This is a genomic window from Nocardioides daeguensis, from assembly GCF_019192965.1.
Lineage (GTDB): Bacteria > Actinomycetota > Actinomycetes > Propionibacteriales > Nocardioidaceae > Nocardioides > Nocardioides daeguensis.
The window spans coordinates 57,323-169,694 of sequence record NZ_JAHTKU010000019.1; the positions used below are offsets into that span (position 1 = coordinate 57,323).

Genomic DNA, 112,372 nt, shown 5'->3' on the forward strand with positions numbered 1-112,372 from the left:
CGTACGACGACTCGGCGCGGATGTTCATCGGGTGCCGCATGTGGATCCGGGCCAGCGACACGATGGCGCTCGGCATGGTGGCCGAGAAGAGCATGGTCTGCCGGGTCTCCGGGGTCATCCGCAGCAGCTTCTCCACGTCGGGCAGGAAGCCGAGGTCCAGCATCTCGTCGGCCTCGTCGAGGACCAGCGCGTGCACGTGGGAGAGGTCGAGGACCCGGCGGTTGGCGAGGTCGATCAGTCGTCCCGGCGTACCGATGACGATGTCGACGCCGCGCTCGAGCGCCTCGATCTGCGGCTCGTAGCCGACGCCGCCGTAGATGGTGAGGACGCGCAGGCCGCGGTCGCGGCTGGCGATCTCGAGGTCGCTGGAGACCTGGATCGCGAGCTCACGGGTGGGGGCGACGATGAGCGCCTGCGGCTTGCCCTGCGGGATCTCGGCGTAGTCGGGGTCGCTCGGCGCGACGCTGCGCTGGATGACCGGGATGCCGAAGGCCAGCGTCTTGCCGGTGCCGGTGCGCGCCTGGCCGATCAGGTCGGTGCCCATCAGCGCGACGGAGAGGGTCATCTCCTGGATGGCGAACGGGTGGGTGATCCCGGCCCGGTCGAGCGCGTCGCAGATCAGCGGCATCACGCCGAGGTCGCGGAAGGTCGGTGCGGGCGCCGCGTCGGTCTCGGGGGTGGACGCAGCGGTGGTGTCGTTGGAAGTCAGTGTTCTGTTCGCTTTCGTGAGTGTCGTCAGCCGGTCGGCATGGCGCCAGATCAATGCGGCTGTTCACACTCAGCCGCGCACATACGTGGGCGGGTGCCCGGGCGGGCCATCGCGCTCCCGGGTGGGTGCGGGCAGGCTCTCGCTGCGGTCCAGCCTACTTGTACGCTCAGCGCATGGCTGAATCCGCCGACGCGACCGCTCCCACCGCCGACGGCGATCCGGCCTACCGCGAGGCCGTGGTCGACCTGCTGGCGGCGATCTCCTACGGCGAGATCTCTGCGTTCGAGCGCCTCGCCGAGGACGCCAAGCTGGCGCCCAGCCTGGCCGACAAGGTCGACCTGGCGACGATGGCGAGCGGTGAGCTGACCAAGGTGCACGCGCTCCACGACCGGATCCGCGACTTCGGCGCCGACCCGTTCGAGGCGATGGTCCCGTTCCGGGAGCCCCTCGACGCCTTCCACCGGCACACCGCCCCGGCCGACTGGTACGAGGGCCTGGTGAAGGCGTACGTCGGCGACGGGCTCGCCAACGACTTCTACCGTGAGATCGCGGCCTACCTCGACCCCGAGACCCGCGACCTCGTCGTGTCCTCGATGGAGGAGGGCACCCACGCGACGTTCGTGGTCGACCGGGTCCGTGCCGCCATCGCCCAGGACGCCCGCCTCGGCGGCCGGCTCGCCCTGTGGGGCCGCCGGCTGATGGGGGAGGCGCTCACCCAGGCCCAGCGGGTCGCCGCCGACCGCGACGCGCTCACCGCCCTGCTGGCCGGCGGCGTCGACCGGCCCGGCCTCGACCTCGCGGCCATGGGCCGGATGTTCACCCGGCTCACCGAGCGTCACATGGCCCGGATGGCCGAGCTCGGCCTCGAGGCGTGAGCGGCGAGCTCAGTCGGCGCCCGCGCCGCTGAGCTCCTTGGCGGTGGCGGACGCGGGCGTCCAGCCGGGCGGGCCGAACAGGTAGCCCAGCCGCTCCCGCCAGCTCCGCGCGTGGCGGACGTCGCGCGCGATGGCGGCGAACTCGCCGTACTCGAGCGTGACCAGGTGGTAGGTGTCGACCGGCTTGGTCAGGCCGTAGGTCGGCCGCTGGCGCTCGGGCTGGAAGGTGCCCAGGAGCCGGTCCCAGACGATGAGGATGCCGCCGTAGTTCTTGTCGAGGTACTCCGGGTCCGAGCCGTGGTGCACGCGGTGGTGCGACGGGGTGTTGAAGACCAGCTCGAGGGGGCGGGGGAGCCGGTCGATCGTCTCGGTGTGCACGAAGAACTGGTAGACGAGGTTGATCGAGAACGCGACGTAGAGGGTCCAGGGTGCGAAGCCGAGCAGCGGCAGCGGCAGCCAGAAGAAGAACTCGAACCACGGGTTCCACTTCTGGCGCAGCGCGGTCGCGAAGTTCATGTACTCGCTCGAGTGGTGCGCCTGGTGGGCGGCCCAGCCGATGTTGACCCGGTGCACGAACCGGTGGTTGCCGTAGTAGGCGAGGTCCAGGCCGACGATCAGCAGCACCCAGTACCACCAGGTGTCGGTGGGCAGGTGGTACGGCGCCAGGTGGGTGGAGAGCGCCGAGTAGACGACGAAGGTGCCGACCTTGAAGACGGTCAGGAAGAAGATCGAGCCGATCCCCATCGAGATCGAGGTCCGGGCGTCCTTGAGGGAGTAGCCGGTGCGCCCCAGGGCGCCCACGGCGTTGTCGTCGTGGTCGAGCCACCTCAGCGCCGCGAGCTCGACGAGGATGCTGAGCACGAAGAACGGGACGGCGTAGGTCACCGGGTTCTTCATCGGGTCGAGCAGGTCGTGCATGGCGACTCCTTCGATATGACTCTCGGGTAAGTTACTACGAGGTCAATTCGATCGCTAGGGTGAACCGCATGACCTCGACGGCCGCCTCCGGAGCCCGCAGCGGCACCAAGGGCGTGGCCCGCGCCGAGCGCGAGCAGCAGATCCTCGAGGTCGCCGGCCGGGTGTTCGGCGACCGGGGCTTCGCCGCCACCTCGGTCGCCGACGTCGCCCGCGAGGCGGGGATCTCCAAGCCGCTGATCTACAACTACTTCGGCTCCAAGGAGGGCCTCTACGCGCACTGCCTGCGCGAGGCGTCGGGGCTGCTGATCGCCGAGATCGAGCGGACCGCCGCCCTCGGCGCCGTCGGCGTGGCCCGCGCCGTCGCCACCCTCGACGGTGTGTTCCGGGTGCTCGCCGGCCGGACCTGGCTGTGGCGGGTCGCGAACGACCCGACCGCGCCGGTGGCCGACGCCCCCGGCGAGCTGATGGGCGCCTACCGCCGGCGGCTGGAGGAGCTGGCGCGCGAGGGCGTCGGTGAGCTGCTCGCCCTCTCCGGTGACGACGACGCGCTCGACCTCGACGCGATGACGGCCGTATGCGGCACCATCTTCGGCTCGCTCGTGACCTGGTGGTGCGACCACCCGGGGATCGCGCCGGAGGAGATGGGCGCGCGCTGCGAGAGGTTGTTCGGGGCGGTGTTCGGGCCCGCGCTGGGGAGGTGACTCAGTGGCTGATGACCGCGCTCGCCAGGGCGCCGGCCATCAGCAGGCCCACCGCGCCGAGCACGACCATGCCCCCGGTGAAGCCCGGGGGGACGCCGCCGGTGCGCAACGCGACCTCGGTGCGGGACCAGCGGTTCCAGCCCACGCCGAGGGCCACGCCGGCGACGAGCACCAGGCCCAGGGAGAGCACGAGCCGGGCGGTCAGGGAGAACCCCAGCGCCGGCGAGCTGACCGCCACCGCGCCCGCGACGAGGGCCAACGAGGTCCGCACCCAGGCCAGGAAGGTGCGCTCGTTGGCGAGCGAGTCGCGCGGCTCGGGGTCCTGGCCGACGTCGTACACGCGGTGCGGACGGCGGCGCGTGGGTGGTGTCGCCTCCGCGCGTTCGGGTGCGGTCACGGTCCCAGCATGCCGCAACGCCGATCCCACGCCCGGTGGGTGCTGCCCGGTCCGGGGCGCTCGGCGGTCTAGGCTGACCTGGGCTGACCGAGACGACAGCCCGTCCCCGACTCCAGGAGCAGTACACGTGGCAGCGATCGAAGCCGTCGGAGCCCGCGAGATCCTCGATTCCCGCGGCAACCCCACCGTCGAGGTCGAGGTCCTCCTCGACGACGGTTCCTTCGCCCGGGCAGCAGTGCCCAGCGGCGCCTCCACCGGTGCCTTCGAGGCGGTCGAGCTGCGCGACGGCGGCGACCGCTACGCCGGCAAGGGCGTGCAGAAGGCCGTCGACGCCGTGATCCAGGCGCTCGGCCCGGCCATCGAGGGCCTCGACGCCGCCGACCAGCGGCTGGTCGACCAGACCCTGCTCGAGGCCGACGGCACGCCCAACAAGGCCCAGGTCGGCGCCAACGCGATCCTCGGCGTCTCGCTCGCCGTCGCCCGCGCCGCGGCCGACTCGGCGGACCTGCCGCTGTACCGCTACGTCGGTGGCCCCAACGCCCACCTGCTGCCGGTCCCGATGATGAACATCCTCAACGGCGGTGCCCACGCGGACACCAACGTCGACATCCAGGAGTTCATGATCGCCCCGATCGGTGCCCCGACCTTCCGCGAGGCGCTGCGCGTGGGCGCCGAGGTCTACCACGCACTCAAGGCGGTGCTGAAGGACAAGGGCCTCGCCACCGGCGTCGGCGACGAGGGCGGCTTCGCTCCCGACCTCGAGTCCAACCGCGCCGCGCTCGACCTGATCGCCGAGGCCGTCGCCAAGGCCGGCTACGAGCTCGGCAAGGACGTCGTCCTCGCGCTCGACGTCGCCGCCTCGGAGTTCTTCGAGGACGGTGCCTACCTGTTCGAGGGTGCGAAGAAGTCCGCGGCCGAGATGATCGCCTACTACGCCGACCTGGTCGCGAACTACCCGATCGTCAGCATCGAGGACCCGCTCAACGAGGACGACTGGGACGGCTGGAAGGCCATCACCGACGAGCTCGGCGACAAGACCCAGCTGGTCGGCGACGACCTGTTCGTGACCAACGTCGAGCGGCTCCAGCGCGGCATCGCCGGCGGCCAGGCCAACGCGATGCTGGTCAAGGTCAACCAGATCGGCTCGCTCACCGAGACCCTCGACGCCGTCGAGCTGGCCCACCGCAGCGGCTACCGCAACATGATGAGCCACCGCTCGGGCGAGACCGAGGACACCACGATCGCCGACCTCGCGGTCGCGACCAACTGCGGCCAGATCAAGACCGGTGCCCCGGCCCGGTCCGAGCGGGTCGCGAAGTACAACCAGCTGCTGCGCATCGAGGACGAGCTGGGCGATGCTGCCCGCTACGCCGGCGCCGCCGCCTTCCCGCGCTACCAGGGCTGAGCCGACCGGTTCCCGCCATGGCCGACGACCGCCGTACGTCCCGCAAGCCCGGCCGCCCCGCCTCGGGGCGGTCCGGGCCGCGGTACGCCGAGCGGCTCAAGGCCGAGCGCAAGAAGGCCGCCCGGGAGCGCGAGGCCGCCCTGGTCCGCGCGCGCAACGAGCACCAGCACAAGGCCCGGCTGACCAGCCGCGCTGCGATCCTGGTCCTCGTGCTCGCCGTGCTCGCGGTCTCCTACGCCTCCTCGTTGCGGGCCTACCTCCAGCAGCGCAGCAGCATCGCCGCCCTCGAGGCGCAGATCTCCGAGCGCGAGGCCACGATCGACGACCTGCGCGACGAGAAGAAGCGGTGGGGCGACCCGGCGTACGTCGCCCAGCAGGCCCGTGCCCGGCTCGGGTACGTCGTCCCCGGGGACACCCCGTTCGTGGTGGTCGACGCCGACGGCAACCCGCTCGACGCGGGCGCGGAGCTCGGGGACCCCTCGAAGGTCGCCGACCCGGACAAGCAGACCTGGTACGAGGACGCGTGGGACTCGATGAAGATCGCCGGCAACCCGCCGACGCGGGTGCGCGACCCCAAGGACGAGATCAAGGCTCCCAAGGAGGACCTCGAGCAGTGAGCGACGCCATGACCAGCAGCGACGAGGCGGTCATCGCGGCCCAGCTCGGCAGGGCTCCGCGCGGCGTCCACGCGATCGGGCACCGCTGCCCGTGCGGCAACCCCGACGTGGTGGCCACCGAGCCGCGGCTGCCCAACGGAACGCCGTTCCCGACGACCTACTACCTCACCTGCCCGCGGGTGAACTCCAAGATCGGCACCCTCGAGGCGTCCGGCCTGATGAAGCAGATGCAGGACCGGCTCGGCACCGACCCGGAGCTGGCCGCGGCCTACCGCGCCGCCCACGAGGCCTATCTCGCCGACCGTGCCGCGATCGGTGCGGCGGGCGGCTTCGACGTCCCCGAGATCGAGGGCATCTCCGCCGGTGGCATGCCCGACCGGGTGAAGTGCCTGCACGTGCTCGCCGGCCACGCGCTGGCCGCCGGACCGGGCGTGAACCCGCTCGGCGACGAGGTCCTGGAGATCCTCGGCGACTGGTGGGCCAAGGGGCCGTGCGTGGCTCCCGCCGGCGATGAGTGACCCGGTCGCCGCGATCGACTGCGGCACCAACACCATCAAGCTGCTCGTCGGGGACCCGGCGAACGAGCCGGACAGGGTCCGCCGCGAGAGCCGGATGATCCGCCTCGGCCAGGGCGTCGACGCCACCGGTCGGCTGGCGCCGGAGGCGCTGGAGCGGGCCTGGGCCGCGATCGACGAGTACGCCGCGATCATCGGCTCGGCCGGCATCGGAGCCGACCGGATCCGGTTCTGCGCCACCTCCGCGACCCGCGACGCCGCCAATGCGGCGCAGTTCACCGCCGGTGTGCACGCCCGGCTGGGGATCGACCCCGAGGTGCTCTCCGGCGAGGAGGAGGCCCGGCTCGCCTTCGACGGCGCGGTCCGCGGGCTCACGGCTGCCTCGGTCGAGTTGATCGGCCCGGCGCTGGTCGTCGACATCGGCGGCGGCTCGACCGAGCTGATCCTCGGCGACCCGGCGACCGGTCCGAACGCCGCGCACTCCATGGACATCGGGTCGGTGCGCCTGCACGAGCGGCACGTGCGCCACGACCCGATCACGCCCGACGAGGTCGCCGCGGTCGTCGCCGACGTCGACGCCGCGCTCGACGCCTGCCCGGTCGACCCCGCCCTCGCCCGCTCGGTGCTCGCCGTCGCCGGCACCAACACCACGATCGCCGCCGGCACCCTCGGCCTCGCCGCCTACGACCGCGACCTGATCCACGCCCGCGTGCTCGCCGTGCCCGACGTCCTCGCACAGGTCGACCGGCTGCTCGCGATGAGCGTCGCCGAGCGCCGCGCCCTCGGCTGGATGCACCCGGGGCGCGCGGACGTGATCGACGCCGGCGCGCTGATCCTCGCGCGGGTGCTGGCCCGCCTCTCGGTCGCTCAGGTGGTCGTCGCCGAGACCGACATCCTCGACGGGATCGCCTGGTCGCTGGTGTCGTGAACGAGGACCCGGCGGAGGCGATGGCGCGGCTGGACGCGCGGATCGTCCGCTGCCGCACGTGCCCGCGGCTGGTCGCGTGGCGCGAGCAGGTCGCCCGCGAGAAGCGGGCGTCGTACGCCGACGAGGACTACTGGGCCCGCCCCGTGCCGGGCTTCGGGCCGGCCGCCGCGCGGATCCTGGTCGTCGGGCTGGCGCCGGCCGCCCACGGTGCCAACCGGACGGGCCGGATGTTCACCGGCGACCGGTCGGGGGACTGGCTGTTCGCGTCGCTGCACCGGGTCGGGCTGGCCAACCAGGCGCGGAGCGTCGCCCGCGACGACGGCCTCGAGCTCACCGACGTGCGGCTGGCGGCACCGGTCCGGTGCGCGCCGCCCGCCAACAAGCCCACGCCCGAGGAGCGGGCCGCCTGTGCACCCTGGCTGGACCGCGAGCTCGCGATCCTCGCCCCGAGCCTGCGGGTCGTGGTCGCGCTCGGCGCGATCGGGTGGCAGTCGTCGCTCGACGCGTTGGGCCGCGCCGGCTGGGAGGTGCCGCGCCCGCGGCCACGGTTCGCGCACGGCGCCGAGATCGGGCTGCCCCGACCCGCGCGTCGTCGTACGGGAAGCGACCTGGCGCTCCTCGGCTGCTTCCACCCCAGCCCGCACAACACGTTCACCGGACGCCTCACCGAGCCGATGACGGACGCGGTGCTGCGCCGGGCCCGCGAGCTTGCTGAGACACTAGGGGCGTGAGCACCGACCTGTACGCCGTCACCGTCCTCGGCCACGACCGCCCCGGCATCATCGCCGCCACCACGGCCGGCCTCGCGCAGCTCGGGCTCAACATCGAGGACTCCACGATGACCCTGCTGCGGGGGCACTTCGCGATGATGCTGCTGTGCCGCGGCGGGGCCGATGCCGCCGCGATCGAGCAGGCCCTGGCGCCGCTCGCCGCCAACGGCGACCTCGACGTCGCGGTCCGCCCGGTCACCGACGAGCCCACGCCCGCCGCCGGGGGCAGCGCGTGGGTGCTGACCGTCCACGGCGGCGACCGCTCCGGCATCGTCTCGGCCGTGGTCGCCGAGGTCGCCGCCGCCGGGGGCAACATCACCGACCTCACCACCCGCCTGGCCGGTGAGCTCTACCTGCTCGTGGCCGAGCTCGACCTGCCCGCCGACGCCGACTCCGCCGCGCTCGAGGGCGCCATCCGGTCCGCGGCCGAGCGCGTCGGCGTCACGGCCACCCTGCGCCCGGCCGAGGCCGACGAGCTGTGAGCAGCGAGCGGGTCGCCGGCTGGTCCGAGACCGAGCTCGGCGTCGAGGGCCGGGTGCTGCCCGTCGTCTGTGCCCCGCAGGGAGTGCTCTCCGCCCGCGGCGCCGACGTCGACCCCACCTCCGCGGAGTCCGTCCAGCTCGCGGCCGACCTGGTCGCGACCATGCGGGTCAGCCCCGGGTGCGTCGGCCTCGCCGCCAACCAGGTCGGTGTGGGCGTGCGGATGTTCTGCGTCGACGTCACCGAGCACCCCAAGACCCGCACCCAGCACGGCACCTTCGTCCTGTGCAACGCCGAGGTCGTCGAGTCCAGCCGCAACGAGAAGGCCCGCGAGGGCTGCATGAGCGTCCCTGACTTCACCGGCGACGTGAAGCGCGCCTCGCGCCTGACCGTCCGCGGCCAGCTGCCCGGCACCGGCGAGACCGTGGAGTTCAGCACCGACGCCTTCGAGGCCCGGGCGCTGCAGCACGAGATCGACCACACCGACGGCTTCTTGTTCCTCGACCGGGTCGCCGGCGCGCACGCGATCTATCCTCGCCAGACCTACCTGTAGGTCCGGCCGCCAGAAGCCGCCCCCGTATCCCAACCGGCAGAGGAAGCCGCCTTAAAAGCGGCGCAGTCTGGGTTCGAGCCCCAGCGGGGGCACCGACGCGCGTCAGTGGGCGCGGCGTACGGCCAGCGCGTCGATCTCCAACCGCGCGCCGGGCAGCACGAGTCCTGCGACCTGGACCAGCGAGCTCGCGGGTTCGGGAGCATCGCCGAGGAACTCGGTCCGCGCCGTCCGTACGGCGCCCAGGTCGGCCAGGTCGGTGAGGAAGAAGCCGAGCCGCACGAGGTGGGACACGTCGCTTCCGGCGGCGGTCAAGGCGCGGGCGAGGTTCGCGAACACCTGCCGGGCCTGGGCGAGCGGGTCACCGTCACCGACGAGGCGGCCCTCGGTGTCCGCGGGCAGCTGTCCGGAGACCACGACGACCTCGCCGGAGGCGACGACCGCATGGCTGTAGCCGTTGGTGGGCGGCATGCCCTCGGGCCGGGGGAGGTGGATCATGCACCGAGCCTAGGAGGCTGCCGCTTCTGCTCAGGGCAGAACTCTCCGCGGACACCTCGGGCGGGCCGACCCGCCGACCTACGATGAGGCATGGCCGAGGATCGGAACGCGGCGGAGCCGCTGTGGCGGGACCTGGTGGGACGACGGCTGCGCGACCTGCGCCGCGAGCGCGGCGAGACGCTGAGCGAGACTGCGGGCCGGGCCGGCATCTCGCCGCAGTACCTCTCCGAGATCGAGCGGGGCATCAAGGAGCCGAGCAGCGAGATGATCGCCGCGGTCCTCGGGGCGCTGGGGACGACGCTGCTCGACCTCACCACCTCCGTCGCCGGCGACCTCCAGCCGCTCGCCGCTCCCGCCGCGGTCGGCGGCGCCTACGCCCTGGCGCTCGTCGCCTGAGTCACCCCGCGGGACCGCGCTCCTCGATCACGTGGTCGATCAGCCCGTACTCCCGCGCGCCCGCCGCCGTGAACACCCGGTCGTGGTCGGTGTCGGCGCGCAGCGTGGCCGTGTCCTGGCCGGTGTGGCGCGACAGGATCTGCTCGATGTCGGCGCGCACCCGCACCACCTCGTCGGCCTGCAGGATCAGGTCGGGGATGGCGCCGCGGCCCTGGGCGGCGGGCTGGTGCAGGACGACCCGGGCATGGGGGAGCGCCGAGCGCTTGCCGGCCGCGCCGGAGGCGAGCAGCACCGCGCCGACGGCGATCGCCTGACCGATGCAGGTCGTCGCGACCTGCGGGCGGATGAACTGCATGGTGTCGTGCACCGCCAGCATCGCGCTCGGGTCGCCGCCCTCGCAGTTGATGTAGAGCTGGATGTCGCGGTCGGGGTTGTCGGCCTCGAGGTGCAGCAGCTGGGCGACCAGCGAGTTGGCGACGCCCGCGTCGATCGCGGTGCCGAGGTAGACGACCCGCTCGGTGAGCAGGTGCGAGTAGACGTCCATGATCCGCTCGCCGCGCGGGTGCTGGGCGATCACGTTGGGGACCAGGTAGCTGCTCACCGGGTTGCTCCCGCCGGGGCGAAGGTGCCGAGGCCGACGACGGCGCGGCGTGGCGGCGCCAGCACGTCGTACGACTCCACGATCTCGTCGACGAAGCCGTACTCCAGCGCCTGCGCGGCGGAGTACCACCGGTCGTGCAGCGAGTCCTCGAAGACCCGCTCCAGCGGCTGTCCGGTGTCCTCGGCGATCAGGCCGAGCACCGTGTCCCGCGTCTGGCGCAGGTCCTGCGCCTGCAGCTCGATGTCGACGGCGGTGCCGCCGATGCCGGCCGAGCCCTGGTGCATGAGGATCCGGGCATGGGGGAGTGCACGCCGCTTGCCGCGGGTGCCGGAGGAGAGCAGGAACTGACCGGCGCTGCAGGCGATGCCCAGCGCCAGCGTCGCCACGTCGCACGGCACCAGCCGCATCACGTCGCGGATCGCGAGCATCGCCGGCACCGAGCCGCCGGGGGAGTGGATCCACAGCGCGATGTCGGCGCCGGGGTCGTCAGCGGCGAGGCCCACCAGCTGGCTGGTCAGCAGCACGCCGTTGTCGTCGTCGAGGGGGCCGTCGAGGACCAGCACGCGCTGCTGGAGCAGCTCGCGTCGTACGCGGTCGTCGAAGGCGCGGGGTCGGTTGTCGTCGCTCATGAGCCCACTGTCAGCGACGGGCCGGCCGCGGAGAAGGCGGATCCGCCCACGGCGGAGGGACGCTGCTGACGGCAGCGCTTGACTTCATGTCCGCCTGAAGCGGGACAGTGGTCCCATGCACCGTCACGAGCACTCCCACCACGAGCACGACAAGACCCTCGGCGAGCTGCGCGACGCCCTGACCGCCGGCTTCTGGGACGAGCGGTACGGCGGCACCGACCGCGTCTGGAGCGGTCGGCCCAACCAGCGCCTGGTCGAGCAGCTCGACGCCATCCCCGACCTCGCCCCGGGGCGCGCCCTCGACGTCGCCTGCGGCGAGGGTGCCGACGCCGTGTGGCTCGCGAAGCAGGGCTGGCAGGTCACGGCGGTCGACGTGTCGCAGGTGGCGCTGGCCAAGGTCGCCGCGCACGCCGAGGAGGAGGGTGTCGGCGACCGGATCCGGATCGGGTTCTACGACGCCCTCGCCGACCCGCGTCCGGTCGGCCACCACACCTTCGACCTGGTGACGGTCAGCTTCCTGCACGTCCCGCTCCCGGACTTCCCCGCGGTCTACCGCGGGATCGCCGACGCCGTCGCGCCGGGCGGCCGGCTGCTCGTCGTGGCCCACCACCCCGACGACGTCACCACCGGCGCGCGCCACGACCACGGCCCCGGCCTGATGTTCGAGCCGGAGCGGGTCATCGAGACGCTCGGCGCCGACCGGCCCGACAGCCCGTGGGAGGTCGAGGTCGCCGACACGCCCGTCCGGGAGCAGGCCACGCCCGAGGGGCCACTGCGGGTGCGCGACACCGTGGTCCGGCTCCGCAGGCGCTGAGCCGGGCACTGCCGGACGGGTGACGCGGGTCACATGCCTCGGGTATCTTCCGGGCGTGCTCCCTGGAACAGGTTCTACCCGGTCACGGCGGTGGCCCCTGACGCTCGTCGCGGCGCTGCTGGCCCTCGGCGGTCTCGTCGGGCTCGTCGCGGCGGCGCCCGGCGCCGCGGCGGACGACGACGGACCGCCCCAGCTGCGACGCGAGGGCCGCTGGCTGGTCGACGAGCAGGGCCGGGTCGTGATCGTGCACGGGTTCAACCTGGTCTGGAAGCTCGACCCCTACGTCCCGCCGGACTCCGTCGAGGGTTTCCGTGCGGCCGACGCCCGGTGGCTCGCCGAGCACGGGTTCAACGGCGTCCGCCTCGGCACGATGTGGGCGGGCATCACGCCGGACGCGGCGGGCGTGGGCGACCCGTCGTACCGCGCGCGCTGGCAGCGGGTGATGGACCTGCTCGCCGAACGTGGCATCTGGATGCAGCTGGACATGCACCAGGACCAGTGGCACGAGACCTACGGCGGCGAGGGCGTCCCCGACTGGGCCCTGCACCGTCCCGCCGTGCTGGGCCTGCTCCCGGCCGTCAACCTGCCCTTCCCCCTCGGGTACTGGACGCCCGAGAACTCGCTGGTCTTCGACCAGTTCTGGGCCAACCGGTGGGGCGGCATCGACGACTGGGCGGCCGCGTGGCAGGTCGCCGCAGGGTGGTGGAAGGACCAGCCCCGACTGATGGGCTACGACCTGATCAACGAGCCCTGGATGGGGTTGGAGTGGCTGTCCTGCTTCACCGGCGGCTGCGCCGGCGCCTACCAGCGTGAGCTCCAGCCGGCCTACGAGAAGGTCACCCGCGCCATCCGTCAGGTCGACCCCGACAACGTCGTGTGGTGGGAGCCGCAGCAGCTCGCCGCGGGGCGCCCGGTGCCGACGTACCTGCGCCCGATGGCCGGGGAGACCCAGCTCGGCTACTCGTGGCACAACTACTGCCAAGACGTGTTCCTCGAGTCCCAGGGACTGCCCGTCGGCGACGTCGAGAACTGCTGGAAGTTCAGCCGGGAGCGGACCACGACCGCGCTCGCCCAGGCCGCGACGATGCAGGCGGCGCCCCTGATGAGCGAGTGGGGTGCGACCGACAACCCGCGCGCCGTCGAGATCGACGCCGCGGTCGCCGACGAGCACCTCATGGGCTGGACGCACTGGGCCTACAAGCAGTGGCGGGACCCGACCACCGCCGACGACGCGCAGGGCTTGTTCCGCGACGACGCCGACTTCGGCTCGGTCAAGCAGGACAAGCTCCGGCTCCTCGTGCGCACCTATGCCCAGGCCACCGCCGGCACGCCCCTGCAGATGCGCTTCGATCCGGACTCCGGAGCCTTCGCCTACCGCTACCGCTCCAACGGGCTGTCCGCGCCGACGGAGATCTTCGTGAGCCCGCTGCACTACCCGCACGGGTACGACGTGGCGGTCGACGGCGGCCGGTGGGCGCCGGGGACCGCGGGCCGGATCGAGGTCCGGCCCGACGTGCCCGGGCAGGAGGTCACGGTCACGATCACCGCTCGGTGAAGCCTGTCCGGGCTGTCCGGGAACCTTCGGCAACGTCGGGACGTTGCACCAGCATCGAGCCACCTAGACTGTAGGTGGAGGGCAGTCACCCCGGCCGCCCGACAGACTCGCAAGCCTGCGGAGGAGACCATGCAGAGCAACAACCCGGTGTTCCGGCGCTCGGAGGAGTTCAACCGCTCCGGAGCCGCTGCCTACCAGGGCTTCGGCGAGCCGCAGTACGGCGGCGGCTACGCGCAGCCCGGCTACCCGGCGCCCGAGGCCCCCGTCCGCCAGGGTCGGATGACCATCGACTCGGTCGTGCAGACCACCACCATCACGCTCGGCATCACGATCATCGCCGCGGCCGTGACCTGGTTCGCCACCCCGGCGATCGAGTCCACCGAGGCCGTCGGCGTGCTGAGCGCCGCGATGATCGTCGGCTCGGGCGCGGCGTTCATCCTGTCGCTGGTCAACTCCTTCAAGCGGGTCGTCAGCCCCGCGCTGGTGATGGCCTTCGCCGTCGCCGAGGGCGTCGCCCTGGGCGCCCTGAGCAAGTTCTACGACGCGATGTTCCCCAGCGACCAGTACGGCGGCATCGTCGTGCAGGCGGTCGTCGGCACCTTCGCGGCCTTCGCGGGCACGCTGGCGGCGTACAAGTTCTTCGACATCCAGGTCGGCCAGAAGTTCCGCACCTTCGTGATCGCGGCGATGTTCGGCATGGTCGCCCTGAGCCTGATGGAGCTCGTGCTCGGCCTCTTCGGCAGCCAGATGGGCCTGTTCGGCTTCGGCCCGCTCGGCCTGATCTTCGCGGTCGGCGGCCTCGTCCTCGGCGTGTTCATGCTGATCCTCGACTTCGACTTCGTCGAGCAGGGCATCCGCAACGGCATTCCGGAGCGCGAGTCGTGGCGCGCGTCCTTCGCGCTGCTGGTCAGCCTGGTCTGGATCTACACCAACCTGCTGCGGATCCTCGCGATCCTCCAGCAGGACTGATCCTCTTCGCGCACGCCTCGTCGCTGCGCGCCCACGGCCCCGGCTCCACCTCGGTGGGGTCCGGGGCCGGGGGGTTTTCGGCAGGTCAGGCGGGGTCGGGTGCGCTCTCGTGCAGCTCGGGCGCCTCGCCGGGAACGTGCTTGCGCGAGCGGCGGTGCCGCAGCTCGACCCACAGGCCGCGGACGCCGGCCCGGCGGCCGCCGACCTCGGTGCCGCCCAGCTCGGTGCCGGGCTCGTTGACGGCCTGGACCGCCGCGCGGGTCACCGGCAGCACGCCCTCACCGCGGAACGCCTCGAGACCGGCCTCCTCCGGCGCCTGCTCCAGGGAGGCCAGGACCGACGGGACCAGCACGCCGGCGAGCGCCCGGTAGCCCTCGGCCGAGGGGTGGAACTGGTCGGGACCGAACAGAAGCGCCGGAGCGGCGGCGAACTCGGGTCCCAGGATGTCGCCGAGCGAGACGGTCCGCCCACCTTCCTCGACCACGGCGATGGTCTGCGCGGCGGCGAGCCGGCGGGACCAGGCGCGGGCGACCTGGCGCAACGGGGGAGCGATCGGCTGGATCGTGCCGAGGTCGGGGCAGGTGCCGACGACCACGGTGGCGCCGGCGGCGGTGAGCCGGCGTACCCCCTCGGCGAGCGCGCGCACCGAGTGGGAGGGGCGCACGGTGTGGGTGACGTCGTTGCCGCCGATCAGGATGACCGCGACCTCGGGCTCGATGGGCAGGGCCCGGTCGACCTGGGCGGCGAGGTCGGAGGACTTGGCGCCGACGACGCAGAACTCACGCAGGTAGACACGCCGGTCGGCGTGCTCGGCGACGGCAGTTCCGATCAGGGCGCCCGGCGTTTCCTCCACCCGCTCGACGCCGTAGCCGGCGGCGCTGGAGTCGCCCAGGACCGCGATCCGGACGGCCGGGCCGGGGCGGCCGCGGCCGTACCAACCGGTCGCGTCAGGCGGCGGCTCGTCCCGTGCGGGGCCGATCGTCTTGCGGGCGAGCCGCGCCTCGGCGGACAGCACCCCGTAGAGACCGGCGCCGAGAGCGGAGAGCCCGCCCCCGCCGTACAGCGCGGCGGCGGCGAGCTTGCGGGCTGCGGACGCCTTGCTCACGGCGGCAACTCTACGGATCCACCGATACGGTGGGGGCATGGAGTACGTCGAGTCCCTGCTGGAGCTGATCGGCAACACCCCGCTGGTCCGGCTCAACCGTTCCCTCGACCTGCCCGCCGACGGACCGTTGGTGCTGGCCAAGGTGGAGTACCTCAACCCCGGCGGTTCGGTGAAGGACCGGATCGCCACCCGGATGATCGAGGCCGCCGAGGCATCCGGCGCCCTGCGGCCCGGCGGCACGATCGTCGAGCCGACGTCCGGCAACACCGGGGTCGGGCTGGCGATGCTGGCCCAGCAGAAGGGCTATCAGTGCATCTTCGTGTGCCCAGACAAGGTGAGCGAGGACAAGCGCAACGTCCTCAAGGCGTACGGCGCCGAGGTGGTCGTCTGCCCGACGGCCGTCGCGCCCGAGCACCCCGACTCCTACTACAACGTGTCGGACCGGCTCGCCAGCCAGCCCGGCGCGTGGAAGCCCGACCAGTACTCCAACCCCCACAACCCGCGCTCCCACTACGAGGAGACCGGCCCGGAGCTGTGGCGCCAGACCGAGGGCCGGATCACCCACTTCGTCGCCGGCGTCGGCACCGGCGGCACCATCTCCGGCATCGGCCGCTACCTCAAGGAGCAGAACCCCTCGGTCCAGGTGATCGGCGCCGACCCGGCCGGCTCTGTCTACTCGGGCGGCACCGGCCGTCCCTACCTCGTCGAGGGCGTCGGGGAGGACTTCTGGCCCGAGACCTACGACCGCGGCGTGGCCGACCGGATCATCGAGGTCTCCGACGCCGACTCGTTCGCGTTCACCCGCCGCCTCGCCCGCGAGGAGGCCCTGCTGGTGGGCGGCTCCTCCGGCATGGCGGCGTACGCCGCGCGCCAGCTCGCCCACGAGCTCGCCGCGGAGGGGAAGAACGACGCCGTCGTCGTCGTGCTGCTGCCCGACTCCGGGCGCGGCTACCTCAGCAAGGTCTTCAACGACGACTGGCTGGCCCAGTACGGCTTCAGCACCGGCCAGCCGAGCCCGGCCCAGACCGTCGGCGAGGTGCTGAGCAGCAAGTCCCAGGGCATGCCCGCGCTCGTGCACACGCACCCCAACGAGACCATCGCCGAGGCGGTGCAGATCCTGCAGGAGTACGGCGTCTCGCAGATGCCCGTCGTGCGCGCCGAGCCGCCGATCGTGGCGGCCGAGGTCGCCGGCTCGGTCTCCGAGCGCGCGCTGCTCGACGCGCTGTTCACCGGCAAGGCGAAGCTGACCGACTCCGTCGAGCAGCACATGTCGGCGGCGCTGCCGACGATCGGCTCGACCGAGGACGCGACGGCCGCCGTACCGCTGCTGGAGTCCGCGGACGCCGTGCTGGTCCACGAGGACGGCAAGCCGGTCGGGGTGCTCACCCGGCACGACCTGCTCAACTTCCTCGCGCGTGGCTGACGCGGCCGAGCTGACCGGGCTGGTCCGGGCGGCGACGCCGCAGGACGTTCCCGACGTCCTCCGGCTGATCCGTGCGCTCGCGGAGTACGAGCGCGAGCCGGACGCGGTCGAGACCACCGAGGACGATCTGCAGCGTTGGCTGTTCGGGCCGGACCCGGTGGCCAACGTCCTCGTCGCCGAGTCCGGCGGCCCGGGGAGCACGGTCGTCGGCATGGCGCTGTGGTTCCGCACCTTCTCGACCTGGACCGGCACCCCGGGGATCTACCTCGAGGACCTCTTCGTGCAGCCCGACCAGCGGGGGAGCGGGCTGGGCAAGGCGCTGCTCACGGCGCTCGCCCGGGTCGCGGTCGAGCGCGGCTACCGCCGCGTCGAGTGGGCGGTGCTGGACTGGAACACCCCGTCCATCGAGTTCTACGAGTCCCTCGGCGCCCGGCCGATGCAGGAGTGGACGACCTACCGGCTGACCGGCCAGGCGCTCGCCGACCTCGGGGCGTAGTAGCGGCAGGTGTGGTGGGCCGCGAAGCCCAGCGCCTCCCAGAACGCCCGCCCGCCGGGGTTGTCGGTCTCGACGTGCAGCCACGCGGTCAGCGCGCCCTGCTCGGCCGCCCATCCGAGGAGCTCGCCCACGACCGCCGTCGCCAGGCCCCGGCGACGGTGCGCCAGGTCGACGGTGACGCCGTGCAGGCCGACCCAGTCGCCGTCGACGCCGGCCTGCGCCTCGGCCACCGGGTCGCACCCGGCGTCCACCGAGGCGACCGCGCGCGAGCCGTCGACGCCGATCTCGACCTCGTGCCTCGCCGCGGGCAGGGAACGCCGCAGCCGGGCCACCGAGGCGAGCAGGAAGTCGGACTCGCCGTACTCCAGGCGCTGCCAGCCCGCGCCCACGAACGCCTCCTCGAGCGCCGAGCCCGCCTCGACCTGCACCAGCGGGTCGCGGCCGCGAGCGGCGTAGAACGCCTCGACGGCGGCCAGCGCCTCGGGGAACGGTCGGTCGGGGTCACCCATCGCCAGACACGAGTTGGCGCGCTTGAGCAGCCGTCCGGCCGGCGCGCGCTCCGAGCGCAGCTCCCACTCCCCGAGCGGCTCCCGGTCGACGGTGGGCCACAGCCCGCCGGTCCGCGCCTCCGCGTCGCGCACGCTCACCCGCAGCCGGGCCGCCGGGCGGGGCGGGACCGGCTTGCCGGACACGATGTCGGCGATCGCGATCCTCGCCGCGGCCCCCGTCTCGGGCTGGACCACGCAGACGCCGTCGCCCCACGCCAGACAGGTGCCGAGCAGATCGGTGAACGCCGGCCCGCCGCTCGGCCCGGTCTCGCCGCGCACCAGGCGCCGGACGACGACGCGCTGGCCCACCACGTGGGGACCGAGCAGATGCTGGCCCGGCTCGTGTCCATTTTCCTGGGGTCCTGGCGCGTCCGGCACGACCGGGATACTAGGCTGAGCCTCGACACGAAACACTTTCGTGTCGAGCATCCGCGCTCGTTGGTCTCAGGAGGAATCGATGACCTACGTCATCTCGCAGCCGTGCGTCGACGTCAAGGACCGTGCGTGCGTCGACGAGTGTCCCGTCGACTGCATCTACGAGGGCAAGCGGATGCTCTACATCCACCCCGACGAGTGCGTCGACTGTGGTGCCTGTGAGCCGGTCTGCCCGGTGGAGGCGATCTTCTACGAGGACGACGTCCCGGAGGAGTGGAAGGACTACTACGACGCCAACGTGAAGTTCTTCGACGACCTCGGCTCGCCCGGCGGTGCCGCCAAGATGGGTGAGATCGACAAGGACGCCGAGTTCATCGCTGCGCTCGAGCCGCAGAACCAGGACCACTGAACACCGCGGTCTCGGGCCGGCTGCCCGACTTCCCCTGGGACAAGCTGACCCAGTACGCCGCGCAGGCGCGTGAGCATGCCGACGGGATCGTCGACCTGTCGATCGGTACGCCGGTCGACCCGACGCCCGAGGTGGCCCGCGCCGCGCTGGCGGCGGCGGTCGACGCCCCGGGGTACCCGCTGACCGTCGGCACCCCCGAGGTCCGCCAGGCCGTCGTCGACTGGCTGGCCGGCACCCACGGGGTGACCGGGCTGGGCCTGGACCAGGTCCTGCCGCTGATCGGCTCCAAGGAGTTCATCGCCTCGGTGCCGACGTACCTCGGCCTCGGGCCGGGCGACCTGATCGGCTACCCGGCGCTGGCCTACCCGACCTACGAGGTCGGCGCCGCGCTGGTCGGTGCGAGGGCCGTCGCCACCGACGCGCTCACCAGCTTCGGTCCTGAGACCCCGAAGCTGCTGTGGGTCAACTCGCCCTCGAACCCCTCCGGCCGGGTGCTCCCGAAGGAGCACCTCAAGAAGGTCGTCGACTGGTGCCGTGAGCGCGGGGTGCTGCTCGTCTCCGACGAGTGCTACCTCGACTGCGTCTGGGAGGGCGAGGCCCTCTCGGTGCTGCACCCCGAGATCTGCGGCGGGTCGAGCGAGGGCATCCTGGTCGTCCACTCGCTGTCCAAGCGCTCCAACCTCGCCGGCTACCGCTGCGCGTTCGTCGCGGGTGACCGCGACGTGATCGCCGAGCTGCTCGCGGTCCGCAAGAACATGGGCCTGATGATGCCCGCGCCCCAGCAGCACGCCATGGCTGCCGTGCTCGGCGACGAGGCGCACGTCGAGGAGCAGCACGAGCGCTACCGCGCGCGTCGTACGACGCTGCGGGCGGCGCTCGAGGCCGCGGGCTACACGATCGAGCACTCCGAGGCGTCGCTGTACCTGTGGACCACGAAGGGCCCCGACGGCCCAGACTGCTGGCAGCTGGTCGCCGACCTCGCAGCCCAGGGCATCCTGGTCGCGCCCGGGGCGTTCTACGGCGCGGCCGGCTCCCACCATGTCCGGATCGCGTTGACCGCGACCGACGAGCGGATCGCCGCCGCGGCCGAGCGCCTCACGCGGGCCTGAGCTACCCCACGGGCTGCGCGGGGATCGTCGCCAGCACCTCGAGCATGTGGTTCATGACCGCGAGGTGCTCGGCGGCTGGGCTGAACATGATCAGCTCGGTGTCCTCCTCGACCCGGACCGTGTGCCCGGCCGGCCAGTGCACGACCTCGCCGGCCGCGCAGGTCTCCGTCGAGCCGTCGCCGTAGGTCACCACGACGCGGCCGCTGACCAGGTAGCCCCAGTGGGCGGCGAAGCACAGCCCGTCGTCGAGTCCGGCGAGCAGCGGTGCGATGTCGACCCCGGCGGCGAGCCGCAGGTGCTCGGCGGCCAGCGGCCCGTGTGCGGCGCCGAAGTCGCCCAGGTGCCGGGCGGTGGCACCCAGGGCGTTCATCTTGATCGGGAGGTCGCGGGTCTTCACGTGCATGACGGTTCCTTCCTCGGGAGACGACTCACCCCGGAGGCGTGACAACCGGTGTCACAATGCGACATGGCCCCGGACGAGCTCGAGCGGCAGGCGTTCGAGCGCTACGCCGCGGGCGACCTCGAGGGCGCGGTCACGGCGTGGGAGCAGCTGTACGACGTCCAGCTGGCCGCCGGCGAGACGGGAGCCGCCGCGCGGGCGGGCGCGCTGGTCGCGCTCAACCTGCTCTGCGAGACCGGCCTGCTCGCGCCCGTGCGGGGCTGGGTCGCGCGGGTGCGCCGGCTGGTCGGCGAGGATCCGCCGGGTCCGGTGCACGCCCTGCTCGCGATCATCCGCACCTACGAGCGCTTCCTCTCCGGAGACCCGGACAGCGCGCTCGAACCGGCCCGCGAGGCGGTCGCCCTGGGCGAGGAGTTCGGCGTCGACCCGGCGCGCGGGCTCGGCCGGGTGGCGCTGGCCCGGCTCGCCATCCACCGCGGCGAGGTCGACGAGGGCATCGACCTGCTCGACGAGCTCGCCGTGGACCTCGCGGCCGGCACGTTCGACCCGCTGACCACCGGCAACGTCTACTGCGAGCTGATCTGCGCCGCGCTCTGGCTCGGCCGCCACGACCGGGCCCGCGAGTGGACCGACGTCATGGAGCGCTGGCGGCACGGCCCGGCCTTCGGCGCCACCCACGGGCGTTGCCGGGTGCACCGCGCCGAGCTGTTGCGGTTCTCCGGGCCGGCGGACGCCGCCGAGCAGGAGGCGCTGGCCGCGTGTGCGCAGCTGCGACCCTGGTTGCGCCGCGAGTACGGCTGGCCGCTGGTCGAGCTCGGCAACATCCGGCTGCGCCGCGGCGACCTCGACGGCGCGGAGGCGGCCTTCCGCGAGGCCCACGAGCACGCCTGGTCGCCCCAACCCGGGCTGGCGCTGGTGCGGCTGGCTCGCGGCGACGTCGCCGGCGCCGCCGCGATGGTTCGCGACGAGGTCGCGCACCCGATGGACGTCCCGTGGAAGGAGCGCCCGCCGTTCGGGGACCTGCGTCTGGTGCCGCTGCTCGCCGCGCAGGCAGAGATCGCCGTGGCCGGGGACGACCCCGCGGCGGCCGAGCAGGTGGCTGCCGAGCTGGAGCGGATCGTCGCCCGCTACCCCAGCGCCGCGCTGCACGCGGACGCCGCGCTCGCCCGGGCCCGCGCAGCCCTCCTCGGCGCCGATCCCTCGCTGGCCGTCGGCCCGGCCCGGGCCGCGGTCGCTGCGTGGACAGAGCTCGACGCCCCGTACGACGCGGCCTGCGCGCGCGTCGTGCTCGGGCAGGCGCACCGGGCGCTCCGCAACGACGACCTGGCGCGCCTGGAGTGGGAGGCCGCGGCGGCGGCCTTCGCCGCGTTCGGTGCCGCCGGCCGGGTCACCGAGGTGGCCGGCCTGCTGGGGGAGCGGCTCACCCCGACGCCCGGTCGCACCGCGACCCTGGTCCGCGACGGGGACCGGTGGCGGATCGGATACGCCGGCGTCGAGGCATGGGTGCCCGATCTCAAGGGCGTGCACCTGCTCGCCGCCCTCCTGGCCAGCCCCGGCCGGGAGGTGCACGTCCTCGACCTGGCCGGAGCCGGCGTCGTCCAGGCCGGGCTTCCGGTCCTGGACGACGAGGCGCGGGCGTCCTACCGGCGCCGCCTGAGGGAGGTCGAGGCCGACGTGGCCGAGGCCGAGCGCGACCACGACGAGGCGCGGCGGCAGCTGGCCGAGCGGGACCGCGACTACCTGCTCGCCGAGCTCGCCGGCGCGGTCGGCCTCGGCGGCCGGGCGCGGGTCACCGGCGGCACCGCCGAACGGGCGCGGACCAGTGTCACCCGCTCACTGCGCTACGCCCTGGCCCGGATCGCCGAGGTACATCCCGAGATCGGCGGCCACCTGAGCCGCGCCGTGCGCACCGGCGCCTGCTGCAGCTACGCTCCGGACCCGGTGGTGCCCCTGACCTGGGAGGTCGTCACCTGAACACGTCGACGTGCACGTGGTCGCGGTGCTCGAGCACGGCGCGATCGCCCGACGACGACGGTGGGTCGTAGTCGCGCCAGCCCTCACGCCCCGCGGTCCAGATCCGGTCGTCGAAGATGACCGTGCGGATCCCGAGCCGTGCGGCGTTGGCGACCGACCAGTGCGCGATCGCCCAGCCCTTCACGTTGTTCGCCGTGGTCACGGGGCGCACGAACACGTCGACCGCGCGGCCGTCGTAGTGCGCCGAGCCCTCCATGTGCCCCGATGACACGCCGTCCGGCTCGAACCCGCCGAGCTGCAGCCGCCCGAAGCGGGTGAGCAGCTCCTTGCGCACGGCCTCCGCGCGCGGGGTCAGCCCGCTCGCGACCAGCTCGGCGTCGGCGGTCGGGGCGCCTCCGGCGAGGTCGCAGCTGAAGGTGGCGGGGGAGTGGCCGGACAGGGCGGAGGCCAGCGCGCGGCCGTCGGCCTCGTGGTCGGCGTACGCGTCGGGGAAGGCGGAGCGCTGCACCTCCTGGGCCGCGACCGTGATCTCCATGGTCTGGTAGCCGTCGACCTTCACCAGCGCGTCGTAGAACGCGTTGGTCGCGTACTCCGGGTCGAGGATCTGCTTGCGGGTGCCCCAGCCCTGTGACGGGCGCTGCTGGAACAGGCCGAGCGAGTCCCTGTCGCCGTAGTCGATGTTGCGCAGCTTCGACTCCTGGTACGCCGTCGCGAGGGCGATCGAGGTGGCGCGGGCCGGCAGCCCCCGGCGTACGGCGATCGAGGCGATCAGCGCCGCGTTCTCGGCCTGCTCGCCACTGACGTCGACCCGGTGGTCGGCCACGGTGACGGTGCAGTCGCCGCTCGGGCCGCCGACCAGCTCGTCGGTCGCGCGGAGCACGCCGATGCCGATCGCCACCGCGGTCGCGAGGACCGTGACGGCGACGACGACCCCCCACGCCCTGCGCTTCACGGAACCAGTGTGCGGGGGCGGTGGTGACGCGCGGGTGCGACGAGCAGCGCGCTCAGTTGGCGTGCAGCGCGGCGTTGAGGGCGATGCCCTCGCCCTGCCACGGGACCGCCTCGATCGCGCCGGACACCGAGTTGCGGCGGAACAGCACGTTGCTGGCGCCCGACAGCTCGGCGGCCTTGACCACCCGGGCGTCCTTGCCGGGCTCGAGCACGGTGATCTTGGTGCCGGCCGTGACGTAGCAGCCCGCCTCGACGACGCAGTCGTCGCCCAGCGAGATGCCGATGCCGGCGTTCGCGCCGAGCAGGCAGCGCTCGCCGACCGAGATGACCTGCTTCCCGCCGCCGGACAGGGTGCCCATGATCGAGGCGCCACCGCCGATGTCGGAGCCGTCGCCCACGACGACGCCCGCCGAGATGCGGCCCTCGACCATCGAGGTGCCGAGCGTGCCGGCGTTGAAGTTCACGAAGCCCTCGTGCATCACCGTGGTGCCGGCGGCGAGGTGGGCACCCAGCCGGACCCGGTCGGCGTCGGCGATCCGGACACCCGCCGGGATCACGTAGTCGACGAGTCGCGGGAACTTGTCCACGCCGTAGACGGTGACGTGCTGGCCCGCCGCCTGCAGCCGCAGGCGGGTGGCCTCGAAGCCCTCGACGGCGCACGGGCCCGCCGAGGTCCACACGACGTTGGTCAGCAGGCTGAAGACACCCTCGAGGCTCTGGCCGTGCGGCTCGACGAGCCGGTGGGAGAGCAGGTGGAGGCGCAGCCACACGTCGACCGTGTCGGCCGGCGCGAGCGCCAGGTCGGCGATCTCGACCAGGTTGACCTTGCGGGTGACACCGCGCGCCTCGTCGGCACCCTCGAGCGCGACCAGCTCGGCGGGAGCCTGGGCGTCGGCGGGCTTCTCGCCCAGGGCGGGTGCGGGGAACCAGGTGTCGAGAACGGTCTGGTCGGCGGCGTAGGTCGTCAGGCCGAAGCCCCAAGCGGCAGTCACGTGAGGAGATTCTAGGCGTCGGGACGGCCTGCCGGTTCCCCGGCTCAGCCCTCGGCGAGGATCGCCAGCTGGCGGCCCTGGGCGATCAGCCGGCCCTGCTCGTCCCACAGCTCGACGTCCTCGTCGTGGTAGCCGGCGATGACGTGGCGGGTGGTGACGTGGCCCAGCGCCCACACGGTGTCGGGGCGGCGGCGGTAGTGGACGGTGAGCTGGATGGTGGCCGAGGCGAGGTGCCCGATCTCGGCGGTCACGGGCGGGAACGCGTCGATCATCGCGCCCGCCAGCAGCGCGTCGACCGCGCGCTCGTCGACCGCGCGGATCCAGCACAGCGACTCCGTGACGCCGGTGGGCTCGCCGCGCAACCAGCCGGCGACGACCGGCGCGCGGTAGCTGTAGCGGTCGAGGATCGGCACCATCCCGGCCGGGATCAGCTCGCTGGCGTCGGCGCAGTCCTCGGGCCGGGGTACGACGGGCGCGGCGTGCGGCGTGTGCTCGACGGTCCCGGTGGCGTCCCAGTCGTGGGTGCTCACGACGGCGTGCGCGACCTCCTTGCCGGACTGGACGAGCACGGCGTCGTACGTCGACACGCGGCGGCCCTTGCGCACCTCGCGGACCCGGATGTCGGCGGGGCCGGGGAGCGCGGGGCGGAAGTAGGTGATCGAGATGCTCAGCGCGTCCGGGTGGGCCGACTCCTGGAGCACGGCGTGCTGCAGCAGGGCCAGCACGTAGCCGCCGTTCGGGGTCTGGTTGGCGGTGTTCCAGTCGGCCGTGACCTGGACCCGGTGCACGCCGTCGCCGAGTGGCTCCGACGCCACGGCGTCGTCGAGGAGGTGGCTCACCCTTCCATCGTGCCGGAGCGAGCCGGCGGCGACGACGTGGCGCTCGTCACCCGAGGTCTCACTCGCCGGTGACGCCGTCGATGCACTCGCGCAGCAGGTCGGCGTGCCCGCAGTGGCGGGCGTACTCCTCGACCATGTGGAGCAGGATGTCGCGGATGCTGCTCGTCTCGGTGCCCTGCCGGAAGGTCACCACCCGGCCCAGCCCCTCGTCGCTCTGCCGGTCCAGCCAGGCATCGGCCAGCGCGACCTGCTCGCGCCACGCCGCCCACGCCTCGTTCACGGCCGCCTCGGTCGGCTCGACGACGGCGAACCCGGCGTCCCCGTCGTCGTATATGCGCTCGCCCTCGACCTCAATGAGCGCCCGCTGGAACCAGAAGTGCTCCACCCGGGCCAGGTGGCGGACCAGGCCCAGCAGGCTCATCGAGCTGGGCGGCACCGAGCGGGTCGCCATCTGCTCGGGCGCCAGGCCGGCGCACTTGCGCTCGAGGGTCTGGCGATAGTGGGTGAGGTACTCGCGCAGGTTCGCCAGCTCGCCGGTCATGGATCCACCGTAGGGCCGGGCGCAATCCGGTTTCCGGTACGGCGGCCGCTCGCCGTACGCTGGGGGCAGAAGCGTTCGAGCCGTCATCAGCGGCGAGCTCCGGGCAGAAAGCCGCCAGCAGCCAGCGGGGGCGAGTAGAACCCGGCGGGCAGGCCCGTCACAGCCGTGAACGAAGTGGCCCCGAGCCGGGGCAAGCAGGGTGGTACCGCGGTCCTCCAGGATCGTCCCTGGGTTTCGACAAGTTCGACCAACGAAATCCGAGACGCAGGAGACCGAAGCCCGATGACCTATCCGAAGGTCACCACCGACCCGACCGCCGGCCCGACGGCCGAGCACCGTTCCGTGCCGAGCTCCCCGCGGTTCCCCCGCATCGAGGAGGGCGTGCTCGCCTACTGGGCCGAGGACGACACCTTCCGCGCCTCGGTCGAGCAGCGCGACCCCGGCGCCCACGGCGAGAACGAGTTCGTCTTCTACGACGGCCCCCCGTTCGCCAACGGCCTGCCGCACTACGGCCACCTGCTGACCGGGTACGTCAAGGACATCGTGCCGCGCTACCAGACGATGCGCGGCAAGCGCGTCGAGCGCCGCTTCGGCTGGGACACCCACGGCCTGCCCGCCGAGCTCGAGGCGATGCGCCTCAACGGCATCAAGACCACCGACGAGATCGTCGAGATGGGCATCGACAAGTTCAACGACGCCTGCCGTGCGTCGGTGCTCAAGTACACCGGCGAGTGGCGCGACTACGTCACCCGCCAGGCGCGCTGGGTGGACTTCGACAACGACTACAAGACCATGAACCCCGAGTTCATGGAGTCGGTGCTGTGGGCCTTCAAGAGCCTGTTCGACAAGGGCCTGGTCTACGAGGGCTTCCGCGTCCTGCCCTACTGCTGGAACGACGAGACGCCGCTGTCCAACCACGAGCTGCGGATGGACGACGACGTCTACCAGATGCGGCAGGACCCGGCGGTCACCGTCGGCTTCGAGATCACGACCCCTGGTGAGTTCCAGGGCGCCAAGCTGCTGATCTGGACCACGACCCCGTGGACCCTGCCGAGCAACCTCGCGGTGATGGTCGGCTCCGAGATCGACTACGTCGTCGTCGAGCGCGACGGCGAGCGGTTCGTGCTGGCCCAGGCCCGGCTATCGGCGTACGCCCGCGAGCTCGGGGACGAGCCGACGATCACCTGGCAGGGCACGGGAGCCGACCTGCTCGGCCTGACCTACGCCCCGCCGTTCTCCTACTTCGCCGATCACGAGAACGCCTTCCGCGTCGTGGCCGCCGACGAGGCCGTCACCACCACCGACGGTTCGGGCCTGGTGCACAGCGCCGGCGCCTTCGGTGAGGTCGACAAGGAGGTGACCGACCGCGAGGGCATCGAGCCGGTCATGCCGGTCGGCAAGGACGGCCGGTTCACGGCGCCCGTCACCGAGTACGCCGGGATGCTGGTCTTCGACGCCAACCCGCACATCATCGAGGACCTCAAGAACCGCACCGCCGCGGTCACCCCCGGCACGGTGCTGCTGCGCCGCGAGACCTACGACCACTCCTACCCGCACTGCTGGCGCTGCCGCGAGCCCCTGATCTACAAGGGCGTGAGCAGCTGGTTCGTCGAGGTCACCGCGTTCAAGAAGCGGATGGCCGAGCTCAACCAGGAGATCCGCTGGGTCCCCGAGCACATCAAGGACGGCCAGTTCGGCAAGTGGGTCGACAACGCCCGCGACTGGTCGATCACCCGCAACCGGTTCTGGGGATCGCCCGTCCCGGTGTGGAAGTCCGACGACCCGGCCTACCCCCGCATCGACGTCTACGGCTCCTTCGAGGAGATCGAGCGCGACTTCGGGCGGCTCCCGCTCAACGCACAGGGCCAGCCCGACCTGCACCGCCCCTGGATCGACGACCTGACCCGGCCCAACCCGGACGACCCGACCGGGCGGTCGACGATGCGCCGCGTCGCCGACGTCCTCGACGTGTGGTTCGACTCCGGCTCGATGAGCTTCGCCCAGGTGCACTACCCCTTCGAGAACAAGGAGTGGTTCGCCGGCACTGAAGACGGCTCCGCCGTGGGGCACTTCCCGGCCGACTTCATCGTCGAGTACATCGGCCAGACCCGCGGCTGGTTCTACACGCTGCACATCCTGGCGACCGCGCTCTTCGACAAGCCGGCGTTCTCGTCGTGCATCAGCCACGGCATCGTGCTGGGCTCCGACGGCAACAAGATGTCGAAGTCGCTGCGCAACTACCCCGACGTCTCGGAGGTCTTCGACCGCGACGGCGCCGACGCGATGCGCTGGTTCCTCATGGCCTCGCCGATCCTGCGCGGCGGCAACCTCGTCGTCACCGAGCAGGGCATCCGCGACGCCGTGCGCCAGGTGATGATCCCGCTGTGGAACACGTGGTACTTCTTCGCGCTCTACGCCAACGCCGAGCAGTACGACGCCACGGGGCGCACCGACTCCACCGACCCGCTCGACCGGTACCTGCTCGCCAAGACCCGGCAGTACGTCGAGAAGCTCACCGCCGAGCTCGACGACTACGCGATCGCCGATGCCTGCGAGACCACCCGGTCCTTCCTCGACGTGCTGACGAACTGGTACGTCCGCCGCTCGCGCGAGCGGTTCTGGGAGGGCAAGCTGGAGGCGTTCGAGACCCTCGCCGCCGTCCTCGACGTCGTGTGCCGCGCCGTCGCCCCGCTGCTGCCGCTGACCACCGAGGAGATCTGGCGCGGCCTGACCGGCGGCCGCTCGGTGCACCTCGCCGACTGGCCCGACGTCTCGGGCCTGCCGGCCGATGCCGCCCTGGTCGAGGCGATGGACGAGGTGCGCGAGGTGTGCTCGACCACCTCCGCGCTGCGCAAGGCCGCCAAGCTGCGCAACCGGCTGCCGCTCGCGCAGCTCACGGTCGTCGTGGCCGACCCGGCGGCGCTGGAGCCGTTCGCCGAGATCGTCGCCGACGAGCTCAACCTGAAGGCGGTGCGGCTCGTGGGTGCGGACTCCGACGAGGCCGCCGGCTACGGCGTCGAGCAGAAGCTCACCGTCAACGCCCGTGCCGCCGGCCCCCGCCTCGGCAAGGACGTCCAGCTCGCCATCAAGGGCTCGAAGTCCGGCGACTGGTCGGTCGACGCGTCCGGTGCCGTGGTCGCCGGCGGGCTGGCCCTGGTCGAGGGCGAGTACACGCTCGAGACCGTCGCCGGAGACGCTGCCGAGGGCACGGCGACCGGCATGCTGCCCGGCGGTGGCTTCGTCGTCCTCGACACGGTCGTCACCCCCGAGCTCGCCGAGGAGGGCCTGGCCCGCGACCTGGTCCGCGCCGTCCAGCAGGCGCGGCGCGACGCCGACTTCCAGGTCACCGACCGGATCGAGCTCACCATCGCCGGCCCCGCGCCGGTGTTGGCCGCGGCCCGCGCCCACGAGGCCCTGATCGCGGGGGAGACCCTGGCGACGTCGTACACGGTGACCGAGGAGGTGCCGGCCGGCGCGAGCGAGGTCGCCGTCGGCGAGGGAGAGAAGGCCGCGATCACGGTCGAGCTGGCCTGACCCGGCCCCGCCCGACCCGGCATCGCCGAGGGCCGGTCACGACCCGGACGGTCGTGACCGGCCCTCGTGGTTCCTGGCCGGTCCGGGCGCGCGACACGGGCACCGGTCGGGCCGTGACGCCCGGCACGCTGGTTGACTGTCACCCGTGCCCGGCTCAACGACCCCGCTCGACCTGACCGCCGACGTCGTCACCCTGACCCGCCAGCTGGTCGACATCGAGTCGGTCAGCCGCCACGAGCAGGAGATCGCCGACGCGGTCGAGGCCGCGCTGCAGGCGTTGCCGCACCTGAGCGTGACCCGCCGCGGGCACACAATCGTGGCCCGCACCGACCTCGGGCGGCGTTCGCGGGTCGTGATCGCCGGCCACCTCGACACCGTTCCGGTCAACGACAACCTCCCGAGTCGGTACGACGAGGCCACGGGCATCCTGCACGGCCTCGGCACCTGCGACATGAAGGGCGGCGACGCGGTCATCCTCAGGCTCGCGGCGACGCTCACCGAGCCGGTCCACGACATCACCTACGTGCTCTACGAGGCTGAGGAGATCGAGGCGGTCCACAACGGCCTGCGACTGTTGGGGGAGTCCGACCCCGACCTGCTGGTGGCCGACTTCGCGATCCTCATGGAGCCGTCCAACGCCGGGGTCGAGGCGGGCTGCCAGGGCACCCTGCGCGTCGAGGTCCGCACCCGCGGCGAGCGCGCGCACTCCGCGCGCAGCTGGCGCGGGGTCAACGCCATCCACGGTGCCGCCGAGGTGCTCGACCGGCTGGCGGCGTACGACGCTCGCAGGCCGGTCATCGACGGCCTGGAGTACCACGAGGGACTCAACGCGGTCGGGATCCGCGGCGGGGTCGCCGGCAACGTGATCCCCGACGAGTGCGTGGTGACGGTCAACCACCGCTTCGCCCCCGACCGCTCCGAGGCGGAGGCGCTGGCCTTCGTCGAGGAGTTCTTCGCGGGCTTCGAGGTCACCCTCACCGACAGCGCGCCCGGTGCACTGCCGGGTCTGGACCGGCCGGCCGCGAAGGCCTTCGTCGAGGCCGTCGGGGGACAGGTCGCGCCGAAGTTCGGCTGGACCGACGTCGCCCGCTTCACCGTCCTCGGCGTGCCGGCGGTCAACTACGGGCCCGGCGACCCGCTGCTGGCCCACAAGCAGGACGAGCACGTCGAGGTGGCCCAGATCATCCGGTGCGAGCAGCAGCTGCGGACGTGGCTCACGACCCCCCAGGAGGAGCAGGCATGATCCACCCCACGAAGTTCCACGCTTCCCCCGCTGCGGTCCGCCAGCGCACGACTTCGCGGGGACCCCGGTGACCAGGCGCAGCGGCGGCGGACCCCGTCCCAGCGCGGGCCGACCCGAGGGATCGACCACCGACCAGCGGCTGCTCGACAGCCGGGGTGACAGCGGCTGGGTGCACACCGACCCGTGGCGGGTGATGAAGATCCAGGCCGAGTTCGTCGAGGGCTTCAACGACCTCGCCGAGGTGGGGCCGGCGATCTCCGTGTTCGGGTCCGCGCGGATCGCGGACCACCACCCGGCGTACGACATCGGGGTGCGGGTGGGCGCGGCCCTGGTCGAGGCGGGCTTCGCGGTGATCACGGGTGGTGGCCCGGGCGCGATGGAGGCCGCCAACAAGGGTGCGATGGAGGCCGGCGGCGAGAGCATCGGCCTCGGCATCGAGCTGCCCTGGGAGACCCGGCTCAACGACTACGTGACGTTCGGCCTCAACTTCCGCTACTTCTTCGTGCGCAAGATGATGTTCGTGAAGTACAGCCAGGGCTACGTCGTCCTGCCGGGCGGACTCGGCACCCTCGACGAGCTGTTCGAGGCGATGACGCTGGCGCAGACCCTCAAGATCACCCAGTTCCCGATCGTGCTGATGGGCGTCGAGCACTGGCAGGGCCTGATCGACTGGATGCAGGGCACGATGCTCGAGGACGCGCGGATCCAGCGGACGGACCTCGACATGCTCACCCTCACCGACGACGTCGACGAGGCCGTGGCGCTGATGGTCGCGGCGCGCGGCCGGCACCGCTGAGGAGCCGCCGATGTCCCACCCGATGATGTGGGTGTTCGCCGTCCTCATCGTGCTGGCGATGGGCGGTGTCGCCCTGCTCGCCGCCGGCCGAGGTGAGCCGATGGCGCCGGCCTATGACGACCGGCCGGACGCCCTCGTCCCGGCGGCCGGTCCCGTGCGGGCCGAGGACCTGCGCCGAGTGCGGTTCTCGCTCGCGCTGCGGGGCTACCGGATGGCGGAGGTCGACACGCTTCTGACGCGCTTGGCCCGCGAGATGGAGGGCGACCGGCCGGCCGCCGTGCCCGCCGCTGCGGCGGTGCCGACCGGGCTGGTCCGCCTGCTGGCCGAGAAGTGGGCGGGCGAGCACCCCGCCGGCACCGACATCCTCGACTTCTCCGCCGAGAGCGTCGACCAGGTGGAGTCCTCCCTCGACCAGTGGTCGCGCCGGCCCGGCCGCGGACGGGCGGCCGGCGAGGTCGACGTCTGGGCGGCCGGCGCCTACCTGGGAGAGGTCCTGGTCCGCGCGGTGCCGGGCGCCGAGTGGGCCACCTCGGCCGGACGCGACGCGATGCCGGTCGTGACGATGCCGTCGGGTCGCGTCGAGGACCCGATCGGCAAGGCCATGGCGCGTTTCGACGGCGACGAGCACGACAGCGTCATCGACTTCGTCGACGCGGCGCTGGCAGCCGAGACCTGACGACGATCGGGTCTCGACTGCGCGGCTGGTGGGCCATGGGGAATAATGATGCTGCGCACAGTCGGTGGCACAGGGCTCCGGCGGCTCGCAGAGGTAGTGGAAGAGGGGTGCCGCATGGCGGCGATGAAGCCTCGGACCGGCGACGGTCCGCTCGAGGTCACCAAGGAGGGGCGCGGCATCGTGATGCGTGTCCCGCTCGAAGGTGGTGGCCGACTCGTGGTCGAGCTCAATGCCGAGGAGGCAGCCGCGCTCGGTGACGCGCTGAAGAATGTCATCGGCTGACGCACGCCGCCCGGTCCTGCCGGGACAGGTCTCTCCCCCCGAATTCGCTGCCAGCGAGCTGCTCCCCGGCGCCATCAAGGGCGTCGACGTCGTCGCACTCCCGGTCCTGCCGGGCGACGACGGCAGCCTGCTGCTCGGCCCGGGGGCCGCTGAGCTGGCCGACGAGCTCGGTCTCGACCTGGTCGGCTTCGCCGAGATCCACGGCCTCACCGGTGCGACCGCCCAGGTGGCGGTCGTCCCCGTGCCCGACGGCACCCCGGCCAACCCCGCGCTGCGGGTCGTGCTGCTCGTCGGTGTGGGCGCCGCGCGCCCGATCGACCTGCGCCGCGCCGGGGCCGCGATGGCCAAGGCCGCGCGCGACCGCGGCGCGGTCGTCACCTCGATCCCGGCCGTCGCCGAGGACACCTCGCCCGACGACCCGATCGCGCTCGAGGCATTCGTCGCCGGCACCATGCTCGGCTCCTTCGGCTTCCACTGGCGCTCGACCGGCCCCGAGCACCAGCCCGTACGACGCGTGGTCCTCGCCGCGGCCAGCACCGACCGGGCGGCGCTGGAGCGCGCCGTCGCCCTCGGCGGCGCCGGCTGGCGCTCCCGCCTGCTGGCGACGGTCCCCTCCAACCTGAAGAACCCGGCCTGGTTGGCCGAGCAGGCCGAGGAGATCGCGGCCGCGAGCGGCCTCGACGTACGCGTGTGGGACGAGGACGACCTGGACCGCGACGGGTTCGGCGGCATCCTGGCCGTGGGCGCCGCGTCCGCGACCCCGCCCCGCCTGATCCGCCTCGACTACACCCCGGCCGGTGTCTCCGCCCGCGCCGCGAAGAAGCTGCCGGTCGTGGTCCTCGTCGGCAAGGGCATCACCTTCGACACGGGCGGGTTGTCCATCAAGCCGGCCGCCTCGATGGGATCGATGAAGCGCGACATGACCGGCGGTGCCGTCGTGCTCGCGACCATGGCCGCCCTCGCCGACGTCGACTGCCCGGTCCGCGTGATCGGCCTGGTCGCCGCCGCGGAGAACGCCGTCTCCGGCAGCGCGCTCCGTCCCGGTGACGTGGTCCGCCACCACGGCGGCCGCACCACCGAGGTCGGCAACACCGACGCCGAGGGCCGGCTGGTCCTCGCCGACGCGCTCGCGTACGCCGTGGCCGAGCTCGCCCCCGCTGTCGTCGTCGACATCGCCACGCTCACCGGCGCGGTGAAGGTCGCCCTCGGCCAGCAGGTCGGCGGCCTGTTCGCCAGCGACGACGCGTTGGCGGGCGCACTCGACGCGGCCGGGGCGCGGGCGGGGGAGCCGCTGTGGCGCTTCCCGCTCTACCGCGGCTACGAGGACAAGCTCGTCTCGAAGGTCGCCGACGCGGCCAACGACCCCGGCGGGCCCGGCGCGATCACCGCTGCGTTGTTCCTGCAGCCGTTCGTGGGGGACGTCGCGTGGGCGCACCTCGACATCGCCTCGGTCGGCGACGTCGAGAAGGAGTGGCACGAGTGGACCGTCGGTCCCTCGGGCTTCGGCTCCCGGCTGCTGCTGTCCTGGCTCGGCTCGGCCGACCCGCTGGCGGGGATCGGCGCCTGACGACGCGGCCCGGAGGTCAGTCGGCCTCCGGGACCCACTCCTTCTTCGCGACCAGCAGGCCGTCGCCGACGGGCAGCAGGGCGGGGACGAGGCCGTCGGTCGCCGCGACCTGCTGGACGAGGTCCCGGATCGCGACCGTCTCGTCGTCGCGCTGGGCCGGGTCCGCGACGCGGTCGTGCCACAGCGCGTTGTCGAACGCCACCACGCCGCCGGGGCGGAGCAGGCGCAGCGCCTCGGACAGGTAGGCGCCGTACTCGCGCTTGTCGCCGTCGGCGAAGACGATGTCGTAGTGGCCGTCGGTCAGCCGGGGGAGGACGTCGAGCGCGGAGCCCGCGATCGTGCGGACCCGCTGCGGCGCGACGCCGGCGTCCTTGAACGACTCCTTGGCCAGCCGCTGGTGCTCGGCCTCGACGTCGACCGTGGTCAGCACGCCGTCCGCGCGCATGCCGCGCAGCAGCCAGACGCCGGAGACTCCGGTGCCGGTGCCGATCTCGACGACCGCACGGGCCTCGAGGGCCGCGGCGAGGAAGCGCAGCGTGGCACCGGTGCCGGCGCCGATCGGGGTCACGCCGACCTCCTCGGCGCGCGAGCGCGCGGCGGCGAGGACGTCGTCCTCCCCGACGTAGGCGTCGGCGAAGGTCCAGCTGGCAGCGTTGATGGGTGTCGGGGCCACGGGCTCACCCTAGAGCGTGCCGGGCCCCGGGCCGTGGACCGTCGCCGGGAACACCCGGTCGCCGCCGATCGTTGTGGCCAATGATTGGGGAGTTCACAGGGAACGCTCAGGACTTGTCCCTACGGTGAGAGGAGCCAGGAGACCTTGGCGCTGATCCAGCGGAAGAAGGCCACGATGAAGGAGCCCGTCGATCCCCACCCCCAGCCCGCCACCGGGCTGGGCCAGTCCGACCTGGACTGGGGACGCATCGTCGAGGAGCACTCCGACCGTGTCTACCGGCTCGCCCTGCGGCTGACCGGCAACCGTCACGACGCCGAGGACCTCACCCAGGAGGTCTTCGTCCGCGTCTTCCGCTCGCTGCACACCTACACCCCCGGCACGTTCGAGGGCTGGCTGCACCGGATCACCACCAACCTGTTCCTCGACCAGGCCCGCCGCAAGCAGCGGATCCGGTTCGACGCCCTGTCCGACGAGCGCGCCGCCCGTCTCGCGAGCGCCTCGCCCGCCCCCGACCTGGCCTACGCCGAGCAGACCTTCGACGACGACGTGGCCGCCGCGCTGGCGTCGCTGCCCCCCGACTTCCGCGCCGCCGTCGTGCTGTGCGACATCGAGGGCCTCACCTACGAGGAGATCGCCGAGATCCTCGGCGCCAAGCTCGGCACCGTGCGCTCCCGGATCCACCGCGGCCGCGCGCTGCTGCGCACCGCGCTGGCCCACCGCGCCCCCGCGGCCGGCCGGACCCGGTACGCCGGTCCCGCGCCGCTCGTCGCCGGGGGAGTCGCGACGTGATCGGCCACCTCGGCGACCGGGTCAGCGCGCTCCTCGACGGACAGCTCTCCGCTCGGGACACCGAGGAGGCGTGGGCGCACGTCTACGTCTGCCACGCCTGTCGCGACCTGGTCGAGCGCGAGGGCTGGGTGAAGACCCGCCTCGCCGGCCTGTGCGGCGCCGAGCGCGGCGCCCCCTCCGACCTCAAGGGGTCGCTGCTCAGCATGCCCCCCGGCGACGCCCTGCTCGCCGGCCACGAGCCGCACGCCGCACACCGTCGTACGGCGGGTGCCGTGGTGATCGGCGGCGGCGCGATCGGCGCCGCGATGCTCGGTGTGCTGGCGTTCGGCTTCGCGCCCGGCGGCGCCCCGCCGGCGGACCGACGACCGCCTGCCACCCAGATCAACACCACGGTGCCGGCCCCGTCCGGCACCACCGGATCGACGCCGCCCGACCGGGGGCTCCCGGTGCCGGTGCGCCGGATGCTCCCCTGACCACCCTGACCAGCCGGACCACCGTGACCACGCTGGACGCCCACGCCCGGCCACTGTTGGGCGATCGGACATGATGGACCCGTGAACGACGCGCACGATCCCGACCACGAGCCCACCGAGCCGCTGGGGCCGCTCGACGTGCCGTCGACCGATCCCGACCCCGAGCCCGAGCCCGTCACCGGGCAGCCGCACCCGCAGTGGGCGCCGCCGGGGCCCGGCGTCACGCCGCTCCCCGAGGCCGCGCTCGCGGCCGCTCCTGTGGCGGCGCCCGAGCCGACCACGCCGCTGCCGGGACTGGCTCCGTCGCTGCTGCCGCCCCCGCCGGTCCCCGCCGGCCCGGACCTGACCGTCCGGATGCCGCTTCCGCAGGCCGAGCGCGGCGGCGCGAAGCTCGCCGGCTGGGTGATCCCCGTGGTCGCAGCGGTCGCGCTGATCCTCGGCCTCGGCGGCGGCCTCCTCGGCGCGCTGGCCTACGACAAGATCGCCGATGACTCGCCGTCCGGGCCCGGCTATGCCGGAGACGGCCTCGCGGGCGTCGACCTCGAGGACACCGCCCCGCTCGCCGCGCCCGGCTCGGTCGCCGACGTCGCGCAGGCCATGTTGCCGAGCACCGTCCAGATCATCGCCGAGTACGGCGGCGAGGACGCCGGTGCCACCGGCTCCGGCTGGGTGATGGACGGCGACGGCCACATCGTCACCAACAACCACGTCGTCGCCGAGGCCGCCAAGGACAACGGCCCGATCGTCGTCGTCGACCACGACCGCAACCGGTACGACGCCAAGGTGGTCGGCCGCAGCCCGATCTACGACCTGGCCGTGCTCTACGTCGAGAAGCACGACCAGCTCAAGCCCGCCAAGCTGGGCTACGCCGCCAAGCTCCAGGTCGGCGAGCCGGTCGTCGCCATCGGCTCCCCGCTGAGCCTGCCCGACACCGTCACCTCCGGCATCGTCAGCTACCTCCACCGCCCCGTCACCACGGGCTCCACGGCCGAGGACTCCTCCTGGATCGACGCGATCCAGACCGACGCCGCGATCAACCCCGGCAACTCCGGCGGCCCGCTGGTCAACCAGAAGGGCGAGGTGGTCGGGGTCAACTCCGCCATCGCCACCGCCGGCGGCGGCTCGGTCGACGCCGAGGCAGGCAACATCGGCGTCGGCTTCGCGATCCCCGTCGAGCAGGTCCGCGTCACCGCCGACCAGATCCTGCGCACCGGCAAGGCCCAGTACCCCGTCATCGGCGCCAAGGTGAAGACCGGCGGCGTGCCCACCGGCGACGGCGCGGAGCTCGACGAGATCATCGCCAAGAGCCCCGCCGAGAAGGCCGGCCTGCGCCGCGGCGACCTGATCACCCACGTCAACGGCAGCCGGGTCGCCGACGGCACCGCGCTGATCGTCGCCATCCGGACCTACCAGCCCGGCCAGACGATCCAGTTCACCATCAAGCGCGGCTCGCAGCAGAAGAAGGTCGACGTCACCCTCGACGGCGAGGAAGGCTGACCCGCCCCGCCCGCACCGGACGACGCCGGCACCGGGCGTGGCCGAACCCGGTGGGGGTCAGTCGACCTCGGACTCCACGAACGGGTGCTCGGCGACGTACCGCTCGGTGTGGCGGTACTGCTGGCTGATGTACTCCTCGAGCCGGCTGCCCTCGACCCGCCACTGCCCGCGCCCGCCGATCTTGATCGCCGGCAGCTCGCCGCGGCGCACCAGCGCGTAGACCTGCGCACTCGAGGTGTTGAGCACCTCGGCGACGTCGGCGAGCGTCAGGAAGCGCGGGCTGCCGGGACTGCCGGGACGATCGGGCATGGGCCCATCGTCGCATCCGGTGCCGACCTCCGCAGCCAGGGGCACGGCGTGCCTGTGGACGACCAGGTGACGGCGGCGCGCCCGCGCTGCATGATGACCTGGTGTCCAGAGATCTCGGGAGCTCGACGGGCACGCCTGTCCCACCGGCCGCCCAACGGGTGGCCCGGCCGGCGTGGCGTGACCCTCGGTTGTGGTTCGGAGTCCTGCTCGTGGCCGGCTCGGTCGTCGGCGGGGCGCGGCTGCTGGCGGCCGCCGACGACACCGTGACGGTGTGGGCGATGACGGGGGAGCGAGGCGCCGGTACCCCGGTCCGCGCCGACGACCTCGTCGTCCAGCGGGTGCGGTTCGCCGACGACCTGACGCTGGGGCGCTACTTCGCGGCCGACGAGCCGGTGCCCGATGACCTGGTCCTGGTCCGCGCGGTCGGCGAGGGCGAGCTGCTGGCCCGCTCCGCCGTCGGAGCGGCCGACGACGAGGCCGTGCTGCGCGTGCCGCTCGAGGTCGACCCCAACCGGGTGCCGCCCGACGTGGCGGCCGGGTCGGTCGTCGACGTGTGGCTCACCGACGGTGCCGGCCCCGTCGGCACGCCGGCCACGCCTGCCGCCAGGGACAGTCCGGCGAAGGCCGACGGCCCGGCGCTCAGCGAGGTCACGGTCGTCGCCGCGCCGGCGTACGACGACACCTTCGCCGTCACCGGCGCCCGGCAGCTCGTCGTCGCGGTCGACGACGAGCGGGCGGCGGAGTTCGAGCAGCTTCTCGGTGCGCTGCAGGACCCGGTGATCCGGATCCTGCAGCGGTCGTGAGGTCGTGGCCGCGATGAGCAAGACCGTCGTGCTGCTGGTCTCCTCCGGGGCCGCCTGGGAGTCGCGCGCGCTGACCGCGCTCAACGACCACCCCGGGACCGTCCTGCTCCGGCGGTGCGTCGACGTCGCCGACCTGCTCGCCGCTGCCCGGACGGGCCAGGCCGACGTCGCGGTGGTCGCGACCGACCTGCCCGGCCTCGACCACGGCGTCGTCGACGACCTGCTCCAGCACGGCGTGCGCGTGGTCGGCGTCGCCACGGATCCCGACCTCACCGGGACGCATGCCGCGCGGATCGGCATCGTCACCGTCCTCGCCGCCGGCCGGGTCGCCGAGCTGGCCGACCTGGTCTCGGGGCTACCGGCCGATCCCACCCACCCCGCCCCGGCGTACGACGACCTGCCGGTGCTCGACCCCACCGACCCCGCGCCCGGGCGTGATGCCGGCCCGGCCGGCCGGGTGCTGGCCGTGTGGGGTGCCGGGGGAGCGCCCGGCCGCACCACGCTGGCGAGCGGTCTCGCCGGCGAGCTCGCGCGGCGCGGCCTGACCACGCTGCTGGTCGACGCCGATCCCCACGGCGGCGCGGTGGCCCAGCAGCTCGGCGTCCTCGACGAGGTCTCCGGCCTGCTGGCCGCGGCTCGGCTGGTCGGCGCCGGCACGCTCGACGAGCGGTTCGTGACGGTGCAGCGCCGGCTCTCCGACCACCTGCGGGTGCTGACGGGGCTGCCGCGGCCCGACCGCTGGGTGGAGCTGCGGCCCGGCATCCTGACCGCGATCGTCGAGCGGGCCCGACAGGACGGCCAGGTCGTCCTCGACACCGGCTTCAGCCTCGAGCCCGACCCGGGCGAGGTCACCGGCCGGCCCGAGCGCAACGGCCTCACCCGCGAGGCGGTCGCGGTGGCTGACGAGGTCGTGCTCGTCGGCTCTGCCGACCCGGTCGGTCTGGCCCGGCTGGCCCGCGCGCTCACCGAGCTCCACGAGCACGTCCCCGACCCGCGGGTGCGCGTCGTGGTCAACCGGATGCGCCCGACCCTCGGCTGGCGTGAGAGCGACGTCGTCGCGATGCTCGCCGGCTTCGGCCCGCACCTCGACGTGCACTTCCTGCCCGACGACCAGGCCGCCCTCGACCGCGCCCTCGTCGCCGGCCGCCTGCTCGTCGAGTCGGGAGAGTCCGCGCTGACCCGGGCGGTCGGTCGGCTGCTCGACGCCGTGGCCGGCGTGCCCGCGTCGCGGGCCAGGTGAGCACCCTCCCGAAGCGATGCCCGGGTCAGGGCCGGCGCAGGGCCAGGAGCAGCGCGACGCCGCCGCCGGCCAGGAGGACAAGACCGCCGACCAGCAGGCCGGCGGCGAGGTCGTCCAGCACCGGCAGGGTGGCTCCGGCGGTGACCGAGGGCTCGACCGGGGCGGCGCCGTCGGCTCGCATCACGACCACGGTCCAGCTGCCCTCCCGCGGGGTGAACGTGACCTGCTGTCGCCTGCTGCCCGCGGCCGACTCGCGCCAGATCCCCGCCTTCTCCGGGAGCACCGAGGGCGGGCCGCCGGCGGTCACGTCGTAGACCGGGCCGTCCTCCCCGTCGACCGGTCCCGTGACACTCGAGTGCCCGACGCCGGCGAGGTAGGCGGCCGCCGCGTCGCTCTCGGCGATGCCGATGAAGACCTCGCCGTCGTCCAGGCGTGCGCTCACCCGCACGTCACCGACCAGGCGTTCGGGAAGCTCCACGGCCGCGCCGGCGCCCTCGATCTCGAGGTCCTCGGAGACGAGGGCGTGTCCGGGGGCGCGCAGGTGGATCGCCGAGGTGGTGAGGTACCCGTCGGCGTCGCGCGCCGAGCGGTCCACCACCAGGGCGGTGGTCCCGGCCGCGATCAGGCCCAGGGCCGCGAGCAGGGCCAGGCAGGCGGCGACCACGGCGACGACCCGCCCGGCGCCCCAGCCGCGCGGGGCGCTGGGCGGAGCGGTCGGCGGCGCCGCTGGCGGCGGGGACGGCACCCGTCCCGGTTCGGGGGCCAGGGCGCCTCCGGGGTCCGGCTCGGAACCGCCCAGGTCGAGGCGGAACGGCGGGTACTGGTCGGTCATCAGGCACGCGTAGGCCGTGACCCGCAGCACCCAGCGGTTGAGCCCGACGACCAGGTCGTGGATGCCACGCGGGTAGCGGCCGGTGAAGAGCAGGGCGACGCCGGCGATCAGCACCAGCACCTGGATCAGGCCCCACGCGCCCATCCGTCGATCGTCGTCCGACCCGCTGACGACGTACCACCCGCCACCCAGGAAGAACCCCACGACGACGTAGTGCGGGATCGCCAGCAGCCACCACTTCACCAGGGCCAGGCCGCGGGAGAGGCGCTCGGGATAGTCGACGTCGAGGTGCGCGGCGTCGTCCGCGCGCTCCGCCAGGGTGAACGGCGGGTACTGGTCGGTGCCGAGTCCGCCGTAGGCGTAGTAGGCGACGCGCCAGGTCCAGCGCAGGACCCCGACGTTGAAGTCGAAGGCCGCGCGCGGGTAGCGGCCGGTCACCACGATCGCGACGAGGGCCACCACGCTCAGCACGAGGAAGGCGAGCCAGAGGAAGGCCAGCACGACGAAGTGCGGGATCGCGAGGAGCCACTTGACCAGCCAGAGCCATCGACTGAGCCGGGGTTGCAGGGACGCGTCCAGCCGGGCGGGACAGCGGGGACTGCTCATCATCTTCCCTCTCGGGTCGTCGGTGCGGTGCGGCTCACTCCCACAGCCTCGGCCGCAGGAACCTGCGCCGATCGGCGTGGAGCTCGCGCAGCCACCGAGCGACCAGCCAGGCGCTGGCGACCAGCAGCAGGACGGAGGGCGCCGCGTCGGGACCGAGGTGCACCGGCTCGCCGGTGACCAGCGCGGCCCCGACCCCGGCCCACAGCGCCGTGAAGAGCGTGATGACCTTGATCAGGGCCACGACGGCCAGCGGACCGCCGATGCGTCGACCACGCAGCAGGAGTGCCCCGACCGCAGCGATGCACGGCAGCACCACCACCAGGTCGAGGACGAACACCGGGTACGCCGTGCCGCCGACCCCTTCCGGGTCGGGAGCCGCGCCGCCGAGGGCGTAGGGCGCCAGGGTCGAGAGCCACAACAGTGCGAACAGGACCGCGACGCCGACGAGCGTCCACCCGGTGCCGCGCTCGAGCGGCCGGGACACGCGGGTCCAGGCCGCACCCCGCAGGCGCGCCAGTCCGTCGAGCAGAGCCGCGCCGGCCGCCAGCTCGATCGCGACGTACACGAGGAAGACCCGGTTCATCGGGACGCCGGTCAGGTAGATCGCGTAGCTGTAGGCCACGTAGGCCAGCAGCCCCAGCCGGACCAGGTGCCCCCGCGGGGAGAGCACGGGGCGCCGGACGAGGAGGACGAGCAGACCCGCGACCGCGACGCTGCACACGTCCTGGGCGCGCGCGCCGAGGACGGTGGCGTCCGGAAGGTCGCGGTAGGCATCAGGTGCCGAGAGTCCGTACGCCGACGCGGTCGTGATGCCGACGGCGAGGACGAGGCTCGACCACAGGGCCAGCGGACCGCGGCGCACGTCGGCGCCCGGTGCGCAGCCCGCGCCGCCGCGTCGTACCGGGGGTGCGACGCCCGTCGTCGCTCCGGCGGCTGTCCTCGTCATGGCGCCAGCGTCCGGGACCACCCGCTGCCGGCCACAGTGCACAACGTCCCGGCGAGCGTGGTCGAAGGTCCCGCGCCCCGCCGACGGCCGTGCGGGGTGCTCAGGAGCTGAACAGCAGGAACAGTCCGCCGGCGGTGAACCCGACCATCACGAAGAGCAGGGGCAGCTGGCCGGTGATCTGGTCGCGCTTGGGCAGCAGGCTCAGCGCCCGGTCGTGCGCGGCGATGGCGGCGACGACGTGCCCGACGACGACGGCCAGCACCTTGATCGTGGCCAGGACCTCCGGGTGGTAGGAGAACCAGTAGGACGGCTCGAGCGACGCCGTTCCCAGGATGTCCCAGCCCTTGCCCAGCGGGTCGCTGGCCCGGGCGAGCGTCTGGGTGCCGCTGTCGATGAACAGCGTCAGGTAGTGGGCGACGATGTAGCCGAGCACGATCGGCACGATCGAGTGGGCGTAGTTGCGCGCCAGCATGCGGCGCGGCACGTCGGCCCGCGACGGGGTGAGGGCGCTGCCGATGCTGAACAGCAGGCCCGCGACGAGGCAGAAGCCGACGAGTGCCACGTTGTCGAGCAGGAACTTGCTGACCGAGGCGTCCTGGTAGGTCTTGATCCAGAAGGTCGACTTGCTGAACGAGTCGAAGGCGGTGCTGCCGAAGAGCACTGCGACGACACCCACCAGACCGGGGGTCGGCCTGATGGTCGCGAGGTTGGCCAGCGGGCTGCGGATCACGAGGCGCCCCTCGACCCGGGCCCAGGGGGAGAGCTTCGCGATGAGCGAGGAGTACACCTCGAACGGGTCGGCGTACGCATAGAAGCGGTTGCCGAACACGGCGCCGCCGATGAGCATGACGCCGATGTAGACGGCGCACCACAGGCGTACCGTGCCCAGCTCGGCCGAGTGCGTGGAGACCAGCTCGAGCCACACGAACGCGAACAGGCCCAGCGCCGCCGGCCAGTAGCCGAGTCGGTCGGGATAGCGCAGCGGGCCCTCGTCGACGTCGCTGCCGGTGAGCCGGGTGAGGGCGGCGTGGAGCGTGCGCACGGGGCTGATCGCGCGCCACACCGGTCCGAACAGGGCCGAGGCGAAGACCAGCCCGACCCACCACCAGACGTAGAAGATGCCGAAGAACGGGTTCGTCAGGGTGTCCTGGCCGAGCACCGCGGTCATCGCGGCGAAGAGCGCGACGACCATGCCGACGGTGCGCAGCACGACCGTGAAGGCCGTGGAGCCGGTGACCCGGTCGAGCCAGGCGGGTGCGGGCCGTCCGGGGTGCGCACCGCCGTCGTACCGCGGGCGCTGCCAGGCCACCACGAGGACGGTGAAGGAGACGACGAGCGCGGCGACGGCGCCGGACACGGCGAGCTCGAGCGAGATCGGCAGGTCGGCCTGGCCGCCGATGCCGTGGGCCTCGACGGTGCCGGAGAGCGGGGTCACCGGACTTCGAGCTGAACGACGATCTGGGCTGGGTCGTGCGACTCCACCTCGATGACACCGGGGCGGTCGATCGTGATCGGGAAGGTCTGGGTCCCCGACTCGTAGGGGAACTCCTGCTCCGGGTCGGAGTGCACGTGCAGCGAGCCGGCGGTGTCGGCGGTCACCACGAGGTCGATCGGCTGGCCGGCGGACACCTTGACCCGGTCGCCCTTCGGCGTGATCGCGCCGTCCTCGACCGTGATGTCGACGACGACCTTCTCCTCGGAGCCCGCCTTCTCGTCGGAACCGCACGCAGCGGCGGTCCCGAGGAGCATGATCCCGGCGAGCGCCGCGCCGATGACGCGCAGCCGCTGCATGGTTCCTCCTGTCGCAGAACACCCGTGGACGAGAATCCACGGATGGTCGGTGTTGTCTGCCAGAATCTCACGTGATCCCAAGGCGTCCGGATGGGGCCGGTCGTCGATGGCCCGGGGATCCGTCCAGAGCTGGGAGAACCACGTGGTGGATCGGGTGCGTCCGCGCGACCTGACGTTCCTCGAGCAGGAGTCGCCGCAGACGCCGCAGCACAACGCGACCATCGAGATCTTCGATCCCGGCGAGGGTCCCGACGCCTTCGACCACTCCCGGCTGGTCGCCCTGATCCGCGACCGGATCGCGTTCGTGCCGCGGTACCGCCAGCGGCTGCAGGCCGTGCCCGGGCACCTCGCGAACCCGGTGTGGGTCGACGACGAGAAGTTCGACCTCGGCTTCCACGTGCGACGCTCCGCGTTGCCGCGCCCCGGCACGTCCGCCCAGCTCCTCGAGCTGGTCTCGCGGATCGTGTCCCGCCCGCTCGACCGCACCCGCCCGCTGTGGGAGATCTACTTCGTCGAGGGGCTCGAGGGCGGCCGGGTCGCGCTGCTCTCCAAGACCCACCAGGCGCTCGTCGACGGCGTCCACACCGTCGACCTCGGGCAGCTGCTGCTCGACCTCCAGCCGGAGGCGCGCGCGCTCGAGCCCGACGACTGGCAGCCGCGGCGCTCGCCCAGTCCCGCCCACCTGCTCGGCGGCGCGGTGCGTGACAACCTCACCGACCCCGGCGAGCTGCTCGACACCGTCCGCACCGGCTCCCGGGCGCTGGCGCGCAACGCCGACCGTCGCAGCGAGCGCGCCCGGTCCTTCCTGGCCGCGGCCACGGGGCGCCGGCCGAGGACGCGCGGGGTCATCAACGGCCCGCTCTCCCAGCAGCGCCGGGTCGTGACCGTCGAGACCCGGCTCGCGGACTACCGCCGGATCCGCGAGGCCCACGGCGGCACCATCAACGACGTCATCCTCGCCACCGTCACCGGCGGCCTCCGGGCCTGGCTGATGACCCGCTCCGAGTCGATGGGCGGGCTGCGGCAGGTGCGTGCCGTCGTCCCCGTCTCGGTCATCGACGAGGAGCTCGAGGCCACCTCGCTCGGCAGCCAGATCGCCGCCCACTTCGTCGACCTGCCGATCGGCGAGCCGAGCCCGGTCGTGCGTCTGCACCAGGTGTCCTACTCCTTCCAGGCCCACAAGGACACCGGCCGCAGCGTCGCCGCCAACCGGCTCGCCGGGATCGCCGGCTTCGCGCCGACCACCTTCCACGCGATCGGCTCGCGCGTCGCGTCCGTCGAGCTGCGCCGCGGCTACCAGCTGTCGGTGACCAACGTCCCGGGGCCGCAGGCGCCGCTGTACGCCGCCGGCGCCCGGATGCTCGCGAGCTACCCGGTCCCGCCCCTGACGCCCGGCCACCCGCTCGCGATCGGCGTGACGTCGTACGACGGCGGGGTCTGCTACGGCATCACCGCCGACCGCGACTGGATCCCCGACGCCGACGTCCTCGCCGCCTGCCTGCGCGAGGCGCTCGACGAGCTGCTCGACCTCTCGTCCTCCAGCCGTCAGCGCGCGCCTCGCGGGCGTCGCGCGACGAGGTCGACCACCCAGGGGTCGGCGAAGGACAAGCAGCGCTGAGTGAGAAGATGGGTGCCGTGATCCCGCTGCACCTCGGTGCCCTGCACCCGGCCGAGCAGGCCGCCACGATCGTGCTCGCGTTCGGGCCGTTCCTGGTGCTGGGGATCGTGATCGCCGTGCGCCGCCGCGCCGAGTCCGACGAGGCCGACGAGTCCGACGAGGCCGACGAGGCCGACGAGGACCTCGACGGGGCGGACGAGCACAGCGAGACGGACTCGGCAGGCTCCTAGGAGGCGAGCCACTCCTTGCCGGTGCGCTCCTCGGCGCGCAGTGCGCTGCCGAGGAGCTTGGCGAGCAACTCCTCGATCTTGCCCGCGACGAGCGGGATCTTGACCTTGATCTCGAGCTCGACGGTCTCCTTGGTGACGCCGTCGGTCTCGACGAGGGTCGCGGTGCCGTTGATCTCGCCGGGCTTGCCGGGGATGCCGACCGTGATGGTCGCCGTGAGCGGGCTGGCCCAGGTCTCGGTCTGCACGATCGTGGTGGTCGCGCCGATGAACTTCTTGGCGAACGCCGGCACCTTGTCGGTGGGCTGCTCCATCTCGATCCGCACGGCCTTCGCGTCGACGTTGCCCTCGATCTCGACGGTGTACGACGTCGCGCGCTGGTTGCGGCACACGGTCTCGCGGAACACCGGGTCGGACAGCATGGCCGCGACCTCGATCGCGGGGGCGTCGTACGTCATCTCGTGCACCAGTCGGGTCGCCATCTCAGCGCTCTCCCTTCAGCCAGGCCACGCCCACGGCGTGCTCGGTGGTCAGACCTGCGTCGATGTTGTCGGCCATCAGCTTCTCCAGCTTGCCTGCGACCAGCGGGACCTTGACGACGACGTCGAGCTCCTGGACGTACGTCGTCCCGGCGCCGCTCGCCGAGAGCCGGATCGTCCCGGTCGCCTTGGTGGGCTTGCCGGGGGCGGTGATCTCGATGGTGCCCGACGAGGGGTCGGTCCACTCCTCGCGGATCACGGCCTGGGTGGTGTCTCCCGCGATCTTCTTCGCGATCGCCGGCAGCCCGGCGGTGTTCTGCACCTGGTCGCTGACCAGCGTGAAGCCGGCACCGGCCGGGGTCAGGGTGACGTCGATGGACACGACGTCCTGGGCGGCGCCGACCTTCTCGCGGAAGGCGGCGTCCGCGAGCATCGCGAACACCTCCTCCGGCGCGGCGTCGTAGGCGAGCTCTCGGCTGTATCGCATACGAGACATCATGTCGCATGGGCCGGTTGTGAGGCGTGATGACGAGGTCCTAGTGTCGAGTCGTGTCAACGACGACGCTGCCCTCCGCACCGGGGGCTGACCGGGACCGCATCTTCGAGCAGGCCGCCGCGGCGGCCGGACCCGCGAGGGGATTAGGGGCGCCACCCCGTGACGCGCTCCCAGCCCTGCTGCCGGCCTACTACCGGCACGTGGCCACCGAGGAGCTCGCGGTCCGCAGCGACCTCGACGTCTACGGCGCCTTCGCCTCCCACCACCACCTCGCGCTCGAGCGGGCGCCGGGCCAGGTCAAGGTCCGGGTGCACACCCCGACGGTGGCCGAGAACGGCTGGTCCGCCGGCAGCCACTCGGTGGTCGAGGTCGTCGTCGACGACATGCCCTTCCTCGTCGACTCGACGACGATGGAGCTGGCCCGAGGCCAGCACGACGTGCGCACCGTCATCCACCCGACCTTCGACGTCCGGCGTGACGAGGCGGGTCGCCTGCTGTCGGCCGAGCCGGTCTCGTCGGGTTCGACCGCGCCCGCCGAGGGCATGATCCGCGAGTCCTGGATGCACATCGAGATCGGCCGCCTCAGCGGCGAGCGTGACGACACCCCGGAGCAGGTCGCGGCCGACTGCCGCCGCGTGCTGGGAGACGTCCGGGCGTCGGTCGACGACTGGCCGGGCATGCAGGCCCAGGTCGCCGAGATCGTCGCGAGCCTCACCTCCGACCCGCCGCCGCTGCCCGCCGCCGAGGTCCGGCAGGCCGCCGAGCTGCTCGGCTGGCTCGCCGACGAGCACTTCACCTTCCTCGGCTACCGCGAGTACGTCCTCGACCGGGTCCCGGCTGATGCGGCCGACGGCGGCCCGGCGGGCCCTGAAGATGATGTGCTGCGCCCCGTCCCGGGCAGCGGCCTCGGCATCCTGCGCGAGCAGCCGAGCGAGGCAGACGCGTCGGTCGCGTTCTCCAGGCTGCCGGACGCGGTCCGGGCGAAGGCACGCGAGAAGCGGCTGCTCGTGCTGGCCAAGGCGAACTCCCGCTCCACGATCCACCGCCCGGCGTACCTCGACTACGTGGGGGTGAAGACGTTCGGCCCCGACGGCGAGGTCGTGGGGGAGCGCCGCTTCCTCGGCCTGCTGTCCAGCGCCGCCTACACCGAGTCGCTGCTGCGCATCCCGTTGCTGCGGGAGAAGGTCGACGAGGTGCTCCGGCGCAGCGGGAACGACGTCCGCAGCCACGACGGCGCGGCCCTGCTCGACACCCTCGAGACCTACCCGCGCGACGAGCTGTTCCACACCCCCGTCGACGAGCTCGCCCCCATCGTCGAGGCGGCGATGCAGGCCCGCGAGCGCCGTGCGGTGCGGCTGTTCATCCGCCGCGACACCTATGCGCGCTACCTCTCGGTGCTCGTCTACCTGCCGCGCGACCGCTACAACACCAACGTCCGCCACAAGTTCGTCGAGATCCTCACCCAGCAGATCGGCAAGGGCCGGATCGGTCCGGACTCGGTCGAGTTCAACGTGAGCATCAACGAGTCGACGACGGCCCGCGTGCACTTCGTCGTCCACCTGCCCAAGGGCGAGCTGCTGCCCGACGACATCGACACCGCCGACCTCGAGCGGCGCCTGGTCGAGGCGTCCCGCTCGTGGCAGGAGGACTTCCTCCAGGCCGTCATCGCCGAGTACGGCGAGGAGGTCGGCGCCGTGCTGGGGCGTCGCTACGTCGATGCCTTCCCCGAGGCCTACAAGGAGGACTTCACCCCCCGCACCGCGGCGGTCGACCTCGGCCGGATCGAGGGGATCCGTGGCCCGGAGGGCCGCGACCAGCTGCTGTACGCCGAGCTCGACGCCGCCGACGGCGAGGCCCGGCTCAAGATGTTCCGGGTCGGGGAGCCGCTCTCGCTGAGTGCGGTGCTGCCGATGCTGGCGTCGATGGGCGTCGAGGTCGTCGACGAGCGCCCCTACGGCCTGACCGGGCTCGACCGGGTCACCCACATCTACGACTTCGGCCTCCGGTACGGCGAGGCGCTGCCCGACCACGCCCGCGAGCTGTTCGCGGCGACGATGCGCGCGATGTGGGACGGCTACACGGAGGTCGACGGCTTCAACCGGCTGGTGCTGCGGGCCCAGCTGACCTGGCGCCAGGCGATGCTGCTGCGCGCCTACGCCAGGTACATGAAGCAGGGCAACAGCCCGTTCGCCGTGGACTCCATCGAGCAGGCGCTGGTCGACAACGTCGACCTCGCCCAGCTGCTGGTCGCGCTCTTCGAGGTGCGCTTCGACCCCGCGGCGGAGCAGGACCGGGCCGCCCGCGAGGAGGCCCTGGTCGAGAAGATCCGCGCGGCACTCGACGGCGTGGTCAGCCTCGCCCACGACCGGATCCTGCGGTCCTACCTGACCCACATCCGCAGCACCCTGCGGACCAACTACTTCCAGGTCGACGACGGCGCGCCGAAGCCGTACCTCTCGCTCAAGCTGGAGCCGTCGGCGATCCCCGACCTGCCGGAGCCGCGTCCTCGCTTCGAGATCTTCGTGTACTCGCCGCGGGTGGAGGGCGTGCACCTCCGGTTCGGCGCGGTCGCTCGAGGTGGCCTGCGCTGGTCCGACCGGCGCGACGACTTCCGCACCGAGGTCCTCGGCCTCGTGAAGGCCCAGATGGTCAAGAACACCGTGATCGTGCCGGTCGGCGCGAAGGGCGGGTTCTACGCCAAGCAGCTGCCCGACCCGGGCGACCGGGAGGCCTGGTTGGCCGAGGGCGTGGCCTGCTACCGGACCTTCATCCGCGGGCTGCTCGACGTCACCGACAACCTGGTTGCCGGCGAGACCGTGCCGCCGCCCGACGTCGTGCGCCACGACGCCGACGACTCCTACCTCGTCGTGGCCGCCGACAAGGGCACCGCGACCTTCTCCGACATCGCCAACAGCGTCTCGGCCGACTACGACTTCTGGCTCGGCGACGCCTTCGCCAGTGGCGGCTCGGTCGGCTACGACCACAAGGCGATGGGGATCACCGCGAAGGGCGCCTGGGTCTCGGTACGACGGCACTTCCGCGAGATGGGCGTCGACTGCCAGAACGAGGACATCACCGTCGTCGGCATCGGCGACATGTCGGGCGACGTGTTCGGCAACGGCATGCTGTGCTCCGAGCACATCCGGCTGGTGGCCGCGTTCGACCACCGCGACATCTTCCTCGACCCCTCGCCCGACGCCGCGACGTCGTACGCCGAGCGTCGGCGGCTGTTCGACCTGCCCCGGTCGAGCTGGCAGGACTACGACACGTCCCTGATCTCGCCGGGTGGTGGGGTCTACTCCCGCAGCGCGAAGTCGGTCCCGCTGAGCCCGCAGGTGCGCACGGTGCTCGGCCTGGCCGACGACGTGCGGCAGCTGACGCCGGCCGAGCTGATGAAGGCGATCCTGCTCGCGCCGGTCGACCTGCTCTGGAACGGCGGTATCGGTACCTACGTCAAGGCGGTGGACGAGACCCACGCCGACGCGGGGGACAAGTCCAACGACGCGATCCGCGTCGACGGCGGCGAGCTCCGGGCGCGCTGCGTCGGTGAGGGCGGCAACCTCGGCTTCACCCAGCGGGGCCGCATCGAGTACGCCCTCGCGGGCGGCCGGATCAACACCGACTTCATCGACAACTCCGCCGGGGTGGACACCTCCGACCACGAGGTGAACCTCAAGATCCTGCTCGACCGGATCGTCGCCGACGGCGACCTGACGGGCAAGCAGCGCAACGAGCTGCTCGCCTCGATGACCGACGAGGTCGCCGAGCTCGTGCTGCGCGACAACTACGACCAGAACATCGCGCTCGCCAACGCGGCCAGGAACGCCGTGTCGCTGTTGCACGTCCACGAGCAGTGGATGCGCGACCTCGAGGCGCAGGGCCTGCTCGACCGTGAGCTCGAGGCGTTGCCCTCGAGCCGTGAGGTCGCGCGCCGGATCGAGGCGGGGGCCACGCTCACCCAACCGGAGCTCTCGGTGCTGATGGCCTACACGAAGATCGTGCTGGCCGAGGAGCTGCTGGCCTCGGACCTGCCCGAGGATCGCTACCTCGAGCTGGATCTGCGGTCCTACTTCCCGGCGCCGGTCCAGGCCGGCTTCATGGACCAGATCGCCGAGCACCCGCTGCGGCGGGAGATCATCGTGACCCAGGTCGTCAACGACCTGGTCAACGGCGCCGGCATGACCTACTGGCCGCGGCTGGCCGGGGAGACCGGGGCCAGCGCCGCGGAGCTCACCCGCGCCAACTTCGTCGCCCGCGAGATCTTCGCCTCGCTCGAGCTGCGGCGTGAGCTCGAGCAGTACGACAACGTCCTCGACGCGGCCGTGCAGACCCGGATGCGCGTGGAGATGCGCACCCTGGTGGAACGTGCCTCGCGCTGGCTGGTCACCAACCGGCGGCCTCCGTTGGACAGTCAGGGCAACGTCGAGTTCTTCGCCGCGCCGGTCCAGGCCACGATGCTCGAGCTTCCCCAGCTGCTCACGGGGAGCGAGCTGGCGTCGTACGAGAGCCGCAGGGCGCTGCTGGTCGGCCAGGACGTCCCCGAGGACCTCGCCAGCCGGGTGGCGGCGTTCGACGTCGCCTACACGCTGCTGAACGTCGTGGAGATCGCGGACAGTCACGACCTCGCCCCGGCCGAGGTGGCACGCGTCCACTTCGCGCTGGGCGAGCGGCTCGGCCTGTCCTTGCTGCAGCGTCGGATCGTCGACCTGCCGCGTGCCGACCAGTGGCAGACGATGGCGCGTGCCGCGCTGCGCGACGACCTGCACTCCGTCCACGCCCAGCTCACCGCACAGGTGCTCGAGGCCACCAGCGACCTGGACGGCGTCGAGGATCCGGCACAGGCGGCGACCCGGCGGGTGTCGACCTGGGAGACCGAGGCCGGCGGGGTGGTCGACAAGGCGATCGGTGCGCTCGCGGCCGTGTGCACCGACGAGCCGACCGACATCGCGAAGGTCTCCGTCGGGCTCCGGGTGGTGCGTGGGCTGCTCGCCTGAGGGACGCCCCGCCCCGGCCTCGGCAAGGGTCCACCACACCGGCTAGGGTCGGTCGCGATGAGTGCCATCCACGTGACCGGACTGACGAAGCGGTACGGCGACCTGGTTGCCGTCGACGGGGTGGACCTCGACGTCGCCGAGGGCGAGTTCGTCGGTGTGGTCGGTCCCAACGGCGCCGGCAAGACCACGCTCCTGGAGATGGTCGAGGGCCTGCGTCAGCCGGATGCCGGCGTGGTCGAGGTGCTCGGCGAGCCGGCGTGGCCCCGGAACCCGCGCCTGCAGCCGCGCATCGGCGTCCAGCTCCAGGCCTCGTCGTTCTTCGAGCGGCTCACCGCCCGCGAGCAGATCCGCACCTTCGCCAGCCTGTACGGCGTCGGGCGGGCCACGGCCGACGGCTGGCTGGAGCGGGTCGGGCTCACCGACAAGGCCGAGAGCCGGGTCGAGGACCTGTCGGGCGGTCAGGCCCAGCGCCTGTCCATCGCCTGCGCGCTGGTCCACGATCCCGAGCTGGTCTTCCTCGACGAGCCGACGGCGGCGCTCGACCCGCAGGCCCGGCGCAACCTGTGGGACCTGCTCTCCTCGATCAACGACCGTGGCCGCACCGTGGTGCTGACGACGCACTACATGGACGAGGCCGAGGCGTTGTGCGACCGGGTCGCGGTGATGGACAACGGCCGGATCCTGCGGTTCGACACCCCCGCGGCCCTGGTCCGCGGCCTCGACGCCCCCGCCCGGATCCGGGTCGCGCCCGGTGTGCTCAGTCTCGCCCAGGCGGCGGCGATCCCCGGCGTCACCGAGACACGCGAGGACGGCGACGGCGTCGTGCTGGTCACCCGCGACCCGGCCGGCGTGGTCGGCGCCCTGGCGGCCAGCGACCAGCTCGACGGCGTCGCGGTGCAGACCGCGACCTTGGAGGACGTGTTCCTCTCCCTGACCGGACGGGAGTACCGGGCATGAGCAGGTGGCAGCAGTCCCCGTTCTGGGCGCTCTCCGTCGCGATCCTGCGCGGCTTCCTGCGCGACAAGGCGGCGGTCTTCTTCGCGGTCGTGTTCCCGCTGATGTTCCTCGTGCTGTTCGGCGGCATCCTCGGCAACCAGGACCAGTCGAAGGTCGAGCTGGTCCAGGTCGGCGCCGTCCCGCTCGTCGACGACCTGCCGAAGGACGCCCGCACGGCCTTCCAACAGACCTTCGAGGTCGAGCACGCCGACGACCGCGACGCGGCGCTGGCGAAGGTCCGCAAGGGTGACGCCGACGTGGCGATCGAGCAGCGCGGCGGCCAGCTGGTCGCCCACTACACGCAGACCGACCAGGTCAAGGCCGCCATCACCCAGGGCACGCTGCGGGCGTTCGTCGACGGCGCCAACGTCGCCGCGACCGGCCAGCCGCCGGCGTACTCCTTCACGGCCGAGGCGGTCGAGGACGACTCGCTGTCCGTGATCCAGTTCGTCACTCCGGGCCTGCTCGGGTGGGCGGTCGCGATGAGCGCGGCCTTCGGCTCGGCCGCCACCCTGCAGGGATGGCGGCAGTCCAAGCTGCTGCGCCGCCTGCAGTTGGCCCCGGTCGGCACCGGGACGATCGTCGGCGCCCGCGTGGCGGTGACCCTGCTCATCGCGTTCGGGCAGCTCGCGATCTTCCTCGGCCTCGGCGCCGCCGCGTTCGGGCTGACCCTGACCGGTTCGTGGTGGATGTCGATCCCGCTGATCGCCGTCGGCACCCTGTGCTTCATGGCGATCGGGCTGCTCGCCGGCGCGCTCGCCAAGACCACCGAGGGCGCCGTCAACCTCGCCAACTTCCTGGTCCTGCCGATGGCCTTCCTCAGCGGCTCCTTCTTCTCGCTCGACGGCGCGCCCGCGTGGCTGCAGCGGCTCTCCGACCTACTGCCGCTCAAGCACCTCAACTCCGGCATGCTCGACGTGATGGTCCGCGGGGAGGGACCGGCGGCCGCCCTCGCGCCGCTCGGGATCCTCGCCGGGTTCGCGGTGGTCGTCACCCTGCTCGCCGCGCGCCTGTTCCGGTGGGAGACCACGTGAGCCCCACGGAGGCCCGGCAGACCCAATAGGCTGCGGCGGTGCTCGACTTCGCGGTCCTCCTGGCGCTCCTGGCCCTGATCATCGTCGTCGCCCGCCTCGCGGGCGCCGCGGTGGCGCGGATCGGCATCCCGCCGGTCGTCGGCGAGATCGCCGCCGGTGTCCTGCTCGGGCCCAGCCTGCTCGGGATGCAGCTGAGCGAGGACCTGTTCCCGGTCGACCAGCGCGGCTTCCTCGACGTCCTGGCCCGGGTCGGCCTGGTGCTGTTCATGTTCGTCGTGGGCCTCGAGCTCGACCTGTCGTTGGTCCGCGGGCGGGAGAAGGTCGCCGTCTCGGTCTCGCTCACCTCGATCGCGCTGCCGTTCGGCCTCGGCATCGGACTGGCCCACCTGTTCGTCAGCAGTGGGGCGACCGCCGCGCTCAAGCCGGCCGACGCGGAGTTCTGGCCCTTCGCCCTGTTCGTGGGAGCCGCGATGTCGATCACCGCGTTCCCCGTGCTCGCGCGGATCCTCACCGACCGGCGGATGCACCGCACCGAGACCGGCGGCCTGGCCCTGGCGTGTGCCGCGACCGACGACATCATCGCCTGGACCCTGTTGGCGGTCGTGCTCGCGATCGCCGGCGTCGACGCGGGCCACGGCCACCTGCCCGGCTGGTCGATCTACCTCGCGATCCCGTTCGTGCTCGTCGCGGTCTTCGTCGTCCGTCCGGCGCTGACCGGGCTGACCACCGCCTACCGCAGGGCCGGCGAGCTCACCCCGACGATCCTGTCGGTCGTGCTGGTCGGGATGCTGCTGTTCTCGGCCACCACCGAGCTGCTCGGCATCCACTACATCTTCGGCGCCTTCCTCTTCGGCGCGATCCTCCCGCACGAGAACGCCGCCGCCCTGCGCCACGAGATCCTGGTCCGCCTCGAGCAGATCTCCGTGCTGCTGCTGCTGCCGGTCTTCTTCCTGCTCTCCGGCCTCAAGGTCGACATCCGCGGTCTCGGCACCGAGCACATCGTCCCGATGCTGGGCATCCTCACTGTCGCCATCGTCGGCAAGTACGTCGGCGCGTACGTCGGCGCCCGGGTCCAGAACGTGCCGCACTGGCAGGCCAGCTCGCTCGGCCTGCTGATGAACACCCGCGGCCTCACGGAGCTGATCATCCTCAACGTCGGCCTGGAGAAGGGCCTGCTCAGCCAGGAGCTGTTCACCATGATGGTGGTGATGGCCCTGGTCACCACGGTGATGACCGGGCCGCTGCTGTCGTTCACCTACCCCCAGCGCCGCGTCGCTCGCGACATCGCCGAGGCCGAGCGCGCTGCTCTCGGCGACGAGGCCGTCGACCGGATCCTGGTCCTGGCCCGCGACGGCCAGGACGACCGGTTGCTCGTCGAGCTCGCCGTCGCCGCGCTGGCCGGCGCCCGTCCGGCCGAGATCGTGCTCGCCGACCTCACCCCGCAGGGCCGCCCGCTCGAGGTCGGCAGCGGCCTGTCGCTCGACCTCGCCGAGATGGCGGCCGCGATGGAGCGCCAACAGGTCCTCGTCCGTCGCGGCGACGAGCTCGGCGTCCCGGTACGGGTGATCGCCCACCCGAGCGCCGACGTCGAGCAGGACCTGGTCGAGCTGGTCGGCGCCCTGCTGCCCCAAGGTCTCGTCGCCTGGTCCGATGACCCCTCGCTCGCCGCCGTGGTCGCGGCGAACGAGTCGCCGGTCGTCGTCGTCGCCAGCGGTACGACGATCCCCGACCCCGACGCACCCGTGGTCGTCGACTGGACGCCGGGCAGCAACGGCGAGGCCGCGCTCGTCCACGGCGCCCGGCTGGCCATCGCCCGCGGCACCACCCTCGCCCTGCGGGGCGACGGCGGCCGCCGTCAGGCGTCCGCCCAGGCGGCACTGGAGGCTCGCGGCGTGCGGTTCGCGGACGCGGCCGCCGACGCGGGTCCGCTCGCCGCCGTACCCGTGGAGGTGGGGGCGCTCGGTGCCACCACCGCGGCCGTGCAGGTCCGGGCCGAGCTCGACGCGGCCCCCGTCGACTTCGCTGCCGTGCCGCTCGCCGAACAGGCGACCGCCGCGAGCTGACCTCGCCCGACCTGGCCCGGGGTCAGGCCGAGGCGCCCGCGTGGGTGTTGAACGCCAGCGTGCGGTGGCCGATGCGGACCCGGGTGCCCTGCACCAGGACCTGTTCGCTGCCGGGCGGCATCCGCACCCAGTCGGGGGTCTTCGGCAGGTGCACGTAGGTGCCGTTGGTCGAGTTGTTGTCGACCAGCACGACGTCCCAGCCGCGCAGCTCGAGCCGGGCGTGCACCCGCGAGACCTGGTTGGACTGGTCGATGATCGGCAGCGGCCGGAAGTCACCCGCGACGATGCGCTCGTCCGGCGCGGGGTCGCGGCCGAGCAGGTACGGAGTGTCCAGCTGGAACACCGAGCCGTCGTCGAGCACGATCACGCCGAGCGGCGGGCGCGGCCCGTTCACGAGCACCGGCGTCTGCTGGACCATGTTGATCCCGCAGATCCCGCAGAACAGCACCCGCGGGTCGTTGAAGTGCTGGTTCTTGCAGTACACGCCGCGCACCTGCTCGTGGGCGTGGTCGTGGACCTGGGCAGCGTCCTCGACGATGGGCAGCGGCTCGAAGTCGTCGACGTCGTCGTCGACCTCGCTCATCAGCACCGACTGGAAGCTGATGTGCTCGTCGGCCGGGGTCGGCGGCAGCGGTCGGCCCGCCACCGGCGCCACGACGGGCGGCACGGCCTCCACCACCGGCGCGACCACCGGCTCCGGCGCGACCACCGGCTCCGGCGCCCGGACCTGGGTCGACGGGCGCTGGACCGGCTCGGCCGGCGTACCGTCCCCCGCCGGCACCAGGAAGCCGCCAGCGGGCACGACTCCGCCGTCGAGCCGGTACGGCGCCCCCGCAGCCGGCGCGGCAGCGCCGGGAAGGGACGCGGACACGGAGGTGACGGGCCACGGGATCAGCCGCTCCACCCAGGCCAGCGACTGCGCGCCGCTGATCTCCTCGCCGTCCACGCTCACCATCACGTCGCCGTCGACGAAGACCGCGAGACCGGTGGTGTGCGGTGCGATCGCCGCGAATCCGGGGGACTGCTCGACCGAGGTCGACAGCATCAGCGCGAACCCGCGGATCAGCTGGCGGCCCTGGCCGCCGTTGGCGGCCACCATCTGGGCGTGCTCGAGGTAGGGCCGGACCACCTCCGGGTCGTCGGACCCGACGAGGAGCACGACCGGCCCGAACCGGGCCAGGGTGCCGCCGCCGGGGCCGGGCACCACCGTCGCCGCGGTCCACTCGTCTGCCGAGGTGTGCGTCATCTCAGATGATCCTTCCGCCGAAGAAGCGCCACCGGATGAACGGCACCCGCATCGGGCCATTGGTCCAGACCCAGACGACCAGCCAGATCACCGAGAAGTCGATGAAGAACGCCCAGAACGGCACGCCGTCGTACGGGTAGTCGATGCCGGGCACGAGCTCGAGGTCGAGCAGCAGCCAGAGCAGCGCGCCCTCGTTGAGGGCCGTGACCAGGCCGAACAGGGTGGGCCAGTCCTTCTCCCACCGCAGCTGCTGGATCGCGTGGTAGACGAGCTCCCAGAGCACGCCGAGCACGAGCACCGCCGCGAGGATGAGGTACGTCGTCCGGTAGTCCGGGTCGCCCGGCAGCACCGGCGTCAGCACGAGCGTGATCACGCCGCCGAAGACGACGAGCATGAAGATCCGGGTCTGGATCCGGCCGTTGAGGGTGGGCAGCACTACGCACCCGCTCCTTCCGTGGTCACGACGTTCCGGCTCACGGGGCGCTCCCCGCGAGCCACTTCCACCACTGCACCGTCGAGCGCACCGGCCCGATCCGCTTGCAGAACCCACGCTTGTTGAGGTCCCCGTAGATCTCCTGGGCCGCGACCTGCAGCCCGAGGAAGGTGTCGACTCCGGGGAAGTAGCCCCCGAGCGTGGTCGCGCCGGACGCGTACATGACGCCGCCGCCGGACTGGGTGCCGATCAGCTCGAAGGTCCGGTCGACGTTGAGCCGGCCGACCGGGTTGCGGCTCGCGCCGCCGTGGTCGAGCAGGTCCTTGAGCAGCCGGTGCTCGGCGATGTCGGCCTCGAGCCCGGTGCAGTCGATGACGAAGTCGACCTCGACCGGTACGACGCCCTGCGCGGTGCGGACCCGGTTGAGGATCCGCTCGCCGCTGGGCCGCATCTCGTCGACGGTGCCGACCACGCAGCTGTACCAGCCCTCGCGCCGGCCCTGCTTCATCTGGCGCTGCCAGCTCCTGCGGTAGGGCGTGTTGGTGCCGCCCATCCGCTTGTAGAGCTCGGCGCGCTGCTCGCCCTCGAGGTTGCGGACCTGCGCCTTGAGCTGCCCACCCCACACCGACTTCGGGTAGTTGAAGCCCTGGTAGGCCCAGCCGTCGCCGCCCCGGCGGCGCATCGTCACCCGGGTGCGACCGCCGCCGGGGCGCTGGTCCTCCTCGTTGCCGTAGCCGTCGTTGGTGCCGTGGATGTAGGTGCGGAACAGGTGCACGATCTTGGTCTGCGCGCCGTGCTTCTCGCGGTCATCCATCAGTCGCTGCAGGATGCGCGAGGCCACGATGCCGCCGCCGCGCACCAGTACCGTCGACGGCGTCTGCACCAGCCGCTCGTAGACGTGCTCGTGGGCCTCGTAGGCGTTGACGATGTGGCGGTAGTCGTTGTTCTCGGTGCGGTAGCGCTGCAGCTCGGGCAGGAACTTCAGGCCCGGGTAGCCGACCGCCAGGTGCACGTACTGCGAGCGGAAGGCGACCCGCTTGGTTGCCGACGCGCCCTCGGGCGGGGTGAGGATCGTGAAGTAGCCGCCGCCGTACCGGCGCCGGACGATGCGGACCAGGCCCTTGACCAGCATCTCGTCGTAGGAGATCCGCTTCGCCTCGCGCTCGAGCTGCTCGAAGACGTTGCCCGCCTTGGGGGTGTAGTAGTCGGCGAAGATCGGCTCGGTGAGCAGGCCCCACAGCACCTTGGGGTCGAAGTGCCGCACCCCCTCGGCGAAGCCGTACGACGGGAAGCCCCAGATGTTGTCGGGCCGCGAGGCCGAGTCGGAGCGGATCCGCTCGGGGCGGGGGACCTGGGAGACCCGGGTGAGGTACTCGTAGGTCTGCCACGGGAAGTCGAGCGTGCTGAGCACCCGCATCTGGGAGGTCGGCACGCCCGCGATGCGCAGGTAGTCGACGGTGACGAAACTGCCGATGCCCCCGCCGATCGTGACGAACGGGATGTCCACGATCGGGATGCCCGCGGCCGCGACCATGTCGTCGGTCCAGAAGTCGGTCTGCAGCAGCTGGTCGGTCAGGTCGCCCGAGATCGGCTGGGCGGGCAGGTACGTCGACGGGTCGGTGGTCGGGACCACGGATGCTGCGGTGGGGTCGATCAACGGTGCCTCCTGGGTCGCTGACGGCGTCCGGAACGCTACACCGGTCCCCCCTCCTGCGCCGGGGGAATCACTGCTCTCGGCCCGCGCGCCGTGACATGCTGGTCCCTGGCCGAGGCACCGGCTGGACGACGAGGCGCTGGAGGATCCGCGTGCAGGGAATCGCTGACTACGTGTTCGTGCGCCCACTGGGCGAGTCGAACTACGGCACCAACTACCTCGCCGCGGCCCCGGCCCGGCTGGGCATCCCGGCCGGCGAGGTCGTGGTCAAGGTGATCGCCGGCCCGACCTCCGACGACGCCTTCCGCCGCGCCACCCGCGAGCTCAAGCACTTCAGCGTCGCCGGCTCCGACCGGCTCGTGTCCGTCTACGACGCCGGCCGCCAGGGCGGCGCCTTCTACTACGCGATGGAGTTCCTCCCGCTCGGCTCGCTGGAGCAGCCACAGGTCGAGATCGGCACCGGGCAGCGGGTGGCCGCCGTCCGCGACGCCGCGCTGGCGGCGCATGCCCTCCACGAGCGCGGCATCGCCCACCGCGACATCAAACCGGCCAACGTGCTGCTCGCCGAGGACGGCGGCCGGCTCTCCGACCTCGGCCTGTCCCAGCTGCTGTCCCCGGGCATGGTCACCACCGGCCTCGGGCAGATCGGCCTGGAGTTCACCGACCCGGCGATCATGCTCGGCGCCCAGGCGTCCCGGGCCAGTGACATCTGGTCGCTGGGCGCCACGCTGCACTTCGCGCTCACGGGAGCCGGCGTCTACGGCGAGCTGCGGGACACCGAGCCGCTCCTGCTGGTGCGCTCGATCCTCGGCTCGCAGCCTGCGGTGGCCGCCGACCTGCCGCCGTCCGCCCGCGCGCTCATCGAGGCCTGCCTCGCCGCCGATGTCACCGCCCGTCCGCGCACCGCCGCCGAGGTCGCCGACCGCATCGCCGGCCTGTCCGCCGAGCTGGGATCGGCGCTCTGAGATGGACCTGCACGACGTCCTGCGCGAGCTCGTGACCGACCACGGGGCCGGGATCCTCGACGACGCCACGGGCTTCCGGGGCGTGCTCGACGACGTCCTCGCCGAGGACCAGGCCACCACCGGCGACATCAACCTGCTTGTCGACGCGGTCCGTTTCGGCGTGCTCCATCCGCTCGGCGAGATGATCGACGGCGGCGCCGACCCGGCCCGCGCTGTCGAGGAGGCCGGCGCCCGGCTGGCCCGCGACCGCGGCGGCGACGACCAGGCCGCGTCGAGCTGGGCTGCGGCCGTGCTCGGGTACGCCGTCGGCAAGGTGCCCGCCGCCGTCGTCCTGCGCTACCGCTCCAGCCGACCGGCCAGCGGCCAGCTGCCGCCGCCGACCACCGGCCCCGCCGCGCCGTACGCACCGCCCGCCACCGCCTGGCCGCCGCCTCCCACCACCGCCGCGACCCCGACGCCTGCGCCCGCCGCGCCCCCGCCCTACCAGCAGCCGTACGCCGCGCCCGCGTCGTACCCGCCCGCGCCGGGCGGCTACGCGCCCCCCGCCGGCTTCGGCACGCCGCCCCCATCGAAGAAGAAGCGTGGCGCGGGCCTGTGGGTCGCCGCTGCCGTCGCGGGCGTCGTGGTGGTCGGCGGTGGCATCGCCGGCGCCATCGCGCTCTCCGGCGACGACCAGCCGCCGGGCGGGAAGGACAAGGAGTCCAGCGGTCCGAAGGAGCCCGCTGTCGACGTGACGCCGGCGGCGCTCGACGAGCGCTACAGCGCACTGGCCAGCCGGATCTCGACCGGCACCTCCGACTGCGAGGCCGACGACCCGGGCCAGGGCGAGACCGAGGTCGTGCAGTGCTCGGTCAGCACCGGCACCCTGCGCCTGGTCACCTACGCCGACGAGACGGCGTTGACCGCGGCCCGCACGGCCCGACTCGACTACCGCGCCGGGACGCTGACCTCCGACGAGGACGCGAACGCGCTCTACGAGTACGACCCTGAGCGCGGCGGCACCTCCGACCCGGCGCTGGTCTACTGGGACAGCAGGAGCGCGAAGCAGTCGGCCGTCCTCGAGGGGGAGGGCAGCGCCACCATCGACGCCGTCGTCGCGACCTTCACCAGCACCTCGCCCCGGGTCACGGAGCCGACTGCTCCGGCGCACCCCAAGCTCCGCGAGTTCATCGACATCAACATGGACGTCGCGAGGTGCACCCGCGAGCGCACCTTCTTCACCGGAGAGACCGAGGAGAGCAACTGCGAGTCCGGCGAGGACGGCATCATCGTCAACGTCGGTCGCTACGCCACCCGCAAGGAGATGAAGGCCGACCGCAAGTACTACAAGCAGCAGTACGACGATTCCACCGGTCAGGGCGGCGGCGGCACCTGGCGCTTCGGGGAGGGCGCGACCGAGGGCGGCTACTACGCCTATCTCGACGAGTCGGGCGAGACCGCGACCCTCTACTGGGACTGGAACTCCGAGGACTGCTACTGCTACGGCGTGGCCCGCAACTTCGAGGGCGACCTCGACAAGCTCGAGACGTGGTGGCCCTCGGACGAGTGAGGTCCCCGGCGCTCCTCAGCCGTCGGCGGCCTCCGGCACCGGCACGGTGTCGGCGAGGTCGGGCCGGTCGATCCCGGCGACGTCGCTGCGGACCAGCAGCGCCATCGTGGTGTCGTCCCCACCGATCAGCGCGGGCTCGGCGAGCCACTCGGGCAGCTGCTCGCGCACCCAGCCCAGCCCGCGGGTCCGGGCGAAGTCGAGGAGCTGGTCGCCGGTCTGGCGCCACCAGCCGTGGGTGTCGACGCGGGAGCGGCCGAAGCCGTCGGTGCACAAGAAGACCAGGGCCGCCTGGTCGGCGGCGGCGTCGACCACCCCGACCCGCAGCGCGTCCAGGGGGCGTGGCTGGCACAGCGAGCTGGTGTGCAGCCCGTCGAGGTCGGGGTCCTCGGGCAGCGGCCGGGTCGCGGTGCCGTCGGCGGAGACCAGAACCGAGTCGCCGTCGCCGATCTGCAGGAACACCATCACGTCGCCGGCGGCGGCGGCGGCGAGGATCGTCGAGCCGTAGGCCCGCAGCGGGTCCGCGGACGCGCCGATCTCGTCCTCGGCGGGGGAGTAGGGGTTGGCCGCGAGATGGTGCTCGACCTTCGCGGTCCAGGTCGCGACGATCGCCGCCCCGGCCTGGGCCACCCGGTCACGAGCCGCCTCGTCGGCCGCGCCCAGCTCGGGCAGGACCCGGCGCAGCTCCTCGACGGCGCTGACCACGGCCAGCGCTGCACCGGTGTCGCTGCGGAAGTGGAACCTGTGCCCGTGCCCGTCCGCCACGGCGACCACCGCGTGGCCCGTCTCCGGGTCGCTCCAGGTGTGCACGGCGTCCTGCAGCGGCAGCTGGTCGCGGACGTGGACCGAGCCGATCGTCGTACCCGACAGGGTGGTCCACACCGGAACGGCGTCCGGCCGGTCGGTCATCCCAGGGTGCTCCAGATCGGGTCGCCGATCGGGCTCGGCGGGACGGCCGTCAGGCCGCCTCCGGGGCCGACGACCGGCCGCGAGGCCACCTTGCTGGCCGCCTTGGACGCCCAGACGATGTACTCGACGAGCTGCTCGGGGTTGTCCGCGCGCAGCAGCGGGACGTCCTCGTCGCCGATGAAGCGGCGCAGGGAGTGCATGTCGGCGTCGCGCCCCACGCCGAGCGCGAGTCGGACGGCGGTCGCGCCCCAGCGGTTGTTGAGCAGCGCCTGCAGGCCCTCGGCGAAGCTGACGCCGCTGCTCTGGGTCGGTCGGCCGTCGGAGACCAGGATGATCGCCGGCGGGAAGGCGCTGTTGGACTCGTCGAGGTGGTCGAGGGCGCCGGCCAGGGTCTGCAGGGCGCTGCCGAGCTCGGTGAACCCGCGGGGCACCGCCTCGAGCCGCTTCCAGTGGATCTGGTCGACCGGGGTCGGCTCCTCGATGATCCACTGCGGCTCGTTGGCGAAGGCCAGCACCCGGACCAGCATCTCGGCGTGCGGGTTGGCCCGCGCCTCGTCCTTGAGGTGGGGGAGGACCTCGGTGATCGCGTTGTTGAGCGCCTGGATGCGGCCGCCGCGCAACATCGAGCCCGACACGTCGAGCACGAAGATGAAGTGCAGTGGCTTGCGCGCCAAGGCGCCGCCGAGCCGATCGCTCATCGCGAGCCTCCTTCCACCGGGGTCGTCCGCTCCGGCTGCCGGTGCGTCGGGTTTCAACTGTCCCCGTTCTGTCGAGGTTATAGCCTGTCACGGGTCACAGAACGCGATTACGGAGGTCGGTCACGCCCATGGTGCTGGCAGAGGGCATAGAGGTCGACCTCGGGCCGCTGGGGCGCGCCCGCGTGACGTCGCTGCTCGGCCAGGGCGGGCAGGGGTACGTCTTCGAGGTGCGCCGCGACTCCGGGGAGCCGCTGGCCCTCAAGTGGTACAAGCCCGAGAGCGCCACGGCCCAGCAGTACGACGAGATGCAGCAGCTCGTCGAGATCGGCTCGCCGCACCAGCGGTTCCTGTGGCCGCTCAGCATGGCGCGGGTCGGGTCCGAGCCGAGCTTCGGCTACGTCATGCACCTGCGGCACCCGCGCTACCTCGAGCTCAGCTACCTGCTCCTCAACGCCGACCGGGACGGCAAGCCGCTCGACGTCTCCTTCGCCTCGATCATCGAGCTGTGCCGCCAGCTGAGCTACAGCTTCCTGCGGCTGCACGCCCGCGGGCTGTGCTACCGCGACATCTCCTTCGGCAACGTGTTCTTCGACCCGACCAACGGCGACGTGCTGATCTGCGACAACGACAACGTCGGCATCGACAACGGGACCGGCCGGGTGCTCGGGACGCCGTACTTCATGGCGCCCGAGGTGGTCCGCGACACGACGTACCGCACCCTGCCCAACACCGACACCGACCGGCACTCGCTGGCCGTGCTGCTGTTCTATGCGCTCTTCCTCGGCCACCCGCTCGAGGGCACGCGTACCGACGCCGGGATGCGCGACGCCCACTGGCTGATGACCCACTTCGGCACCGAGCCGCTGTTCTGCATGCACCCGACGCGGGACGACAACCGACCGGCGCAGATCGTGCAGCAGTACTGGAACATCTACCCGCAGTTCCTGCGCGAGCTGTTCGTCCAGGCGTTCGTCGACGGCATCGAGAATCCGGGCGCCCGGGTCACCGAGGGGCAGTGGATCAAGGCGCTCGACCGGCTGCGCGACGGGATGCTCGCCTGCCCGACGTGCGGCACCACCAACTTCTGGAGCAGCGGCGAGGACAGCGTGACCTGCTGGCAGGACGGCACGCAGGTGCGCCCGCCGTACCTGCTCCACGTCGGGCGGCGCACGGTCGCCGTCGGGCCGCAGACCACGCTGCGCTCGGACCACCTCACCTCCGGAGTCGACCACCCGCAGGTGCTCGGCCAGGTCCGCCGCCACCCCGAGGCCCCGGACCGCTGGGGGCTCCACAACGCCTCGGACTTCTCGTGGCCGGTCGCCTACCCGGGCGGCCAGAACTTCCTGCTCGAGCCGGACCGCACCATCGAGCTGGTCGAGGGCGCCCGGATCCAGCTCCGCAACGCCACCGTCCAGGTGCGCCGCCCGGCGCCCGACGGGCAGGGGTGAGCGCCGTGTCCGCGCTCGTGGTCGAGGTCGAGGGTCGGGTGCTGCGCCTCGAGGGCAAGCAGGTCTACCGGATCGGGCGCGCCATCGAGGCCGACGTCGTGCTCACCGCCGGCTCGGTGTCTCGCCAGCACGCCGAGCTCCAGGTGACGGACTACGGCTGGGTCCTCGTCGACCACGGCAGCCAGTTCGGCACCTACGTCGATGACGAGCGGATCACCGAGTACCCCATCGAGCGGCGCATCGACGTCCGGTGCGGTCCGCCCGCGCCCGGCGCCACCCTGGTGATCGTGCCCGCCGAGGAGTACGACGTCGTCGCGGCCACCCCCCTCGCCCCGGTCCTGCCGCCTCCGCCGTCCGCCCCGTCGTCGGCGCCGCCGTCGACCCCGCCGTCGGCGCCGCCGTCGACCCCGCCGGTGGGGACGCCGGCGGGGACGCCGTCGGTGTGGGCCCCGCCCTCGGGCGCCCCTGAGCCGTCGCTGTCGGCGCCGCCCGCCGTACCTGTCCCGGGGGCGCGCCCGGCGGCTGCGCCCGGCCTGCCGCCCGCGGTCTCCGGCAACGACGCGACCCAGGTGCTGGCGATGCCCCGGATGCCCGTGGGTGTCCCCGGCGCCGGTCCGGCGCCGCGCACCGGCCCCGACCTGCTGCTGGTCGCCGAGGGTCGCGAGCACCGGTTCCGGCACCCGACGCCGATCACCGTGGGACGGCGCAGCGACTGCACCGTCGTGATCGGCGACCCCGCCTGCTCGCGGCTGCACGGCCGGATCGACCCGGTCCCGGGCGGGTGGACCTACACGAACCTGTCCAACGAGGGCACCTTCCACGACGGGCGCCGGGTCGCCTCGACCCGCTTCGACGAGCGGATCGCGCTGCGTCTCGGGCACCCCGTCGCCGGGCCGGAGCTCACGCTGGTGCCGATCCTGTCGGCCGCCGAGGAGGAGCGGCGGATCGCCCGGCGTCGTCTCGGCAAGCGGCTGGTGATCTTCGGCGGCATCGCCGCCGCGCTGCTGCTGGTGGCCGGCGTCGTCGGCCTGGCGTTCGTGGTGGGCCGCGACGACCCGCTGAAGCCGGCGGGCGGCGGCACCGACGTGCTGGAGGCGGCGAAGGCCGCGACGGTCAAGATCACCGCCGAGACCCACCTGGTCGGCGACCCGTCGAACTCCGGCACCTACCACGGCTCGGGCTCGATCATCCGCTCCGACGGCCTGATCCTCACCAACGCCCACGTCGCGGCTCCGGAGTCGCCCGGCCTCGCGGAGAAGTACGGCGACGAGGTCCGCATCGCCAACCCGGCCTACCTGCTCATCTCGCTGACCGACGGCATGACCGACACCAACGCCCCGGCCGCCTACCGGGCGCGCGTCGTCGAGGCCGACGGCGACCTCGATGTCGCCGTCGTCCAGATCTACGCCGACGAGGACGGGAAGCCGCTCGACGGCAAGCTCGACCTCCCGACGGTCCCGGTCGGCAGCTCGGGCGACCTGCGCGCCGGTGACAGCGTCACCGTCCTCGGCTTCCCGGCCGTCGCGGGCGACGGCGAGTCGATCACCGTGACCACCGGTGTCATCTCGACCGTCCTCAACGACCCCGACCTGGGCCCGCGCTCCGAGCTCGACACCGACGCCCGGATCGCGCCTGGCAACTCCGGCGGCATGGCGATCGACGGTGACGGCGAGCTGATCGGCATCCCGACCTCACTGTTCGCCGACGAGGACACCACCGTCACCAGCGGCCGGATCCGGTCGATCGACGTGGTGAAGGACCTGATCCGGAAGGCGGAGTCCGAGACCGACTGACCAGCACGCCCGCGGCCCCACGATCGATGACGCTCGCGGGGTCCGGGGCGGGGTGGCTACTGGTCGGGCGGGTGGACCGGGTGGGTGCCGCGGTGGTCGACGCGGAACTGGAACCGGTTGGGGCTGGTCCACAGGTAGGACCCGGGCATCACGATGTCGTAGCGCCATCGGGAGTGGGTCTTCGCGCGGTGGTGGCGCCTGCAGAGCGGAACTTCGTTGCACGGACAGGTCACGCCACCCTCGCCGTAGGGGCGGTGGTGGTCGATGTCGCAGCGTTGTGCGGGTCGGGTGCAGTGCGGGAACCGGCAGGTGTGGTCACGCAGGATCACCCGGGTCCTGTGCCGGTCGGGGATCTCGTAGGAGTCGACGGGGACGTGCTCGGCCAGGTCGATCACCGGGCGCACGATGATCGTGGTGTCCTTCGCCCGCAGCCATTCGCGGATCTGGGCGGTGCTGATCGGGCAGCGACCTTCTTCCCACCGGCCCACGGGGTTCGCGCAGGGGTTCGCGAACGGGTTCGTGTCGTCGAGGAGGCTGGTGTCGGTGAGGTGGACGTTCAAGACCACCTTGCGGCCGGGGATGGTGTGCCCGGTGGTTGAGGTGCGAGCGCCAGCGAGCCTCGAAACCCCCGGGCCTTCCAGATCATCGGGGACGATGAGGTCGAGCGCGAGGTCCTGACGGGCGAGCTCGGCAGCGGCCTTGGAACGCCGCACGTCGAGGGACGAGTCGTCGCCCAGCTTCCCGAGGACCTCGGCACGCCGGGCCACCGCGAGGTTCAGGTCGTGCCCGTCGGCGGCATCGAGCAGCCCGTCGAGGTGGACCAGGCCGTGCTCGTCAACCTGACCGATGTCGAAGTGCCGGTGATCGGCCGCGTTGTTGCGGTCGGTCTCGGCCTGCTCGGGGTCGAACCGCAGCACCGCTTCGGTGATGAGGCGTTCGAGCTGGGCCCACCCGACGCCGGAGGCGTTGAACAGCTGCCGGTCCACGAACGCCGCCGCTTCGGCACACAAGCCGTGGGTGAGGTCGGCGATGCGTTCGGCCCGCCACGGCGCCAGCTTCCCGGCGGTCACGGCGGCGTAGACGTTCGGGAGGCGCCAGGCGCATTCGACGACCCGCCCGACATAGGCCTTCCCACCATCGGGTGACCTGCCGAGGACCGCGACGAGCTCCATCACCGCGAACTCCGAGATCAGGGGTGCGCCGGGGCCGGCGATGGGGATGCCGGTGTCGAGATAGCCCTCGGTGATCGTGGCGGCGCCTTCGGGTCCGGTGACGATGTGGTCGCCGGCCCAGGCGGCGATGTCTTCCCATTCCTCGATCACCAAGGTGTTGCGGGAGCGGATCCGCTCACCCACGCGCGACAGCAGAGCTGTCGTCGAACGGGGCTGGGTTCCGAGATCCATAACTGGATGCTCCCACCCACCCTCGACACAACCGAACGCCGCAAACCCGCCTGTGGACTGGCGAAACTCAACCATCGGGGTGGGGAGAACCGACGTCATGATCGGTGACAAGAGGGACTCGCGCTCCGGTGGTTGAGGTGCGACGAGCGCTAGCGAGGAGCCTCGAAACCACCGGGCCCACGGACGCGACCCGCCCACGGGAACCTTCCGGCAGCACGGCCGGAGGTTTCGAGGCTCGCTGGCGCTCGCACCTCAACCACCGGGACGGCTCGCTGGCGCTCGCACCTCAACCACCGGCCGGGGTTCGCCCGGGTTCAGCTCGCCTTCTTGGCCGTCTTCTTCGCCGCCGTCTTCTTGGCCGTGGCCCTCTTCGCCGGAGCCTTCTTGGCGGCGGTCTTCTTGGTCGTCTTCTTCGCCGCCGTCTTCTTGGCGGCCGGCTTCTCGTCGGTCTCGCCGCGCGACGACTTGGCGGCCTCGACCGAGCGCTGGAGCGCGGCGAGCAGGTCGACGACCTCGCCGCCGGTCTTGGCGGAGGTCTCGGTGCGCTGCACCTCGCCGCCCTCGATCTTCGCCTTCACGACGGCCTGGACCGCGTCGGCGTAGTCGTCCTCGAACTCGGACGGGTCGAAGTCCCCGGCGAGCGTCTCGACGAGCATGTGCGCCATCTTGACCTCGGCGTCCTTGACCTCGCCGGTCTCGACGGAGAAGTCGGGCTTGCGGATCTCGTCGGGCCACATCATCGTCTGCAGCACGATCACGTCGTCGCGCACCCGCAGCACGGCGGTGGTCACCCGCTGCCGCAGCGCGACCGTCACGACCGCCATCCGGTCGGCGTCGAGCAGGGCCTGACGGAGCAGGGCGTACGGCTTGGCGCCGGTGCCCTCCGGCTCGAGGTAGTAGGACTTCTCGAACAGCATCGGGTCGATCTGGTCGCTCGGCACGAACTTCTCGACCGCGATCTCCCGCGACGAGGTGGTCGGCAGGTTCGCCATGTCGTCGTCGGTGAGGACGACCATCTCGCCGTCCTCGGTCTCGTACCCCTTCGCGATGTCGGAGTAGGGCACCTCCTCGCCGTCGATCGAGCACACCCGCTGGTACTTGATCCGGCCGCCGTCCTTGGCGTGGACCTGTCGGAACGAGACGTCGTGGCTCTCGGTCGCGCTGTACAGCTTGACCGGCACGCTGACGAGGCCGAAGGACACGGCCCCCTTCCAGATCGCACGCATGGGTCGAGCCTACGCCGTAGCGGCATGATGGGCGCGTGCCCGACCTGCGCCCGATGCTCGCCACCGCCGGCACCCACGTGCCGACGGGCGAGGAGTGGCGCCACGAGGTCAAGTGGGACGGTGTCCGTGCGCTCGCCGCCCTCGGGGGCGACCCGGCCGGCGGCGTCACGCTCACCAGCCGCAACGGCAACCGGATCACCCCCGCCTGGCCCGAGCTGGTCACGCCGCCGGCCGGTGTGCGGGACCTCGTGGTCGACGGCGAGATCATCGCGCTCAACGAGCGCGGCCTGCCCGACTTCCGGGTCCTGGCCGAGCGGATGCACGTCCGCAACGCCGCCACGGTCGCCCGACTCGCGGCGCGGATCAGCGCGACGTACATGGTCTTCGACGTGCTCCGGCTCGACGGCGAGGACCTGTGCGCCCTGCCGCTGCGCGAACGCCGCCGGCGGCTCACCGACCTCGACCTCGGCCGGTCCGGTTGGCAGGTCCCGACGACGTACGACGACGGCGCCATGCTCTACGAGGCGACCCGCGCGCAGGGCCTGGAGGGCATCGTCAGCAAACGCCTCGACTCCACCTACCGGCCCGGTGAGCGCAGCCCCCACTGGCTGAAGTTCCCGCACCGCCACCGCGGCTCCTTCGTCGTCGGCGGCTGGCGCGCGCAGGTCGGCACGAGCGACCGGCTGGCGGCGCTGCTGGTGGGGGAGCCGACCGCCGGCGGGCTGGCCTACCGCGGCCGGGTCGGCAGCGGGATCGGGCCGAAGCAGTCCCGCGCCCTCACGACGCTGCTCGCGCCGCTGGCCCGCACGTCCAGTCCGTTCGCGGACGACGTGCCACGGGTCGACTCCGACGGCACGGTCTGGGTGGAGCCGGTCGTCGTGGTCGACGTCGACACGCACGGGCTCGGCTACGAACGGCTCCGCCAGCCGTCGTACCAGGGCGTGCGGACCGACCTCACGCCGGACGACCTCCAGGAGTCCTGATGGCGAGGAAGACCGACCACCCGCAGACCGAGGTGCGCGTCGACGTCGAAGGCCGCACCCTGCGGCTGACCAACCTCGAGAAGGTGCTCTACCCGAGCACCGGCACGACCAAGGGCGAGGTGCTCGACTACTACGTGCGGGTGGCGCCGGTGCTGCTCCCGCATCTCGCCGGCCGCCCGGTCACCCGGATCCGCTGGCCGCACGGGGTCGGCGACATGAGCTTCTTCGAGAAGAACGCACCCCGGGGCACCCCGAGCTGGGTGCGCACCGCCGAGGTGCCGACGACCGGCAGCCGTGGCCCGAGCCGGCACGGCGAGACCCTGGTCTTCCCGATCATCGAGGACCTTCCGACACTGGTGTGGGCGGTCAACCTCGCCGCCCTCGAGCTCCACGTCCACCAGTGGACCGTCGACGCCGACGACGAGCCGGTCGGTGCCGACCGGATCGTCATCGACCTCGACCCCGGCGAGCCCGCCGGGCTCCACGAGTGCTGCCAGGTGGCCCTGCATGTGCGCGAGGCGCTCGCCGCGCGCGACCTCGACGCCGTCGCGGTCACCAGCGGCAGCAAGGGCCTCCACCTCTACGCAGCGCTCGCCGAGCCGCTGCCGTCGGCGCGGACCAGCGAGCTCGCGAAGGAGATCGCCGAGGAGCTCCAGGCGGCCCGTCCCGAGCTGGTCACCGCGACCATGACCAAGACCCGCCGGCGCGGCAAGGTCTTCCTCGACTGGTCGCAGAACGCCGGCTCGAAGACGACCGTGGCGCCGTACTCCCTGCGCGGCACCCCGCGCCCCCAGGTCGCCACCCCGATCCGCTGGGACGAGGTCGCCGCGGGTGCCGAGGACCCGCTCGGGATCGACCAGTTCGCGCCGGCCCAGGTGCTCGAGCGGGTCGAGAAGTACGGCGACCTGTTCGTCTGAGCCGGTCAGCCGAGCCGGCGCCGCATCGGGTAGACGTCGAACTCGGTGACCGCCCCCGCCGGGTCGCCCCCGGACCCGACCGCGTGCGCCACCTCGTCGGGGGAGACGGCGTGGTCGGCCTCGTCGAGGGTGGCGTCGATGAGCATCTGGAACTCCGGCGAGGGATGGTCGACCCGCTGCGGCGTGGTGTCGATCCGCCATCCTGCGCGGCCGAGCTCGTTGAACAGACCCATCAGGGTCGTGTTCTTCTCCGCGGCGATGCCCTCGAAGCCGTCGGCCGCCTCGATCAGGTAGACCGGCCGGAGCACGGCGAGCGCGGCAACGTCGTACAGCGGCACCCACAGGCGCGCGTACTCGTAGGACCGCTTCGCGCTCATCTGTCCAGTGTAGGACCCACGCTGACGGTCAGGCAGAGCGCAGCGGACGGACGGCGGCCGGGCCGACCACGTTCGCCAGGTCGGCGGCCGCGCCGAGGACCATCCCGTTGGCCGCGACCGCCGCGGCGTCCACCACGTCGGCGACGATGGCCGTCACGTTGTCACGGCTGCCCGCGTCGAGCGCGGCCAGCACCAGTCGGTCGACGGCCATCGTGCGGTTCTCGACGCCGAGGCCGAGCGCGATCGCGGCGGGGGAGAGCACGTCGGTGAGGCCGTCGCTGCACAGCAGCACCCGGTCGCCGGGGCGCAGGTCGAGCAGCAGCAGGTCGGGATCGGGGACGTGCTCGCCGTCGACGGCCTGCAGCACCACGTTGCGGTACGGCGACGCGGCGGCCTGCGCGGCGGTGAGCTGCCCGGTGTCGACCATCGACTGGACCAGGGTCTGGTCGTGCGTGAGCTGGCTGAGCTCGCCGCTGCGCAGCAGGTAGGCCCGGGAGTCGCCGACGTGGGCCAGGGCGGTGTGGATGCCGTCGGTCAGCACCGCGGTGAGTGTGGTCGCCATGCCGGCGCGGCGCGGGTCGGCGGTGATCCCGGCGGCCAGCTGGGCGTGCGCCTCGCGGGCGGCTGCCCCGAGCAGGCGCGCCGGCTCGTGACCCGGGTGGGCCAGGGCGCGGGCGCTGACGACATAGGTCGTCGTCGCTGCGGCGACCTCCCCGGCCTCGGCGCCCCCGACGCCGTCGGCGACGCAGAGCAGGTAGGGGCCGGCGAACCCGGCGTCCTCGTTGTCGGCGCGGACGCGACCGGTGTCGCTGCGCGCGGCGAAGCGGAACTGGAGCACCGTGCTCACCTCCCGGGGTCGTACCTGTTCAACGCCCGGGAGGGGCTGCGGAGTTCCTCAGCTGCGGGTCTCGAGGCGACTTCGCAAGCTCAGTCGCGCCTCGACCAGCGACTTCTTCCGCTGCTTCGCTCCGCTCAGCTGCGGGTCTCGAGGCGACTTCGCAGGCTCAGTCGCGCCTCGACCAGCGACTTCTTCCGCTGCTTCGCTCCGCTCAGCTGCGGGTCTCGAGGCGACTTCGCAGGCTCAGTCGCGCCTCGACCAGCGACTTCTTCCGCTGCTTCGCTCCGCTCAGCTGCGGAAGCCGACCTGTCCGGCGGTGCTGCGGCCGATCTCGACGTAGGCGAGCTTGGCGGTCGGGACGACGGTGACCTTGCCCTTGGTGTCGGTCAGCGTGATCACGCCGTCACCCGCCGCGAAGGCGTCGGCGACCTGCTTGGCGACCGCTTCGTTGGACTCGTCGGTCTCGATGACCAGCTCACGGGCGGTGTTCTGCACACCGATCTTGACCTCGACGGTCATGGTCACACTCCTCGTTCGTGGGGACGCCAGCCTAGCCAGACGCCGGTCGCTCAGTGCTCGTCGGTCTTCGGGTAGCCGCGGATGCCGCGCCACGCGAGCCCCGCCACGAGGGCGGTGGCCTCGTCGCGACCCAGGCCGGCCATCGCGCCGTCGTTCTCGGTGAGCCAGAACCGGGCGCTGACCTGCGCCATTCCCACCAGCGACACGGCGAGCAGCTGCGAGGCGGCCGACGGGAGGTTGGTGTCGTCCTCGATCACCGCGGCGATCATCGCGGCGCACTCGGTCGTGACCCGGTCGACGTGGCCGCGTACGGCGGGCTCGTTGGTCAGGTCGGACTCGAACACCAGCCGGAAGGCCCCCGTGTCGTGCCCGACGTAGGCGTAGAACGCGTCGATCGCGGCCGCGACGCGCAGCTTGTTGTCCTGGGTGGACTCCAGGGCCCGGCGGCAGTTGGCGATGATCGAGTCGCACGCGGCGTCGAGGATCGCGAGGTAGAGCTCCAGCTTGCCGGGGAAGTGCTGGTAGAGCACCGGCTTCGACACCCCGGCCCGTTCGGCGATGTCGTCCATCGCCGCGGCATGGTAGCCGTGGGCCACGAAGACCTCGAGCGCGGCGGAGAGCAGCTGCGCGCGCCGCTCGCGCCGCGGGAGTCGTACGCCGCGGGGCCGCGGCTCGTCCAGGTCGAACTGCTCGGTCACCACGCACCGAGCCTACTCGCTGGTAGCCCGGGTCCGGATGGCGGGACGTGGCGACCCCTCCCCGGACCCGGCAGGGACCATGGAGGGGTCGAGGGAACAGTCGGGGCCAACGCAGCGTTGCGCCCTGGACCCCCCATCCACCTGCAGTACTCGAGGAGCAACACCGTGAGCTTTCCCGCGCTGGTCGAGCCGGCCGCCGAGCTGACCATCGACGAGGTCCGCCGCTACAGCCGCCACCTGATCATCCCCGACGTCGCGATGGACGGTCAGAAGCGCCTCAAGAACGCCAAGGTTCTCGTGATCGGCGCGGGCGGTCTCGGCAGCCCGGCGCTGCTCTACCTGGCCGCGGCCGGCGTCGGCACGCTCGGCATCGCCGAGTTCGACGAGGTCGACGAGTCCAACCTGCAGCGCCAGGTCATCCACGGCATGTCCGACCTCGGCAAGGCCAAGGGTCTCTCGGCCAAGGAGTCGATCCTCGAGATCAACCCGCTGGTCAACGTGGTCCTCCACGAGGAGCGCCTCGACAACGACAACGTGATGGACGTCTTCCGGGGCTACGACCTGATCGTCGACGGCACCGACAACTTCGCCACGCGCTACATGGTCAACGACGCGGCGTACTTCCTGGGGATCCCGTACGTGTGGGGCTCGATCTACCGCTTCGACGGCCAGGCCTCGGTCTTCGCGCCGACGATGGCCGACGACGCCCCCTGCTACCGCTGCCTCTACCCGGAGCCGCCGCCGCCGGGCATGGTCCCCTCGTGCGCCGAGGGCGGCGTGCTGGGCGTGCTGTGCGCGTCGATCGGCTCGATCCAGGTCAACGAGGCGATCAAGCTGCTGATCGGCGCCGGCGACCCGGCCATCGGCAAGCTGGTCATCTACGACGCACTCGAGCTGGAGTGGCGCAAGCTGAAGGTCCGCAAGGACCCCAACTGCGCGCTGTGCGGCGAGAACCCCACCGTCACCGGCCTGATCGACTACGACGCCTTCTGCGGCGCGATCTCCGAGGAGGCCGCCGACGCCGCCGTCGACGCCACCATCTCGGTCACCCAGCTCGCCTCGATGATCAAGGAGAAGGAGGAGGGCGGCCGCGACTTCGTCCTGGTCGACGTGCGCGAGCCCGCCGAGGCCGAGATCAACCACATCCCCGGCGCGGTCCTCATCCCCAAGGGCGACTTCCTCAACGGCACCGCCCTGGCCCAGCTGCCGCCGGTCGACTCCGGCAAGCAGGTCGTCCTGCACTGCAAGAGCGGCGTCCGCTCGGCCGAGTGCCTGGCGATCGTCAAGGGCGCCGGGTACGACGACGCGGTCCACGTGGGTGGCGGCGTCGTGGCGTGGGTCAACCAGATCGACCCGAGCCAGCCGTCGTACTGATGACCGGCTGCGCCGGCTGAACGGCGAACGGGCCCCGCGATCCACCCGGATCGCGGGGCCCGTCCTTGTCCCCGATCGTGGTGGCGCGCCGGGACCACGGCGAAGATCTGCCGCCGTTCTCGCCCGAGCGCGCTCGCGCCCGTGACCGCGACGCCGCGCGATCGTTGTCCTGGCACGCGGCCTTGTGGCAGCGTCGCACCAACCGGAGGGCGTCCGGGCCGGCCCGGGCTGCACCGAGGGAGCATCGGGAGCCCCGTTCGATCGGACGGGGCTCTCTCCGTCCCGGGGGCCACGGCATGATGCGCATCGTGGACGAGGGGTACGTCGAGCGGGTGCTCGCGCTGGTCGAGCAGGTCCCGCCGGGCCGGGTGACGACGTACGGCGCCGTGGCCGCCGTCGCCGGAGGTGGACCCCGCCAGGTGGGATCGGTGATGGCGAGGTACGGCGGCCCGGTGCCGTGGTGGCGGGTCGTGCGTGCCGACGGCACGCTCCCACCGAGCCACGACGACCGGGCCCGCGAGCTCTACCTCGCCGAGGGAACGCCGCTGCGCAGCAGCAGCGGCGCCCTCGACATGCGCCGGGCCTTCTGGGACCCGGCGACCGGGGACTAGGAACCGCCCCGGCTGATCCGGAGGATCAGGCGAGCGCCGCGACGGCGGCGTCGTAGTCGGGCTCGGTCGCGATCTCGGGGACGAGCTGCGAGTGGAGCACGGTGCCGTCGGCGTCGAGCACGACGATCGAGCGGGCGAAGAGGCCCTCGAGCTTGCCGTCGGTCATCGTGACGCCGTAGTCCTCGCCGAAGGAGGAGCGGAAGGCGGAGCCGACCTGGACGTTCTCGATGCCCTCGGCGCCGCAGAACCGGTTGAGCGCCGGCGGCAGGTCCTGCGAGACGTTGATGACGGCGGTGTTCTCGAGGCCGGCGGCGAGCTCGTTGAACTTCCGCACGCTCGCGGCGCACACGCCGGTGTCGATGCTCGGGAAGATGTTGAGAACCGTGCGCTGGCCCTCCGGGAGGGTCACGGAACCGAAGTCCGCGCCGACCAGGGAGACCGACGGGGCAGCGGAGCCGACGGCGGGCAGGTCGCCGACGGTGGTGACGGGGTTGCCCCCGAGTGCAGTGGTAGCCATGCGCCTTGTCTAGCAGGTCGACCCGAGCCGTCCGTCACCCGTCCGTCATCGGAGCCGACCGAGGAACCCGACCGCCTGGAGCACGTCGCGCAGGCGGCGTTCCCCGGTGATCCCGACGACGGTGGGCAGCGCGCTCCGGCCGGTTCTCCACAGGACGGCCCACCGGCTGGGGACGACGTGTCGCCGTCCTGTGGAGAACGACCGCCGGTCTTGTGGACGACACGCCGAGCGTCGGTGGATGACGAGAAACCCTCGAAAAAACCGGGGCGGACCCCTTGCGACCGGTCGACGGCCGGGCGTAGAACTTCTCCCACGCACTCCTCCGGGAGAGCGGGATCAGCCGGAAGGCACCGATCCGACCGGCCAGGCCGAGACCTTCGGGTCGGAGCGAGGCGGCCCTGCGGGACGCCGGCCGCGCGAGCCGGGTGGCGCGGTTCGCGGGATCGCAGCAGCCGGGTGGTCGACCGGGAGCGTCACCAGTACCGGTCACCCGAAGGGCCCTTGTGACTCATACGCACGAGGGCCCTTCGCCCATTTCCGGTCGCTGTCACGGGCAGACTGGGCGCATGGCCGACCGCCCCGCCCTCGCCGTCCAGCTCGACCTGCAACCGCACCCCGAGGGTGGCTGGTACCGGCAGACCTGGGCGTCCCCGGTGAGCGTGACCCTGCCCGACGGACGCGTGCGCCCGACGGCGACGCTGATCTACTTCCTGCTGCCCGCGGGCGAGTCGTCGGCCTGGCACCGGGTGTCCTCCGACGAGGTCTGGCTGGCCCACGAGGGCACGGTGCGGGTCGAGCTGGGCGGCCGCGGTGCCGCACCGGACGAGGCCGGGGCGACCGCGCTGGTCGTGGGGCCGGGGAGCGGGCAGGGGCTGGTGCCGGCCGGGGTGTGGCAGCGCACGACGGTGTCGGGCAGCGACGCGCTGGTGAGCTGCCTGGTCTCGCCCGGCTTCGACTTCGCGGACTTCGAGCTGGCCTGACCGACCCGGCGGGGTTGTGTCGTGCCGGGGTGGTTGAGTGGCGCCCGTGGACTCCTCGACCGCCCCGACCGGCTACCGCTTCGCCCCGGCGCCCGCCGCCGCGGCGGTGCCGGAGCTCGACGAGCACCAGCGCCAGGTCGTCGACCACGCCGGCGGCCCGCTGCTCGTGCTGGCCGGTCCCGGGACGGGGAAGACCACGACGCTGGTCGAGGCGATCGTCGACCGGATCGAGCGCCGCGGCGCCCGGCCCGACCAGGTCCTCGCCCTGACCTTCTCCCGCAAGGCCGCCGACCAGCTGCGCGACCGGGTGACCGCCCGCCTGGGCCGCACGACCGGCACCCAGCTGAGCTCGACCTTCCACTCCTTCGCCTACGCGCTGGTCCGCCGCTACGCGCCCGCCGGGCTCTACGAGGCGCCGCTGCGGCTGCTGTCCGCGCCCGAGCAGGACGTCATCTTGCGCGAGCTGCTCGCCGACCACCCCGAGTCCGTGCGCTGGCCCGACCGGTTCCGGCAGGCGATGGCCACCCGGGGCTTCGCGCGCGAGGTGCACGCCGTCCTCGGCCGGGCCCGGGAGAAGGGCCTCGACGGGGAGGCGCTGCGGCGGCTGGGCGAGGTCGAGGGCATCGACGAGTACGTCGCCGCCGGACTCTTCCTCGAGCAGTACCTCGACTCCCTCGACTCCCTCGGCGCCACCGACTACGCCGACCTGATCCGCCGGGCGCGGATCGAGGCGGAGTACCACCGCGCCGAGCTGCGCGAGCAGTTCCGTCACGTCTTCGTCGACGAGTACCAGGACACCGACCCCGGGCAGGTCGCGCTGCTGCAGGCGATCGCCGGCGACGGTCGCGACCTGGTCGCGGTCGGCGACCCGCACCAGTCGATCTACGGGTTCCGCGGCGCCGAGGTGCGCGGCATCCTCGAGTTCCCGACCGAGTTCCCGCGCTCCGACGGCTCGCCGGCCGACGTGGTCGCGCTGCGCACCGTGCGCCGCTTCGGGCCCGGGATCCTCGCACCCGCCCAGCGGGTGGCCGGCCGGATCGGTCTGCGGGGCACCATCCCCGCCGAGGCGCGCGAGCGGTTCCTGGCGCCGCGGGCCGACGGGGCGTCGTACGGCGCGGGGCGGGTGCAGGTCCGCACCTTCGACACCGAGCGCGCCGAGGCCGAGCACCTCGCCGACCTGCTCCGGCGCGCGCACCTCGAGGACGGCATCCCCTGGGACGAGATGGCGGTCCTGGTGCGGTCGGGCCGGGCGAGCATCGCCCCGCTGCGGCGCGCGCTCGGTGCGGCGGGCGTGCCGGTGGAGGTCGCGCGCGACGAGGTGCCGCTCGTCCGCGACCCCGCGGTCCTGCCGCTGCTCGACGCACTGCGGGCGGTCGTCAACGTCGACAACGACGACCCCGAGCACGTCGAGCACGTCGACGCGGCGCGGGCCGAGGCGCTGCTGACCGGGCCGCTCGGTGGCCTCGACGCCGGTGACGTGCGCCGGCTCGCGAGGCTGCTGCGCAACCGCGAGAAGGACCTGTGCCAGGAGAGCGGCGAGACGCCACGCAGCTCCCGCGAGCTGGTCCGGCTGGCCGTGCTCGAGCCTTCCTACCTCGCCTCGATCGACGCCCCGGAGGCGGAGCGGGCCCGTGGCCTGGCCGAGCTCCTCGGCCGCGCTCGCGCCGACCTCGAGACCGGCGCGAGTGCCGAGGAGCTGTTGTGGACCCTGTGGTCCGGGACGTCCTGGCCACAGCGGCTGCGGCGCTCGGTCGAGGCCGGGGGCGGTGCCGCGCGGCGCGCCCACCGCGACCTCGACTCGATCTGCGCACTCTTCGACATCGCCGTGCGGGCCGGTGAGCGGCGCGAGCACCTCGCGGTCGCGCCCTTCCTCGAGGGCCTGGTCCAGCAGGAGATCCCGGCCGACACGCTCGCCGACCGCGGAGCACGCGGCGCCGCCGTCCGCCTGCTGACCGCCCACCGCAGCAAGGGTCTCGAGTGGCGGCTGGTCGTGGTCGCCCACGTCCAGGCCGAGGGCTGGCCCGACCTGCGCCGCCGCTCCACGCTGCTCCAGGCCGACCGGATCGGGCCGTCGACCGCGGGCGGTCTGGTCGGCTCGGTCGTCCCGCCCGTCACCACCCGCGAGCTGCTGATGGAGGAGCGCCGGCTGTTCTACGTCGCGTGCACCCGGGCCCGTGAGCGGCTCGTCGTGACGGCCGTGCAGTCGGCCGAGGACGAGGGCGAGCAGCCGTCGCGCTTCCTCGACGAGCTCGGGTCGAGCGTGCTCCACGTCGTCGGACGGCCGCCGCGGCCGCTGTCCCTCGACGGGCTGGTGGCCGAGCTGCGCCGCACCCTCGCCGACCCGGAGTCCGACCCCGCGCTGCGCGACGCCGCGGCCCGCCGGCTGGCCCGGCTCTCCCGCGAACGCGTCGGGCGCCGTGCCGCGGTCCCGGCCGCCGACCCCGCCAACTGGTGGGGCACCCGGGCCGTCAGCCGCTCCGAGCAGCCGATCCGCGACGAGGACCGGCCGGTGCCGGTCTCCGCGAGCATGCTCGACTCGCTCGCGACCTGTCCGACACAGTGGTTCCTGACCCGCGAGGCCGGTGGCGTCGGACGCGCCCACCAGTCGGCCAACCTCGGTGAGCTGGTGCACGCCCTCGCCGAGCGGGTCGCCTCCGGCGATGCGCCCCCCGATCCCGATGCCCTCATGGCCTACGTCGACGAGGTGTGGGGCCGCCTCGACTTCCGCACTCCGTGGTCCAAGCAGCGCGAGCACGACCGGGTGCGGGCGGCGCTGGAGCGCTTCGTCGACTGGCACGAGGCCAACCCGCGGACCCTGGTCGGACGCGAGGAGCGGTTCTCGACCGTGGTCGAGGTCGACGGCGAGAGCGTCCAGGTCACCGGGTACGCCGACCGGGTCGAGCTCGACGCCGACGGCCGGGTGGTCGTGGTCGACCTGAAGACCGGCCGCACCAAGCCCAGCGACACCGCGGTCAAGACCCACGTGCAGCTGGCGCTCTACCAGTACGCCGTCGACCACGGCGCCCTCGACCCGCAGCTGGGCGAGCCCGGTGGTGCGTCGCACCAGGCCGGTGGTGCCGAGCTGGTGCAGCTCGGCCTGGTCGACGGTGGCCCGGACGCCACGGTCCAGCAGCAGCCGGTCCACGCCGAGGACGGGCCCGAGCGCGACGACCTGCGGGCCCGGCTGTCGTACGCGGCCCACCTGATCCGTGAGGAGCACTTCCCGGCGGTGGCCGGACAGCAGTGCCGGACCTGCACCTTCGTGTCGCTGTGCCCGGCCAGGAGCGCGGGAGCGGTGGTGTCCCAGTGAACGTCGCGACGCCGGCCGTGATCCCGATGACCATCGACTCGCCCGAGGCCCTGCAGCGGGCGATGAAGGCGCCGTTCCCGCCCAGCGACGAGCAGTGGGCGGCGATCAGCGCCCCGCTGCGCCCGGCGGTCGTGATCGCCGGTGCCGGCTCGGGCAAGACCACCTTGATGGCGGCGCGGGTCGTCTACCTCGTGCTGACCGGTCAGGTGCGGCCCGAGGAGGTGCTCGGGCTGACCTTCACGACCAAGGCCGCCGCCGAGCTGCGCCAGCGGGTCCGCACGGCGTTGCGCGACGCCGGTGCCCTCGACCTCACCGGCGATGCCGGCCGCGAGCGCGGTGACGAGGTCGACGAGGTCCTCGAGCCGACGGTGGCGACCTACAACGCCTACGCCTCGGGCCTGCTCACCGACCACGGCCTGCGGATCGGGCACGAGCCCGACACCCGGGTGATCACCGACGCCGCCCGCTACCAGCTCGGCGCTCGCGTCGTCGACCGGTTCACCGGCACCATCGAGCACCTCACCGACCATCCCGAGACCGCGATCCAGAACCTGCTCGCGCTCGACTCCGCGATGAGCGAGCACCTCGTCGGCCCCGACGACGTGCGCGGCCACGACAGCGCCGCCCGCCGCGGGTTCGAGCGGGCGCGCGCCGAGGAGCTGGCGGGCAAGGCCCGCAAGACCTACCTCGAGGCGATCGACAAGGCGCTGTCGGCGATCGACCGGCGCGCCGAGCTGCTCGAGCTCGTGGCGTCGTACCGCGGGCTCAAGCGCGACCTCGGCCTGATGGACTTCTCCGACCAGATCGAGCTCGGTGCCCGGCTGGCCGCCGAGCGGCCCGAAGTCGGCGCGATCGAGCGCGGACGGTTCAAGGTGGTGCTGCTCGACGAGTACCAGGACACCTCGGTGGCCCAGGCGATCATGCTGTCGCGGCTGTTCTCCGGGCCCGGACCCGGCGACGGTCTCGGGCACGCGGTGACCGCCGTGGGTGACCCCAACCAGGCGATCTACGGCTGGCGCGGCGCGTCGGTGGCCAACATCCTCAACTTCGCCACGACCTTCCCGGCGGCCGACGGGACAGCGGCGACCCACGCGCTGACCGTCAACCGGCGCTCCGACCGGCGGATCCTCGACGTGGCCAGCCACCTCGCCGAGCCGCTCTACGACGCCCTCGAGGCGCGCGGGGCCGGTGTGGCGCGACTGCGGGCGCCTGAGGGTGCTGTCGACGGCGTGGTCGAGGCGCACACCTTCGAGACCCAGCGCGACGAGCTCGCCTGGCTGGCCGACGCCGTCCGCGCCGCCCACGGGGGTGAGCCCGGCGACTGGGCCGACATCGGGGTCCTCACCCGCGACAACGCGCATGCCGAGCTGGTCTTCGACGCGCTGACCACGGCCGGCATCCCCGTCGAGATCGTCGGCCTCTCCGGCCTGCTGCGGCTGCCCGAGATCGCCGAGATCGTCGCCGTGCTCCGGCTGCTGCACGACGTGACCGACAACGCCGCCCTGCTGACCCTGCTCGCCGGCCCGCGCTGGGCGATCGGTCCCCGTGACCTGCGTCTGCTCGGTCAGCGGGCCGGGGAGCTGGCCGGTCGGCGGGGTCGGTCCGGCGAGCAGGTCTCCGTCGCCGAGCAGCTCGTCGCGATCGCCGACGGCATCGACCCGGCGGAGATCGCGTGTCTCGACGATGCGCTGGCCGACCCGGGCGAGGGGCCCTACTCCGCCGAGGCGCTGATCCGGTTCTCGCTGCTGCGCGACGAGCTGAGGCTGCTGCGCTCCGCCGGGGGGGAGCCGCTGCTCGACCTGGTCCGGCGGATCATCGACGTCACCGGCGCCGACGTCGAGCTCGCGTCCGCCGTCAGCGCGGCGGCCGGTGCCCGGCGCGACAACCTCGACCTGTTCGTGAAGGCGGTCGCCGACTTCCAGGCCGTCGACGGCGACGTGACGCTGCCCGCGCTGCTGGCCTACCTCACCGCCGAGGACGACCAGGGCAACGGGCTCGACATCGCGACGCCGACCGAGGCCGACTCGGTCAAGCTGCTGACGGTCCACCGCTCCAAGGGCCTCGAGTGGGCCACGGTCTTCTGCGTCGGAGTGTGCGAGTCACGCTTCCCCTCGGCCCAGGGACGGACGCTGTGGGTGTCCTCCCCGGCCGTGCTCCCGGCGCCGCTGCGGGGCGATGCCGCCGACCTGCCCCAGCTCGAGGGCTTCGACAAGGCCGCGCTCGACGACTACCGGCAGCGGTCCAAGGCACACGAGGCCGACGAGGAGCTCCGGCTCGGCTACGTCGCGTTCACGCGGGCGGCCCACCGGCTCGCGGTGACGTCCTACCAGTGGGGGCCGCGGAAGACCCCCTATGGCCCGTCCTCCTACCAGGAGTCGGTCCGCGAGGTGCTCATGTCGTGGGGACTCGCGCCCGAGCCGTGGCTGGTGCGACCCGAGAAGGGCGCGGCCAATCCCTACGACGCCGAGGATCCGTCGCGCCCGTGGCCGGTGGACGGTGTCGGTGAGGAGGCGCGGCTGCGGCTGGCCGCCGCGGCCCGGGTGGCCGAGGCCGACCCGGAGGAGCCCGACCCCGGCCTCGACGTGGTCACGGCCGCCCGGGTGGCCGAGTGGGACGCCGAGATCGAGCAGCTGCTCACCGAGGCCCGGCTCGCCGCGGGCGCCGGGACCGCCGTGGAGGTGCCGCTGCCGTCGTCGCTGTCGGCCACCGCGCTGAGTCGGTTGCGCGACGACCCGGAAGGCTTCGCCCGCGACCTGGCCCGGCCCATGCCGCGACCGCCCGCGCCGGCCGCCCGGTTCGGGACCCGGTTCCATGCGTGGGTCGAGGCCCGGTTCGGCCAGCAGGGACTGTTCGACCCCGACGAGCTGTCGGGGCGCGCCGACGCCGGGATCGACGACGAGGCGGACCTCAAGGAGCTCGTGGCCCGGTTCGAGGAGGGGCAGTTCGCGACCCGTGAGCCGCACGCGGTCGAGGCGCCGTTCGCGCTCGTGCTCGGGGCCGGCGAGGGACGGCGGCAAGTGGTGCGCGGACGGATCGACGCCGTCTACGCCGAGCCCGACGGCTCGTTCCTCGTCGTCGACTGGAAGACCAGCGCCCGCCAGGACGCCGACCCGCTCCAGCTCGCGGTCTACCGCCTGGCGTGGGCCGAGCTCGAGGGGATCGACCCGGCGCGGGTGCGGGCCGGCTTCTACTACGTGCGCACCGGCAAGCTGGTGGTGCACGACGAGCTGCCGGGCAGGGAGGAGGTCGAGGCCCTCCTCGGTTGAGGACACCCGGGCTGGGGGAGGACGCGGGCCGTCGCGACGCTCCGCAAGGCCGTGGCTAGGCTCGGATCGTGACGTTCCCGCACCAGTCGCTGGCTGCCGACCCGCACGACCGACTCGGCCTGCTCCGGACGGACGACGCCTGGCTGGAGGAACGTTGGTCCGACCCGGCCAGCCGCGTCCTGGTGATCGCCGGGACCCGGGTCCGACCCGGGGCCGACGGGCTGGAGTGGGTGTCGTCGGCGCAGGCGCCGGACGGCGTCCGGGTCCTGCTCGGGGAACGGGACGGCGTGACCTGGTGGGCGGTGATCGTGCCGGGCGAGGTGGCCAAGGCCGAGCCGGAGCGATGGCTGCCGCTGCGCGGGCTGCTGCCGTTCCTCGTCGGCGAGCGGGCCAACCAGGCGCCCCTGGTGTTCCATGCCATCGGCTTGGCCGAGTGGCACTGGGCGCACCGGTTCTGTCCGCGGTGCGGCGGCCGTCTGGTCGCGCGCGCGGCAGGACACGAGCTGGTGTGCGCGGACTGCGGCAAGCCGCAGTTCCCGCGCTCCGACCCGGCGGTGATCATGCTGATCGCCGCCGGAGAGCCCGGCGCGCCCGACGAGCGGTGCCTGCTCGGGCGCAACCACAACTGGCCGGAGGGACGCTTCTCGACGCTGGCGGGGTTCTGCGAGCCGGGGGAGTCGCTGGAAGACGCCGTGCGCCGGGAGGTGCTCGAGGAGACCGGTGTCGTCGTCGGCGACGTGAGCTACTTCGGCAACCAGCCGTGGCCGCTGCCGTCGAGCCTGATGCTCGGCTTCCACGGTCAGGCGGTGTCCGAGCAGATCCGGCTCGACGACGACGACGTCGAGGACGCGCGTTGGTTCACCCGCGAGGAGATGCGCCGGCTGACGGCGGAGGGCTCCCTGGTCCTGCCGGGCAGCGGGATCTCGATCAGCCGTTCCTTGATCGAGGACTGGTACGGCGGCGCGCTCCCCGGGAGCTGGTGAGACCCCTCAGGCGCTGAGCGCCTCGAGCTTCGCCTTCACCTGGGCGAGGCTGGGGTTGGTCTGCGCGGTGCCGTCGGCGTACACGAGCGTCGGGACGGTCTGGTTGCCGTTGTTGGCCGACTCCACGATCGCGGCCGCGTCGGGCTGCTGCTCGATGTCGACGATCTCGTAGGTGATGCCCTCGCGGTCCAGCTGGCTCTTGAGGCGGTGGCAGTAGCCGCACCAGGGGGTGGTGTACATCGTGAAGGTCATCGAGGGGTCTTTCTCTGCGATCGGTCGGGTTCTCCGCGACTCAACCACGAGGGGCGTGGGCTTGTTCCGCGGGAGTCCCCAGCAGGGTCGGGACGCTGATCGGGACACCTGCCACTGCCCGCCGGGACACCGGGCCCGCGAAGGTCGGCGACATCTTGCCCCCCAGCTCGAGGAGTACCTGATGTCCCGCACCCGCACCGTCGCCCTGCTCTCCGTGAGCGCGTTGGCGGCGGCCTCGCTGCTCTCGGTCGCCGACCCGGCGTCGGCAGCGACCACGGCGACGCCGACCGACACGACCATCACCACCGGCGAGGCGCGGACCGCGACGCCCGCGGCAGCGACCGCGGCCGACGGATCCATCGTCTACATCCACGGGTTCAACGTCTGGTTGTCCCGTCCCGACGGCAGTGGCCAGCGGGCGGTCACGGTCGACGGCACCGAGGCGTCGCCCTACGAGCACCCGACGATGTCCGACGGTGGCGTGATCGCGGTGATGAAGGGCGAGACCATCGTCCGGATGGGCCAGGACGGCGCCGTCTACAACCGGATCAACCCCGAGGACCTGTTCGTCCCCGACTACGACACGGTGCACATCAGCCCGGTCCAGGGTGCGGAGATCTCGCCCGACGGCACCAAGATCGCCTACAGCCAGCTGCGTCTGGAACGGTACGGCAACGGCGGCTGGTTCGAGACGGAGGCGGCGACCAGCTTCACGGACGCGGCGCAGTGGGTGGGCCCCGACAAGTACGGCATCATGCTGGGCTACCAGCCCGGCTGGGTGACCAACAGCCGGGTCGCGCTCAACAGGGACGGCGACGTCCACATGGGTGACCTCGGGCACGACGCCCAGGCATGGTTCTTCTCCGACGACATCTTCGGCCAGTTCGTCGAGCTGGTGGAGCCGGAGGTCTCGCGCGACGGCAAGCGGGTGCTGTTCGGTGTCAGCGGTGCCGGCTTCGCGATGAAGACGGCCGTCGGCGACCCGCGGACGGGTACGCCGGCCAAGCCGCTCGCCAACCCCGAGTGCTACATCACGCCCGAGCAGGGGCAGCCGGCCGCGATCGACGCCACCTTCGGACCCGACAGTGACTCGGCCGTCTACAGCGAGGGCGGCGACCTGTGGGTGGCCCGCGGCCTCGCCGCCTGCTCGGCCGCCGGGACCACGCTGACGAAGATCGCGACCGGCGGCACCGAGCCCGACTGGTCGCCGGCCGCGCTGTCGGCCCCGCCCGCCGGCGGTCCGGGCGGCGGCACCGGCGCTCACGCCTTCGACCTCGGCAAGTCGCCGGTCCTCTCCGGCAAGGCGAAGGCGGGCAAGAAGCTGCGCGCCAGCGCCGGGACCTGGTCGCCGGCGCCCAGCTCGGTGACCTACACCTGGCTGCGCAACGGCAAGGTCGTCGCGGGCCGCACCGGCGCGACGTACAAGCTCGGCAAGGCCGACCGCGGGAAGCGGATCCAGGTCCGGGTGACCGTCCACCGGGGCGGGTACGCCGACCGCTCGGCCACCTCGGGTGTGGTGAAGGTCCGCCGCTGAGCGTGCGTCCACCCCGCCGGTGAGCTCGTGTCGGGGGCTGCGTCTAGGTTGGGATCTCCACCCGGATTCCGCCCCACGCAGCCCCCGAAGGAGCGCCCGCACCCATGTCCGAGTCCATCGAACGGCTCCTCTCCGCGCTCGACCCCGAGCAGCGGCAGGTCGCGGAGACGCTGCGGGGACCGGTGCGGGTGCTGGCCGGGGCGGGGACGGGCAAGACGCGCGCGATCACCCACCGGATCGCGCACGGTGTCATGTCCGGGGTCTACGCGCCGACCGAGGTGCTGGCGGTCACCTTCACGACGCGAGCGGCCGGCGAGCTGCGGCAGCGGCTGCGCCAGCTCGGGGCCCCCGGGGTGCAGGCCCGGACCTTCCACAGCGCGGCGCTGCGCCAGCTGCGCTACTTCTGGCCCCACGTCCACGGCACCGAGCTTCCGACGCTTACCGAGTCCAAGATCCCGATGCTGGCCGCCGCCTGCCGCAACCTGGGCCTGCGGGCCGAGCAGGCCCTGCTGCGCGACCTCGCCTCCGAGATCGAGTGGGCCAAGGTGAGCAACGTCGGCGCCGAGGACTACCCGCGGATCGCACCGGCGAAGGGCCGCTCGGTGGCCGACCAGACCCCGGAGACCATCGGCCGGGTGATCGCGGCCTACGAGCAGGTCAAGCGCGACCAGGGCCGGATGGACATGGAGGACGTGCTGCTGCTCACCGCCGGCGTGCTCGCCTCCGACGAGCGGGTCGCGGCGCAGGTGCGCCGGCAGTACAAGTGGTTCGTGGTCGACGAGTTCCAAGACGTCTCCCCGCTCCAGTCGGCCCTGCTCGACCTGTGGCTCGGCGGGCGCGACGAGCTGTGCGTGGTCGGCGACCCGGCGCAGACGATCTACAGCTTCGCCGGCGCCGACGCCGACTACCTGCGCGACTTCCCGCAGCGCTACCCGGGCACCACCTCGATCGAGCTGGTCCGCAACTACCGCTCGACGCCCCAGATCGTCGAGACGGCCAACACCTTGCTGTCCGGTACGCCGAGCGCCGGCGTCGAGCTGCGCTCGCAGCAGAAGTCCGGATCCCCGGTGCGGTGGGTGGGGGAGCCCGACGAGGTGGCCGAGGCCCGCAGCGTGGCCGATCGGATCCTGCGGCTGCAGCGGGCCGGGACGGCGTACGGCGAGATGGCGGTCCTGTTCCGCATCAACGCCCAGTCCGAGACCTTCGAGGACGCGCTGGCCGACCGGGGGATCCCCTACATCGTGCGCGGCGCGGCCCGGTTCTTCGAGCGGCGCGAGGTGCGCGAGGCGGTGACCAGGCTGCGCGGCGCCGCCCGCTCCGGCGAGGGTGGCGACGACCCGTGGCTCGAGGTGCTCAAGGGCGTCCTCGGCGGCATGGGCTGGACCGCGGAGCCGCCGACTTCCCGTGGTCAGGTCCGCGACCGGTGGGAGTCCTTCCAGGCGCTGGCCGACCAGGCCGAGGAGTTCGCGACCGAGCGCGGCATCGAAGCGTCGGTGGCGAGCTTCGTCGAGGAGCTGGACCGGCGCGCGACCGAGCAGCATGCACCGACCGCCGACGGCGTCACCCTGGCGACCTTCCACGCCGCCAAGGGCCTGGAGTGGGACGCCGTGTTCTGCTGCGGCGTGCAGGACGGCACCGTGCCGATCGTGTACGCCGAGCAGGGCGGCGCGCGTCCCGACGCGGTCGAGGAGGAGCGCCGGCTGCTCTATGTCGGGGTGACCCGGGCCCGGCGGGAGCTGATGGTGTCCTGGGCGGCGGCCCGTAACCCGGGCCAGGCGCCGCGCCGTCAGCCGTCCCGTTTCATCGTGCCGATGCTGCCGGCCAGCCAGCAGCCGCAGCAGACCCGTGCCCGCACGAAGGTCGCCCGCTGCCGGGACTGCCTCCAGCCGCTGTCCACGGCGGCGGAGAAGAAGCGCGGGCGTTGCGCCCACCACCCGGTCCGTTACGACGAGGCGTTGTTCGACCGGCTCAAGGTGTGGCGCCTCGAGACCGCGCGGGAGGCCGGCGAGGACGGCAAGCCGCTGCCGGCGTACGTGGTGTTCACCGACGCCACCCTCGAGCTGATCGCCGAGGTCAAGCCGACCTCGATGGCGGCGCTGGCGAAGGTCAGCGGGGTGGGGCCGAGCAAGATCGAGCGCTACGGCGACGCGGTGCTCGCGCTGGTCGCCGAAGGGGCCTGAGCAGGCGTTCGGAGCAGGGTTTGAAAAAACCTCGAAAAACTTCCATAAATGATTTGCGCGGCCCGTTGAGCGGCCATTACGGTCGTCAGGCAAGTTCAAACTGCGCACCACAGCCCTGACAACGCTGGCGCCCGTACGCACCGAAGGAGGTGGCCCTGATGGAGAACATGACGAACCCGGTCTTCCCGGTGATCACGTCCGCTTGGCAGCCCAGGCTGTCCGCCCTCGGCTGCGCCACCTCTGCCTTCGCGACCCTCGAGGTCCAGGGCATCGCCGCGCGTCCGGCCACGGTTGCGACCGGTGTTGAGCCGTTCGCCGTGGTGGCCGCCGAGGCCGCCAAGCGGGAGCGCATCGCCGGCACGGACCACCGTGGCAGCAGCGCCGCCTACGTCCCGGGTGTCCACGCCTGGAGCCCACCGATCTGACCCAGCTCAGCTCGGCAGCCTCCAGGCCGCGGAACCCGAATCAGACCGGGATCCGCGGCCTTCGTACTTCTCAGACCGAGATACGCGAAGTCCGGATCCCCACCCGAAGTGACAACGCGATCAGGTCAGAAGTTGAGGAGGTGAAAAAGCAGATGACGACCAGTGTTCTCGAGCCGACGCTGGACGAGCTGCTGCCGTGCCGGTTGAACGACGCGGAGCTGTGGTTCGCCGAGTCCCCGTCGGACGTCGAGGCCGCCAAGGCGCTGTGCCTGGACTGCCCGGTCCAGAGCATGTGCCTCTCGGGCGCCCTGGAGCGGCGCGAGCCGTGGGGCGTCTGGGGCGGCGAGCTGTTCCTGGCCGGCGTGGTGATCCCGCGCAAGCGGCCCCGAGGCCGTCCCCGCAAGGACGCCGCGGCGTAGTCCATCCACCCCATCCCTTTCCGTACCACCACACCCTGGAGCTTGAGATGACGCAGTTCATGAACGAAGACCTGGCGCGGGCCCACATGGCCATGCGCCTGGGAGAGGCGCAGCAGCTGCGCGCGGCCAGCAGGATGGCCCGCGCACGCCGCTTGAGCCGCAAGGCCGAGCGTGCAGCGCAGCAGGCTCGTCTCGCCCTCGCTCGCGCACTCTGAGTCCGCCTCGCGGACCAGCGAGACCGGAATTCTTCGAGACCTCCTCGAAGGGCACCTGATCGCGGGTGAGAAGGAAGGGCCGGACCGACCGATCGTCGGGCCGGCCCTTCCGGCATTTCTGCGGGTGGCCGACCTAGGCTGGACGGGTGAACGGGACCGTGAGCGTCACCTGCGACTTCTGCGGCCGCCAGGTCGAGGGCGAGGCGCCGCCGCTGACCTGGACGACCTCGCTCGAGCGCGGCCGGGTGCGCCGCTACTGCGACGAGTGCTCGCGCACGCACCTGCGCTCGATGGAGGCCAAGCTCGACAGCGACTGGTGGTAGTCGGGCCGACCCGGGGCCGGGCCGAGGGGCGGCCGGAGCCGGGACTCAGGGCAGCTCGAGGAAGCCGTCCCAGGCGCAGCCGCAGTAGGGATGGCGTCCCCACGGGGTGACCACCGGCGCAGCGGCCGGCCCGAGGTCGACGGTGGCCGACCAGGTGCTCGGCTCCTCGCCGTCGACGAACCGCGCCAGGTCACGCACCGCCCAGGCGAGCGCGAGTCGGTCGAGGACGGGGTCGCGCGGCGGCGGATCGGCGACGCACTGGCGTGCCGCCTGCGTCACCAGCAGCGGCAGCCGTTCGTCGTGCAGGGACTCGTGGGCATCGACGCAGCGCAGGCAGGCGGTCCGGCCCGGGACGACGAACGGTCCGATCCGGACGGCGGTGGCGTCACCGGCCACCAGCAGGTGGGGCACCGAGGCCCGGACCAGGGGGTCGAGCCGCTCGCGGGCGACGGGACCGTCGGCGACGACGAGGCGCACCGCCGTGCCCCCCGCCTCGCCGGCCTCTCCGGCCTCGCCCGCCCCAGCCGCGTCCCTCGGGGGAGCGGCGACGCGAAGCCCCGCGGTGTCCAGCAGCGGCTCGAGGAGCGTCCGGGCGCCCGGTGGGGCGTCGAGGACCACGCAGGACGCCGCCCGGGCGGCCTGGCGTCGTACGGCGTCGGGGCCGGCCTGGGCGCGGAGGTGCGCGGGCGTCGTCGGGTCGACCGGCAGCACGAGTCCGGACTCGCGGAGGCGGGCGAGCGCCTCGGCGGCGTCCGGGGCGCCTGCGGGGTCAGGATCGGGGTGGCCGGAGGGAGAGGCCAGCGCGCCGAGCAGGCGGCGTACCTCCGGGACGTCCGGGAGCCGGAGCGAGGCGCCGGTGAGGCCGACCTGGAGCACACCGGGGGAGCGGTTCAGCACCGGGGTGCCGGGACGCAGTTGGTGGGGCCGGGACGCCATGGCGGCAGCGTGGCACGAGGCCGAGCATCGGCGCTCCGGTCATCCACAGAGATCTCGACACGCGCGTCGCGCCTTCGTTCCTCGGCCGCGGCGCTACTCGATCTCCCGGGCTGATCCGCGCCGCCGCTCGTGCCTCGCGGCCGAGCATCGGCGCTGCGGTCATCCACAGAGATCTCGACACGCGCGTCGCGCCCTCGTTCCTCGGCCGCGGCGCTACTCGATCTCCCCGGCTGATCCGCGCCGCCGCTCGTGCCTCGCGGCGTCGCGGGCCGGTGAAAACACGCCACGGGCGGCTCCACCACAGTGGAGCCGCCCGTGAAAGTCGGCTGGGTGCCTGGGATCAGGCCTTGCCGAGGATGCGGTTGAGGTTGGTGCCGCAGACGGGGCAGACGGCCTTGGCCATCCGGGTGCCCTTCTCGTTCACCTTCACCTCGCCCTCGGCCTCGCGCTTCTCCTTGCACTTGACGCAGTAGAACTCGCCGCTCCAGGTCTCCGCCATGACGGCCTCCTTGCTCATCTTTGTTCGTTCGGTCGTCGCGGCGGGGACATGGGGGGAAGCCCGCCGGGGCCCGGAGCAGCGCTCCGGACCTCCCCGACCCTACGGCACGCCGCCGCGGAGTCGCAGTAGCGTGCCCCGCATGTCTGAATCCGCTGTGAACCGGCCCACGCCGCCGTCCCTGACGCACCTGCGCCTCGAACGGCCCTCCGAGGGCGTCGCGCTCCTGGTCTTGGACCTGCCCGAGCTGCGCAACGCGATGAGCGACGAGATGACCGAGTCGTGGGTCCGGGCGGTCGACCACCTGGCCGGCGACCCCACGGTGCGGGTCGTCGTGGTGACCGGTGAGGGCAAGGGCTTCTGCTCCGGCGGCAACCTGTCCTGGCTGGCCTCCGAGCCGGACGCGACGGTCGACGACCTGCGGGCCCGGATGCTGCCGTTCTACCGGGCGTGGCTCTCGATCCGGCGCCTGGAGGTGCCGACGATCGCCGCGATCAACGGCGCGGCCATCGGTGCCGGACTGTGCATGGCGCTGGCCTGCGACCTGAGGTACGCCGCCCGTGGGGCTCGGATGGGCGTGCCGTTCACGCGGCTGGGGATCCACCCGGGCATGGCCGGGACCTACCTGCTGCCCGACGTGGTCGGCCCGGCGGCCGCCCGTGACCTGTTCCTGACCGGGCGGCTCGTGGACGCCGACGAGGCCCTCGGGCTCGGTCTGGTCTCCCGCGTCTGGGAGGCGGCGCAGTTCCGGGAGGCAGTGCTGGCGACCGCGGCGGAGATCGCGGCCGCGGCGCCGATCGCGACCCGGCTCACCAAGCGGGCGCTGCAGCACGGGCACGCGAGCATCGAGACCGCACTGGAGTGGGAGGGCCTGGCCCAGCCCGTCACGCTGGCGACCGCGGACCTGCTGGAGGGGATCCGGGCCGCCCAGGAGAAGCGGCCCCCGGTCTTCACCGGCCGCTGACCCACCGTTGACCTGCCGAAACAGGAAGAGACCCCCGGTGCCGCGACCTCTCGCTTGCCTTCCCCTTGCGAGCGAGGTGCTGCGGCCCCGAGGGGCCTCGTCGGGGACGAACCTAGGCACCGCAGCGAGCGCGGTCAATCCGGGCGGGACACGACCTGTGGACAGAGTTGTGGAGAAACCTGTGGATCCCGGCCGGCAGTCGTGGATGAACGGGTGAGAACGGTGATGCTGGCTGTGGAGGAACCGTTGGCAAGATCGGTCCCGCGGGCGCCGTACGACGGCATGACCAGCAAGGATGGTGTTCACAGGTCCCTCCACGGCCTGTGGACAGACATTTCCCGGGGGCCAGATCGAGCCAGGAGGCGCACGTGAGCGAGCAGGGGTACGACGGCACGCCCGTGGCGGCGCTGCGCCGGATCGCGTTCCTCCTGGAGCGCGGGCGGGCGGACAGCTACAAGGTCAAGGCGTACCGCGGCGCGGCGTCGGCGATCCTGCCGCTCGACCCCGACGACGTCGCCGCCCGCGCGGCGGCCGGCACGCTGACCGACCTGCCCGGTGTCGGTGCCAGCACCGCCCGGGTCATCGCGCAGGCGGCGGCCGGGCGGCTGCCGGACAAGCTGGCGCAGGTCGAGGAGCAGTACGGCGCCCCGCTGACCCCCGACGGTGCCGGCAGCGGGCTGCGCGCCCAGCTGCGCGGTGACCTGCACTCCCACTCGGACTGGTCCGACGGCGGCTCGCCCATCGAGGAGATGGCGATGACGGCGATGGAGCTCGGGCACGACTACCTCGTGCTCACCGACCACTCGCCCCGGCTCAAGGTCGCCCGCGGGCTCTCGGCGGAGCGCCTGGCCCGCCAGCTGGACGTCGTCGCGGCGGTCAACGACCACCTGGGGAACCGCGCGAACCGCGCCTCGCAACCGTTCCGGCTGCTGCGCGGGATCGAGGTCGACATCCTCGACGACGGCTCGCTCGACCAGAGCGAGGAGATGCTGGCCCGGCTCGACGTCCGGGTCGCCAGCGTCCACTCCAAGCTCGCGATGGACCCCGAGCCGCTGACCCGGCGGATGGTGGCCGCGGTGCGCAATCCGTTCACCAACGTGCTCGGCCACTGCACCGGCCGGCTGGTGACCGGCAGCCGCGGCACCCGCCCGGAGTCCCGGTTCGACGCCCGGGCGGTGTTCGAGGCGTGCGCGCAGGAGGGAGTGGCGGTCGAGATCAACTCCCGCCCGGAGCGACGCGACCCGCCGACCCGGCTGCTGGAGCTGGCTCGCGACATCGGCTGCCTGTTCTCGATCGACAGCGACGCACACGCGCCCGGACAGCTCGACTACCCGCTGCTCGGCTGCGAGCGGGCGGAGGCCGCGGGCATCGACGCCGACCGGATCGTGAACACCTGGCCGCTCGAGCGGCTGCTGGAGTGGGCCGCACCCTGACCAGCGAGGTCCCACCACTCGAGCCGGGCGCGCCGTAGGGTCGAGACATGCCCACCCCGCGCGTGGAGGTACGACGGTCGGAGCGCCGCCGGCGTACGGTCACGGCCTATCGCGAGGGCGAGACCATCGTGGTCCTCGTGCCCGACAACCTGTCGGTCACCGAGGAGCGGGCCTGGGTCTCGAAGATGGTCGCCCGGGTCCAGCGCAAGGAGCTGCGGGCAGCGCCGCGGCGCTGGGACGACGAGGACCTGCGGCGGCGCGCTCAGGAGCTGAGCGACGAGTACCTCGGCGGCCTGGCCGTGCCGGAGTCGATCCGCTGGGTCGGCAACCAGCGGGCCCGGTGGGGCTCCTGCACGCCGAAGGACCGCTCGATCCGGCTCTCCGAGCGGCTGCAGCGGATGCCGGAGTGGGTCATCGACTACGTGATCGTGCACGAGCTGGCGCACCTGATCGAGCCGCACCACGACGAGAGGTTCTGGGGCTGGGTCGCGCACTACCCGGCGGCCGAGAAGGCCAAGGGCTATCTCGCCGGCTGGTCCGACGCCGCCCGGATCGACCGGCCGCCGTCGGAGCGGATCGTGCCGGGCGAGGACGTCGACTGAGCGCACCCCATGCGAACTGGTGGCGATCCGAGGCGATCAACGACCAATCCGCATGGGGCGCGCTCAGACCAGGATCGCGCGGGCCCGGTCGATGAGCACGTGCATCGCGGGCTCGAGGTCGGGCAGGGCGTCGAGCGGCCACCAGCGCACGGCGAGCGACTCGTCGCTGACCACGGCGGTGGCGTCGACCGGAGCGGCGGCGACGTAGCGGACGTCGAGGTGGTTGACCTCGCCGCGCTCGCCGCAGAAGGGCACCGTGTGCAGGTCGAGCTGGACCGGCTCCGGGTGGAAGGCCAGGTCCGGCAGCCCGCTCTCCTCGTGCGCCTCGCGCAGCGCGACGGCGGCGAGCGTGGCGTCGCCGTCCTCGCAGTGCCCGCCGAAGTGGAACCAGCGCCCGGCCTTGCGGTGCAGGTTGAGCAGCACCCGCTCGCCGGTGGTGTCGATGACCAGGGTGCCGGCCGTGACGTGGTCGGGGTACGACGCGCGCCGCATCCCGTCCGGCGCCGACTCCAGGTGGGCGACGTAGCGCTCGCGCAGGGCGTCCTGGCCGGCATCGGGCGCGGGCCAGTTGCGGAGCACGGCCAGCGCGTCGGCGTGGAGCGTCACTCGGTCGGGGAGTCGGGGGAGTCGGGAGCAGCGGGGGAGTCGGGGCCGTCGAGGAGCTTGCGCAGCTCGGCGTCGAACTCCTCCTCGCTCAGCGTCTCCGGGTGGGTGGCCTCGGAGCGGAAGGACAGCGGGTCGTCGAGGTCGGCCGCGGTCGGGAGCAGGTCGGGGTGCATCCACACGCCGTCACGGGCCTCCTGGCCGGACCGGGTGCGTAGGCCGCCCCACAGCGTGGACGCGTCGCGCAGCCGGCGCGGGCGCAGCTCGAGGCCCACCAGGGCGGCGAAGGTCTGCTCGGCGGGGCCGCCGGCCGCACGACGGCGGCGAACCGCCTCACGCAGCTTGGCCGCCGCCGGCATCCGCTCGGCCGTGGCCTGGCCGACGACCTCGTCGACCCAGCCCTCGACCAGCGCGAGCGCGATCTCGAGCCGGGACAGGGCAGCGGTCTGCGCCTCGGTCTGCGGCGGGTCGAACAGGCCGCCCTCGAGCAGGCCCTGCATCGCTTCGAGGTTGGTCGGGTCGATGCCGCGCAGCTGCTCCTGCACCCGGTCCTGGATCTGCTGGACGTTGACCTCCAGGCCGCGGGCGTAGTCGGTCACGGCGCCGATCAGGTGCTCGCGCAGCCACGGCACGTGGGCGAACAGCCGTTGGTGGGCGGCCTCACGCAGCGCGAGGTAGAGCACGACGTCGTCCTCGGTGACGTCGAGGCCCTCGGCGAACGCGCGGACGTTGGTCATCACCAGCGCGGCCTTGCCGGCGGCGCCGAGCGGGAGGCCGATGTCGGAGGCGGTGAGCACCTCGCCGGCGAGCGCACCGAGACCCTGCCCGATCTGCATCGCCATCATCCCGCCGACCGCCTGGCCGATGATGCCGACCAACGGACCGGCCGCCGCCCTCATCTCCTCGGGGAGGCCGCTGGACAGGCCGGTCACGGATCGGGCCGCGACGGGCTCGACCAGCACCTGCCACACCGGCTGGGTCTCCACCAGCCACTCGGCGCGGCTCCAGGCGGCCGTCGTACCGACACCGGAGGGGAAGCCGGTGGCGGTGTCGAGCCAGTGGTCGGCGAGACGGACGGCGTCGGCCACGCGGTCCTGGTCGCGCTGCGTGGGGGAGGGGTCCGGCTCCTGGGCCACGGCCTTGCGGGCCACGTCGTTGGCGGCGGCCCAGTTCAGCGGGCCGTCGTGGGGCTGCATCAGCGACTGCAGCTGCTGGAAGAACGCCATCCCGCCCCCGGCGCCACCGGGGAAGGCGCCGCCGGGGAAGGCGCCGCCCAGGGCGCCGAAGATCTGCTCGAACGGCGTGCCCTTGAACGGGTTCGGCTGGTCGTCGCCCGGGTTGTCGGTCATGAGGCAAAACTACGCCCGATCCACAACCGGGAGTCCCGGGGACGGCCCTGAGCCGACCCCGACCTGACCCTAGAGTGGGCCGCATGACGAACCCCGCCGTGCGCCTCGTGGCGATCTCGGACCAGCCGCTCTCGGTCAGCGAGGTCCTCGACAGCCTCGACGACGCGGCGTCGGGCGGGCTGGTGCTGTTCGTCGGCCGGGTCCGTGACCACGACCGCGGGCAGGGCGTCACCGGGTTGTCGTACTCCGCGCACCCCTCGGCGCTCGAGCGGCTCCAGGACGTGTGCGAGCGGGTCGCGGAGGCGTACGACGTCACCGGGGTCGCCGCCGTGCACCGCGTCGGCGACCTCGACATCGGCGACCTCGCGGTCGTCGTCGCGACCACGGCCGGCCACCGCGGCTCGTCGTTCGAGGCCAGCCGGGCGCTGATCGACACGCTCAAGGCGGAGGTCCCGATCTGGAAGCACCAGCGGTTCACCGACGGCTCCGACGAGTGGGTCGGATCGCCGTAGGCGCGCGTGTCCTGACCGGACCGCGACCGGGACCGACCTACCCTCGTGGAGTGGAGATCTTGTTCTGGCTGCTGCCGGCCGCCGTGCTCACCCTCGCCTCGATGGCGTGGGTCGCGTGGTGGGGTCGGGAGGGCCGGGGCGAGGTCGACCGCGAGACCGCGGCGCGGCGCCTCGGCGAGGCGCTGACCCGCGAACAGCGCTCCCGCCCCGGGTACGCCGTCCCCGAGCGGGCCCCGGACCGGCACACCGGCGTCGCCCTGCGGGCGTCGCAGACCCGGCCCTCGGTCATCGCCGGCGAGGCGGCGCACGCGCCCGCGGCCGAAGCGGCGGCGGCGGTCGTGGTGGACGGGCCGGACGAGGCGCCGGGCGCCACGGGTGACCGGCGCGCGTCCTGACTTGCCGCGTCTGAGAAGGTAGGCGCCATGAGCCAGCGCCTGATCGCCGCGTGCATCGCGGCACCGTTGGTGCTGATCCTCGGCGGCATCGCCCTCGTCGTGCCGCTGCCGTACGCGTCCTACAGCCCGGGGCCGACCTACGACATCCTCGGCAAGGACGACAACCAGGCCGAGGTCGTCCAGGTCGACGGGCACGAGGCTTACTACGACAAGGGTCAGATCCGGTTCACCACGGTGGTCGCCTCGTCGTACGGGCAGAAGCTGTCGCTCGGTGAGGCGCTGGCGCGCTGGGTGGACCCCGACAAGGCGGTGCTGCCGTACGACGTCGTGCACCCGCCGGAGGTCTCCCAGGCCGACGAGAAGGCCGAGGGTGCGGTCCAGATGACCACGTCGCAGGACGTGGCGAAGGCCGTCGCGATGGCCGAGCTGGGCCTCGACGTCCCGACCGCGGTGCAGGTCGCGATGGTCGACGAGGAGGGTCCGGCGAAGGACAAGCTGCTCGTCCGCGACGTCTTCAAGGAGGTCGACGGCGAGCCGGTCACGAACGCCGACCAGATCATCGCCGCCGTGCGCAAGCACGACGACGGCTCGCTGGTGGAGTTCCGGATCCTGCGCGACAAGCGGGAGCTGACCGTGCGGATCAAGCCGAAGCAGATCGACGGCAAGCCGCGCGTCGGCGTGTCGCTGGGACTGGGCTACGAGTTCCCGTTCACGGTCAACCTGCGCGTCGACCCGATGGTCGGCGGGCCGAGCGCCGGGCTGATGTTCTCGCTCGCCATCTACGACACCCTCACCCCGGGATCGCTGACGGGCGGCGCCACCATCGCCGGGACCGGTGAGCTCGGCACCGACGGGGCGGTCGGGCCGATCGGCGGCATCGAGCAGAAGATCGCCGGCGCGCAGGAAGCGGGCGCGAAGCTGTTCTTCGTCCCGAAGGACAACTGCGCCGACGTCAAGGGCCTCGACCCGGACCTGCGCCTGGTGAAGGCGACCACGATGCACGAGGCACGCCTCGCGCTGGAGAAGTGGGTCGGCGACCACGACGCCGCCCTGCCCACCTGCTGACGGAGTACAAGGACGACCGATGGACTACGAACTGGACGTCGACCCGGCCCTGGCCGCCGCGGTGCTCGAGATCGAGGGCCACCACGCCCGGGCGGGCTGGGACCAGCCGGCCCGGCTCTACGCCCTCGTCGACACGGCCCGGCTGGTGGCCCAGGAGCCCGGCCTGGCCGCCCAGCTCGGCCTGGACGCGCCGGCCGAGCAGGGCTCGCTGACGCCCGTCGAGCAGGACGACCTGCCGAGCGGGCAGCAGCTGGAGGAGGTGCTTCCCGGCATCCAGTGGCCCGACGTGGTGGCCGGGTGCGCGGCCGTGGTCGAGCGCCTCGTGCTCCCGCCGGCCGCCGACGGGCAGGTCCCGGACGACCCGGCGGCCGCGGCGGAGTTCGCCCGCGAGCACCCCGACGCCGAGGAGGTCCGCATCGTCGCCGGCGTCACCCGGCACGGTGCGAGCTACTGCGCGCTGCGGATGCGCAGCGAAGACGAGGACATGGCCGTGATGGGCGGCAACGACCTGGTGCCCGGGCTCCTCGAGCTGCTGCGCGCCACCCTGCTCGAGGACGCGGAGGACCAGACCGATGAGTGAGCTGTTCGACGAGGAGCCGGAGCGCCCCGCACCCGAGCGCCCCGGCCGCCGTACCCGCGCCCTGGTCATCACCGGTGTGGTGCTGATCGTCGGGTTCTTCCTGCTCAGCGCCTTCGCGGGGATCTACACCGACCGGCTCTGGTACAAGGAGGTCGGCTTCGGCGAGGTCTTCAGCACCATGCTGTGGACCCGGATCGGCCTGTTCCTCACGTTCGGTGCGGTGATGGGCGGGGTCGTGGCGCTCAACATGTACCTCGCGTTCCGGTTCCGGCCGATGTTCCTCATGGCCGGTCCCGACGGCGTCGACCGCTACCGCGACGCGGTCACCCCGATCCGCGGCTGGCTGCTCGCCGGCGTCGGCGTCGTCGTCGGCCTCTTCGCCGGCACCTCGGCGATCGGCCAGTGGCGCACCTTCCTGCTGTGGCGCAACTCCGTCGACTGGGGCCGCAAGGACGCCTACTTCAACAAGGACATCGGGTTCTACGTCTTCGACCTGCCGTGGTGGAACTTCGTCATCGACTTCGTGATGGCCGTGGCCATCGTGTCGATCATCGGCACCGCCATCGTCCACTACCTGTACGGCGGCATCCGGCTCCAGGCCGCCCACGACCGGTTCTCCGGGGCCGCGCAGGTCCAGCTCTCGGTGCTCCTCGGCGCATTCGTGCTGATGAAGTCGCTCGACTACTACCTCGACCGCTTCGACCTCGTCACCGACGACCACCGCCTGTTCACCGGCATGAACTACGCCGGTGAGAACGCGATGCTCCCGGCCCGCAACATCCTCGTCGGCGTCGCGCTGATCTGCGCCGTGCTGTTCTTCCTCAACGTGTGGCGCAAGACCTGGCAGCTGCCGTCGGTCGGCCTCGCCCTGCTCGCGCTGTCGGCCGTGCTGCTCGGCATGATCTGGCCCGCCATCGTGCAGAACTTCCAGGTCAAGCCGTCGGAGGCCGACAAGGAGAACAGCTACATCAAGGCCAACATCGACGCGACGCGCGAGGCCTACGGGCTCAGCGGCGTGGAGAGCGAGCGCTACGAAGGCACGCCGGTCGGCGACACCACGCAGGCCGAGGGAAGCACCGTGCTCGGCCAGCTGACGACGACGCCGGTCGTCGACCCGCAGCAGGTGCGCGACACCTTCCAGCAGCGCCAGCAGGTCCGCGCCTACTACTCGGTCGCCTCCGTCCTCGACGTCGACCGGTACACCATCGACGGCCAGGAGGTCCCGCTCGTGCTCGGCGTGCGCGAGCTCGACCAGTCGGGCATCAACTCCTCGGACCAGAACTGGTCGAACCTGCACACCGTGTACACGCACGGGGAGGGCCTGATCGCGGCGTACGCGAACCGGATCTCCGACAGCGAGGTCAACGGCCGCATCGTGTGGGCCGAGGGGATCAGCGGTGCGAGCTCCAGCGGTGCGAGCGACCTGACCAAGAGCGAGGAGTTCGAGCAGCGGATCTACTTCGGCGAGCAGAGCCCGACGTACTCCGTGGTCGGGAAGGCGAGCGGCAAGTCCAACGACGTCGAGCTCGGCCTCGCCGACACCGACAGCGACGTGGGCGACCAGCGCACGACCTATGACGGCTCGGGCGGGGTGCCGGTCGGCAGCACCTTCAACCAGCTGATGTACGCCATCAAGTTCGGTGAGCCGAACTTCCTGCTTTCGGGTCGGGTCAACGCCAACTCGAAGGTGCTCTACAACCGCACGCCCGCCGAGCGGGTCGAGAAGGTCGCGCCGTGGCTCACGGTCGACGGCGACCCGTACCCGGCGGTCGTGGACGGCAAGATCGTGTGGATCCTCGACGGCTACACCACCACCGACCGCTACCCGAACTCGCAGCGGGAGTCGTTCGCCTCGATGATCGACGACTCGCTGCAGCAGGACACCGGGCTGCAGACGATCCCCACCGACGAGATCAACTACATGCGCTCGGCCGTGAAGGCGACGGTGGACGCCTACGACGGGACCGTCACGCTCTACCAGTGGGACGAGAAGGACCCGATCCTCAAGACGTGGATGAAGACCTTCCCCGGGTCGGTGACGCCGAGCAGCCAGATCCCGGCCGAGCTCAAGAGCCACCTGCGCTACCCCGAGGACCTGTTCAAGGTGCAGCGCTACCAGCTCGCGAAGTACCACGTCACCGACGCCGGTGAGTTCTACAACGCCAACAACCGGTGGGAGGTGCCCGAGGACCCGAACGCCACGCGCCAGGTATTCCAGCCGCCGTACCGGCTGTTCTCGACCGGCATCGACGGCACCAACGACTGGTCGCTGACCTCGGTGTTCGTGCCGCGCGGCAAGGGCACGCTGGCGTCGTACCTGCAGGTGAACTCGGACGCGAACTCGTCGACCTTCGGCAAGCTGCGCCTGCTCGAGATGACCGACGCGAACACCCCCGGTCCCGGTCAGGTCGCCAACCAGATGCAGCAGGAGAAGGAGGTCGTCGACGCGCTGACGCCCTACCGCGTGCAGGGGGCGACGCCGCCGCGCTTCGGCAACCTGCTGACGCTGCCGGTGTCGGGTGGTCTGATCTACATCCAGCCGGTGTACGCCGTGCGTACGTCGGGGGCGTCGGCGTTCCCGATCCTGCAGTTCGTCATCGTGAAGTACGGCGAGAAGGTCGGCATCGCCCAGAACCTGCCGTCCGCCCTGGCCGACGCGCTGGGAGTGGACCTCGGCACGGGACAGCCCACCCCGGAGACGCCGGAGCCGGGCACGCCGGAGCCCGGCACGCCGGAGGAGCCCACGGGCACGCTGGACGAGCAGATCGCGGCCGCCCTGCGCGACGCGGACGCCGCGTTCAAGGCGGCCGCCAAGGCCCAGGCCGAGAACGACACCGCTGAGTGGGCGCGCCAGCTCGACCTCGCCCAGGCGGCGGTGGAGAAGGCCGTGAAGCTCGCCGGCGAGCGCGACAAGGCGGCGGAGGGGGCCGGAAAGGCGGCCGAGGAGGAGACCAGCAAGCAGTAGCTGCGGCATCATCGCCGCATGCTGCTCGCCCTCGACCTGGTCGGGATCTTCGTCTTCGCGGTCTCCGGCGGCCTGGTGGCCGTGCGCAACCAGCTCGACATCGTCGGGGTCGTCGTCCTTGCGATGGCGACGGGCCTGGGTGGCGGGATCATCCGTGACGTCGTCATCGGCGCGGTGCCGCCGCCCGCCGTCGCCGACTGGCGCTACCTGCTCGTCCCGGTCGTCGGCGGCCTGGTCACCTTCTGGCTGCATCCTGCGGTCGGCCGGCTGGAGCGTGTCATCAACGTCTTCGACGCCTTCGGTCTCGGCCTCTTCTGCGTCGCCGGGGCCCTCAAGGCCCAGGAGTACGGGCTGGGCCCGGCGCCGTCCGCCGCCCTCGGCATGGTCACCGGCGTCGGCGGCGGCATCATCCGTGACCTCCTCGCCGGCCGCGTCCCGGTGATCTTCCGCTACGGCGAGCTCTACGCGATCCCCGCCCTCGCCGGTGCCGCGATCGCGGCGACCGGCGCCGAGCTCGGCGTGGCCCACGGGGTGCTCCTCGCGCCGGCCGCCCTGGTCACCATCGGGTGGCGGCTGGTCGCCGTACGCCGTGGCTGGCGCGCCCCCGTCCCGCGCCTGGGACCGCCGCCCCCGTCGTCCTCGTGATCGGTGGAACGCCCCGATTTGGTGCGGTTTGGGGTCATGCCCTAACGTTGGGTTCACCGACGCGGGGTGGAGCAGCTCGGTAGCTCGCTGGGCTCATAACCCAGAGGTCGCAGGTTCAAATCCTGCCCCCGCTACAAAGTTTCAGGCTCGGAATCAACCGATTCCGAGCCTGAAAGCATTTAGAGATTTGATCCAGGTACCACTTACGGTCCAAAAACCCGGTCCAGGAACGTCCTCGCGGCCTCAGCGGCGATCTGGCTGCGGAGTCACTCCGATAGTTGCGGAACGACGCGGTCTGCGCTCTGCACCTAGCGTGCATGGAGACCACAACACCAACGATGAGCGGCCTCGAGCCGCTGATGAGCATCGAGGAACTCTCGGAGTACCTCCACGTGCCGGTCAGGACGCTGTACGACTGGCGCCTCGCCGGCAAGGGCCCCTGCGCCATCCATGTCGGCCGACAACTGCGCTACTTCGTGAGCGACGTTCACGAGTGGCTCGCGTGCCAGCGGGAAGGACGCCCCGGGGCTTCGTCGGAGGGGTCGTGAAGTCCCATGGCTAGGCCCCGCACGCCGATCGGCACGTTCGGAGACATCTCGTACATCAGCGCGAGTGGAGGTCAGGTCCGTGCTCGCACCCGCTTCCGGGACACTGACGGCAAGGTCCGCCGGGTCTCCGCAACTGGCATGACCAGGCGCGAGGCGGAGCGCAACCTCAAGAAGGTCCTTGCGGACCGCACCTCGCAGGGAGCGGCCGGCGAGCTCACGGCCAACAGTTCCTTCACGACGCTCGTCGACGTCTGGCTGGAGGACTTGGACCTTCAGGACAAGCTCGCCGAGAGCACTCGCGCTCTCTACGAACGCAACATGCGCCAGTTGGTGCTGCCGGTGTTCGAGGGCTACAGCCTTCGCGAGATCACCGTTGGCAAGGTCGACCAGTTCATCAAGCGCCTGGCGACGGCTAAGAGCTACAGCACGGCCAAGCAGGCGCGAACGGTCCTTAGCCTGGCCTTCGGGCTTGCTGTCCGTTACGACGCTCTTGAGAAGAACCCGGTTCGCGACACTGCCCGTCTCCACAAGCCGCCTTCGGAGACGATGGCACTGACACTGGATCAGGTCGAAGCCATTCGGGCGGCCGTGCGCAACTGGCGGCGTGCCCCAGGGACGCCGGGCCCACCGCCCGACGGCCAGTTGGAGCACATCATCGAGGTCATGCTCGGCACCTCGGCTCGGATCGGAGAGGTTTTGGCGATCCGGCGCTGCGATGTCGACGTCACGGTATCGCCGGCGACAGTTCGGATCTGCGGCACGATCGTGTCGCCGGCCGGAAAGCCCACTTATCGGCAGCACCATCCGAAGACCCAAAAGTCGACGCGTGTGGTCTCGGTGCCGAGCTTCGTGGCTGAGGTCATTCGGCAGCGGCTGGTGTTGATCGGGGACGAGGACCCTGAGCACCTGCTGTTCTTTACGCGCAATGGGACGCCGCTGACGACCAACAACATCCGTCGCCGTCTCCGTGCGGTCTTGTCGGAAGCTGGAATCGAGGGCGTCACGCCGCATGCCTTTCGTCGCACCGTGGCGACCGTGCTTGACCGGGCCAGCGGCCCGGACCTGGCAGCGGAACTGCTCGGTCACACCTCGTCCAAGATCACCAAGGAGCATTACATCCAGCCCGACGAGGCGGTGGATCCAGTGACAGCGGAGATCCTAGAGGCGTTGGCCCCGAAGCGTCCTGACGGGGAGTGAGGCCACACGGTTACAGCGACGGGCCAGGCTGGGCGCGCCGGGGCTCTGGTCGGTGATTGAGTGCGGCCGCGAACTCTGCGCGGCTCGCGGCCGCCCTCGTCGGTGCTTTGGAAGCAGGAGTCGGTGCGCGGAGTTCGTCACGGACGATGTCGAGGAGGGCCGGGCAGACGTCGGCGGTGATCGGCGTGAAGCGGTGGCGGGTCGGCGTCACCCTGGCCGAAACGCCGGTATCCAGCCTCGGCAGGGGGACGCGGGCGAAGTAGATCCGCTCGCGTGCTCCCTGCTGGATCACCTCAGCGATCCGGTCGTCGATTCCTCGAAAGAGATTGTCGAGGTGCCGGAGTGCATTGGAGTCGGCCGCGGCGTCGAGTACATCAAGGTGCTGGACGCGCGCCGCTGCGAGCGCTGCCTCGCCCGCTGCCGGTCCGCCGTTGCCGAGCATGCCGCCGATGTCGCGGGTTGCACGGGCGAGTCGCAGATACGTTCCAGAGCGGGCCTTCCACTCCTGGGCCAGGTCGGGGCGGGTCGCCTTCACGAGATCGGCGGCGTCCCGAGACACGATCCGCTGAGAGTCGAGGATGAGGCGCAGACTCCGGGCATCGGGGAATGAGCCGAGTTGGAACAAGAGGTTGTTTTCGGCCTGGAGTACGCCAACGATCCCTGGGAGTCCGGCGCCGTCGATCGGGGCGATCCGTGGTCGCCATCCTCGGAGATCGATCGTGTAGTCGGGCTCGTCGCGGCCGGCGAACGTTGAGCAGGTCTCGGCGGCCCGATTAAGCCATCCAGCATCCTTGAGAGGCTGCCACTGCGGGATGTTGCTGTACCTCCGGTCGAGCACGACGAGGCCGCGCACAACATCGGAAGCATCCTTGAGGAGCGTCATGCATTGCACTCGTGTCAGGCGCCCGTGCCCCAGTCCGGCGTCGAAGTCGTGCTCGCCGAGGGCTGCTGCACGGGCGACGTTGCGCCAAGTCTCGACCATCGGAAATGGCTGCTCTGTCGTGAGTTCCTCGAGCGAGGGCGGGCCACTCGAGTGTTCGATCGTGATGTCGAGGCGGTGGCCCAGTTCGTCAGCGGGGCCGCGGGTCCGGGCGCTCGTCCCGAGGAGGTTCATTCGGGGATTCGCCGCCCGAACAGCTTGAACACTCCACACGAGCGCGGACTGTCGGTAGCGGGCGATCTGTTCGCCGAGAAGTCGGCGCTCATCAACGGTGGTGGTCTCTGGGATCGTGTGGCTGCCGGCTCCGCCCAGTCGCTGCTGAATCCGGTGTTGGCGAAGGAGCGTGCCGAGTTGGGCGCGGAGATGGCCGCCGTTCTCGGCGTACATCAGCTTGCGTCCAGGGCCTTGGCTGCGTCGAGCATGTCGAGAACGAGCTCGACTTGGAGGACGTCGACGCCGTGGCCGATGAGGTCTTCGATCGCTTGCTCGGCGATCGCGAACAGCACGTCCCGGTGTTCGCCGGGGACCTCTGTAATGCCGGGGACGTAGTCGCCGTGGATCCAGTCGAGCTGCAGCAAGACGCGCTCGTACTCCGCGGAGGCGTCCTCCGAGCTCGCCCGGTCTGCCAGCGCTGCGACGTACGAGCGGGCCTCGGCGAGGGTGACTGCGTGTGCGAGCAGCATGGGTGATTCCTTTCGACGAATCTGCTTTGTTCAGTTCAGGTGGCCGGTCGCCGCCGGCGTGCTGTGAACCGTCTGGCTTGTGTATGGATGCGCCTGAGCTCCAGCGGTGCAGTCATCCCGCGAGGCTGGCTCTGACCCGCTCCTCGATCCGTCGTCGTGCGGCGATGTCCTCGACGACGAACTCGATGAAGTCCGCACCCCGGTCCTCGATGACTACTTCTGCCGCGGGCGGCTGCGGATCCTCGCCTGGCCACGACGTCTGGCGGGTCGCTCGGTCCTTCTCGAGGCGGGTGCCGCAGGTCGCGACCCACTCGCGAAGCCGATGGCGGGCGTCGGCGAAGTCGCGGTGCCACATCAGCGGCGCGGAAGGTGAGCTGTCGGGGTCGTAGGAGTTCAACCAGTGCAGGTGAAGTGCCGAGAGTTCCCAAACGAGCTCGTCGTGCCGATGCCAGTACGGCGGAATGACCGTCGGCGGCAACCCGTAGGTGACACGGAGCCAGTCGACCCAGGCGTTGAGGTCGAGCCACTCGGACTCCGCCTCCTCGCTGGAAAGCAGATTCCAGTTGAGCGGTCGGAGTGGCTCCTCAGGGTCGTCTGGGCCGCCGTATTCGGCTGAGCCAGCGAGTATCGGATGGACGCTGGCGTCGTACGCGGGCTCGAACAGTGACCCCTGTCCGTTGTTCTCGGGCATCGGCGTCGAGCTCCGTCAGAGGCCGACGACTCGCGGCGGCTCGCTGGCGACCGTCATCTGGTCGCTCGGCGGCTCTGGCTGGTTCGCCGGCGCCCGGTCTACGGAATAACGCGTCCAGGTCGTGTCGTGACCGATGTGGCGGGCGACGAACTGCTCGCGCATGACCGTCTGCTCGTTCCAGGTCGACTCGTACTCGGTGACGTAGCCGGACGCCACGAACTGGTCGCCCACCCGGAACCGTGCGTACGCGCGCTTGGCGGACTCGCCGTACATGACGAGGCTGTGGAAAGTCGGCTCGAGCTTCGTGAACGCTCCGTCGGCTTCCTTGCGCCAGTGCTCGACGCCGATGCGCGCGAAGAATCGTGCGTCCTTTGAGTCAGGCTTGCTCAGCTCGGGCGTTGTGGCGATGAACCCGTGGAGGCTCAGCTGTGTCGGGATGGTCATATCTCTGACTCCTGCGGTATCGCGGAGCCTCGGATGGCGTCCGCTCTCAGGAATCAGGTGTGGCTGACCCGCCGCGATTCGCTGGGCGGGGCGCTAGTCTCGATGTGTCCCGCCGGCTCCATGGACCTTGGAATGCGGGTGAGCCGGGCGCATCAGCGCGTGCCGCCGCCGTGCCGTTCGTCGATAGAGGCGAGGCGTCACTCCACTCAGTTCTCTGTGGAGGCGCCATGTGCACCAAGATCCCGTACGCCAACCGCTGGCTCGCTTGTAGAGCCCTCGCCAAGCTGCAAGCTCAGGGCCGATCCGTGAGGTCGGTTCACCCGTGCTTCGAGGGGCACCCAGGTGCGTGGCACGTCACGCGTAGAAGGCGACGCGTTTGGTGAGGAGTCGCCCGCGCTGCCCTGCCAGTGCTCCTGAATCGGCCGTAAGTGTCGGACGGTGCGACTAACCTGCCGAAGGCGTAGTCATCTTTGATCGGGCAGCGGGGAGGAGGGGTCTGTGGGGTTCTGGCACACCGGCTACATGGAGTTCCATGAGCCGACCGGATTTGAATCTACCGGGCCCGCTTCCCCGCCCAAGCCGCCCGAGTTCCCGTGCCCCGAATGCGGGCTCGTCTTCTCCTCCGATCGCGCCCGCCGGGCCCACAGGTTCGACGGCCACGCGACCAAGCGGCCGACGCTCCTCTTCAGAGGCCGGGAATGTGGGCGCACGCGGCTGATGGTCACGAGCGCGAGCAGCGCAGCGGACTGGATGACAGCAGACGTCGAAACCATCAGCGTTAATGGCCGCGAGCTTTCGCCCGAAGATGCCGCGAAGTACCTCGCCCATGTGAAGGTTGGTGTCCAGACGGTTGCTGTCGCGAACGGTCCGCTCGAGAGGACCTTTGAGTTCGACTTCTGCCTCGCGGAGGAAGAGGATCTTGGCCTCGTCGACCAAGCGTTGGAGAAGCTCATCGCGAGTCGAGAACTGAGCCGGAACGCGATCGACGCCTTCATCATGCGCGCAGGTAGGGGTGTCACGGCCCGCCGCTACCGCGAAGGACTAGCCACTTACCTGTACGGCGTACTTGCTCGCGAGGCCGAGGAGGATCCGGGGCGCGTCGATGCATCGGGAGCGCCGCTGTACGAGCAGCGATACAACAGCGCGGTCTCCCTTCTTTCGACTTTCGACCGGCCGGCTGCGGAGGCGATCTGCGGCTTGGTGGCGCTGCACTACAACCAATTCGACCTCGCGGTACGTAAGACCAACAGTCACCGCGTCTCCGACGTCGCAGCACGGTTCCGATCCCTGCTGAGTGGCGGCGCCTTCGTGACGGCAAGCCTCGCCGATCGGTCCCATGGGAGCTTCGATCAGGCTCTTAGCGATTCGGTGACTGAGGAACTCGTGGATGTTGGCGCCGCCGCATTGGACGGGAGCCTTTCGTCTGTTATCACTCAGGTCCTCCCGATTCTTAGCGGGCTTCGGCCCCAGGACCAGTTCAAGGTGCGCCTTATCGCCGCCGAGGCGCTGCTTGCGGCCGGTGATCCCGAGGGCGCGTCCAGACATGGTGAGGCGCTCAGGCACTCTAAGGAGACTGGCGCCTGGTACGCAGGATTCCGGACACGACTGCAAGAGGTAGGACGTTGAACAGCGAGTTGCCCCCCGAGCCCGGCGCTGGAACCGATTCGCCCGATCAGGTCGCGGAGGTGTCTGCGGACGACGCAGCCATGAAGTCGGCTGAAGAAGTTGCGATGCCCAAGGGAACCCCCAAGACAGCCCAGCGGGCAAAGGCCAAGCCGAAGCCCGTCATCACCACGATCGAGGAACTGCTGACCTTCGCTTACGAGTCGAACGCTCGGCTGCTCGAGTTCTCGAAGGACGCACTCAAGAAGCTGCCGGTTACCGACGATGGCATCGCGGCGCAGGGTGAACTGGTGGCGTCCCTCGCGGCCAACGACCCGACGCTGGCGACTCCGTACAAGCTGCTCCAATACGCTGCGCGACAGGGGGTCCAGCTCAAGCGCGCAGAAGACGGAGATCTCGCCCGGGCTCTGAATCGGATCGTTGATCTCGCCGTGTTGGCTCTCGGGCACAACCCGGTGTTCCGGGTCTGGATGGACCAGTTGCTGGACCCGCGTCGGGATCCGCAACTGTCCACTGACCATCTACGTGACGAAGCTCGACGAATCGGCCCGGACAAGCTCGGACTAGCTCCCGAGCAGTTCAAGGCGACCGACAGTGATCGCCTGGTGAAGAACGCGATTGCTTGTTACGGGATCCTCCGCGCTCTTCAGCGCGAATGGAGTCTGGACCAGTTCATCGATGCTGCATACAGCTCGCTGTGGAAGTACGAAGCTCCCGAGGCGATCGGGTTGGAGCGAGCCGTCGGCGAGATCGGCGCAAGCCGTGACCACGATGTTCTCGGGATCGTCAGCGCCAACTTCTTGGCCCGGATTGCGCGCCTCGATCGGCAGGTTGCACAGCAGGAGCGTGACGCCGCATCTGCATGGAATCGCGAAGCCAGGCTCCGCGAGGAGCTCGCGGCCGCCACGGAGCGCGAGCAGGTCGCGCTAGCCCGTGCTGAAGCGTTCTCGGCCGATGTCGTGCGCCTCCAGAAGGAGCTCGCGGCCGAGCGAGACAACCGGGTCGTAGACAAGAGCCACATGGCCGACGACTACGAAACCCTCCGCACGCGCATCATTCGACGCCTCGGCGGTGAGATCGACTTGCTCACCGATGGGCTTCACGCGCTGCGGAATGGCGCGCCCAATGTTGCGGAGGAGTTCTTGGATCGTTCGCTGCTTGCCCTCAGTCGTGAGGTCGAACAGCTCAAGGACGCGGCTGGTGGTCTCGCATGATCGTCGGCTTCGATTTCGGCACGACCAACAGTCTGGTCTCGGTAGTCGTCGGTGACCGCGTCATCGATGTGATGGACGTGGAAACGGGGCGGCCGCACCCCTCGATCGTCCGCTACGAAGGCGAGCAGGTGGTCGTCGGGCGCGAGGCCAAGGACGCCTTGGGCGCGGCCGGCATCGGCGTGCACGGCAACACGGTGAAGTCGCCCAAGTTCCTTCTTGGCGAGGAGGCAGTCGCGGTCGGAGGGGTGGACCGGAGCCCGGTGGACATCGTGGCGGACGTCGTTCGGCATGTGCGCACAGAGTCAATGCGGAGCCCGCAGCGCAATGTCCTCGGCGACCTCGACAACGCTGTCGTCACGATCCCGGTCACGATGAACGGACATCGCCGGGCAGCGCTGCGCGAAGCTTTTGCCGGTGCTGGAATGCGCGTCGCCCAGTTCGTACACGAGCCCCTCGCCGCCCTTTACGGATTTATCCGGGGTGCCCATGACCCGGAGGAGATGGCACGGCGCCTGGCCCGTCGAAACGTTCTGGTCGTCGATTGGGGTGGCGGAACGCTAGATCTGACGCTCTGCAGGGTCGACGAAGAACAGGTTCGTCAACTGCGCAACGGCGGATCAGCACAGGTCGGCGGCGACGAGTTCGACAAGGTGATCCGCGACGAGGTCGTGAAACGGGTTCGCGCTCGCGGAGGTGCAACCGACGACGACCTCGCGATTCCCGAGGCCGAACTTCGCCTCCTTCAGGATGCAGAACGCAACAAGATCGAACTCTCGGCTGACCGTGTTGACGTGACCTTCTACCGTCCGAGCTACTTCCAGTCCGGTGCCACTCTGCAGTACCAGCTCACGCGCCAGGAGTTGGAGGAGATCACGCGACCGCTCGTGACGGCAGGTATTGATGAGATTGAGTCGCTCCTCGACAGCCTGTCGATGGCCCCCGGGCAGGTGTCCCTCGTAGTTGTGGTCGGCGGCATGGCCGCCATGCCCGCGATTCGAAGCCGTCTGCACGAGCTATTCGGCCCTGACAGAGTCGAGGTTCCGTCGAACAGTGCCACGTTGATCTCCCAAGGAGCTGCTTGGATCGCACACGATCGGCAGCGGCTGCGCCTCGCCAAGCCGATCGAGCTCGAACTTGCTCGCGGTTCACTGATGCCACTGCTCTCAGCCGGTACCGAGATGCCTCTCGGTGGCGAGGTCAAGCACGAGACTCTCCACCTCTACTGCGCGGATCCGACGGACGGCAAGGCGAAGTTCCCAATCGCGACGCCCACGGCGTTGTCGGCGCATCCCCAAGCGAGCGAGCGGCGCACGTCTCTGGGAATGATCACCCTCGGAGTCGACGAAACTGCACCGCCGCTCCACGAGCGCCTCGAACTCGGGGTCGTTCTCGACGACGATCTGGTGTTGTCCGTTGAGGCGTCCTCGAGCCAGAAGCACGATCGGGTCAAGGCTTCGTACTACGACCTGGAGTTCGGACTCGGTCTCCCAGCACAGGCCCTGCCCGGAGGTGTAGCTGCGGACCCAAAAGCACCTGAGGAGTCCGTGCTCCTGCCACAGGCTGGCCTCGTAGTCCGTGCAAATGTGGCGAGGGACAAGGACCGAGCAGCAGTTCCCGGTGACGTGCTCTACCGACACAACTCCGGTGCCTTCGCCCGGCACGTGACGAACGGGGCGACTGAGGCTCAGCTGCTGGAGCACCTCTACTACCAGCCCTGCGCCGTCTGCAAGCGCCAGTGGGGGCACCCGGAGTGCCGATGCGGAACGGCATGACATGGCGAGTGCCAAGGCAACAATTCGTGTCCTCGATCATGGAGCGGAGGTTGAGGCCGGCGTACGACGCCCGATCCGCCTGACTCCAGATGGCTACGCGGGCGTGGCGTACGCCGGATCCGTCTACCCGCTGCGGCAAGGCGATGTCATTGACTTGGGCGGAGCGAGCTGGGAGCTGGCTGACTGCGACCGCTTCTTGTTCGCGGGCGCGGACGTGCCCTATGCGCCGGCCGCTGGGGAGCCGGCCCAGACAGCCGGTGGCTTCGATGTCGAGTGGCACCTCGAAACGAACCAGTACGGGCATTACGTAGTCTTCAACGCCTCCGAACGCGTTGCGAGTGCTTTGGTGTCGGCCCTCGAGGCCGCCGAGCTCAGCGTCCAACGATGGGACGTCAGCCACCGACCAGCCGACGACGGAAACTTCTACGACTGGTTTGCCCGACTTCGGTTCAAGGGCAGCCGTGACGATGCGCTCGCGCTCGTCGGTGCGGTCATCGCGCCGCCCTCATCGTCCGCTCCGACGGTTCCGGTCGCCGATCCGACGGCGTCTCGGCTCGCCGACGCAGAGGCGCGGATCGAGGAGCTTCTCAACCAACTGTACGTCGCGACGCGCAAGGGTGAGGCGGCCGAGCGTGAACTCGCACAGGTGCGGCAGGACCTGGCGAACGCGGAAGCCAGCGAGCAGCGCTACCGAGAATCGATCGCCCTGGCGGAACGCCGCCATGTCGACCTTCAAGAGCAGGTCGCGGTGCTCCGCCAGGGACTTGGCGACATTGGCGATACTGCTGAACTCGTCAAGAGCCTGGTCGATGCCGAAGAACTCCGCGAACTTGCGCTCGCGGAGAACTCGCTCCTGTTGGAGCGGGTGCGGTCGGCCGACTCGAAGGCAGCGGAGAGTAGTGCGCGCGCGCAGGACTTGGCGGCGCAGGTGGACGCACTCCTCGGCAGGGTCTCCGAGCTGGAGGCGTTGGAAACCGAGAGGCTCCGCGCGGCAACCGCACACCGGCCCCGACGCGGCGGCGTTATTGAGTTCCTGCCCCAAGTGTTTGGTCGACTTGAGTTCGTCCTCGACTCGGTCGACGTCATCGCCAACCTCGAATCGCCGGCGCCCACGATGAGAGCACTTGCAGAGATCGACGCTGGTCGGCTCGTGGGCAAGGACCTCGAGGGGATTCGCGGGTGGTTCGAGGTGCCCAAGCTGTCTACGGGCATTGCAGGCA

Annotated in this window: 110 protein-coding genes and 2 tRNA genes (2 of these 112 cut by a window edge); 70 read left to right on the forward strand and 42 right to left on the reverse strand. The window is 72.0% G+C overall.

Annotated elements, in window-relative coordinates; translation table 11 throughout:
- On the reverse strand, window positions 1–628 hold the beginning of the coding sequence (locus KU893_RS15085) for a DEAD/DEAH box helicase (RefSeq protein ID WP_218235200.1). 854 nt of this gene lie to the left of the window's left edge; 628 of the gene's 1,482 nt are visible here — the first part of the coding sequence; its start codon is at window positions 626–628; the stop codon falls past the left edge of the window.
- 254 nt (window positions 629–882) lie between these two features.
- Here KU893_RS15085 and KU893_RS15090 point away from each other — a divergent pair, with 254 nt between their 5' ends.
- Window positions 883–1,584: a ferritin-like fold-containing protein gene (locus KU893_RS15090; protein WP_218235201.1), complete on the forward strand. Its 702-nt coding sequence runs from the start codon at window positions 883–885 to the stop codon at window positions 1,582–1,584.
- Window positions 1,585–1,593: 9 nt separating this feature from the next.
- Here KU893_RS15090 and KU893_RS15095 read toward each other — a convergent pair whose 3' ends face one another.
- Window positions 1,594–2,502, reverse strand: coding sequence for a sterol desaturase family protein (locus tag KU893_RS15095; protein ID WP_218235202.1), 909 nt, complete (start codon window positions 2,500–2,502; stop codon window positions 1,594–1,596).
- Window positions 2,503–2,570: 68 nt separating this feature from the next.
- On the opposite strand from KU893_RS15095, the gene KU893_RS15100 reads away from it, so the two are divergent.
- A complete protein-coding gene (locus tag KU893_RS15100) occupies window positions 2,571–3,203 on the forward strand; it encodes a TetR/AcrR family transcriptional regulator (RefSeq protein WP_218235203.1) in 633 nt (210 codons plus the stop codon).
- Between the two features lies 1 nt (window position 3,204).
- Here the strand turns inward: KU893_RS15100 and KU893_RS23310 are convergent, their stop codons facing one another.
- Window positions 3,205–3,600, reverse strand: coding sequence for a YidH family protein (locus tag KU893_RS23310; RefSeq protein WP_218235205.1), 396 nt, complete (start codon window positions 3,598–3,600; stop codon window positions 3,205–3,207).
- Between the two features lie 127 nt (window positions 3,601–3,727).
- On the opposite strand from KU893_RS23310, the gene eno reads away from it, so the two are divergent.
- The 8 genes from eno to KU893_RS15145 all read left to right on the forward strand — a co-directional run bounded on the left by eno (window position 3,728) and on the right by KU893_RS15145 (window position 8,960).
- A complete protein-coding gene (eno, locus tag KU893_RS15110) occupies window positions 3,728–5,005 on the forward strand; it encodes a phosphopyruvate hydratase (protein ID WP_218235206.1) in 1,278 nt (425 codons plus the stop codon).
- A 17-nt stretch (window positions 5,006–5,022) separates the two neighbouring features.
- On the forward strand, window positions 5,023–5,622 hold the full coding sequence (locus KU893_RS15115) for an FtsB family cell division protein (RefSeq protein ID WP_218235207.1): 600 nt from the start codon (window positions 5,023–5,025) through the stop codon (window positions 5,620–5,622).
- The gene (locus tag KU893_RS15120; protein ID WP_372449712.1) at window positions 5,619–6,140 is read left to right on the forward strand and encodes a DUF501 domain-containing protein; all 522 of its coding nucleotides are present in this window, start codon (window positions 5,619–5,621) and stop codon (window positions 6,138–6,140) included. Before KU893_RS15115 ends, KU893_RS15120 begins: the two co-directional genes overlap by 4 nt.
- A complete protein-coding gene (locus KU893_RS15125; RefSeq protein ID WP_218235208.1) occupies window positions 6,133–7,065 on the forward strand; it encodes a Ppx/GppA phosphatase family protein in 933 nt (310 codons plus the stop codon). Before KU893_RS15120 ends, KU893_RS15125 begins: the two co-directional genes overlap by 8 nt.
- The gene (locus KU893_RS15130; protein ID WP_257441398.1) at window positions 7,062–7,796 is read left to right on the forward strand and encodes a uracil-DNA glycosylase; all 735 of its coding nucleotides are present in this window, start codon (window positions 7,062–7,064) and stop codon (window positions 7,794–7,796) included. Before KU893_RS15125 ends, KU893_RS15130 begins: the two co-directional genes overlap by 4 nt.
- Window positions 7,793–8,317: a glycine cleavage system transcriptional repressor gene (locus KU893_RS15135; RefSeq protein WP_218235209.1), complete on the forward strand. Its 525-nt coding sequence runs from the start codon at window positions 7,793–7,795 to the stop codon at window positions 8,315–8,317. The genes KU893_RS15130 and KU893_RS15135 overlap by 4 nt, the downstream gene beginning before the upstream one ends.
- A complete protein-coding gene (locus KU893_RS15140) occupies window positions 8,314–8,868 on the forward strand; it encodes a peptide deformylase (RefSeq protein ID WP_218235211.1) in 555 nt (184 codons plus the stop codon). The genes KU893_RS15135 and KU893_RS15140 overlap by 4 nt, the downstream gene beginning before the upstream one ends.
- 18 nt (window positions 8,869–8,886) lie before the next feature.
- Window positions 8,887–8,960, forward strand: a tRNA-Leu gene (locus KU893_RS15145).
- A 10-nt stretch (window positions 8,961–8,970) separates the two neighbouring features.
- On the opposite strand, the gene KU893_RS15150 is transcribed toward KU893_RS15145, so the two are convergent.
- Window positions 8,971–9,363 carry a RidA family protein gene (locus KU893_RS15150; protein WP_218235212.1) on the reverse strand — a complete coding sequence of 131 codons (393 nt, stop codon included), beginning with the start codon at window positions 9,361–9,363 and terminating at the stop codon, window positions 8,971–8,973.
- A 90-nt stretch (window positions 9,364–9,453) separates the two neighbouring features.
- Between KU893_RS15150 and KU893_RS15155 the strand changes: the two genes are divergently transcribed.
- Window positions 9,454–9,759 carry a helix-turn-helix domain-containing protein gene (locus tag KU893_RS15155; RefSeq protein WP_218235214.1) on the forward strand — a complete coding sequence of 102 codons (306 nt, stop codon included), beginning with the start codon at window positions 9,454–9,456 and terminating at the stop codon, window positions 9,757–9,759.
- 1 nt (window position 9,760) lies between these two features.
- Here KU893_RS15155 and KU893_RS15160 read toward each other — a convergent pair whose 3' ends face one another.
- Together KU893_RS15160 and KU893_RS15165 are read right to left on the reverse strand one after the other, a co-directional pair.
- A complete protein-coding gene (locus KU893_RS15160; RefSeq protein WP_218235216.1) occupies window positions 9,761–10,360 on the reverse strand; it encodes a ClpP family protease in 600 nt (199 codons plus the stop codon).
- Window positions 10,357–10,989 carry a ClpP family protease gene (locus KU893_RS15165; RefSeq protein WP_218235217.1) on the reverse strand — a complete coding sequence of 211 codons (633 nt, stop codon included), beginning with the start codon at window positions 10,987–10,989 and terminating at the stop codon, window positions 10,357–10,359. Before KU893_RS15165 ends, KU893_RS15160 begins: the two co-directional genes overlap by 4 nt.
- 115 nt (window positions 10,990–11,104) lie before the next feature.
- On the opposite strand from KU893_RS15165, the gene KU893_RS15170 reads away from it, so the two are divergent.
- The 3 genes from KU893_RS15170 to KU893_RS15180 all read left to right on the forward strand — a co-directional run bounded on the left by KU893_RS15170 (window position 11,105) and on the right by KU893_RS15180 (window position 14,327).
- Window positions 11,105–11,803 (forward strand): SAM-dependent methyltransferase, encoded by a 699-nt coding sequence (locus tag KU893_RS15170; RefSeq protein ID WP_218235218.1) that lies wholly within the window; start codon window positions 11,105–11,107, stop codon window positions 11,801–11,803.
- A 55-nt stretch (window positions 11,804–11,858) separates the two neighbouring features.
- Window positions 11,859–13,358, forward strand: coding sequence for a glycoside hydrolase family 5 protein (locus KU893_RS15175; protein ID WP_218235219.1), 1,500 nt, complete (start codon window positions 11,859–11,861; stop codon window positions 13,356–13,358).
- Between the two features lie 129 nt (window positions 13,359–13,487).
- Window positions 13,488–14,327, forward strand: a complete 840-nt coding sequence (locus tag KU893_RS15180) for a Bax inhibitor-1/YccA family protein (RefSeq protein WP_218235220.1) — start codon at window positions 13,488–13,490, stop codon at window positions 14,325–14,327.
- A gap of 85 nt (window positions 14,328–14,412) precedes the next feature.
- On the opposite strand, the gene KU893_RS15185 is transcribed toward KU893_RS15180, so the two are convergent.
- Complete coding sequence (locus KU893_RS15185; protein ID WP_218235221.1) at window positions 14,413–15,432, reverse strand: SGNH/GDSL hydrolase family protein; 1,020 nt, start codon at window positions 15,430–15,432, stop codon at window positions 14,413–14,415.
- A gap of 37 nt (window positions 15,433–15,469) precedes the next feature.
- On the opposite strand from KU893_RS15185, the gene KU893_RS15190 reads away from it, so the two are divergent.
- Both KU893_RS15190 and KU893_RS15195 read left to right on the forward strand, forming a co-directional pair.
- Window positions 15,470–16,855 carry a cystathionine beta-synthase gene (locus KU893_RS15190; protein ID WP_218235222.1) on the forward strand — a complete coding sequence of 462 codons (1,386 nt, stop codon included), beginning with the start codon at window positions 15,470–15,472 and terminating at the stop codon, window positions 16,853–16,855.
- Complete coding sequence (locus tag KU893_RS15195; RefSeq protein WP_257441399.1) at window positions 16,848–17,351, forward strand: GNAT family N-acetyltransferase; 504 nt, start codon at window positions 16,848–16,850, stop codon at window positions 17,349–17,351. Before KU893_RS15190 ends, KU893_RS15195 begins: the two co-directional genes overlap by 8 nt.
- Here KU893_RS15195 and KU893_RS23650 read toward each other — a convergent pair.
- Complete coding sequence (locus tag KU893_RS23650) at window positions 17,309–18,211, reverse strand: GNAT family N-acetyltransferase (protein WP_218235223.1); 903 nt, start codon at window positions 18,209–18,211, stop codon at window positions 17,309–17,311. The two genes, KU893_RS15195 and KU893_RS23650, sit on opposite strands and share 43 nt — an antisense overlap.
- 145 nt (window positions 18,212–18,356) lie before the next feature.
- On the opposite strand from KU893_RS23650, the gene fdxA reads away from it, so the two are divergent.
- Window positions 18,357–18,683 (forward strand): ferredoxin, encoded by a 327-nt coding sequence (gene fdxA / locus KU893_RS15205; protein WP_141797961.1) that lies wholly within the window; start codon window positions 18,357–18,359, stop codon window positions 18,681–18,683.
- A complete protein-coding gene (gene dapC, locus KU893_RS15210) occupies window positions 18,680–19,792 on the forward strand; it encodes a succinyldiaminopimelate transaminase (protein WP_218235368.1) in 1,113 nt (370 codons plus the stop codon). The genes fdxA and dapC overlap by 4 nt, the downstream gene beginning before the upstream one ends.
- A 1-nt stretch (window position 19,793) precedes the next feature.
- Here dapC and KU893_RS15215 read toward each other — a convergent pair whose 3' ends face one another.
- On the reverse strand, window positions 19,794–20,195 hold the full coding sequence (locus KU893_RS15215) for a cupin domain-containing protein (RefSeq protein ID WP_218235224.1): 402 nt from the start codon (window positions 20,193–20,195) through the stop codon (window positions 19,794–19,796).
- A 63-nt stretch (window positions 20,196–20,258) separates the two neighbouring features.
- Between KU893_RS15215 and KU893_RS15220 the strand changes: the two genes are divergently transcribed.
- Window positions 20,259–22,166 carry an ATP-binding protein gene (locus tag KU893_RS15220; RefSeq protein WP_218235225.1) on the forward strand — a complete coding sequence of 636 codons (1,908 nt, stop codon included), beginning with the start codon at window positions 20,259–20,261 and terminating at the stop codon, window positions 22,164–22,166.
- On the opposite strand, the gene KU893_RS15225 is transcribed toward KU893_RS15220, so the two are convergent.
- Genes KU893_RS15225 through KU893_RS15240 form a run of 4 tightly spaced genes read right to left on the reverse strand, consistent with a single transcriptional unit; the run spans window position 22,159 to window position 25,489 of the window.
- A complete protein-coding gene (locus KU893_RS15225) occupies window positions 22,159–23,118 on the reverse strand; it encodes a VldE C-terminal domain-containing protein (RefSeq protein WP_218235227.1) in 960 nt (319 codons plus the stop codon). The genes KU893_RS15220 and KU893_RS15225 overlap by 8 nt on opposite strands.
- A gap of 52 nt (window positions 23,119–23,170) precedes the next feature.
- Window positions 23,171–24,109, reverse strand: a complete 939-nt coding sequence (gene dapD / locus KU893_RS15230) for a 2,3,4,5-tetrahydropyridine-2,6-dicarboxylate N-succinyltransferase (protein ID WP_218235228.1) — start codon at window positions 24,107–24,109, stop codon at window positions 23,171–23,173.
- A 44-nt stretch (window positions 24,110–24,153) separates the two neighbouring features.
- Entirely contained in the window at window positions 24,154–24,948 is a 795-nt protein-coding gene (locus tag KU893_RS15235) for an acyl-CoA thioesterase (protein ID WP_218235229.1), read from the reverse strand.
- A 58-nt stretch (window positions 24,949–25,006) separates the two neighbouring features.
- The gene (locus KU893_RS15240; protein WP_218235230.1) at window positions 25,007–25,489 is read right to left on the reverse strand and encodes a DinB family protein; all 483 of its coding nucleotides are present in this window, start codon (window positions 25,487–25,489) and stop codon (window positions 25,007–25,009) included.
- Window positions 25,490–25,771: 282 nt separating this feature from the next.
- On the opposite strand from KU893_RS15240, the gene ileS reads away from it, so the two are divergent.
- The 6 genes from ileS (at window position 25,772) to KU893_RS15270 (ending at window position 33,587) form a co-directional block, all read left to right on the forward strand.
- Window positions 25,772–29,023, forward strand: a complete 3,252-nt coding sequence (gene ileS / locus KU893_RS15245) for an isoleucine--tRNA ligase (RefSeq protein WP_218235231.1) — start codon at window positions 25,772–25,774, stop codon at window positions 29,021–29,023.
- Window positions 29,024–29,168: 145 nt separating this feature from the next.
- The gene (gene dapE / locus KU893_RS15250; RefSeq protein ID WP_218235232.1) at window positions 29,169–30,266 is read left to right on the forward strand and encodes a succinyl-diaminopimelate desuccinylase; all 1,098 of its coding nucleotides are present in this window, start codon (window positions 29,169–29,171) and stop codon (window positions 30,264–30,266) included.
- 67 nt (window positions 30,267–30,333) lie between these two features.
- Window positions 30,334–31,062: an LOG family protein gene (locus KU893_RS15255; protein ID WP_218235233.1), complete on the forward strand. Its 729-nt coding sequence runs from the start codon at window positions 30,334–30,336 to the stop codon at window positions 31,060–31,062.
- 10 nt (window positions 31,063–31,072) lie between these two features.
- Complete coding sequence (locus KU893_RS15260) at window positions 31,073–31,738, forward strand: DUF6278 family protein (protein ID WP_246592693.1); 666 nt, start codon at window positions 31,073–31,075, stop codon at window positions 31,736–31,738.
- A gap of 114 nt (window positions 31,739–31,852) precedes the next feature.
- Complete coding sequence (locus KU893_RS15265; RefSeq protein WP_181410991.1) at window positions 31,853–32,020, forward strand: DUF3117 domain-containing protein; 168 nt, start codon at window positions 31,853–31,855, stop codon at window positions 32,018–32,020.
- Window positions 32,007–33,587 (forward strand): leucyl aminopeptidase family protein, encoded by a 1,581-nt coding sequence (locus tag KU893_RS15270; protein WP_218235234.1) that lies wholly within the window; start codon window positions 32,007–32,009, stop codon window positions 33,585–33,587. Before KU893_RS15265 ends, KU893_RS15270 begins: the two co-directional genes overlap by 14 nt.
- A 16-nt stretch (window positions 33,588–33,603) precedes the next feature.
- Here the strand turns inward: KU893_RS15270 and KU893_RS15275 are convergent, their stop codons facing one another.
- Window positions 33,604–34,260, reverse strand: coding sequence for an O-methyltransferase (locus KU893_RS15275; protein ID WP_257441400.1), 657 nt, complete (start codon window positions 34,258–34,260; stop codon window positions 33,604–33,606).
- Between the two features lie 174 nt (window positions 34,261–34,434).
- On the opposite strand from KU893_RS15275, the gene sigE reads away from it, so the two are divergent.
- The 3 genes from sigE (at window position 34,435) to KU893_RS23655 (ending at window position 37,019) form a co-directional block, all read left to right on the forward strand.
- Window positions 34,435–35,049 (forward strand): RNA polymerase sigma factor SigE, encoded by a 615-nt coding sequence (sigE, locus tag KU893_RS15280; protein WP_218235235.1) that lies wholly within the window; start codon window positions 34,435–34,437, stop codon window positions 35,047–35,049.
- Complete coding sequence (locus KU893_RS15285; RefSeq protein ID WP_218235236.1) at window positions 35,046–35,522, forward strand: anti-sigma factor family protein; 477 nt, start codon at window positions 35,046–35,048, stop codon at window positions 35,520–35,522. Before sigE ends, KU893_RS15285 begins: the two co-directional genes overlap by 4 nt.
- A gap of 81 nt (window positions 35,523–35,603) precedes the next feature.
- On the forward strand, window positions 35,604–37,019 hold the full coding sequence (locus KU893_RS23655) for a S1C family serine protease (protein ID WP_218235237.1): 1,416 nt from the start codon (window positions 35,604–35,606) through the stop codon (window positions 37,017–37,019).
- A 57-nt stretch (window positions 37,020–37,076) separates the two neighbouring features.
- Here the strand turns inward: KU893_RS23655 and KU893_RS15295 are convergent, their stop codons facing one another.
- A complete protein-coding gene (locus KU893_RS15295) occupies window positions 37,077–37,328 on the reverse strand; it encodes a helix-turn-helix domain-containing protein (RefSeq protein ID WP_218235238.1) in 252 nt (83 codons plus the stop codon).
- Window positions 37,329–37,537: 209 nt separating this feature from the next.
- Between KU893_RS15295 and KU893_RS15300 the strand changes: the two genes are divergently transcribed.
- Both KU893_RS15300 and KU893_RS15305 read left to right on the forward strand, forming a co-directional pair.
- Window positions 37,538–38,131: a hypothetical protein gene (locus KU893_RS15300; RefSeq protein WP_218235239.1), complete on the forward strand. Its 594-nt coding sequence runs from the start codon at window positions 37,538–37,540 to the stop codon at window positions 38,129–38,131.
- A 13-nt stretch (window positions 38,132–38,144) separates the two neighbouring features.
- On the forward strand, window positions 38,145–39,371 hold the full coding sequence (locus tag KU893_RS15305) for a CpaE/TadZ family protein (RefSeq protein ID WP_218235240.1): 1,227 nt from the start codon (window positions 38,145–38,147) through the stop codon (window positions 39,369–39,371).
- Window positions 39,372–39,396: 25 nt separating this feature from the next.
- Here KU893_RS15305 and KU893_RS15310 read toward each other — a convergent pair whose 3' ends face one another.
- The 4 genes from KU893_RS15310 to KU893_RS15325 all read right to left on the reverse strand — a co-directional run bounded on the left by KU893_RS15310 (window position 39,397) and on the right by KU893_RS15325 (window position 43,546).
- On the reverse strand, window positions 39,397–40,809 hold the full coding sequence (locus KU893_RS15310) for a DUF4389 domain-containing protein (protein ID WP_218235241.1): 1,413 nt from the start codon (window positions 40,807–40,809) through the stop codon (window positions 39,397–39,399).
- A 34-nt stretch (window positions 40,810–40,843) separates the two neighbouring features.
- Window positions 40,844–41,755 carry a hypothetical protein gene (locus KU893_RS15315; RefSeq protein WP_218235242.1) on the reverse strand — a complete coding sequence of 304 codons (912 nt, stop codon included), beginning with the start codon at window positions 41,753–41,755 and terminating at the stop codon, window positions 40,844–40,846.
- A 100-nt stretch (window positions 41,756–41,855) separates the two neighbouring features.
- Window positions 41,856–43,190, reverse strand: coding sequence for a hypothetical protein (locus KU893_RS15320; RefSeq protein ID WP_218235243.1), 1,335 nt, complete (start codon window positions 43,188–43,190; stop codon window positions 41,856–41,858).
- Window positions 43,187–43,546 carry a cupredoxin domain-containing protein gene (locus KU893_RS15325; protein WP_218235244.1) on the reverse strand — a complete coding sequence of 120 codons (360 nt, stop codon included), beginning with the start codon at window positions 43,544–43,546 and terminating at the stop codon, window positions 43,187–43,189. The genes KU893_RS15320 and KU893_RS15325 overlap by 4 nt, the downstream gene beginning before the upstream one ends.
- A 145-nt stretch (window positions 43,547–43,691) precedes the next feature.
- On the opposite strand from KU893_RS15325, the gene KU893_RS15330 reads away from it, so the two are divergent.
- Together KU893_RS15330 and KU893_RS15335 are read left to right on the forward strand one after the other, a co-directional pair.
- The gene (locus KU893_RS15330) at window positions 43,692–45,164 is read left to right on the forward strand and encodes a WS/DGAT/MGAT family O-acyltransferase (protein ID WP_257441401.1); all 1,473 of its coding nucleotides are present in this window, start codon (window positions 43,692–43,694) and stop codon (window positions 45,162–45,164) included.
- A gap of 8 nt (window positions 45,165–45,172) precedes the next feature.
- A complete protein-coding gene (locus KU893_RS15335; RefSeq protein WP_218235246.1) occupies window positions 45,173–45,394 on the forward strand; it encodes a hypothetical protein in 222 nt (73 codons plus the stop codon).
- Here KU893_RS15335 and KU893_RS15340 read toward each other — a convergent pair.
- Together KU893_RS15340 and KU893_RS15345 are read right to left on the reverse strand one after the other, a co-directional pair.
- Window positions 45,391–45,873: a DUF2505 domain-containing protein gene (locus KU893_RS15340; protein ID WP_218235248.1), complete on the reverse strand. Its 483-nt coding sequence runs from the start codon at window positions 45,871–45,873 to the stop codon at window positions 45,391–45,393. The two genes, KU893_RS15335 and KU893_RS15340, sit on opposite strands and share 4 nt — an antisense overlap.
- A 1-nt stretch (window position 45,874) precedes the next feature.
- A complete protein-coding gene (locus KU893_RS15345; RefSeq protein WP_218235249.1) occupies window positions 45,875–46,357 on the reverse strand; it encodes a DUF2505 domain-containing protein in 483 nt (160 codons plus the stop codon).
- A gap of 62 nt (window positions 46,358–46,419) precedes the next feature.
- Between KU893_RS15345 and KU893_RS15350 the strand changes: the two genes are divergently transcribed.
- The 4 genes from KU893_RS15350 to KU893_RS15365 are packed head-to-tail and all read left to right on the forward strand — an operon-like array spanning window position 46,420 to window position 55,453.
- Entirely contained in the window at window positions 46,420–51,360 is a 4,941-nt protein-coding gene (locus KU893_RS15350) for an NAD-glutamate dehydrogenase (RefSeq protein ID WP_257441402.1), read from the forward strand.
- 57 nt (window positions 51,361–51,417) lie between these two features.
- On the forward strand, window positions 51,418–52,317 hold the full coding sequence (locus tag KU893_RS15355; RefSeq protein ID WP_218235250.1) for an ABC transporter ATP-binding protein: 900 nt from the start codon (window positions 51,418–51,420) through the stop codon (window positions 52,315–52,317).
- Window positions 52,314–53,390, forward strand: a complete 1,077-nt coding sequence (locus tag KU893_RS15360; RefSeq protein ID WP_218235252.1) for an ABC transporter permease — start codon at window positions 52,314–52,316, stop codon at window positions 53,388–53,390. Before KU893_RS15355 ends, KU893_RS15360 begins: the two co-directional genes overlap by 4 nt.
- A gap of 38 nt (window positions 53,391–53,428) precedes the next feature.
- Window positions 53,429–55,453, forward strand: coding sequence for a cation:proton antiporter (locus KU893_RS15365; protein WP_218235253.1), 2,025 nt, complete (start codon window positions 53,429–53,431; stop codon window positions 55,451–55,453).
- Window positions 55,454–55,475: 22 nt separating this feature from the next.
- Here the strand turns inward: KU893_RS15365 and KU893_RS15370 are convergent, their stop codons facing one another.
- From KU893_RS15370 to KU893_RS15380, 3 genes are read right to left on the reverse strand one after another with little or no spacing between them, the layout of a single operon-like run.
- A complete protein-coding gene (locus KU893_RS15370; RefSeq protein ID WP_218235254.1) occupies window positions 55,476–56,699 on the reverse strand; it encodes an FHA domain-containing protein in 1,224 nt (407 codons plus the stop codon).
- A 1-nt stretch (window position 56,700) separates the two neighbouring features.
- Window positions 56,701–57,135 carry a hypothetical protein gene (locus KU893_RS15375; protein WP_218235255.1) on the reverse strand — a complete coding sequence of 145 codons (435 nt, stop codon included), beginning with the start codon at window positions 57,133–57,135 and terminating at the stop codon, window positions 56,701–56,703.
- Window positions 57,136–57,172: 37 nt separating this feature from the next.
- Window positions 57,173–58,789, reverse strand: a complete 1,617-nt coding sequence (locus tag KU893_RS15380) for an FAD/NAD(P)-binding protein (RefSeq protein WP_218235257.1) — start codon at window positions 58,787–58,789, stop codon at window positions 57,173–57,175.
- 149 nt (window positions 58,790–58,938) lie between these two features.
- Between KU893_RS15380 and KU893_RS15385 the strand changes: the two genes are divergently transcribed.
- Together KU893_RS15385 and KU893_RS15390 are read left to right on the forward strand one after the other, a co-directional pair.
- The gene (locus KU893_RS15385) at window positions 58,939–59,751 is read left to right on the forward strand and encodes a protein kinase domain-containing protein (protein WP_218235259.1); all 813 of its coding nucleotides are present in this window, start codon (window positions 58,939–58,941) and stop codon (window positions 59,749–59,751) included.
- A 1-nt stretch (window position 59,752) separates the two neighbouring features.
- Window positions 59,753–61,300, forward strand: coding sequence for a hypothetical protein (locus KU893_RS15390; RefSeq protein ID WP_218235260.1), 1,548 nt, complete (start codon window positions 59,753–59,755; stop codon window positions 61,298–61,300).
- Window positions 61,301–61,315: 15 nt separating this feature from the next.
- Here the strand turns inward: KU893_RS15390 and KU893_RS15395 are convergent, their stop codons facing one another.
- Together KU893_RS15395 and KU893_RS15400 are read right to left on the reverse strand one after the other, a co-directional pair.
- Window positions 61,316–62,206, reverse strand: coding sequence for a protein phosphatase 2C domain-containing protein (locus KU893_RS15395; protein WP_218235261.1), 891 nt, complete (start codon window positions 62,204–62,206; stop codon window positions 61,316–61,318).
- Entirely contained in the window at window positions 62,203–62,904 is a 702-nt protein-coding gene (locus KU893_RS15400) for a vWA domain-containing protein (RefSeq protein ID WP_218235262.1), read from the reverse strand. The genes KU893_RS15395 and KU893_RS15400 overlap by 4 nt, the downstream gene beginning before the upstream one ends.
- A 128-nt stretch (window positions 62,905–63,032) precedes the next feature.
- On the opposite strand from KU893_RS15400, the gene KU893_RS15405 reads away from it, so the two are divergent.
- Both KU893_RS15405 and KU893_RS15410 read left to right on the forward strand, forming a co-directional pair.
- Entirely contained in the window at window positions 63,033–64,352 is a 1,320-nt protein-coding gene (locus KU893_RS15405; protein WP_218235263.1) for a protein kinase domain-containing protein, read from the forward strand.
- The gene (locus tag KU893_RS15410) at window positions 64,349–66,145 is read left to right on the forward strand and encodes an FHA domain-containing protein (RefSeq protein WP_218235264.1); all 1,797 of its coding nucleotides are present in this window, start codon (window positions 64,349–64,351) and stop codon (window positions 66,143–66,145) included. Before KU893_RS15405 ends, KU893_RS15410 begins: the two co-directional genes overlap by 4 nt.
- Before the next feature lie 56 nt (window positions 66,146–66,201).
- Here the strand turns inward: KU893_RS15410 and KU893_RS15415 are convergent, their stop codons facing one another.
- On the reverse strand, window positions 66,202–67,500 hold the full coding sequence (locus KU893_RS15415; protein WP_218235265.1) for an HNH endonuclease signature motif containing protein: 1,299 nt from the start codon (window positions 67,498–67,500) through the stop codon (window positions 66,202–66,204).
- A gap of 362 nt (window positions 67,501–67,862) precedes the next feature.
- Entirely contained in the window at window positions 67,863–68,774 is a 912-nt protein-coding gene (ku, locus tag KU893_RS15420; protein ID WP_218235266.1) for a non-homologous end joining protein Ku, read from the reverse strand.
- Between the two features lie 35 nt (window positions 68,775–68,809).
- On the opposite strand from ku, the gene ligD (KU893_RS15425) reads away from it, so the two are divergent.
- Both ligD (KU893_RS15425) and ligD (KU893_RS15430) read left to right on the forward strand, forming a co-directional pair.
- A complete protein-coding gene (gene ligD, locus KU893_RS15425; RefSeq protein ID WP_257441403.1) occupies window positions 68,810–69,757 on the forward strand; it encodes a non-homologous end-joining DNA ligase in 948 nt (315 codons plus the stop codon).
- Window positions 69,757–70,674: a non-homologous end-joining DNA ligase gene (gene ligD / locus KU893_RS15430; RefSeq protein ID WP_218235267.1), complete on the forward strand. Its 918-nt coding sequence runs from the start codon at window positions 69,757–69,759 to the stop codon at window positions 70,672–70,674. Before ligD (KU893_RS15425) ends, ligD (KU893_RS15430) begins: the two co-directional genes overlap by 1 nt.
- A 5-nt stretch (window positions 70,675–70,679) precedes the next feature.
- Here the strand turns inward: ligD (KU893_RS15430) and KU893_RS15435 are convergent, their stop codons facing one another.
- From KU893_RS15435 to KU893_RS15450, 4 genes are all read right to left on the reverse strand, one after another.
- Entirely contained in the window at window positions 70,680–71,051 is a 372-nt protein-coding gene (locus KU893_RS15435; protein ID WP_218235268.1) for a hypothetical protein, read from the reverse strand.
- A 28-nt stretch (window positions 71,052–71,079) separates the two neighbouring features.
- On the reverse strand, window positions 71,080–71,898 hold the full coding sequence (locus tag KU893_RS15440) for a PP2C family protein-serine/threonine phosphatase (RefSeq protein WP_218235269.1): 819 nt from the start codon (window positions 71,896–71,898) through the stop codon (window positions 71,080–71,082).
- A gap of 279 nt (window positions 71,899–72,177) precedes the next feature.
- A complete protein-coding gene (locus KU893_RS15445) occupies window positions 72,178–72,408 on the reverse strand; it encodes a DUF3107 domain-containing protein (RefSeq protein ID WP_218235270.1) in 231 nt (76 codons plus the stop codon).
- Window positions 72,409–72,458: 50 nt separating this feature from the next.
- Window positions 72,459–73,109 carry a TetR/AcrR family transcriptional regulator gene (locus KU893_RS15450; RefSeq protein WP_218235271.1) on the reverse strand — a complete coding sequence of 217 codons (651 nt, stop codon included), beginning with the start codon at window positions 73,107–73,109 and terminating at the stop codon, window positions 72,459–72,461.
- 162 nt (window positions 73,110–73,271) lie between these two features.
- Here KU893_RS15450 and moeZ point away from each other — a divergent pair, with 162 nt between their 5' ends.
- Both moeZ and KU893_RS15460 read left to right on the forward strand, forming a co-directional pair.
- Window positions 73,272–74,480 carry an adenylyltransferase/sulfurtransferase MoeZ gene (gene moeZ, locus KU893_RS15455; RefSeq protein ID WP_218235272.1) on the forward strand — a complete coding sequence of 403 codons (1,209 nt, stop codon included), beginning with the start codon at window positions 73,272–73,274 and terminating at the stop codon, window positions 74,478–74,480.
- 296 nt (window positions 74,481–74,776) lie between these two features.
- A complete protein-coding gene (locus KU893_RS15460) occupies window positions 74,777–75,091 on the forward strand; it encodes an MGMT family protein (RefSeq protein ID WP_306811671.1) in 315 nt (104 codons plus the stop codon).
- 25 nt (window positions 75,092–75,116) lie between these two features.
- Here KU893_RS15460 and tpx read toward each other — a convergent pair whose 3' ends face one another.
- Window positions 75,117–75,608: a thiol peroxidase gene (gene tpx / locus KU893_RS15465; RefSeq protein WP_218235273.1), complete on the reverse strand. Its 492-nt coding sequence runs from the start codon at window positions 75,606–75,608 to the stop codon at window positions 75,117–75,119.
- Between the two features lie 566 nt (window positions 75,609–76,174).
- Between tpx and KU893_RS15470 the strand changes: the two genes are divergently transcribed.
- The 4 genes from KU893_RS15470 to nudC all read left to right on the forward strand — a co-directional run bounded on the left by KU893_RS15470 (window position 76,175) and on the right by nudC (window position 84,147).
- On the forward strand, window positions 76,175–76,588 hold the full coding sequence (locus tag KU893_RS15470; protein ID WP_218235274.1) for a cupin domain-containing protein: 414 nt from the start codon (window positions 76,175–76,177) through the stop codon (window positions 76,586–76,588).
- A gap of 46 nt (window positions 76,589–76,634) precedes the next feature.
- On the forward strand, window positions 76,635–79,898 hold the full coding sequence (locus KU893_RS23660; protein WP_218235275.1) for an ATP-dependent helicase: 3,264 nt from the start codon (window positions 76,635–76,637) through the stop codon (window positions 79,896–79,898).
- On the forward strand, window positions 79,895–83,164 hold the full coding sequence (locus tag KU893_RS15480; RefSeq protein WP_257441404.1) for an ATP-dependent helicase: 3,270 nt from the start codon (window positions 79,895–79,897) through the stop codon (window positions 83,162–83,164). The genes KU893_RS23660 and KU893_RS15480 overlap by 4 nt, the downstream gene beginning before the upstream one ends.
- Before the next feature lie 68 nt (window positions 83,165–83,232).
- Window positions 83,233–84,147 carry an NAD(+) diphosphatase gene (nudC, locus tag KU893_RS15485; RefSeq protein WP_218235277.1) on the forward strand — a complete coding sequence of 305 codons (915 nt, stop codon included), beginning with the start codon at window positions 83,233–83,235 and terminating at the stop codon, window positions 84,145–84,147.
- A gap of 6 nt (window positions 84,148–84,153) precedes the next feature.
- Here nudC and KU893_RS15490 read toward each other — a convergent pair whose 3' ends face one another.
- The gene (locus KU893_RS15490; RefSeq protein ID WP_218235278.1) at window positions 84,154–84,399 is read right to left on the reverse strand and encodes a mycoredoxin; all 246 of its coding nucleotides are present in this window, start codon (window positions 84,397–84,399) and stop codon (window positions 84,154–84,156) included.
- Between the two features lie 181 nt (window positions 84,400–84,580).
- On the opposite strand from KU893_RS15490, the gene KU893_RS15495 reads away from it, so the two are divergent.
- The 6 genes from KU893_RS15495 to KU893_RS15520 all read left to right on the forward strand — a co-directional run bounded on the left by KU893_RS15495 (window position 84,581) and on the right by KU893_RS15520 (window position 89,495).
- The gene (locus KU893_RS15495) at window positions 84,581–85,933 is read left to right on the forward strand and encodes a hypothetical protein (protein WP_218235279.1); all 1,353 of its coding nucleotides are present in this window, start codon (window positions 84,581–84,583) and stop codon (window positions 85,931–85,933) included.
- A 104-nt stretch (window positions 85,934–86,037) separates the two neighbouring features.
- A complete protein-coding gene (locus KU893_RS15500) occupies window positions 86,038–88,113 on the forward strand; it encodes an ATP-dependent helicase (protein WP_218235280.1) in 2,076 nt (691 codons plus the stop codon).
- Window positions 88,114–88,271: 158 nt separating this feature from the next.
- Window positions 88,272–88,538: a hypothetical protein gene (locus KU893_RS15505; RefSeq protein WP_218235281.1), complete on the forward strand. Its 267-nt coding sequence runs from the start codon at window positions 88,272–88,274 to the stop codon at window positions 88,536–88,538.
- Between the two features lie 152 nt (window positions 88,539–88,690).
- Entirely contained in the window at window positions 88,691–88,957 is a 267-nt protein-coding gene (locus KU893_RS15510; protein WP_141003398.1) for a WhiB family transcriptional regulator, read from the forward strand.
- Between the two features lie 47 nt (window positions 88,958–89,004).
- Window positions 89,005–89,172 carry a putative WhiB-interacting protein gene (locus tag KU893_RS15515; protein WP_174245198.1) on the forward strand — a complete coding sequence of 56 codons (168 nt, stop codon included), beginning with the start codon at window positions 89,005–89,007 and terminating at the stop codon, window positions 89,170–89,172.
- A 146-nt stretch (window positions 89,173–89,318) separates the two neighbouring features.
- Window positions 89,319–89,495: a hypothetical protein gene (locus KU893_RS15520; protein WP_218235375.1), complete on the forward strand. Its 177-nt coding sequence runs from the start codon at window positions 89,319–89,321 to the stop codon at window positions 89,493–89,495.
- 45 nt (window positions 89,496–89,540) lie between these two features.
- On the opposite strand, the gene KU893_RS15525 is transcribed toward KU893_RS15520, so the two are convergent.
- Window positions 89,541–90,431 carry a hypothetical protein gene (locus tag KU893_RS15525; protein WP_218235282.1) on the reverse strand — a complete coding sequence of 297 codons (891 nt, stop codon included), beginning with the start codon at window positions 90,429–90,431 and terminating at the stop codon, window positions 89,541–89,543.
- 340 nt (window positions 90,432–90,771) lie between these two features.
- Entirely contained in the window at window positions 90,772–90,930 is a 159-nt protein-coding gene (locus KU893_RS15530) for a DUF5679 domain-containing protein (protein WP_238408271.1), read from the reverse strand.
- 139 nt (window positions 90,931–91,069) lie between these two features.
- On the opposite strand from KU893_RS15530, the gene KU893_RS15535 reads away from it, so the two are divergent.
- The 3 genes from KU893_RS15535 to KU893_RS15545 all read left to right on the forward strand — a co-directional run bounded on the left by KU893_RS15535 (window position 91,070) and on the right by KU893_RS15545 (window position 93,926).
- Window positions 91,070–91,891 carry an enoyl-CoA hydratase/isomerase family protein gene (locus KU893_RS15535; RefSeq protein ID WP_218235283.1) on the forward strand — a complete coding sequence of 274 codons (822 nt, stop codon included), beginning with the start codon at window positions 91,070–91,072 and terminating at the stop codon, window positions 91,889–91,891.
- A 368-nt stretch (window positions 91,892–92,259) separates the two neighbouring features.
- The gene (locus KU893_RS15540; protein ID WP_218235284.1) at window positions 92,260–93,324 is read left to right on the forward strand and encodes a PHP domain-containing protein; all 1,065 of its coding nucleotides are present in this window, start codon (window positions 92,260–92,262) and stop codon (window positions 93,322–93,324) included.
- Between the two features lie 47 nt (window positions 93,325–93,371).
- Entirely contained in the window at window positions 93,372–93,926 is a 555-nt protein-coding gene (locus tag KU893_RS15545; protein WP_218235285.1) for a M48 metallopeptidase family protein, read from the forward strand.
- Window positions 93,927–93,989: 63 nt separating this feature from the next.
- Here KU893_RS15545 and KU893_RS15550 read toward each other — a convergent pair whose 3' ends face one another.
- Both KU893_RS15550 and KU893_RS15555 read right to left on the reverse strand, forming a co-directional pair.
- Complete coding sequence (locus KU893_RS15550; protein ID WP_218235286.1) at window positions 93,990–94,532, reverse strand: NUDIX hydrolase; 543 nt, start codon at window positions 94,530–94,532, stop codon at window positions 93,990–93,992.
- Entirely contained in the window at window positions 94,529–95,878 is a 1,350-nt protein-coding gene (locus KU893_RS15555) for a zinc-dependent metalloprotease (protein ID WP_218235287.1), read from the reverse strand. Before KU893_RS15555 ends, KU893_RS15550 begins: the two co-directional genes overlap by 4 nt.
- Before the next feature lie 83 nt (window positions 95,879–95,961).
- Between KU893_RS15555 and KU893_RS15560 the strand changes: the two genes are divergently transcribed.
- The 9 genes from KU893_RS15560 (at window position 95,962) to KU893_RS15600 (ending at window position 103,785) form a co-directional block, all read left to right on the forward strand.
- Entirely contained in the window at window positions 95,962–96,390 is a 429-nt protein-coding gene (locus KU893_RS15560; RefSeq protein WP_218235289.1) for a molybdenum cofactor biosynthesis protein MoaE, read from the forward strand.
- A 50-nt stretch (window positions 96,391–96,440) separates the two neighbouring features.
- Window positions 96,441–96,785, forward strand: coding sequence for a hypothetical protein (locus KU893_RS15565; RefSeq protein WP_218235290.1), 345 nt, complete (start codon window positions 96,441–96,443; stop codon window positions 96,783–96,785).
- Window positions 96,786–96,812: 27 nt separating this feature from the next.
- The gene (locus KU893_RS15570; protein WP_218235291.1) at window positions 96,813–97,850 is read left to right on the forward strand and encodes a YlbL family protein; all 1,038 of its coding nucleotides are present in this window, start codon (window positions 96,813–96,815) and stop codon (window positions 97,848–97,850) included.
- A 19-nt stretch (window positions 97,851–97,869) separates the two neighbouring features.
- On the forward strand, window positions 97,870–98,430 hold the full coding sequence (locus KU893_RS15575; RefSeq protein WP_218235292.1) for a PPA1309 family protein: 561 nt from the start codon (window positions 97,870–97,872) through the stop codon (window positions 98,428–98,430).
- Complete coding sequence (locus KU893_RS15580) at window positions 98,423–101,395, forward strand: UPF0182 family membrane protein (protein ID WP_218235293.1); 2,973 nt, start codon at window positions 98,423–98,425, stop codon at window positions 101,393–101,395. The genes KU893_RS15575 and KU893_RS15580 overlap by 8 nt, the downstream gene beginning before the upstream one ends.
- An 18-nt stretch (window positions 101,396–101,413) precedes the next feature.
- Window positions 101,414–102,040, forward strand: a complete 627-nt coding sequence (locus tag KU893_RS15585) for a trimeric intracellular cation channel family protein (RefSeq protein WP_218235294.1) — start codon at window positions 101,414–101,416, stop codon at window positions 102,038–102,040.
- Between the two features lie 60 nt (window positions 102,041–102,100).
- Window positions 102,101–102,174 (forward strand) — tRNA-Met (locus KU893_RS15590).
- 204 nt (window positions 102,175–102,378) lie between these two features.
- Window positions 102,379–102,588 (forward strand): helix-turn-helix domain-containing protein, encoded by a 210-nt coding sequence (locus KU893_RS15595; protein WP_218235295.1) that lies wholly within the window; start codon window positions 102,379–102,381, stop codon window positions 102,586–102,588.
- Between the two features lie 138 nt (window positions 102,589–102,726).
- Window positions 102,727–103,785 carry a tyrosine-type recombinase/integrase gene (locus KU893_RS15600; protein ID WP_218235296.1) on the forward strand — a complete coding sequence of 353 codons (1,059 nt, stop codon included), beginning with the start codon at window positions 102,727–102,729 and terminating at the stop codon, window positions 103,783–103,785.
- A gap of 10 nt (window positions 103,786–103,795) precedes the next feature.
- On the opposite strand, the gene KU893_RS15605 is transcribed toward KU893_RS15600, so the two are convergent.
- The 4 genes from KU893_RS15605 to KU893_RS15620 all read right to left on the reverse strand — a co-directional run bounded on the left by KU893_RS15605 (window position 103,796) and on the right by KU893_RS15620 (window position 106,543).
- Window positions 103,796–105,112 carry a hypothetical protein gene (locus KU893_RS15605; RefSeq protein WP_218235297.1) on the reverse strand — a complete coding sequence of 439 codons (1,317 nt, stop codon included), beginning with the start codon at window positions 105,110–105,112 and terminating at the stop codon, window positions 103,796–103,798.
- Window positions 105,112–105,408, reverse strand: coding sequence for a hypothetical protein (locus KU893_RS15610; RefSeq protein WP_218235298.1), 297 nt, complete (start codon window positions 105,406–105,408; stop codon window positions 105,112–105,114). Before KU893_RS15610 ends, KU893_RS15605 begins: the two co-directional genes overlap by 1 nt.
- Window positions 105,409–105,520: 112 nt before the next feature.
- Window positions 105,521–106,099, reverse strand: coding sequence for a hypothetical protein (locus tag KU893_RS15615; protein WP_218235299.1), 579 nt, complete (start codon window positions 106,097–106,099; stop codon window positions 105,521–105,523).
- Between the two features lie 15 nt (window positions 106,100–106,114).
- Window positions 106,115–106,543 (reverse strand): single-stranded DNA-binding protein, encoded by a 429-nt coding sequence (locus KU893_RS15620; protein ID WP_218235300.1) that lies wholly within the window; start codon window positions 106,541–106,543, stop codon window positions 106,115–106,117.
- A gap of 498 nt (window positions 106,544–107,041) precedes the next feature.
- Here KU893_RS15620 and KU893_RS15625 point away from each other — a divergent pair, with 498 nt between their 5' ends.
- The 4 genes in view from KU893_RS15625 to KU893_RS15640 are tightly spaced (at most 1 nt apart) and all read left to right on the forward strand, a layout consistent with a single transcriptional unit that may run on beyond the window.
- Complete coding sequence (locus KU893_RS15625; RefSeq protein ID WP_218235301.1) at window positions 107,042–108,169, forward strand: hypothetical protein; 1,128 nt, start codon at window positions 107,042–107,044, stop codon at window positions 108,167–108,169.
- Complete coding sequence (locus KU893_RS15630) at window positions 108,166–109,380, forward strand: hypothetical protein (protein WP_218235302.1); 1,215 nt, start codon at window positions 108,166–108,168, stop codon at window positions 109,378–109,380. Before KU893_RS15625 ends, KU893_RS15630 begins: the two co-directional genes overlap by 4 nt.
- Complete coding sequence (locus KU893_RS15635) at window positions 109,377–111,152, forward strand: Hsp70 family protein (protein ID WP_218235303.1); 1,776 nt, start codon at window positions 109,377–109,379, stop codon at window positions 111,150–111,152. Before KU893_RS15630 ends, KU893_RS15635 begins: the two co-directional genes overlap by 4 nt.
- A 1-nt stretch (window position 111,153) precedes the next feature.
- Window positions 111,154–112,372: the 5' portion of a hypothetical protein gene (locus tag KU893_RS15640; RefSeq protein ID WP_218235304.1), read on the forward strand. Its footprint extends 119 nt past the window's final position; the window shows 1,219 of its 1,338 coding nt (coding positions 1–1,219); it begins with the start codon at window positions 111,154–111,156; its stop codon lies beyond the right edge, outside the window.

Excerpts from the sequence above, each read along its gene's own strand:
- KU893_RS15580 (WP_218235293.1), top strand. The coding sequence starts at position 98,423 with ATGAGTGAGCTGTTCGACGAGGAGCCGGAGCGCCCCGCACCCGAGCGC.
- KU893_RS15445 (WP_218235270.1), bottom strand. The coding sequence starts at position 72,408 with ATGACCGTCGAGGTCAAGATCGGTGTGCAGAACACCGCCCGTGAGCTG.
- KU893_RS15315 (WP_218235242.1), bottom strand. The coding sequence starts at position 41,755 with ATGACGAGGACAGCCGCCGGAGCGACGACGGGCGTCGCACCCCCGGTA.
- KU893_RS15150 (WP_218235212.1), bottom strand. The coding sequence starts at position 9,363 with ATGATCCACCTCCCCCGGCCCGAGGGCATGCCGCCCACCAACGGCTAC.
- fdxA (WP_141797961.1), top strand. The coding sequence starts at position 18,357 with ATGACCTACGTCATCTCGCAGCCGTGCGTCGACGTCAAGGACCGTGCG.
- KU893_RS15100 (WP_218235203.1), top strand. The coding sequence starts at position 2,571 with ATGACCTCGACGGCCGCCTCCGGAGCCCGCAGCGGCACCAAGGGCGTG.
- KU893_RS15360 (WP_218235252.1), top strand. The coding sequence starts at position 52,314 with ATGAGCAGGTGGCAGCAGTCCCCGTTCTGGGCGCTCTCCGTCGCGATC.
- KU893_RS15515 (WP_174245198.1), top strand. The coding sequence starts at position 89,005 with ATGACGCAGTTCATGAACGAAGACCTGGCGCGGGCCCACATGGCCATG.
- KU893_RS15555 (WP_218235287.1), bottom strand. The coding sequence starts at position 95,878 with ATGACCGACAACCCGGGCGACGACCAGCCGAACCCGTTCAAGGGCACG.
- KU893_RS15155 (WP_218235214.1), top strand. The coding sequence starts at position 9,454 with ATGGCCGAGGATCGGAACGCGGCGGAGCCGCTGTGGCGGGACCTGGTG.
- KU893_RS15335 (WP_218235246.1), top strand. The coding sequence starts at position 45,173 with ATGGGTGCCGTGATCCCGCTGCACCTCGGTGCCCTGCACCCGGCCGAG.
- KU893_RS15595 (WP_218235295.1), top strand. The coding sequence starts at position 102,379 with ATGAGCGGCCTCGAGCCGCTGATGAGCATCGAGGAACTCTCGGAGTAC.
- KU893_RS15490 (WP_218235278.1), bottom strand. The coding sequence starts at position 84,399 with ATGACCTTCACGATGTACACCACCCCCTGGTGCGGCTACTGCCACCGC.
- KU893_RS15355 (WP_218235250.1), top strand. The coding sequence starts at position 51,418 with ATGAGTGCCATCCACGTGACCGGACTGACGAAGCGGTACGGCGACCTG.
- KU893_RS15095 (WP_218235202.1), bottom strand. The coding sequence starts at position 2,502 with ATGCACGACCTGCTCGACCCGATGAAGAACCCGGTGACCTACGCCGTC.
- KU893_RS15125 (WP_218235208.1), top strand. The coding sequence starts at position 6,133 with ATGAGTGACCCGGTCGCCGCGATCGACTGCGGCACCAACACCATCAAG.
- KU893_RS15305 (WP_218235240.1), top strand. The coding sequence starts at position 38,145 with ATGAGCAAGACCGTCGTGCTGCTGGTCTCCTCCGGGGCCGCCTGGGAG.
- KU893_RS15605 (WP_218235297.1), bottom strand. The coding sequence starts at position 105,112 with ATGTACGCCGAGAACGGCGGCCATCTCCGCGCCCAACTCGGCACGCTC.
- KU893_RS15600 (WP_218235296.1), top strand. The coding sequence starts at position 102,727 with ATGACCAGGCGCGAGGCGGAGCGCAACCTCAAGAAGGTCCTTGCGGAC.
- KU893_RS15165 (WP_218235217.1), bottom strand. The coding sequence starts at position 10,989 with ATGAGCGACGACAACCGACCCCGCGCCTTCGACGACCGCGTACGACGC.
- tpx (WP_218235273.1), bottom strand. The coding sequence starts at position 75,608 with ATGGCTACCACTGCACTCGGGGGCAACCCCGTCACCACCGTCGGCGAC.
- KU893_RS15435 (WP_218235268.1), bottom strand. The coding sequence starts at position 71,051 with ATGAGCGCGAAGCGGTCCTACGAGTACGCGCGCCTGTGGGTGCCGCTG.
- KU893_RS15610 (WP_218235298.1), bottom strand. The coding sequence starts at position 105,408 with ATGCTGCTCGCACACGCAGTCACCCTCGCCGAGGCCCGCTCGTACGTC.
- KU893_RS15615 (WP_218235299.1), bottom strand. The coding sequence starts at position 106,099 with ATGCCCGAGAACAACGGACAGGGGTCACTGTTCGAGCCCGCGTACGAC.
- KU893_RS15265 (WP_181410991.1), top strand. The coding sequence starts at position 31,853 with ATGGCGGCGATGAAGCCTCGGACCGGCGACGGTCCGCTCGAGGTCACC.
- KU893_RS15620 (WP_218235300.1), bottom strand. The coding sequence starts at position 106,543 with ATGACCATCCCGACACAGCTGAGCCTCCACGGGTTCATCGCCACAACG.
- KU893_RS15400 (WP_218235262.1), bottom strand. The coding sequence starts at position 62,904 with ATGAGCGATCGGCTCGGCGGCGCCTTGGCGCGCAAGCCACTGCACTTC.
- KU893_RS15270 (WP_218235234.1), top strand. The coding sequence starts at position 32,007 with ATGTCATCGGCTGACGCACGCCGCCCGGTCCTGCCGGGACAGGTCTCT.
- KU893_RS15460 (WP_306811671.1), top strand. The coding sequence starts at position 74,777 with ATGATGCGCATCGTGGACGAGGGGTACGTCGAGCGGGTGCTCGCGCTG.
- KU893_RS15310 (WP_218235241.1), bottom strand. The coding sequence starts at position 40,809 with ATGAGCAGTCCCCGCTGTCCCGCCCGGCTGGACGCGTCCCTGCAACCC.
- KU893_RS15535 (WP_218235283.1), top strand. The coding sequence starts at position 91,070 with ATGTCTGAATCCGCTGTGAACCGGCCCACGCCGCCGTCCCTGACGCAC.
- KU893_RS15345 (WP_218235249.1), bottom strand. The coding sequence starts at position 46,357 with ATGCGATACAGCCGAGAGCTCGCCTACGACGCCGCGCCGGAGGAGGTG.
- ileS (WP_218235231.1), top strand. The coding sequence starts at position 25,772 with ATGACCTATCCGAAGGTCACCACCGACCCGACCGCCGGCCCGACGGCC.
- KU893_RS15585 (WP_218235294.1), top strand. The coding sequence starts at position 101,414 with ATGCTGCTCGCCCTCGACCTGGTCGGGATCTTCGTCTTCGCGGTCTCC.
- KU893_RS15180 (WP_218235220.1), top strand. The coding sequence starts at position 13,488 with ATGCAGAGCAACAACCCGGTGTTCCGGCGCTCGGAGGAGTTCAACCGC.
- KU893_RS15575 (WP_218235292.1), top strand. The coding sequence starts at position 97,870 with ATGGACTACGAACTGGACGTCGACCCGGCCCTGGCCGCCGCGGTGCTC.
- KU893_RS15570 (WP_218235291.1), top strand. The coding sequence starts at position 96,813 with ATGAGCCAGCGCCTGATCGCCGCGTGCATCGCGGCACCGTTGGTGCTG.
- KU893_RS15405 (WP_218235263.1), top strand. The coding sequence starts at position 63,033 with ATGGTGCTGGCAGAGGGCATAGAGGTCGACCTCGGGCCGCTGGGGCGC.
- KU893_RS15215 (WP_218235224.1), bottom strand. The coding sequence starts at position 20,195 with ATGCACGTGAAGACCCGCGACCTCCCGATCAAGATGAACGCCCTGGGT.
- KU893_RS15370 (WP_218235254.1), bottom strand. The coding sequence starts at position 56,699 with ATGACGCACACCTCGGCAGACGAGTGGACCGCGGCGACGGTGGTGCCC.
- KU893_RS15560 (WP_218235289.1), top strand. The coding sequence starts at position 95,962 with ATGACGAACCCCGCCGTGCGCCTCGTGGCGATCTCGGACCAGCCGCTC.
- KU893_RS15390 (WP_218235260.1), top strand. The coding sequence starts at position 59,753 with ATGGACCTGCACGACGTCCTGCGCGAGCTCGTGACCGACCACGGGGCC.
- KU893_RS15295 (WP_218235238.1), bottom strand. The coding sequence starts at position 37,328 with ATGCCCGATCGTCCCGGCAGTCCCGGCAGCCCGCGCTTCCTGACGCTC.
- KU893_RS15220 (WP_218235225.1), top strand. The coding sequence starts at position 20,259 with ATGGCCCCGGACGAGCTCGAGCGGCAGGCGTTCGAGCGCTACGCCGCG.
- KU893_RS15635 (WP_218235303.1), top strand. The coding sequence starts at position 109,377 with ATGATCGTCGGCTTCGATTTCGGCACGACCAACAGTCTGGTCTCGGTA.
- KU893_RS15260 (WP_246592693.1), top strand. The coding sequence starts at position 31,073 with ATGTCCCACCCGATGATGTGGGTGTTCGCCGTCCTCATCGTGCTGGCG.
- ku (WP_218235266.1), bottom strand. The coding sequence starts at position 68,774 with ATGCGTGCGATCTGGAAGGGGGCCGTGTCCTTCGGCCTCGTCAGCGTG.
- KU893_RS15470 (WP_218235274.1), top strand. The coding sequence starts at position 76,175 with ATGGCCGACCGCCCCGCCCTCGCCGTCCAGCTCGACCTGCAACCGCAC.
- KU893_RS15530 (WP_238408271.1), bottom strand. The coding sequence starts at position 90,930 with ATGGCGGAGACCTGGAGCGGCGAGTTCTACTGCGTCAAGTGCAAGGAG.
- KU893_RS15500 (WP_218235280.1), top strand. The coding sequence starts at position 86,038 with ATGTCCGAGTCCATCGAACGGCTCCTCTCCGCGCTCGACCCCGAGCAG.
- KU893_RS15545 (WP_218235285.1), top strand. The coding sequence starts at position 93,372 with ATGCCCACCCCGCGCGTGGAGGTACGACGGTCGGAGCGCCGCCGGCGT.
- KU893_RS15325 (WP_218235244.1), bottom strand. The coding sequence starts at position 43,546 with ATGCAGCGGCTGCGCGTCATCGGCGCGGCGCTCGCCGGGATCATGCTC.
- KU893_RS15495 (WP_218235279.1), top strand. The coding sequence starts at position 84,581 with ATGTCCCGCACCCGCACCGTCGCCCTGCTCTCCGTGAGCGCGTTGGCG.
- KU893_RS15240 (WP_218235230.1), bottom strand. The coding sequence starts at position 25,489 with ATGACCGGCGAGCTGGCGAACCTGCGCGAGTACCTCACCCACTATCGC.
- KU893_RS15505 (WP_218235281.1), top strand. The coding sequence starts at position 88,272 with ATGGAGAACATGACGAACCCGGTCTTCCCGGTGATCACGTCCGCTTGG.
- KU893_RS15170 (WP_218235218.1), top strand. The coding sequence starts at position 11,105 with ATGCACCGTCACGAGCACTCCCACCACGAGCACGACAAGACCCTCGGC.
- KU893_RS15525 (WP_218235282.1), bottom strand. The coding sequence starts at position 90,431 with ATGGCGTCCCGGCCCCACCAACTGCGTCCCGGCACCCCGGTGCTGAAC.
- KU893_RS15510 (WP_141003398.1), top strand. The coding sequence starts at position 88,691 with ATGACGACCAGTGTTCTCGAGCCGACGCTGGACGAGCTGCTGCCGTGC.
- KU893_RS15090 (WP_218235201.1), top strand. The coding sequence starts at position 883 with ATGGCTGAATCCGCCGACGCGACCGCTCCCACCGCCGACGGCGATCCG.
- sigE (WP_218235235.1), top strand. The coding sequence starts at position 34,435 with ATGAAGGAGCCCGTCGATCCCCACCCCCAGCCCGCCACCGGGCTGGGC.
- ligD (WP_218235267.1), top strand. The coding sequence starts at position 69,757 with ATGGCGAGGAAGACCGACCACCCGCAGACCGAGGTGCGCGTCGACGTC.
- KU893_RS15115 (WP_218235207.1), top strand. The coding sequence starts at position 5,023 with ATGGCCGACGACCGCCGTACGTCCCGCAAGCCCGGCCGCCCCGCCTCG.
- KU893_RS15190 (WP_218235222.1), top strand. The coding sequence starts at position 15,470 with ATGGAGTACGTCGAGTCCCTGCTGGAGCTGATCGGCAACACCCCGCTG.
- KU893_RS15340 (WP_218235248.1), bottom strand. The coding sequence starts at position 45,873 with ATGGCGACCCGACTGGTGCACGAGATGACGTACGACGCCCCCGCGATC.
- KU893_RS15395 (WP_218235261.1), bottom strand. The coding sequence starts at position 62,206 with ATGACCGACCGGCCGGACGCCGTTCCGGTGTGGACCACCCTGTCGGGT.